Source organism: Kitasatospora sp. NPDC094019, assembly GCF_044764505.1.
In the GTDB taxonomy this organism is placed as follows: domain Bacteria; phylum Actinomycetota; class Actinomycetes; order Streptomycetales; family Streptomycetaceae; genus Kitasatospora.
The window spans coordinates 1-109,784 of record NZ_JBIWIF010000001.1 but is presented as its reverse complement, the minus strand read 5'-3'; the positions used below and the strand labels follow the sequence as shown (position 1 = coordinate 109,784).

Sequence of the window (109,784 nt, the reverse complement as noted above, 5' to 3'; positions counted from 1 at the left end):
GCGACCCGGTCCGCCCAGTCGATCTGCAGGTCCACCGGGCCGAGCGCGAAGTCGCCGCGCCGGGCGGTGGCCGCGCGCAGGGTGGCCACCACCGAGCCGGAGCGCGGTGCGGCGGCGATCTCCATCCGCAGCTCCCACTCCTTGCGGGGCTCGTCGACCACGTCCAGCCGCTCGATCATCCGCTGGGTCTGCCGGGCCTTGGCGGCCTGCTTCTCGGTGGACTCGGTGCGCATCGCGCGCCCGATCTTGTCGTTGTCGCTCGACTTGCGGCGGGCGTTGCGGACGCCGTTCTCCATCCAGCCGCGCTGCATCCGGGCCCGCGCCTCCAGGCCCGCCTTGGTGTCGGCGTACTCGTCGTACTCCTCGCGGGCGTGCCGGCGGGCGGTGGCGCGCTCCTCCAGGTACGCCTCGTAGCCGCCGCCGTAGAGGTTGACCCGCTGCTGGTGGAGGTCCAGCTCCAGCACCTTGGTCACCGTGCGGGCCAGGAACTCGCGGTCGTGGCTGATCACCACGGTGCCGGCGCGCAGGCCCTCGACGAAGGACTCCAGCCGCTCCAGGCCGTCCAGGTCGAGGTCGTTGGTGGGCTCGTCGAGCAGGAAGACGTCGTAGCGGGAGAGCAGCAGCGAGGCGAGGCCGGCCCGGGCCGCCTGGCCGCCGGAGAGCGCGGTCATCGGCAGGTCCAGGGAGACCTTGAGGCCGAGCGAGTCGGCGACCTCCTCGGCCCGTTCCTCCAGGTCGGCGCCGCCCAGCTCCAGCCAGCGGTCCAGGCTCTCCGCGTAGGCGTCGTCGGCGCCGGGCACGCCGTCCACCAGGCCCTGGGTGGCCTCGTCCAGTGCGGCCTGCGCGGCGGACACGCCGGTGCGGCGGGCCAGGAAGTCGCGGACCGACTCGCCGGCGCGGCGCTCCGGCTCCTGCGGGAGGTGGCCGACGTTGGCGGTGGCGGGGCTGAGCCGCCGCGAACCGTCCTCCGGGGTGTCCAGGCCGGCCAGCAGGCGCAGCAGGGTCGACTTTCCGGCCCCGTTGACGCCGACCAGGCCGATCACGTCGCCGGGGGCGACGACCAGGTCCAGGCCGGAGAAGAGGGTGCGCTCGCCGTGGCCGGCGGCGAGGTCCTTGACGACGAGTGTGGCGCTCATGATGTCGTCGATTCTAGGCGGGCCGGGGAGCGGGCCGGGGAGCGGGCGGGGGAGCGGACCGGGCGCGGGCCGGGCCGGGGCCGGGCGGGCGTCACCGGAGGTACTGCCGGAAACACCGCCGGGGGCGGCGGCACGCGGGGTGCCACCGCCCCCGGCGGGGGAGTTCAGCGGGTGACCGGGGTCACTTGCTCTTCTTGGAGAAGTACTCCAGCGCGTGCTGGGCGACGTCGTCCAGGTACGGGCCGGCCTCCCAGGTGTTGTCGGAGCCGCCGATGGAGGTGTCCGACACCAGCACCTGCTTGCCGTCCTTGCTGGTGAACCAGCCGCCGCCGCTGTCGCCGCCGCTGCCGTTGCAGCCGGTCATCAGCATGGTCGGGCGGGACGCGTCCATCGAGCGGCGGGCCGGCTTCCCGGCCTCGCAGTGCTCCAGCTCCATGCCGTCGAACGGCTTGGCGGCCGGGTAGCCGTAGGTGCTGACCGAGGCGATCTGCTCCCGCGGGGCGTTGAACCAGACCGGCACCGAGCCGCCGACGACCTCCTCCAGGGACTTGGCGCCGCCGTCCGGGTTGGCGACCTTGAGGATGCCGAAGTCGTACTGGCTCCACGGGCCGCCGCTCTCCGGGTCGGCCTCGGCCGTCCACTGGGGGGCGACCATGCCCGCGACGGCGCCCCACTCGCCGTACGGCTCGGCGTCGGCGAGCGTGCCCTGCTTGCCGGCGCTCACCGCGCCGCTGCTGTTGAAGGCCGGGGCGAAGGTGATGTTGGTGTGGTACTTGCCGCCCTTGCCGCCGTGCAGGCAGTGGCTGGCGGTCCAGACGAGGTTGCTCTTCCCCGGGTTCGCGGGGTCGGAGACGACCGTGCCGGAGCAGACGTAGTCCTGCTTGCCGTCCTGGAAGAACAGCTTGCCGTTGACGTGGGCCGGCTTGGCGAACGGGTGCGGGAGGGGCTTCATCTCGACCAGCTTCGGCTGCGGGTCGTTCTGGCCGCCGCCGCCGTTGCCACCCGTGCCGCCGCCGGTGCCGCCGGGCTGGGCGGGGGCGGCGCTGGTGGGCTGGGCCGCCGTCGGCTGCGCGGTGGGCTGCGCGGGCGGCGGGGTGGTGGGCCGGGCCGGCGCGGCACCGGTCGGCTGCGCGGTGGGCTGGCTGCCCGGGCCCGGCTTGTAGGGCTTGGCCTTGAGGATCTTCTGCAGGTCCCAGAAGCCCTTCACGGCCGGGGTGACGACGTTCTGCTGGGCCCACTTGTCCCAGTCGTCGAAGCTCCACTTCTTCAGCTCGTCGGCCGTCGGAAGCTTGATCGGCGGCAGGCCGCCCGGCTTGTCGGTGGCGCCCGCGGTGGCCGCGGCGGTCGTCCCGCCGGGAGCCGCGGCGGTCTGGCCGCCGGCCGGGTCGCTGTTCTCCGGGCCGCACGCGGTCGCGACGACCATGGTCAGCGCGACGGCGGAGGCGCCCAGCGCGGCACGCGTCGCCCGGGATATCGATGACATGATGTTCGGTTCCCCCTGTGAATGCACGCCACGGATGTGATCACCCGCCACCGACCTTGCGGCGGAGGGGCCACAGGTGTGGCGGGAGTGGCAGGGGAGGAGTCTGCCACGAGCGGCGGACGACTCCCGGCCGCGGGTCGTTCCGGGGCGGGGCTGTCACCGGATCGGCACGTGATCGGCACCGAACAAACCGGTTGCACACCACCGGGTGCCTCCGTAGCGTGATCCCTGCCACCCGCCGGAACAGGAGAAGGCCGTTGCTCTACTGAGGTCCCGAGACACCGCCCCCGCCGCGCCGCAGCCCCGTCGCTGCCCTGCCGCAGCCCCAGTGCTGCCCGCGCGGTCCGTGAGGGTGCGAGTGCCCGACCCCAGTGGTGAGCCGGCCCGGCGTCCCCCGTCGCTCTGACGACCCGAGTCCCCGTCCCGGTCTCCCTCCCCGGTCCCGCCCGCACCCGCGGTGTCTCCCCGTGTCGTCCCACGACCACGTCCGGTGACCGGCCGCGTCCGGCATACCCTCGGGAGGCCCCCATGGCACAACCCACCGTCTCGCTCCTCTGCACCGACCTCTCCTTCGACCGGCCGGACGGCAGGCCCGTCCTCGACGGCTTCCAGCTCGCCGTCGGCCCCGGCCGGACGGGGCTGATCGGGCTCAACGGCTCCGGCAAGACCACCCTGCTGCGCCTGCTCGCGGGCGAACTCTCGCCCACCTCCGGCACGGTGAAGGTGGCCGGCGAGATCGGCCACCTCCCGCAGGGGCTCACCCTGGACATCGGCCTGCGGGTCGACGAGGCGCTCGGCGTCCGGGCCGCCCGCGAGGCCCTGCACGCCGTCGAGGCCGGATCCACCGATCAGCGCCACTTCGACGCGGTCGGCGACGACTGGGACGTCGAGGAGCGCGCCCGCGCCCTGCTCGACCGGCTCGGCCTGCGCCGGCTCGGCCTCGACCGCACCACCGGCGAACTCTCCGGCGGCGAGGCGGTACTGCTGCGGCTCGCCGCCCTGCTGCTGCGCCGCCCCGACGTCCTGCTGCTCGACGAGCCGACCAACAACCTCGACCGGGCCGCCCGTGAGCGGCTCTACGAGACGGTGGCCGGCTGGGGCGGGGTGATGGTGATCGTCAGTCACGACCGCGAACTGCTCCAGCACGTCGACCAGATCGCCGAACTGAGGGACGGCCGGGTCAGCTGGTACGGGGGCAACTTCACGGAGTACGAGCGCACCGTCGCCGCCCAGCAGGAGACCGCCGAGCGGCTGCTGCGCCACGCCGAGGCCGATGTCCAGCGCCAGAAGCGGGACTTGGTGGACGCCCGCACCCGGCTGGAGCGCAGTGCCAGCTACGGCAGGAAGCGCTCGGTCGCCCGCAACGATCCGAAGATCGTCGCCGGCAAGCTCAAACGCCAGGGCCAGGAGACCGCCGGCCGGCTCCAGGGTATCCACACCGAGCGGCTGGACGAGGCCAGGCGGAAGCTGACCGCGGCCGAGGAGGCCGTGCGGGACGACGCCGAGATCCGGATCGACCTGCCCCGCACCGTCACCCCGGCCGGGCGCACCGTACTCACCCTGGAGCGGGTTCGGCTGCCCCGAGGGATCACCGCGGAGCTCGACCTGCGCGGGCCCGAGCGGATCGCCCTGGTCGGCCGCAACGGCGCGGGCAAGACCACCCTGCTGCGCACCATCGCCGGTGAGATCGCCCCGCTCTCCGGGGTGATCACCGCCCCGGTCTCGCTGCGGCACCTGCCGCAGCGGCTGGACCTGCTGGACGACGAGCTGACCGTCGTGGGCAACGTCAAGCTGTTCGCACCGAACGCGGGGGACAACGCGATCCGGGCCAGGCTGGCCCGGTTCCTCTTCCGCGGCGGGCGGGCGGACCAGCCGGTCGGCACGCTCTCCGGCGGCGAGCGGTTCCGGGCCACCCTGGCCGCGCTGCTGCTGGCCGACCCGCCGCCGCAGCTGCTGCTGCTCGACGAGCCGACCAACAACCTCGACCTGGCCGGCGTGCGCCAGCTCACCCAGGCGCTCGCCGCCTACCAGGGTGCGCTGATCGTCGCCAGCCACGACCTGCCCTTCCTGCGCGGCCTCGGCATCACCCGGTGGTTGGAGCTGGACGGCGAGCTGAGGGCGGTGGATCCGATGTGACGGTCAGCGCGGGCCGGACCCGTCGGCCGCGGGTCCGGCGCCGTCGGCGCCGCCGGCTCCCGGGCCGACGGCGGTGAGGCGCCTGCGGGCCTCGGTCAGGGCGGAGTCGCGGCCCTGGGCCAGCTCCTCCGGGGTGAAGACCGGGGTGCGGACGTCCGGCGGGATGCCCGGCCCGTCGAAGGTGCGGCCGGAGCGGGTGAGGAACTTCTCGTTCGGCAGGACGGCCACGAAGTCGGCCGAGAGCGGCTTGAACAGGATGTCGGAGAACACGCCCTGGGTGTTCTCGCCGATCCGGACGGGTGCCGGCCGCCGCTCCGCCATCGCCTGGGTGAAGGTCTCGCCCGCGCTGACGGTCGAGCCGGCGGTCAGCAGGGCGACCGGTCCGGTGTAGCGGGTGGTGCCCGCGGCGGGGCGGACCACGCTCGGCTGGGGCCGGGTGAACCGGGCCGGGTCGGCCGGGTCGTTCCGGGCCACCTTGCGGTAGGCGAGGAACGGCCGGTCGGTGAGCCGGGAGGCGATCCGCAGGCCCAGCGCGTCCGAGCCGCCGCCGTTCAGCCGCAGGTCGACCACCACGCCGTTCAGCCGCTCGGGGTGGGCCAGCAGGAGGTCCAGCGCCCGGTCCAGTTCGGCGGCGTGGTCCTGGTAGGGGCCGTCCTCGACATAGCCGTCGAAGCCGCTGACCCGCAGGTAGCCGATGCCGCCGGGGAGTTCACCGACACCGAGCAGGCCCTGGCCGAAGAGTCGCTCGGGGGCGAGGAGTTGGGCGGCCACCGCCCGGGCCGCCTGCTCCCGGACTTGGTCGGTGGGCTCGGCGGTGCCCGGGCGCAGCCCGCCGAAGACGCCGGCGTATCCGCCGCCGGGGCGCTTGCGGCCCAGCGCGGTGTGGGCGTCGCCGAGCGGTTCCAGCAGGCCCACGATGACCTTCTGCAGGTCGTCGGTGCTGGTCTGCGGGGTGATGCCGGCCCGCGCCTGCGCGCCCTTCGCGCGCCAGTCGACGCCCTTGGCCGCGAAGAAGGGGTAGTTCTCCTCGAAGGTCGCCCAGAACCGGTCGAAGACCGCGAGCGGGTCCTGCGGGGCGGGCTGTCGGCACTCGGCCGGGAGGCCGCCGGGCAGCCGGGTCAGGTCCCTGGTCGAGGTGGCGCCGTCCTCCGCGTACACGGCCCCGTCGCGCCCCCGGGGCGTGAGCGAGGAGGAGGCGTACGCCTTGCCGGGCTGCCCGTACCGGACGCTGCCGTCGCGTCCGGGTGCACCGACCTGCACGCCGGAGTAGAAGCCCGGGGTGCAGCCGATCCGGGTCACGTCGTAGGTGGTGAAGGTCGTTCCGCGGACCTCGACGAGGACGCCGTACCCGTCCGTCCGCCAGACGCCCTCCAGCCGGTTGACACCCGGCCGCCGCGCGTCGCCGTTCCCGTCCGGCGCGGTGCCGACGGCACCCGCCGCGCCGATGGTCCCCGCCGTGACCGCGAGCGCGACCGCCGCGACCCCGGCCGCCCGGGCCGACCGGCCGGCCCTGGTGGTCCGGCCGGTCCTGATGGTCTCGCTCGCCTCCGCAGCAGCCCCGGTCACCGGCCCCCGTCGTCCGATACCCATCTCGTCCCCTGCCGTTTCCGGTCCGGGCCTCCCCCGCGGAACCCCTCCGCCGCCCACGGTCGACCGTACGGGCCCGACCGGTTCCGGCACGTCGGCCTGCGGATCGGTCCCGGCCCGGACCTGGGAGGTACGCTTCGGCGCACCCGGCTCCGACCTGCGGAGCAGACGCTCCCCCGAGGGTCGTCAGGGTTGTCGACTCAGTGTCCAACTCCCGTGGGCTCCAGTACCATCGGCGCCATGCCAGCACTCAACATCGAGTACACGGAGCACGAGCTCGCCGCCATCCGCGAGGCCGCCGCAGCCGACGGGAAGAGTGTCAAGGCGTACGTGCACGATCTGAGCGTTCGGGAGCAGCAGCGCCGGGTGTTCGTCTCCCACGCGGTGGCGTTCTGGAACGAGCACCGCGAGGAGTTCGACCGGGCGTTCCCGGAGGACGCGCCCGCCGCCTGAGCGGTGCCGTCACGGGAGGGGGCGTGATGATGCTGCCGCGCGTCGATCTGCGCTGGTTGCTCGACATCCAGGAACTGGCCTCGCCCGAGGACCTCAGCGTCCGCGACTACTCGGCACTCCAGGCGGCCGTCGCGCGGCACCGCGTGAACACCGCGCAGCTCGGCCACGACGCCGATCCGGCCTGGTGCGCCGCCACCCTGATGCACACCATCGTGCTGCTGCGCCCGCTGCCGCTGCGCAACAACCTCTATGCCTGCATGGCCACGGCCGCGTACATGCACGCGGCGGGCGAGGGCGTCGATCCGCCCTACGGGGCGCTGGTCGAACTGGCCCGGGACATCGTGGAGGGACGGGCGGACGTGTTCGCGGCGGCCGACCGGATCCGGTCCTGGCGGATCTGACGCCGACGCCGGAGCCGGAGCCGGAGCCGGAGCCGGAGCCGGGCCGCCGCCGGACCCTGGCCGGGCCGGACCCGGTCCGGACTGCTCCTCAGACCTCGGCCGGGGTGGTGCGGTCGCGCGTCAGCCGCGCGCGGACCAGGGTGCCCAGCCGGTCCAGGCCGACCACGACGGCGGCCAGTGCGACGAACTCGACCGTCAGCAGGGCGATCTGCCCCCAGACGTAGCCGTACCCCTCGGTGGTCGGGTCGAAGAAGAAGTACGGGTACGGCAGCGGGTAGTTGGAGAACAGCGCGTTGCGGACGAGCACCAGCGCCGCGTAGCCGAGCGGGAAGGTCAGCCAGAGCGGGATGTCCCGCCAGGAGGAGGCGTTGCGGGGCCGGAACACCAGCCAGTCGACGATCACCAGCACCGGGGTGACGTAGTGCACGAAGAACGACGACCAGTGCTGGAGCTTGTCCGGTCCGTCGAACAGGCCGGGCAGCGGATTGGCGCCGTGCTCCAGCAGGATGTGCGAGACCAGCCCGGTGATCAGGATGTACAGGGTGGCGGCGCCGCGCAGCCGGGGCGCGGGCGCGTCGGTGGTCCCGCGCTTGAGCATCCAGTGGACGGCACCGATGAAGTAGCCGAGCACGATCACATTGCTCTGGATGGTGAAGTACACCAGCGGCGCGGTCTGGAGGCTCAGGCCGAGGCCCGTCGAGAGCACGATGCCGGCGCGCCACCAGAGCGCCGGGCTGGTCCGGACTGACATGCGGCCACCAGTTCTTTTCGGGCGATACCGGAGGTATCGGACGTCGAAGGGGAAGATCGCACTCTACCCGCATCGGCTGTGCACGGAAGAAACGTTCCGTCCACTCGCTGAACCCCTGGTCGATGCCCTTGCGACACCCGGACGACACCTCGGCGGCCGTCGCTCCCGGCGGTGTCCTTCCCGCGCGTCTCCCGCGCCCGGCCCGCGCTCGGCCCGAAGTCGGCTCGCGCCCGGCCTGAACTCAGCCCGAAGTCGGCTCGCGCCTGGCCCGAACTCAGCCCGGGAGGACGAAGCCGGACTCGTAGGCCGCGATCACCGCCTGGGTGCGGTCCCGCGCGCCCAGCTTGGCGAGCACGCTGCCCACGTGCGTCTTGACCGTCTCCTGGCTGAGCACGAGCTTCGCGGCGATCTCGCCGTTGCTGAGCCCCGCCGCCATCAGCCGCAGCACCTGGCCCTCACGGTCCGTCAGCCGTTCGATCGGCGTCCGGGCCCGGCCCTGTTCACGGCCCCCCGCCCGGCCCCGCCCGGCGTCCCGTGCGGACGGTACCCCGTGGCGGAGGGCCAGCTCGCGGACGGCCGCCGGGAACAGCAGCGAGTCGCCGCGCGCGATCAGCCGCACCGCCTGCACCATCTCCTCCGCCCGGGCCCGCTTCAGCAGGAAGCCGGCCGCCCCCGCCCGCAGCGCGTCGTACACGTGGTCGTCGTGCTCGAAGGTGGTGACCACCAGGATCCGGGGCGGCTCGGCCATTCCGCCGATCAGCTGCTCGGTGGCGCGGATGCCGTCGATCCCGGGCATCCGGACGTCCATCAGCACCACGTCCGGCCGCAGTTCGCGCACCAGCGGCACCACTTCGGCGCCGTCGGCGGCCTCGCCGACCACGGTGAGGTCCGGTTCGGCGTCGATGACCACCCGCAGGCCCGTCCGCACCAGCCGCTCGTCGTCGGCGATCACCACCCGTACCGGGCCGACGGCCGCGGGAGCCGTCCCCCCGACCCCTGCAGTCCCCGCCGCGTCCGTGCTCGTCGATCCGTTCACCGTTGCTCTCCTCCCGTTCCCACCGGCAGCCGGACGGCCAGCCGCCACCTCGTTCCGTCGTCCACCGGCCCGGCCTCGCAGCCGCCGCGCAGCGCCGCCGCGCGCTCGCCGATCCCGCGCAGCCCGCGCCCGCCGCCGGGGCGACTGGGCCGGAGCCGGTCGAGCGGGTTGGTCAGTTCGATCTCCAGCTCCCCGCCGGCCCGGGCGACCCGCAGCCGCGCGGGCGTCGGCCCGGCGTGCCGCAGGACATTGGTGAGGCCCTCCTGGACGATCCGGTACGCCTCGCGGGAGAACGCGGCCGGCAGCCGGTCGAGCCCCGGCGCCAGCTCGGCGTCCACCGTCAGCCCGGTCCGGGCGAGTTGCCGCAGCAGGTCGTCCAGCCCGGCCAGGGTCGGCCCGGCCGTTCCGGCCGCGCCGCCCTCCTCCTCGCGGAGCAGTCCCAGCACGGCGTCCAGTTCGGCGACGGCGCCGCGCGCGGTCTCCTCGATGGCGGCCAGCGCCTCGGCCGCGAACTCCGGGTCGGCGCGCAGCACCCGGGCGGCCGCCGCGGCCTGGATGCCGACGGCGCTCAGCGCGTGGCCGACCGAGTCGTGCAGTTCGCGGGCCAGCCGGTTGCGCTGGGCGAGCACGGCGGCGCGCCGTTCGGCGGCGGCCACCCGTTCGTCCGGGGTCGGGCCGAGGAGGAGGGGCGCCCAGCGGGCCAGCAGGCCGCCGAGCCCGGCGCTGGTGCCGACGATCAGGGCGAGCAGCGCCACGCCCAGCACGGGGCCCGGCAGCCAGCCGGGCAGACCGTGGTCCTCCCAGAACTCCACCAGCTTCTCCAGGCCGTTCGGCCGGAGGACCAGTGCCACCGCGAACGGCGCGCCGGCCAGTGTCATCCCGCTGACGATCCCGCCGAACGCCAGGTGCAGCATGAACCAGCCGGCCGTCCGCCGCCGGGCCGCCCAGGACCGGGCCGGTCCGGTGGCCACCTCGGCCGCCCGGGCGGGCGCGCAGAGCGCGAGGGCGGCCGCGCCCTCCAGGGCCCGTACGGTCGGCAGCAGCGCGGTGACGGCGGCCATCGGGAGCGAGGTGGCGAGGGCGGCGAAGTAGAGCAGGACCTGGAGCAGGGGCCCCTTGCTCGGGTCGAGCGAGCCCAGCAGGACCGTCGACAGCATCCAGTACGGCATCAGCAGCGCGCCACCGAGCACCAGGTGCACCCACCGCAGCCGGGCCCGCCGCCCGAACAGGGCGCCCGCCGCGCGGCGGGCGGCGCCGCCGGTCGCGCTCGTCCCCGTGCCCGCGCCGCCTGTGCCCGAGCGTGTGTCCGTGCCCCCGTGTGTGTCCGTGTCCGTGCTCGCGCGTGTGCCCGTGCCCGCGTCCGTGCTCATGGTCCGACCGGCCCCCGCCCCCGTGATCATTGGGCAGACTCTACGTCAGCGGTGCGGCCGGACAGCGGGGTCGCCGAGGACCACGCGGTGTCCGGAACGGCGCGCGCCGAGGCCCGTTCGGCCAGGGCGACCGCACCCACCGCCAGGACCAGCAGCCCGGTCACCACCTGGGCGGACTCCACCAGGATCATCGGACCCGGCACCGCCCGCCGCGCGTCGGGCGCGGCCGCGGACGTCCCGAACGCCACCACCTGCCAGGCCCCCCAGCCGAACAGCGACCCGGCCGCCGTCCACAGCACGGCCAGCGGCCCGCGCAGCCGCCACTCCGGACGGCCCCGGAACACCAGCAGCAGCAGCGCCGCGCCGGCGGTCACCGCCATCAGGGCCGCCACCCCGTCCATCACCGCCACGCCCCGGGCGCGGTGCTCCTGCCACTCCAGCGGCAGCCCGGTCGTGCCGCCGCAGGCCCAGTAGAACCGGGCCGCCGCGACCCCGGCGGCGAGCGGCGCGGCGACGCACGCGAATGCCCGCTGGGTGGTGAGGGTGGGGGAGTGGGGCAGGTCGCCGATCCGGTCGTGGCGCAGCAGCCCGGCCCAGCGTTCCCGGGCGTACAGCAGGAAACCGGTGATCAGCGCCAGCCCCTGGACGGCGAACCCGCCGTACACCACCTGGAACACCCAGCCGCTCGGTCCGTCGTCGGTGCCGGGCGGTGTCTGCTCCGGGCCGAGCAGCAGGGCGGACAGCAGGAGCACTGGCAGGGCGAACAGGAGGGTCCCGAGGAGTCCGGTCGCGACCCACATCGGGAAGGCGACCAGCCCGGCCGGCGCCCGGCGCCCCCACGGCCGGACGAAGGCGAGGGCGAGCAGGACGGCGACGGCGTCCATGCCGAAGGTCAGCAGGTTGACGAGCCACAGGTCGTTCATGGCCTCGGCGTCGCCGACGCCAACCGGGTGGCCGGTGAGCCAGAGCAGCTTGAGACCGAGGTAGGGCACGGTGGCCGCGACGGCCACCCCGGCGGCCGCGGCCCGGGTCCGGCCGACCGGTGCGGCGGTGCGGGGCGCGGGCGCCGGTACGCCGTTCGGGGCCGCGGCGGGCGGAGCGGAGGGCGTCGGGGCCGGGGCGGGTCCGCGGGGCGGGAGCATCGAGGTCATGTCCCCACGGTCCCGCCGGCCCGGTGGTCCGGGCGTCCTCCGGAGACCGGATCCGCCTCCCCCGCCGGGGGGATCCGGCCGGTGCGCGACCGCCCTGGAGGACGAGGGCCGGAGGTCTTGTTACCGGCGGGTCGCTTGCCTATCATCGCGAGTGTTACAGCTTTACTGTCAGACTACGTCGATCCTCGGAGGGGCCGTGGCGCCCGTGGGTGACAGCGGTGTTCGCGGTGGTGGACATGGGGGTGCGCGGGGTGGTGGCGCCGGCGGGCCGCTGGCCGGCGTCCGGGTGGTCGAACTCGCCGGGATCGGCCCCGGACCGTTCGCCGCGATGCTGCTGGGCGACCTCGGTGCCGACGTGGTCCGGGTGGACCGCCCCGAACCCTCGCCGCTCGGCATCGAGCCGGCCCACGACGTCGCCAACCGCAACAAGCGGTCGGTGGTCGTCGACCTCAAGGCGCCCGACGGGCCGGGCCGGGTGCTCGACCTCGTCGCCCGCGCCGATCTGCTGATCGAGGGGTACCGGCCGGGGGTGGCCGAGCGCCTCGGTGTCGGCCCGGAGGTCTGCCTCGCGCGCAATCCGGCGCTCGTCTACGGGCGGATGACCGGCTGGGGGCAGCACGGGCCGCTGGCCGCCCGGGCCGGGCACGACATCGGGTACACGGCGGTGGCCGGCGTCCTCGGCCTGGTCGCCCCGACGGCCACCGTCCCGACGGCCGCCGCGCCGGGGGCCGTTGCCACGACCGACCCCGAGGGGCCGCCCGCCCTCGCCGCCAACCTGCTCGGCGACTACGCCGGGGGCTCGCTCTACCTGGTCGTCGGCCTGCTCGCCGCCCTCCACCACGCCCGTGCCACGGGCGCCGGCCAGGTGGTGGACGCGGCCATCGTCGACGGTGCCGCCCACCTCACCGCCGTGCTCCAGGGCCTGCTCGCCGGTGGCCGGTGGCAGGACCGGCGCGGCGTCAACCTGCTCGACGGCGGCGCGCCGTTCTACGCCGTCTACCCGGCCGCCGACGGCGGTCATCTCGCGGTCGGCGCCCTGGAGCCGCAGTTCTACGCCGAGTTCGCCCGGTTGCTGGAGCTCGGCCCGGACGCGCCCGACCAGTGGGACACCGCCCGCTGGCCCGAGCTGCGGGCCCGGATCGCCCTGCGCTTCGCCGCCCGCACCCGCGCCGACTGGGAGGCCGTCTTCGCCGGATCGGACGCCTGCGTGGAACCGGTGCTGACGATGCGTCAGGCCCATGCGAACGAGCACCTGGCGAGCCGGGGGACCTATGTCGAGGTGGACGGCGTCACCCAGCCGGCCCCCGCGCCGAGGTTCTCCGCCACCCCCGGTGCGCTGCGTCGCCCGCCGGCCCGGCCGGGCGCCGACGCCGCCGAGATCGCCCGCGACTGGGACCTGCCCTCGCTCCTCCCCGAGTCGACCGGCCCGACCGGTCCCGCCGCCCGCACCCCCGCCACCCCGAACCCCGCCGCACCGACCGCCTGAACCCGTCACCCTCGCAAGGAGTTTGCCGTGCAACGCGACCTCTTCACCGACGAGCACGAGGACTTCCGCGGCACCGTCCGGGCGTTCCTCGCCAAGGAGGTGCTGCCGCACTACGACCGCTGGGAGAAGGCCGGCATCGTCGACCGCGAAGCCTGGCTGGCGGCCGGCCGGCAGGGGCTGCTCGGCCTCGCCGTCGCCGAGGAGTACGGAGGCGGCGGGAACGCCGACTTCCGCTACGCCGCCGTGCTGGCCGAGGAGTTCGCCCGGGCCGGGGCGTCCGGACTGGCGATCGGGCTGCACAACGACATCATCGGCCCGTACCTCACCTCGCTCGCCACCGAGGAGCAGTGCCGCCGCTGGCTGCCCGGGTTCTGCTCCGGCGGGATCATCACGGCCATCGCGATGACCGAGCCCGGGACCGGCTCCGACCTCCAGGGCATCCGCACCCGGGCCGAGGACCGGGGGGACCACTTCCTGCTCAACGGCGCCAAGACCTTCATCTCCAACGGGATCCTCGCCGACCTGGTGATCGTGGTCGCCCGCACCACCCCCGAGGGCGGCGCCCACGGCCTGAGCCTGCTGGTCGTCGAGCGGGGCATGCCCGGCTTCGAGCGCGGCCGCAACCTCGACAAGATCGGCCAGAAGGCCCAGGACACCGCCGAGTTGTTCTTCGAGGACGTCCGCGTCCCGAAGGAGAACCTGCTCGGCGAGCTCGACCAGGGCTTCCTGTACCTGATGCGCAACCTCGCGCAGGAGCGGCTCACCATCGCCGCCGCCGCGATCGCCGGCGCGGAGTACCTGGTCGGGATCACCACCGAGTACGTCAAGGGGCGGGAGGCGTTCGGCCGGCCGTTGGCGAAGCTCCAGCACGTCCGGTTCGAGATCGCCGAGCTGGCCACCGAGTGCGCGGTCACCCGGGCCTTCGTGGATCGCTGCATCACGGAGCACAACCGCTACGCGCTCACCCCGGCCGACGCCTCGATGGCCAAGTGGTGGGCCACCGAACTGCAGAAGCGCACCGCCGACCGTTGCCTCCAACTCCACGGTGGTTACGGTTACATGAGCGAGTACCCGGTGGCCAGGGCGTTCACCGACGGCCGGATCCAGACCATCTACGGCGGCACCACCGAGATCATGAAGGAGATCGTGGGCCGCTCGATCCTCGGCTGAACCCCGACCGGCCCGCCGCCGGGCCTCGGCCGCCGCCCTCGGCTCCCAGCGCTCTGCCCTCAGTCCCCAGCCCTCAGCTCACCCGCCCCGAAAGGCTGTCCACCGTGACCACCGAAGCGTACGTCTACGACGCGATCCGCACCCCGCGCGGCCGGGGCAAGGCCACCGGCTCGCTGCACGGAACCAAGCCGATCGACCTCGTCGTCGGCCTGATCCACGAGATCCGCCGCCGCTTCCCCGGGCTGGACCCGGCGGCGATCGACGACATCGTGCTCGGCGTGGTCAGCCCCGTCGGCGACCAGGGCTCCGACATCGCCCGGATCGCCGCCGTCGCGGCCGGACTGCCCGACACGGTGGCCGGCGTCCAGGAGAACCGCTTCTGCGCCTCCGGCCTGGAGGCCGTCAACATGGCCGCCGCCAAGGTCCGTTCCGGCTGGGAGGACCTGATCCTGGCCGGCGGCGTCGAGTCGATGTCGCGGGTGAAGATGGCCTCCGACGGCGGCGCCTGGTTCGCCGACCCGATGACGGCCTACGAGACCAACTTCGCTCCCCAGGGCATCGGTGCCGACCTGATCGCCACCATCGAGGGTTTCTCCCGCACCGACGTCGACGCCTTCGCCGCCGAGTCCCAGGCCCGCGCCGCCAAGGCCCAGGCGGACGGGCTGTTCGACCGGTCGGTGGTCCCGGTCCGCGACCGCAACGGCCTGGTCGTGCTGGAGCGGGACGAGTTCATCCGCCCCGGCACCACCGTCGAGACCCTGGCCGGGCTCAAGCCCTCCTTCGCCGCCATCGGCGAGGCCGGCGGGTTCGACGCCGTCGCCCTGCAGAAGTACCACTGGGTGGAGGCCATCGACCACGTCCACCACGCCGGCAACTCCTCCGGCATCGTGGACGGCGCCGCCCTGGTCGCGATCGGCAGCCGCGAGATCGGCGAGCGCTACGGGCTGCGGCCGCGCGCCCGGATCGTCTCCGCCGCCGTCTCCGGCTCCGAGCCGACCATCATGCTCACCGGGCCCGCCCCCGCCACCCGCAAGGCGCTCGCCAAGGCCGGCCTGACCGCCGCCGACATCGACCTGGTCGAGATCAACGAGGCGTTCGCCGCCGTCGCGCTGCGCTTCGTCCGGGAGATGGGCTTCTCCCCGGAGCAGGTCAATGTCAACGGCGGGGCGATCGCCCTCGGCCACCCGCTGGGCGCCACCGGAGCGATGCTCATCGGCACCCTGATCGACGAACTGGAGCGGCGCGACCTCCGCTACGGCCTGGCCACCCTCTGCGTGGGCGGCGGCATGGGCATCGCCACCGTCGTCGAGCGCGTCTGACCCGCGCCCCGAGACCTCCTCCCCTTCCGGCCCCTTTCAGGAGACCAGAACCCCATGAGCGACACCGGCGACACCACCACCATCCGCTGGGAGCAGGCCGAGGACGGCGTGGTCACCCTCGTCCTCGACGACCCCGACCAGTCCGTCAACACCATGAACGAGGCGTTCACCGCCGACTTCGAGACCGTCGTCGCCCGGCTGGCCGGCCTCGGCGCCGCCGGCGGGCTGCGCGGCGTGGTGATCACCTCCGCCAAGAAGACCTTCTTCGCCGGCGGCGACCTGAGGATGCTCTCCGCCGCCCGCCCGGAGGACGCCGCCGCCGTCTTCGAGAAGTCGATGCGGATCAAGCGCGCCCTGCGCACCCTGGAGACGCTGGGCCTGCCGGTCGTCGCCGCGATCAACGGCAGCGCGCTCGGCGGCGGCCTGGAACTCGCCCTCGCCTGCCACCACCGGATCGCCCTCGACACCCCGGCCAGCCGGATCGGCCTGCCCGAGGTCACTCTCGGTCTGCTCCCCGGCGGCGGCGGCATCGTGCGTACGGTGCGGCTCTTCGGCATCACCGACGCGCTGCTGAAGTTCCTGCTGCAGGGCCGCCAGTACCGCCCGGCGCAGGCGCTCCAGCACGGCCTGGTCCACGAACTCGTCGCGACGCCGGAGGAGTTGGCCGAGCGGGCACGGGCCTGGATCGAGGCGAACCCGGCTCCCGTCCAGCCCTGGGACGTCAAGGGCTACAGGATCCCCGGCGGCACCCCGAGCACCCCGGCCTTCGCCGCCAACCTGCCCGCCTTCCCCGCCAACCTGCGCAAGCAGCTGGCCGGAGCTCCCTACCCGGCGCCGCGCAACGTGCTCGCCGCGGCCGTGGAGAGCGCCCAGGTGGACGTCGACACGGCGATGGCGATCGAGGCCCGCTACTTCACCGAGCTGGCCTGCGGGCAGACCAGCAAGAACATGATCCAGGCCCTCTTCTTCGACCTCCAGGCGGTCAACTCCGGTGCGGGACGGCCCGCTTCGGTGGAGAAGCAGACGGTCCGCCGGGTCGCCGTGCTCGGCGCCGGGATGATGGGCGCCGGCATCGCCCACGTCTGTGCCGAGGCCGGGATCGAGGTGCTGCTCAAGGACGTCACCGTCGAGGCCGCCGAGCGCGGGAAGGCTTACTCCGAGGGCCTGTTGGCGAAGGCCGTGGCCAGGGGCCGGCGCACCGAGGCGCAGCGCGACGAGGTGCTCGCCCGGATCACCCCCACCGCCGACGCCGCCGATCTGGCCGGCTGCGACGCGGTGATCGAGGCGGTCTTCGAGAACCCGGAGCTCAAGCACAAGGTGTTCCAGGAGATCGAGGGGATCGTCGCCCCCGACGCGCTGCTCTGCTCCAACACCTCCACCCTGCCGATCGGTCTGCTCGCCGAGGGCGTGCGGCGCACCGCCGACTTCATCGGGCTGCACTTCTTCTCGCCGGTCGACCGGATGCGGCTGGTGGAGATCATCCGCGGCCCGCAGACCGGGGACGAGGCACTGGCCCGGGCCTTCGACCTGGTCCGGCAGATCGGCCGGACCCCGATCGTGGTGAACGACTCGCGCGGCTTCTTCACCTCGCGGGTGATCGGCCAGTTCATCAACGAGGGCGTCGCCATGATCGGCGAGGGCGTCGAGCCGGCCAGCGTCGAGCAGGCCGCCGCCCAGGCCGGCTACCCGGCCAAGGTGCTCTCGCTGCTCGACGAGCTGACCCTCACCCTGCCGCGCAAGATCCGAAACGAGTACCGGCGGGCCGTCGAGGCGGCCGGCGGCGAGTGGACCGCCCACCCGGCGGACGCGGTGGTGGACCGGATGGTGGACGAGTTCGGCCGCCCCGGCCGCAGCGGCGGTGCCGGTTTCTACGACTACGACGAGAACGGTACCCGGGGGCGGCTCTGGCCCGGCCTGCGCGAGCACTTCACCCGCGCGGAGGTGGACATCCCGTTCGAGGACCTCAAGGAGCGGATGCTCTTCAGCGAGGCCCTGGACTCCGTCCGCTGCCTGGAGGAGGGCGTGCTGACCTCCGTCGCGGACGCCAACGTCGGCTCCATCCTGGGCATCGGCTTCCCGGCCTGGACCGGTGGCGTGCTCCAGTACGTCAACGGCTACCCGGGCGGCCCGGCCGGCTTCGCGGAGCGCGCCCGCGAGCTCGCCGCCGCGTACGGGGAGCGGTTCGCCCCGCCCGCGCTGCTGGAGCGGATCGCCGCCGAGGGACGCACCTTCACCGACTGACCCCTCACCCGGGCGGGGCGGCTACGGCGCCTCCCCGCCCGGGCCCCGCTCCGCCTCCACGTCCTCGCCCAACTCCTCCCGCAGGGACTTCTGGAACGCCGTCACCAGCGCCTGCGCCACCATCGGCTGGATGTGGTCGGTGAGCGCCTTCATCCGCTCCACGTCGTCCGCGCCCGGCTCGCTCTCCCGGAACGGCCGCCACACCGTCTCCCGGAACAGCCGCTGCAACTCCCGGGCCGTGGCCCGGCTGTGCTCCACCACCACGGCGCGCGCCGCCAGCAGCGTCTCCAGCGGGATCGGCACGTCCAGGATCCGCACCCCCAGCGGCAGCAGCCCCGGGTCCACCCGGAACACCTCCGGGTCCGCCGTGCGCTCCAGCGCCCCCATCGCCGCGAGCCGGTCCACCTGCTCCTCCGACAGCCGCCGCCCGGCCCGCCGCTCGACCTCCTCGCGCCCCGCCTCCTCCGGCGCCTCCGGCGTCCAGGCGGCCACCAGCGCCCGGTGGATCGCCAGGTCCAGTGGGGTGGAGTCCTGCGGCAGCCGTGCCAGGTAGCGCTCGATCGCGGCCAGGGTCAGCCCCTGTCGCTGCAACTCCTCGATCAGCCCCAGCCGGTCCAGGTGCTCGGCCCCGTACCAGCCCACCCGCCGGGCCCCGAGCACCGGCGGCGGCAGCAGCCCCTTCGTCCCGTAGAACCGCACCGTCCGCACCGTCACCCCCGCCCGCGCCGCCAACTCGTCCACCGTCAGCCGCACCTCCACTCCCGCCTCCACTCCGTAGCACCACCACTGTGACACCACGAGTGTGACACCACTGTCCCACCCGGTCCACGCCCGCGAACGCCCCCGGGCGCCCAGCCCGCTCAGCCCACCGGGCAACTCGGATCGCTCGACTTGATGATCTGCCAGTGCTCCCGCTTCACGACGACCGAGCTGCGGTCGGCCAAGTCCCAGAGCCTGATCCAGTCCGCCGAGGACGGGAACGCGAGGTACGGGTGATCGGGGTTGACGGCGCTGCCCTGGAACGGTGGCGCGGTGGAGCCTGCGGCCGGGCGCACGCAGACTCGCTGCGGTGCGATGCCGAAGTACTGGCCGGGTTGGCTGCCGGCCTTGGCCTGGGCGGCCGCCGCGGCGGCCGCCTTGGTCGCCGGGGTGAGGACCTGGACCCAGAACACCGCGATGGTGGCCATGAAAGCGACGCAGAGCAGGCCGCCCCAGAGCGGGATTCCTTCGATGCTGCGGGGGGCGTGAAAGTGCCGTGCGTAGCCCAGGAGCGCGAGCGCGACGAGCGGGGCCACCACGACCACCATCCCCTTGGTGTCGGCGATGAGTTGCCAACTGACGGGGATGAACACCTCCTCGCGGCTGGCGTCGAAATAGTCGAGGTAATAGGTGTGCAGGGAGAATCCCGGGACCGGCAGCACGGGGAGCGCGAGCGGGAGGAGCGCCGGGACGAGCCAGGCGACCGTGGCCTTCCGCGACAGATTGCGGAACAACAGGCGCAGGCCGTTCCCGGTCAGGAATGCGGCGAACAGGACGACGGTGAGTACCGCGGCGCCCTGTCGCGAAGGCGCCGCGAAGGGCAGGACCAGCCCCGCCCCGGTCGTGGCCAGACCGGCCGCCCAGCCGACGGTCGCGGCCGACAACGGCCGGGTGCGTTCGGGATGGGCGCCGTACTGGGCCAGGAGCAGGCCCGCCGGAGCGCCGAGCAGCAGGGCGAGGAGGAGGGTGGCGACCCCCGTGGCCAGGGGATGGAGCTGTGCCGCGTTGAGGCACGTCCCGAGCGTCAGCAGGACGGCGGCCGCCGTGAGGGTGATCGGCAGGCCGATCCGCTCCGGCACGACGTGCTGCCGGCGTCGGCTCGGTTGCTCGACCCGGGAGGACGGGCCGAGCAACCGCGGGAGGGCGTTGTGCGGGGGAGCGGCGATCTCCGTCAGGGCGCGGACGGTCGCCAGCTCGGCCGCCCGGCGGACGCCAGGTCCGGCGGGCAGGAAGATCTCCCGGCCGGTGTCGAAGAGGCCGCTCTGCAGCAGCGGGCGGCGGAGCCAGTCGGGCCGTACGGCCGACGGGAGCGGAAGGTGGGCGAGCCACCGGGTGCGGGGCGGATCGGAGGGGACGACCGGCTCCAGGAACTTGAGCTCCACCGACACCGGGGTCTGGCGCCGGGTGCGCTCCAGCACGGTCTTGACGACCTGGGCCGCGCCCCAGCGGGAGCCACTGACTCCGGCCTCGACGATCCAGGTCTCGGGTGCGCTTCCGGCCTCGGCCGCAGTCTCCGTCCCGGACGGGGCCGAGGCGATCCAGCCGCGTGCGGCGAGAAGCTCCTTCAGCCGGCTCCGGCCGCCCGGTGAGCCGCTCACCTCGATCTCCAGGCGGAACCAATAGTCGTAACCCGGTTCGTTCTCGGTCATGACAGCCCCCTTTTTTTGCGCCGAAATTCCTCGGGTTCGGCGGTCGGACGGAGTCTAGGGAGCTTCCGGATCGAAAAGCCAGCGATTTATGAATTCAAAAAACAGCTGAGATTATTTATTGCAACGATATTTGGATATGTTTCGGCGCGCGCCCGTCGGAGTGGGCGCGCGCCGGGGTGGAACGTGCTGGAGCAGGTCGGACCGGGGTCCGGCCTCAGGCCGCGAGGTCGGGGTGGTGGCGGCGGGTGACCTCGGGGTGGGCGCGGGTGTAGCCCTTCCACTCGTTGAAGCCGAAGTCGGCGTAGAGGGGGTTGGCCGGGTCCTGGGTGGCGCCGGGGGCGTGGTGGGCGAGCGGGAAGTCCAGCGGCTCGATGTGGGCGTTCAGGCGCGGGTTGTAGAAGAACGGGACGGAGAATCGCTCGCGGGCGCCGGGCGGGCTGACCACGCGGTGGCTGGTGGCCTTCAGGTAGCCGTCGGTGGCGACCTCCAGCAGCTCGCCGAGGTTGACCACGAAGGCGCCCGGCATCGGCGGGACGTCCAGGAAGGAGCCGTCGGGGCGCTGCACCTGGAGGCCGCCCACGGTGTCCTGGAGCAGCAGGGTGATGAAGCCGTAGTCCTTGTGGGCGCCGACGCCCTGGCCGGCGCCGTCCGGGGCGGTGCCCGGGTAGCGGACCAGCTTGAGCCGCAGGTGCGGGTGCCCGGCGAAGGCGTAGTCGTAGAAGTCCGGGCGGGCGCCGATCGCGGTGAGGAGTTCGTGCAGCAGCGTGCCGGCGACGGCGCCGAGCCGGTCGATCCAGGTGAGGGCGGCCGGGCGGAGCTCCGGGAGGGCCGTCGGCCACTGGTTCGGGCCCTCCAGCCACCAGTAGGCGGGCTCGCCCGGGCGGGGGACGTGCGGGGGCAGTTCGGCGCCGATGTCGAGCTGGTCGCGCCAGTCCTGGCTGCCGCCGGTGCGCTCGTCGCCGGTGCGGGTGTAGCCGCGGTAGTGCGGCGAGTTGAGGTTGGCGACGGCGACGCGGTCGGCCTCGGGGAGGGCGAAGAAGGCCCGCATGGCGTCGGTGAGGGCGTCCGTCTCGGCCGGGGTGACCCCGTGGCCGACGAGCTGGAAGAAGCCGACGCCGGTGGCGGCGGCCCGGAGCGCGTCGTGCAGCCGGGTGCGGTCCGCGGGGCTGCCGTGGGCGAGCGAGAGGTCGATCACCGGGAGGGCGTCGTCGGTGGTCGAGGGGGTGGGGTGCTGCTGCGACATGGATGACATCCGCTGGGTCTCGTCCCGGCCGGCTCCGGTGGTGACCGGGGACGCCGGGGACGCGCCTGGTGCGGCGGGTGTGCCCGGGGCCGGGAGGGGGGACACGGCCGGTGGGGGCCGCGCTGAGGGTGGGGTGCGAGGTTCAGCTGGAGCGTCGACAGGACATGCTGGTCACGCGGAGCAGGTCCACGTGGCGACGGCGAACGAGTATGGGCACGTCACCAGCCTAGATCAACCGTTCGGGTGGTGGTGCCGGGGGCGGGGTTCTGTGGCATGGGCATGCCGAGATGGTCCTCCTGCCCCGCCGTCCCGGCAAGGGCCCGGGCGACGGGATTCCCGCCGGACGCCGTTCCCGGTGGACCCCTCCTCCCGTTCCGGCGGGGCTTGACCTCAAGTGAGCTTCAAGTTCCATGATTGTCCGCATGAACAACGCACTCATGAACGCCGGTTCCGTCGAGGCCGAGATCGCCGCCGTCCAGCAGGTCGTCGCCACCGTCCAGTACGCACAGGTCAACGAACTGCCCGAGGTGTTCATCGACCTCTTCCGGGCCGACGCGATCTGGACCACCGGGCACGGCAAGGTCCTCCTCGGCCGGGACGCGATCGCCGAGTTCACCCGGGCCGTGCTCCCCGGCAGCTTCTCCGGCACCGGCCACACCGCCAGCTACGAGGTGGTGCACGTGTTCTTCGTCCGCCCCGACGTCGCCGCCGTCAAGGTCCGTCAGCGCTACCTCGACGCCGCCGGTGAGCAGGTCGGCGACGAGGGCAGCCCGCTGTACGTGATGGCCAAGGAGGACGGCCGCTGGCTGTTGACGGCCAATCAGAACACGCTGGTGGTGGCCGAATAGAGGAGAAGGGGGGGATGGCGGGGGGCTGCCTACCGGTGTCGGAGGTAGGCGGCCGCGGTCGCGCGGAGCCGGTCGTGCAGGCCGTCGTACGCCCGGGTGCGGCCCAGCAGCGACTTGGGGAGCTTGGCGGCCATGGTGTAGTTGGTGTCGCAGACGTTGGCCGCCGGAGCCAGCCCGGCCTGGCTGACCAGCTGGTAGGCGTCCAGGGTGTCCAGGCCGAGCAACTCCCCGGTCCAGCCGACGAGATCGTGCTGGCTGATCCGGAAGGCGTCCTCCAGCGGCCGGGCCGAACCGGTGGAGATCAGGTAGCGGTCGTCCTCCAGCCGGGGCCAGGCGGGCCCGCCGCCCTTGACGAGGTCGACCACCACCGTGGTGCGCATCGCCGTCTCGACCGCCGTGCCGCACACCTCGCCCTCGCCCTGGCGGGCGTGGCCGTCGCCGACGGCGAGCAGGCCGCCGGGCACGTTCACCCGGAAGTAGGCGGTGGCGCCCGCCCGCATCTCGGGGGTGTCGAGGTTGCCGCCGTGCGCGCCGGGCGTGATCGACATCAGGGTCTCGCCGCCGGCCGGGGCGACGCCGACCGTGCCGTGCATCGGGTCGAGCGGAAGGTCGGCGGTGAAGTCGCCGACCCGGGCCCGGAACCGGCAGATCCCGGCCGCCCGGTCCAGCTCGTAGACCCAGACCCGCTCCTCCAGCGGGGCGTGCAGCATCGCGGTGCTGTGGGTCGCGGTGAGCGCGCCGAAGTGCGGGAAGGTGCTGGAGATCCCCCACTCCCGGGCCGGGGTGATCTCCACGAAGTGCACCGCGAGGGTGTCGCCGGGTTCGGCGCCGGCCACCGCGATCGGTCCGGTGACCGGGTTGAGGTACGGGAACTCGCACACCTCGCTCGGCAGGTCGCCGGTGCCGCGGACCCGGCCGCCGAAGCAGTCCTCGGTGGTCAGCTCGACGATCGTGCCCGGCCGGACGGTCAGCAGCGGGGCGCGCCCGCCGAAGGTGTAGGCGTACTCGTCGGGGGTCGGGGAGAGGCTGACGACGTCGGGCAGGCTCACTGGTTCTCCTTGCCGAGGGGCGAGTCGGGGGTGGGCGAGTCGGAGGAAGGTGCGTCGGAGGAGGGCGCGTCGGTGGCGACCGCCGCCAGGTTCGGCCGGCGGCCGGAGAGCGTCAGTCCGGCCAGGACCAGCCCGCCGATCGCCAGCCAGACGAAGCCGAGCCGCTGGGCGGCGATGTCCGCGTTCACGACCACGTAGGCCAGGATCGCGAATCCGGCGGCCGGGGCGAGCAGGTGGCGCCACCAGTCCCGGCTGCGCCGCCGCACCAGGTAGTGCACCACCACGGACACGTGCAGGACCAGGAAGGTGGTCAGCGCGCCGAAGTTCACCAGTGTGGACAGCAGCGTGATGCCGTCCTCGCGCGAGGCCGTCCAGAGGCCGAGGACGAGCGAGACGCCCGCCGTCAGCAGGGTGGCGTTCACCGGGACCCGGCGGCTCGGGTGGATCTTGGCGAGGAAGGCGGGCAGCTGTCGGTCCCGGGCCATCGCGTACAGCAGCCGGGAGGTGGCCGCCTGGGCGACCAGGGAGTTGGCGAAGCCCCAGGCGACCGCGGTGGCGGCGGCCGTCACGGTGGCGAGCCAGCCGCCGGCGGCGACCCGGGCGGCGTCGTAGAAGGCGGTGCCGTCCGGATCGCCCTCGGTGATCAGCGCGTTCGGGTCCGGGACGAGCAGGGAGGCGATCCAGGTCTGGGCGATGAACAGTGAACCGGCGAGCAGCAGGGCGGCGATCATCGAGCGGCCGATGGCCCGGGCGGAGTCCCGGTTCTCCTCGGAGAGGGTGGAGATCCCGTCGAAGCCGAGGAAGCTCAGTACCGCCACCGAGACCGCGCCGAACACCAGACTCCAGGAGAACGTCTGGGAGTTGTAGACCGGGGAGAAGTCGAAGCCGCGGCCCTTGCCGGCGGCCAGCGCGGCCAGGCCGAAGCCGACGAAGACCAGCAGCACCAGCAGCTCGCCCACCAGCATGACCTTGTTGACCTTCGAGGTCATCTCGACGCCCAGGTAGTTGACGGCGGTGTTCAGCAGCACGAAGCCGACCAGCCACAGCCAGACCGGGACGGCCGGCACCAGGGAGTTCATCGCCACACCGGCGATCAGGTAGAGCAGGCCGGGCACGAGGACGTAGTCCAGCAGGATCATCCAGCCGGCCAGGAAGCCGACCGGCGCCGCGATGCCGCGTCCGGCGTAGGTGTACACCGAGCCGGCCATCGGGAAGGCCCGCGACATCTGGGCGTAGGAGAGGGCGGTGAACATCATCGCCACCATGCCGAGCCCGTACGCCAGGGCGACCATGCCGCCCGAGCCCTGGAAGACGCTGCCGAAGATGCCGAAGGGGGCGATCGGCACCATGAAGACCAGTCCGTAGACCAGCAGATCGGTGAAGCGCAGGGAGCGGCGGAGCTCCTGGCGGTAGCCGTAGCTCTCGATCCCGGCGGGATCGGCGGGCTCGGCGGGGCCGGCGGGGTCGGACGCGCCGGACGGTACGGAGGGCGGGGCGGGTGCTTCGGACATGGGGGGCTCGCTTCCGTGACGACCCGGGGTGGTGGTGGGAGACACTAGAGCCAGTTATTTCCAAATGGAAGGGTTTTGGCGGGAGGGTGCCGGGCGACCCCGCCGTTCACGGCAGGACCGTGAACCCCAGGCCCTCCGCCCGCGCCAGGTGCGTTCCCTCCCGGGGCGGCCCCAGCGGGGCCCGGGCCCACGCCCGCCGCACCGCCGGGCCCTCGCCCCGCAGCAGGCGCGCCGCCGCCCGCGCGAGCCCCCCGTCCGCGACCAGCTCCCCCCGCCACGCCAGTGCCGCCACCAGGTGCAGCCCGTCGTAGAGGCCCACCGCGTAGGCGTCCAGCACCGGCGCGTAGGGGCCGAACACCGCCCGGTGCCGCTCGGCCAACCGCACCCGCCGCTCCTCCCCGAGGCTCGCGAACGACGGCATCGCGGCGTACAGCGTGCCCGTGGTGTCCCCGCCGTACGCGAGCAGGCTGTTCTCCTCCAGCGCGCCGGACAGCCGCACCAGCCGACGGTCCAGGCCGGTCCGGCGCAGCGCCCGGTTGAACCGCACCAGGTCGGCGCCGATCAGGCTCAGCAGCAGCGCGTCCGCCCGCAGCGCCCGCAGTGCGTCCACCAGCGGTTCCAGCCCCCGTTCGGTGGTCCCGAACGGCAGGTGCCGCTCCAGCACCACCCGCGCCCCGGCCCGGTCCACGGCCGCCGCGGCCGCCCGGTGCACCGCGCGCGGCCAGATGTAGTCGTTGCCGACCAGCGCCCACCGGCGCAGCCGGTGCTGCCCGGTGAGCCGTTCGACCACCCCGGCGAGTTGGCGGGCCGGCTCCGCCCCGGTGCAGACGACGCCCGGCAACCGCGTCCCGCCCTCGTGCGGCGGGGTGAACACGTACGCCGCCCGCCCGGTCGTCACCGCCTCCACGGCCCGGTGCACATCGCTGGAGTGGCAGCCCGCCACCGCGTCCACCGCCCCGGCGTCCAGCAGCAGCGCCACCTCGCGGGCGACCGCGTCCGGCGGGCCGCCGCCGTCCACCAGCACCAGTTCGAGTGGCAGGCCGCGTACGCCGCCGCCGGTGTTCACCTCGTGCGCGGCCAGCAGCGCGCCGTCCAGCGCCGAGGGCCCGGTCAGGCCGAGCGGGCCGGACTGCGGCACGACCAGGCCCACTCTCAGCGCCGGTGCCTCGCGGGGGAGGTACAGCGCGTCGAGCGGCTCCAGCAGCTTCACGTCGGCGCCCATCGCTTGCGAGTATCGTCATGGCAGCCGGTCCGGCCAAGCGGGACCGGGCGAACCGGTCCGGCCGGGCGGATCCCCGGGCGGGCCGGACGGGAACGGCCGCAGGGCGGACGACGGGAAGAGCGACGGGGAGAGCGGGACGGCCATGACACCACCAGTCACCCCGGACGCCTCCGTCCCCGACACGGTCCCGGCCGGAGCGCAGGCCCCCGCCGACGAGCCGCTGCTGATCGAGCTGCTCACCCTCGCCCAGCGCCGGCTGGCCCGCGACCTGGCCTCCCGGCTGGAGGCGGAGGGCTGCACGCTGGACCAGTGGCGGGTCATGCGGTGCCTCACCGACGACGCCGGCCGCTCGATGGGCGACCTCGCCCAGGCGCTGCTCATCCCGCAGGCCAGCCTCAGCCGCATCGTCGACGCGCTCACCGAGGCCGGTCTCGCCTACCGCCGCCAGGACGAGCAGGACCGCCGCCGGATCACCGCCCATCTCTCCCGGCGCGGCCAGGTCCGCCTCGAACGCCTCGACGCCCTCGCGGCCGCCCACGACGCCGCCGTCCGCACCGCCTGTGGCACCACCGACCCGGGCCGGCTCCTGCGACACCTCACCGGAGCCTGACCGGCCGGACGCGGCCGTGGGGCGAGGCGGTGGGGAAGGCCATGAGCCCGGACTTCACCGACCACGACGTGCCGGTCGTGCTGCCCGTCCTTGCCCGTCCTGCCCGCCGGGTCGGTCGTCGACGGCGACCTCCCGGCGAAGGGCGCCGTCCGACGCGTCCGACGCGTCCGGCCCGTCCGACGCGCCCGGCCCGCCCGACGCCTCAGGGCGTGTCGCCCGTTCCGGGCCCCTTCCCGTCCGCCGGCGGGTGCGGGAAGGGGCAGCCGCCGTCCGAGGGGGAGGGAGCCTCGAAGGTGCCCAGTTCGCTGATCCGGTAGCCGTACGGGTAGCCGGGATAGCTCCGCACCTGCCACCCGTCCCGGCCCAGGTGCGGGCGGCGGCGCGGCGGGAGCAGACGGACGAAGCGGCCCCGCAGCCGCATGCCCACCCGCACGGCGCGTCGCAGCGGCGCCGACGGGGCCGGGTAGCCGAAAGCCTCCCGCAGCGGGTCGTCGAGCAGGCAGAGCGAGGAGAGCCGCATCGAGGACCGCAGCGGCGCCGGGTACCAGGAGGCCATCAGGCCGAGCGTCGAGTCGGAGACCGCCCGGCCGCCCTCGTCGAAGGCGAAGTGCTCGCGTTCGTGGTCGTCGAGCAGCCGCTCGAACTCCTCGTAGGTATCCGGGAGGTCGCTCAGGCCCATGTGCCGGCCCAGCTCGCGGTAGTAGTTGACGCTCGCCCGGACCTCGTGCGAGGAGAGCCGCCGCCAGCCGTAGTCGTCCATCCAGCGCTTGGGCGTCACCACGAACGTGGACAGTACGTAACGGTAGTCGGCGTCGGAGATGTCGTACCGGCGGTGCATCCCGTTCATCCGGCGGATCGCCTCACGGCCCGGCGAGGAGTCGAAGCCGTGCTCCAGCACCGCCTCCAGGATCAGTACCGTGTCGTCGTAGCGCTTCTGCGTGCGCCGGGTGAACTCGCCGGTGGTGGCCAGCAGTCGGCCGATGCTGGGCACCGCGTAGGTGCGGTAGAGCGCGAAACTGAGCGACTGGTTGTAGTCCCACGGGAACTCGTACCAGCTGCTGATCCGGTAGATCTCGGCGAACTCGGTCTCCGGGTCCATGCGCTGAATCTTCTTCAGCCAGTCGTATCGCTGCACGGGCCCCGACCCTAGGGTCCTGGTCAGGGCCGGGTCAACGGCACCTCGCCGGGCGCGCCGGAGGCCGGTCCGCCGGGAACCGCGAAAAGATCTTCCAGGATTCCCGGCCGACGGTGTCGAGACCGCGGGCCCGGCTCCGACCCCCCGGTGCGGGTCCACCACGGCCCCGCGACCGACCACGAACGAGGAGCGCGACCATGAAGTACATGCTGCTGATGCAGTTCAGCAAGAAGGACATCGACTTCCCGAAGGTCGAGGACTGGCCGCTGGAGGACGTCCGGGTCCACGTCCAGTACATGCGGGACCTGAACGCCGAGCTGGCCGGTACCGGCGAACTCGTCGACGCCCAGGGCCTGGACGTGCCGGACACCGCCCGGATCGTCCGTGCGCGGGAGGGCGGCGTGCCGGTGGTCACCGACGGGCCGTTCGCGGAGAGCAAGGAGTGGGTGGCCGGCTGGTGGATCGTGGACTGCGGCACCGAGCGGCGGGCGATCGAGGTCGCGGCCAGGGTCTCGGCGGCCCCCGGGCCGGAGGGGAAGCCGCTCGGGATGCCGGTCGAGGTGCGCCGGATCATGTCGGAGCCGCCCGTCGAGGTGTGAGCGCCGGTCTGTGGAACCGGGCCCGCCACCCCCGTGGGCGGGCCCGGCCGGACCGCGTCGTCCAGCTCCTCAGGGCCGCTCCGGTGCCCTGTCCGCCGCCGTCCGGGCGGCCCGCTCGACCCGGGCCCGGTGGGCGGCCCACCAGGCTCCGTCGCCCGGGGCCGTGTTCTCGCCGCCCCGGCGCTGCCCGGTCGCGCCGTCGACGAGCTCCCGCACGATGTCGGCGTGTCCGGCGTGCCGCTGGGTCTCGGCGGTCATGTGGACGAGGCCGTGGTGCAGGGTCACCGCGTTGCGGTCGCCCCAGGGCACCCGGCCGACCGCGTCCAGCGGCAGCGCGTCGATGGTCGCGTCCGCGTGCGCGCAGGCCGCGCGGTACCGGCCGACGATCAGCTCCCGGCTCTCCTCGGGAGTCGCCCAGAGGTCCGCGTTCGGTTCGGCGTCCCCGGTGATCCACGGCCGGGGCGCCTCGAAGGGCCGCCCGAAGGTCTCCCCGAAGTAGAGGGCCTCCGCCGCCGTCGCGTGCTTGACCAGCCCCAGCAGATTGGTCCCGGTCGGTGTCAGCGGGCGGCGGACGTCGTACTCGGACAGCCCTTCGAGCTTCCACAGCAGGGCGTCCCTGGCGTCCTGCAAATAGGTCAGCAGGTCCTTCTTGAACGCGGTCGGGGCCTCCCGGGCGGAGCTGTCGGGGCCCTCCGGGGCGGGGCGGTCGGGGCCGGTGTCGGTGTCGGTGCGGCTGTCGGTGCCGCTCCTGGTCTCGGTCATGGCGGTCAGTCTTCCGTTGCCGCCCGGCCCGGTCGCCGGATTTTCCGGCGGCGGGACCGGGTCGCCCTCACCGCGCCCCGACGGGCAGCAGGCCGCGCTCGTCGAAGACCTTCTTGGCGGTGAAGGTGGCGTTCAGGGCCTTCGGGAAGCCGCAGTAGCCGGCGGAGTGCAGCAGGACCTCGGTGATCTCGGCGGGGGTGAGGCCGACATTGAGGGAGGCGTTGATGTGGACCTCCAGCTGCGGTTCGCAGCCGCCGAGCGCGGTGAGCATGCCCAGGGTCACCAACTGCCGGTCGCGGGGCGTCAGTCCGGGGCGGCTGTAGATCTCGCCGAAGCCCCAGGCGACGATCTGGTGGGCGAGTTCGGGGTTCACGTCGGCGAGCGCGTCGACCACCCGGTGCCCGGCCTCGCCGTCGACGGCGGTGAGGACGGCGAATCCCCGGTCGAACCGCTCCGCCCGGGTGGTGGCGTCGGCACCGGTGCTGGCAGGGGCGCCGGTGGTGTCGGTGGTGGCACGGTTGTCGGTGCTGTGGGTGCTGTCGTTGCTCATGGGGTCTCCGTTCCCTGGTGGTCCTCGGTGTGCGGTGCCGCCGACCGTACGACTTGGAGTGCACTCAAGGTCAACCATCTCCGCCGCCGGGGCCGGTCGGCGGATTCCGCCGGTCCGAGCAGGCTGAACGCCGATGGTTGTCATGCGGACGGGGGAGTCGTTCGGGCGCGGGGGAGTCGGTGGATGGGCCAGGACGAGTGGTCCGGCGGGCTGCGGTTCGAGGTGCTCGGACCGGTGCGCGGTCTGCGGGACGGGGTGGAGCTGCCGCTCGGTCCACCCAGCAGCATGGGCCGCTGCTGTCCCCGCTGGAACCGCTCCGCGAAGCCGGACTCGTCCAGCAGGGCGGGCTTCAGGATCTTGACGGCCACCCGGCGGTCGAGCACATGGTCCTCGGCGAGCCGGACATCGCCCATCGAGTCGCCGCCGAGCCATTCGCCCAGCCGGTAGCGGTCACCGGGTGTGGTGCCACGCATGATTCTCCTCGACCTCGTTCCGTCGTCGCGTCCGCCGCCAGGGGCCCGCCGTTCGGGCCTCGGTCGCGCCGGCGATCCTGTCGGACGGGAATGGACACCGACTTGGAGCAGCCACCGAAAGTGCCACGTCCGGGGCATTCCGACGACCTGTCGACCTCCGCGCGGGCGGACGGTGGCCTTCCTGTGACGGGCCGCTGTCGACTTGTCACCAGGGCGACGTCCCGGGTCGACACGAGGGCCTCCGCCCGGCCCGAAAATCCGGGACGGGCGGGCGCGGTTCCGATTAGGGTCGCGGACGACCGGTCAGACGACCTTCGGGGGCTTCGATGCAGCGCAACGGACAGGTACTCGTCTTCGACGCAGACGACACGCTGTGGGAGAACAACGTGCTGTTCGAGCGGGTCATTCACGACTACCTGGACTGGCTCCGGCACCCCACGCTCGACCGGGACCGGCTGCGGGCCGTGCTCGACGACGTCCAGCGGGCCAACGCCGTCACCCACGGGTACGGCAGCCGGATGCTGCTGCGCAGTCTCGGCGACTGCGTCGAGAAGCTGCGCGGCAGGCCCGCCACCGGCCAGGAGCTCGCCGAGATCGAGGAGCTGGCCGCCGTCCTGGCCGATCACCGGGTGGAGCTCGTTCCGGACGTCGCCGAGACCCTCGCCGTCCTCGGCGGCCGGCACACCCTGCTGATGCTGACCAAGGGCAACCCGGAGGAGCAGCGGCGCAAGATCGACGCCTCCCGGCTGGCGCACCACTTCCGGGCGATCGAGATCGTCCAGGAGAAGGACGCCGCGACCTACCGGGGCTTCGTGGCGGCGCACGGCCTCGTCCCCGCCGACAGCTGGATGATCGGCAACTCGCCGAAGTCGGACATCCTGCCGGCCCGGGCCGCGGGCATGAACGCCGTCTTCATCCCCAACGACCACACCTGGGTGCTCGAACACAGCGAGCTGGACCCGGCCGACGAGGCGGTGCTGCACCTGCGCGCCTTCCGCGAACTGCTCGACCACTTCTGACCGTGCCCGACGCCGGAGGAGCCGCCGTATGAACCGCCGTACGAACCCCGCCCCGACCGGACGCCCCGCCGAACGGGCGCTCACCGCCCCCACGGTGTCCTGCGTCTTCGTCTGCCACGACGGCAACGGCCGCGTCCTGCTGGCCCGGCGCAGCACCGGCGCCCGGGACGAGCCCGGCACCTGGGACACCGGGGCGGGGGCGCTGGAGCACGGCGAGTCCTTCGAGTCGGCCGTGCGGCGCGAGGTCCTGGAGGAGTACGGCACCGAGGCCCTGACGGTGGAGACCCTGGGCGTGCGCAACATCCTGCGCGGCGACCCGGTCTCGCACTGGGTCGCGGTCCTGTTCGCCGTCGAGGTCGACCCCGCACGGGTCGTCATCGGCGAGCCGCACAAGTTCGACGCCCTCGACTGGTTCGCCCCCGACGCCCTGCCCGAGCCCCGGCACTCCCAACTCGCCGAGACCCTCGCCCACTTCGCCGCCGCCCACTGACGGCTGCCCACTTCGCCGCTGCCCGCTGCCCGCTGCCCGCTGCCCGCTGACCACCGCCCGCCTGCCAGCCCGGCCGGGCGGGCGGGCCGGTTTTGTGCAGGTGGTGCGGGGTCGCGTCCGGACCCATCTCCTGGAGCGGCCGGATCCCGTGGCCGGCATCCGCTCGTTCTTCACCTCGGCGTTCGAGACCGGTCTCGAACACGATCCGGGCTGCCTGCTCACCGACACCGCGGTGGAGTCCTTCACCGTTTCGCAGGCCGCCGCGGGGGTGCGCCGAGGGCTGGAGACGATCGAGTCCGGCTTCGCCGACGCGCTGACGCGCGCTCGCGCTCTGGGTCTGCTGTCGGCGGATCTGGACGTCGAGGCTTCGGCGGCCCGGCTGCTGGCGCTCTATCAGGGCCTGCTGGTGCTGGTGCTGGTCCGGTCCGGCACCCCCGTCACCAACCTGCACACCATCACCGGCGGCGCGATGGCGTCGATCGGCTCCGACGAGGAAGGACAGCGATGAGTGACTCTCGGCAGCTCTGGACGAACTACGCCGCGTGCTGGTCGGCCGATCCCGGCGAGCGGATCGCCGCACTCGGCGAGGTCGCGGTCGCGGACATCGCCTATCGGGACCCGGGCACGGAGGTGGGCGGGCTGACCGAGCTGGCCGCCTACATGGCCGGGTCCGCCCAGGCATTCCCCGGCCACCGGTTCCGCATCGACGAGGTGGTCGAGCACCACGACCGGTCGCTCGCGCGCTGGACCCAGCTCGGCGAGCAGGACGAACCCGCCATGGCGGGCGTGAGCACCGCGCTCCACCGCGACGGCCGGCTCGCCGACATCACCGGGTTCTTCCTCCCGGCGTGAGTGGATCCCGAAGCCTCGCCGGACATGTCGCCGATCGGTTGGCGCTGCCCGGCGGGGCACCGTCCGCCGCGCGGTCCGGAGGGACGCCCGGCGATCGCCGGACGGGCGGTTCGCCCTTGCGGGGCCGCGACGTGGGCCGGATCCCCGAGTGCCCCCGCGAGCTTCCCGCCGCCACCCCGCCCCTCGGCGGCCAGGGTCCAACGGGGGTGCGCGGCCTTCGTCCCGATGAGGTTCGTCACGGAGGGTGACGAGTGGGGTGGGGTATTCGGACTTGAATCTTTGCGAACAGATGTTCGATCCTGGGGGTATGCCCGTTTTCGAATCTGTTTTCGAATCCACCGTCGAGCGGCCGCCCTCGCTCCGACCGGTGGTGTCGGCCGCTGCCCCCGGGCGGGGGCTGCTGCCGGTGGTGCCCGCCCTGCGCGGAGTGCTGCCGGAGGGCGGGCTGAGGCGGGGGGCGGCGGTGTCGGTGGCCGGAGGGGACGCCGGGTTGCTGCTGGCGCTGGCCGCCGGGGTGCGGGAGACCGACGGGGGGTGGGCGGCGGCGGTCGGGCTGCCCGACCTCGGGCTGGCCGCGGCCGCCGGGTACGGGCTGGACCTGGGGCGGTTGCTGGTGGCGGACGACCCCGGCCCGCACTGGGCCGAGGTGGTGTCGGTGCTGGCCGGCGCCGTCGAACTGATCATGCTGCGCCCGGACGGCCCGGTCCCGCCGAACCTGGCCGCCCGCCTGGCCGCCGTGCTGCGGCGCAGCGGCTGCGTGCTGCTGGTGGCCGGGCCGTGGCCGGGCGCCGGGCTGCGGCTGGGGGTGCGGTCCGGTCGCTGGTTCGGACTGGGGGACGGGCACGGGCAGCTCACCGGACGGCAGGTGGAGGTGGTGGCCGAGGGGCGCGGCTCGGCGGTGCGCGGGCGGGCGGCCAGGCTCTGGCTGCCGGACGCGCACGGCGCGGTGCGGACCGTGGAGGAGACGGTCGGCGCCGGGGTGACGGACGTGGTGGGGGAGGACGCGGTGGCGGGGCCCGGGACGGGTCTCGACCGTATGGCGGTGGTGTGAGATGAGTGGTGCGGGATGACCGGCGGAGAGGTGGCCGGCTCCACCGGGGCGGGTGGCGCGGCCACCCCCCGGGTGCTGGTGGTGTGGTGTCCGGACTGGCCGGTGGTGGCCGTCGAACGTCCGGAGGAGGACCGGGACGCCCCGTTGGCGGTGGTCGAGGGCGGCCGGGTGCTGGCCTGTTCGGCGGCGGCCCGGGCGGCCGGGGTGCGGCAGGGGCAGCGGCTCAAGCTGGCCCAGCGGCTCTGCCCGGCGCTGGAGCTGCGGGACCGGGACCCGGAGGCGGAGGCCCGGCGGTTCGAACCGGTGGTCGTCGCGGTGGAGGCGTTCACCCCACGGGTGGAGGTGCTGCGCCCGGGGCTGTGCGCGATCCCGGTGAAGGGGCCGGCCCGCTACTTCGGCGGGGAGGAGGCCCTGGCGGCGAAGGTCCGGGCGGCGGTCACGGCTGCCCTGGCGGTGTCGGCGGTGGTGGTGGCGGCCGTGACGGCAGCGGCCGTCGGGCCCCAGGAGCAGCCGGCGGACGGGGAGGCGGGCACGGAGAGAGGGCGCGGCGACGGAGACGGCCTGGCCGAGGTCGTCCCCCTGCGTTCCGCCGCCCCCGCGCACCCCGCCGATGCCGAGCGGGTCGGGGCCCGGCGGCGGACGGCCGGGGCGGAGGAGCTGTTCTCCGCCGCGCCGCCCGCCCGGGACGGTGCCCGGGGCGGCTTCGCCCGCCCGCCGGCCTACCCGGCGGCACCTCCCGTACTTCCCGCGCCCCCGTCGGAACCGGCGTCCGGGCCGGTGTCCGGAGCGGCTGCGGCCCCCGTCACCGTGCCGCCCCTCGGTCTGGTCGGGGTGGCCGACGGCCTGTTCGCCGCCGTGCTCGCCGCCCGGGCCGGGGTGCTGGTCCCCGCCGGGCGGACGGCGGAGTTCCTCGCCCCCTACCCGGTGGCCGCGCTCGGTGACGCCGGGCTGGCCGAACTGCTGGACCGGCTGGGCCTGCCCACGGTCGGGGCCTTCGCCGCGCTGCCCGCCGAGTCGGTGGCCGACCGCTTCGGCCCGACCGGTACGGCGGCGCACCGGCTTGCCCGGGGCCTGCAGCCACGACCGCTGGTGCCGCGCGGCGAGGGACCGGACCTCTCCGTCGAGCAGCGCTTCGATCCGCCGGAACCGCTCGCCGAACCCCTGGTGTTCGTCGCCCGGACCCTGGCCGAGCGGCTGCACCAGCGACTCGCGGGGGCGGGGCTGACCTGCCAGCGGGTCGCCGTCGAGGTGGTGTGCGCCGACGGCCGGACGGTCGCCCGGCTCTGGCGGCACGAGGGCCGGCTCTCGGCGACGGCGCTCGCCGAACGGGTCCGCTGGCAGCTCCAGGTCTGGCAGGGCAGCGGCACGTTCGACCGCCCCGGGGAGAGCCGCGCCGAACGGGCCCGCACCGGGGAGGACCACCCCGGGGAGGACCATCCCGGTGCGGGCCCCGAGCCGGGCGGTTTCACCGCGCTGCGCCTCGTCCCCGACGGCCTCAGCCCCGACCAGGGCCGCCAACTCGCCCTCTGGGGAAAGGCGGTGGCCGACGACCGGGTGGAACGCGCGGTGGCCCGGGTGCAGGCGGTGCTCGGGCACGCCGGACTGCGCCGGATCGAGCCGGCCGGCGGGCGGGGGCCCGACGACCAGGCGGTCCGGGTGCCGTGGGGCGAGCCGTACGACCCGGCGGCGCCCGCCGACGCGCCGTGGCCGGGCCGGGTCGGCGGGCTGCGGGACGTCTGGCCGCCCGTCGTGCACCGGGTCCCGGTGCCGGCGGCGGTCCTGGACACGGACGGGCGGCCGGTGACGGTGGACGGCCGGGCGGGGGTGTCGGCCAGGCCGGCCACCGTGGCGGTGCGCGGGCGGGAACTGCCGGTGGAGGGCTGGACCGGCCCCTGGCCGGCGGTCGAGTACTGGTGGGACCAGGCCCGGTCCCGTCGCCGGGCCCGGTTCCAGGTGACGGTGGCGGGCGGCCGGGCGCTGCTGCTCACGGTGGAGGGGGGCGCCTGGTTCGTGGAGGCCGGGTACGACTGACGGCGCGGGGGCGGCTGTCCGGAACGACGCGGACCGCCCGAGCGGGGGGCCGGAAGACGAACGAGAGACCGAAGGCACCACCCCGATGGGATTCACCAGCCATCCCTCCGTCCCCTGGAGCGAACTGCACCGGCGCATGGCCGCCGGCGCGGGCGGCGCTGTCGTGCCGCTGCGCCCGGGCCCGACCACGGAGCCCGCCGACCCCGAACACCCCGACCCCGAACACCCCGACCCCGAACACCCCGGCCCCGAACACCCCGGCCCCGAACGTCCCGCCGCCTCCGCCGGGCCCGCCTGGGCCGAGCTGCACGTCCACTCCGCCTTCAGCTTCCTGGACGGCGCCAGCGACCCGGAGGCACTGGTCGCCGAGGCCGCCCGGCTGGAGGTCGAGGCACTCGCGCTCACCGACCACGACGGCCTCTACGGTGTGGTCAGGTTCGCCGAGGCGGCTCGCGGTACGGGGGTGGCGACCGTCTTCGGCGCCGAACTGACACTCCGTCGACCGAAAGGGGACGGCGTCGAGCACCTGCTCGTGCTGGCCCGCGACCCCGAGGGCTACCGCCGTCTCTCCGCCGTCATCGGCGCGGCCCAACTCGCCGGCGGGGCCAAGGGGAAACCGGTCTACGACTTCGCCGCCCTGGCCGACGCGCACGGCGGCCACTGGGCGGTGCTCACCGGATGCCGCCTCGGCCGCGTCCCGGCCGCGCTGGCCGCCGCCACCGCGGCCGACCCCGCCGCCCTCCCCGTCCCCGCTGCCCCCGTCCTCGACCCCGAGCACCAACTCCGCACCCTCACCGAGGCGTTCGGCCGCGACAACGTCCATGTCGAGCTGATCGACCAGTGGCTCCCCGGCGACGACCTGCGCAACGACGCCCTCGCCGCGCTCGCCACCCGGCTGGGCCTGACCGCCGTCGCCTCCACCAACGCGCACCACGCGAGCCCCGCCCAGGGCCGCCTCGCCCAGGGCCTGGCCGCCCTGCACGACCGCCGCACCCTCGCCGGCGCGGCGGGCTGGACCCGGGCCGCCGGCACCGCCCACCTGCGCTCCGGCCGCGAGATGGCGGCCCGGCTGGCCCGCTTCCCCGGCGTCCGGGAGGCGACCGTGGACCTCGCCCGCGCCTGCGCCTTCGACTTCGCCACCCTGGACCCGGAGCTGCCCGGCTGCCCCGTCCCGCCCGGCCGCACCGAGATCGGCCATCTCCGCGCCCTGGTCGCCGAGGGCGGTCCGGCCCGGTTCGGACCGGCGAACGGTCCGGCCCGCCGCCAGCTCGCCCGTGAGCTGGACGTCATCGAGGACCTCGACCTGGCCGGGTACTTCCTGATCGTCCACGACATCGTCGACTTCTGCCGCCGCGAGGACATCTGGTGCCAGGGTCGCGGATCGGCGGCGAACTCGGCGGTCTGCTTCGCGCTCGGGATCACCGCCGTCGACCCGGTGCACTACAAACTGCTCTTCGAACGCTTTCTCTCCACCGCCCGGGACGGGCCGCCGGACATCGACCTGGACATCGAGAACCGCCGCCGCGAGGAGGTCATCCAGTACGTCTACCGCCGCTACGGGCGCGAGCACGCCGCCCAGGTGGCCAATGTGATCACCTATCGGCCCCGGCTGGCGCTGCGCGACGCGGCCAGGGTGCTCGGCTACCCGCAGGGTCAGGTCGACGCGTTCAGCCGGCAGGCCGACTTCCGCTCGCCGCCCGGCGAGGACGCCGTCATCCCCGCCGACGTGCTCGCGCTCGCCGGCGAACTCCACGGACTGCCGCGCCACCTGGGCATCCACTCGGGCGGCATGGTGCTCACCCGGGAGCCGATCGCCGAGATCTGCCCGACCGAGTGGGCCCGGATGCCGGGGCGGTCCGTGCTGCAGTGGGACAAGGAGTCGGTGGCCGGCGCCGGACTGGTCAAGATCGACCTGCTCGGCCTCGGCATGCTCGCCGCGCTGCACGACGCCTGTGACCTGGTCGCTCGCCACCACGGCCGGCACTACGACCTGGCGACCGTCCCGGACGACGACCCGGGCGTGTACGCGATGCTGCGCCGGGCCGACACGGTCGGGGTCTTCCAGGTCGAGTCGCGCGCCCAGATGGCCACCCTGCCCCGCCTCAAGCCGGACCACTTCTACGACCTGGTGGTGGAGGTCGCGCTGATCCGGCCCGGCCCGATCCAGGGCGGCTCCGTCCACCCGTACCTGCGCCGCCGCGCCGGGGTGGAGCCGGCCGGCTGCCCGCACCCGCTGATGGAGAACGCGCTCGGCAAGACCCTCGGGGTACCGCTGTTCCAGGAGCAGATGATGCAACTCGCCATCGACTGCGCCGGATTCACCCCCGCCGAGGCGGACCTGCTGCGCCAGGCGATGGGGGCCAAACGCTCCCACGAACGGGTCGCCCGGCTGCGCCGACGGCTGCTGGACGGCATGGCGGAGCGCGGTATCCCGCAGGAGGTGGCGGAGGACGTCTATCTGAAGATCGAGGCGTTCTCCAACTACGGCTTCCCGGAGAGCCACGCGATCAGCTTCGCCTACCTGGTGTACGCCAGCGCCTGGCTCAAGTACCACTATCCGGCGGCCTTCACCTGCGCCCTGCTGGCCAACCAGCCGATGGGCTTCTACTCGTCACTCAGCCTGATCTCGGACGCCCGGCGGCACGGCGTGCGGGTGCGCGGGGTGGACGTCAACGCCAGCGGCCCCGCGCCCACCCTGGAGCCGTACCGGGGGCCGACGCCCGTGCCGCCGCTGACCGCGGGCCTGCCGCAGCCCGCGATCAGGCTGGGCCTGGACACCGTGCGCGGCATCGGCGCCGCGCAGGCCGAGGCGATCGCGGCCGGGCGCCCGTACGCGGACCTGGAGGACTTCGCCCGCCGGACCGGCCTGCCGGTGGCGGGGCTGGAGGCGCTGGCCGCGGCGGGCGCGTTCGGCTGTTTCGGGCTCGGACGGCGGCAGGCGCTCTGGGCGGCGGGCGCGTTCGCGGGCGTCTCGGCGGACCTCATCCCGGGCACGACGCCCGGCACCGAGGCGCCGGACCTGCCCGCGATGACCCCGATCGAGGAGACCATCGCCGACCTCTGGGCCACCGGGACCTCCGCGACCAGCCACCCGCTCCAGCACCTGCGCGCCCACCTGGACCGGGGCGGCGCGCTCCCGGCGGAGCGGCTCCCGGACGTGCCGGACGGGACGGCGGTGGTGGTCGGCGGCCTGGTCACGCACCGGCAGCGGCCACCGACGGCGGGCGGGGTGCTCTTCCTCAGCCTGGAGGACGAGACCGGGCTGATCAATGTGATCTGCAGCCGTCCGGTCTGGGAGTCCCAGCGCCGCACCGCCCTCGACCGGGCCGGGCTGCTGGTCCACGGGCACATCGAACGGGACCGGGGCGCCACCAATCTGGTCGCCACCCGGCTCGCCCCGCTGCGGATCGGGCTGTGACGGCGTCCGAATGGTTCGTGCCATGATCGCCCCCATGGAATCGACGCCGTCGCCGACCCCACCCCCGCCCGCCCTCGTCCCCCGGGCCTCAGCCCGGACGGGGCTGCTGCTCGTGGCGGTCGTGCTCGCGGCGGCCGGCTGCGGCAGCATCCCGGCGACCGGGGCGGGCGGGGGAGCGCCCGTCCCGGCGCGCACCATCGGCGACGAGCCCCCCGTGGTCACACCGGTTCCCGCACCCGCCGTGAGCACTGGGACCACCCCGGGGCCGGTCCGGTCGGTGCCGCTGCCGGGCGCCCCGCCGACCGCCCCGGTCGCGACCCCGGTCCCGCCGCCCGCCTGCTCCCCCGAGGGCGTCGCCCTGACCGTCGGCGACGGCGATGCCGCGATGGGCCTGCGGGTCCTGTCGATCCGGCTGACCAACTGCGGCACCCGCCCCTACAGCCTCAACGGTCACCCCGCCGTCCGGGTCCTGGACGCCGAACGCGCCCCGCTCGCCGTGACCGTGAAGCGCGGCTCGGCCGGCATCGCCACCCTGGCGCACTTCGACGCGGCCCCGAAGCCGCTGACCCTCCAACCGCGCGAGTACGCGGAGTTCCAGCTGGTCTGGCGCAACACCGTGACCCTGGGCGACAAGGCGCCCGACAACGGCCGCTACCTCGATGTCGCCCCGCTCCCCGGCCGCCCCCGGCTGACCGTCCCGGCCGATCTCGACCTCGGCACCACCGGCCGGCTCGGCGTCGCCCCCTGGTCCGCGCCCGCACGGTAGACCGCCAACACCCCTGCCCGCCGGACGACATGGCGGTGCCTGGAGAATGGCTCCATGTCCGAACAGTACCTCTCGGCGTTCGCGGTCGACGGCGACGCCCTGTTGCGCGCGGTCGGCTCCGGCGACGAGTCCTTCGTCCGGTCCGCCCTGGACCGGATCGCGCCGCTGGCGGCGGGCGACCGGCTGCTGCGGGCCACCGATCCCGCCGAAGTGGAGTCCGCGCTGCGGGAACTCGCCGACGGCCGGCTCGACCCCGCGCGCCCCGGCGGCTACGGCTGGCTGCTGGAACTCCTCCTGCCCGGCGCCGGTGACAGGCTCGGCGCGGCGATCCTGCCGGGGCGCGGCTGGCACGAACTCGCCGACACCTTCCGCAGCTGGGGGCTGCCGACCCTCGCCGGACTGTGGGCGCGCCCCTGGCCGTGGCCGCGGGCCGAGGTGTCGGACGGGGATCCGTGGCCCTTCCCCTGCCTCGCGGCCGGGCCCGAACTCGACCGCGTCCACGCCGAACTGGCCGGCTTCGACACCGACCGGATCCAGGAGGAACCCGAACTCCTCCCGGGTGGTGACGAGGACGCGGTCGAGGAGGTCGAGTGGCTGGTCGGCGAACTGCTCCCGGCCTGGACGGCGGGCGCCCGGGAGCGGGGGCTCGGACTGCTGGTCCTGCGCGACGGCGGCAAATGACCGCGTGCGGACGACCGGCGCGGCGCAGTCGTGGGGGTGCCTGCGCCGCGCCGGGGTTCATGGGTGACCGGCGGCCGGTGACCTGGGCCAGCCGGTCGGAAGCCCGACGGGTCGGAAGCCCGACGGGTCAGAAGGCGGGACGGTCGTTCAGTTCGACGATCTTCAGATCCCTCAGTCGCACGGTGAACCAGACCTCCTGGCTGCCGCCCCCGGCCCAGAACTCGGTGAGCCGGACGGAGGCGAAGCCGTACTCCTCCTTCACCTGCTGGACGGACCAGTCCACCGGGACGTTCTGGGCGCGGAACACCGGATCGGCGTCGTGCTGCCGTGCCCAGGCGTCCAGTCGGGATTCGAGGGCCGGGGTGAGGAAACGCTCGCGCACCTCGGACGGCAGCTCGTCACCGGTGCCGAGCACCGCCCGCCGGTACTCCTCGAAGAAGGTGACCACCTGGTGCGCGGCCGGTGTCCCCGCCCGGACCGGTGCCGCCGCGGTGCCCCCGGCCACTCCCGGGGGCACCGCGGACGCGGCCTGGGCCGGCAGGGCGAGGAGCCCACCGGCGGCGAGCAGGGCGGTGGCGCCCGCCAGGGCGGCGCGCAGGGGGTTCGTTCGCTTCATGACTGGATTCCATCATTCGCCGACGAACTCTGCATATCGCCGAAACGTGTGGTTTGGTGCCGCCGAAAGCTGAATTGACGAATCATCTGCTAAAGCGAGTACCCGACCTGCCGGCCCTTTCCGGGTGGGCCCGCGAACGCCTGGGCGATCGGCATCCAGGCCGTCGCCACCTCGCCGACGGCGGTCAGCGCGAGGTCGTCCCGGTGCCGGCGCTGGGTGACCAGCAGGCAGAAGTCCAGGGCCGGGCCGCTCACCCGGTCCGCCGCCCCCTCCGGCCCCCAGGTCCACGCCTCCCCGTCCGGCGCCGTCAGTTCGACCCGCACCGGGACCTCGGGCACGGGCAGCCCGTGCACCGTGAAGGCGAACCCCAGGGTCCGCACGCCCAGGTGCGCGACGTGTCGCAGCCGGGCGCTCGGCTCCCGGGCGGCGCCGAGCGCGTCCGCGACGTCCTGCCCGTGCGCCCAGGTCTCCATCAGCCGGGCGGTGGCCATCGACGCGGCCTTCATCGGCGGGCCCAGCCACGGCAGCCTGGCCCCGTCCGGCACCGCCGCGAGGGCGGCCGCGAGCCGCTCCCGGCCGGCCCGCCAGCGGGTCAGCAGCGCGGCCGGCCGCTCGGCGGCCCCGTGCGCGGCGCCCTCCTCGACCGGGTCCGCGCCGGCCGCCAGCAGCTCGCCGAAGATCCGGCGGGAGTCCGCGACGAAGGCTTCGGGGTCGCGCGCCGCCAGCTCGGACCAGTCGTCCGTCCAGGCCAGGTGGGCGATCTGATGGGCCACCGTCCAGCCCGGCGCGGGCGTGTCCCGGGCCCAGCCGTCCGGTTCGAGACCGGCCACGAGCCCGTCCAGCACCTCGCTCTCGGCCCGCAGGTCGGTCAGCAGTCCGGTCAGTACGGACGACTCCCCGGGAACGTTCGGGTCGGTCATGGATCTCCCTCTCGCAGCCTCGGAAACCTGGAACACGCCGTGGCGCGCCACCCTTGGTGACCCGCCGGTAACCTCGCGCCCGCACCCTACGCCGACCGGCGGCCCGGTACCCGGAACTCCACCGAACCCGCGCTCCGGACCCCTCCCCACGGACGGGGGCCCGTGTGAGAATCGCGCGGTGACGACCGCCCCGACCGTCCCGAGCACCGTCCCGACCGCCGTCCCGGCCACCGTTCCGACGGCTCCGACCACGACGTTCCCGCCCGTGGGCGGCGCGCCGGTGCCGGAGGACCCCCGGGCCGACCTCGCCGTCCGGGCCGCCGAGCTGGTCCGGGACGCGGTGCTCGGCGACCTCGCCCGCCGGGTGGTCGCCGACTGCGGCGCGGACGTCGGCCTGGTCGGCGTGCCGGACCCCGCGGTGGCGGGCCCGGAGGCGGCGGGCCCCCGCGCCGAGGGGATGGTGCTGCGGCACTGGGCCGGCACCCGCGCGGACCTGCTGCACGGCCTGGCCGTGCCGGCCGGGACCGGCCTCGGCGGCCGGGCGCTGGCCGAGCGGGCGCCCAACTGGGTGCCCGACTACCGCGCCGCCACCACCATCTCGCACCACTACGACGCGGCCGTCACCGCCGAGGACCTCTACGCGATGCTCACCGTGCCGCTGCTCCACCACGGCGCGGTGCACGGCGTGGTGTACGCCTCGCTGCGCGCGGTGGTGCCGTTCGGGGACGTCCGGATCGGTGCGGTGACCAGGCTGGCCGAGGCCGCCACCCGGGCCCTGGCCGGGGCCGCGGCCTGGTGCGGGGGGCCGGCCGCGGACCGGGTCCCGCGAAGAACGGGACCGCCGACCGCGCCCGTCCCGCTCACCCCGCGCGAGCACGAGGTGCTCCGCTGGGCGGCGACCGGCCGGACCAACCCGGAGATCGCCGCCCGGCTCGGACTCACCCGCAACACGGTGACGGGTTACCTGAAGAGCGCGATGCACAAGCTCGGCGTCCGTAACCGCACCGAACTCGCGCTCACCGCCCGTGAGTTCGGACTGCTCGACTGAACATGTGGCCCGGGCGGGTCAGTTGACGCGACGCTCGCGGCCCGCCCAGTACGGCTCGCGGAGCCGGAACTTCTGCAGCTTCCCGGTGGTCGTCCGCGGCAACGACTCCCGGAACTCCACCGAGGTGGGCGACTTGTACCCGGCCAGTCGCTGCTTGCAGTGCGCGATGAGGTCCGCCTCGCCGGCCTCGGCGCCGGGCTTCAGCACCACCAGGGCCTTGACCGTCTCGCCCCACTTGGCGTCCGGTACGCCGATCACCGCGGCCTCGGCCACCGCCGGATGGTCGTACAGGCAGTCTTCCACCTCGATCGAGGACACGTTCTCCCCGCCGCTGATGATGACGTCCTTCTTCCGGTCCGAGATGGTCAGGTAGCCGTCGGTCAGGGTGCCGCCGTCGCCGGTGTGGAACCAGCCGTCCCGGACCGCCTCGACGGTGGCCTCCGGCTGCTGCCAGTAGCCCTCCAGGACGACGTTGGAGCGGACCAGCACCTCGCCCTGCTCGTCCACCCGCACCTGGTTGCCGAGGGCCGGGGCGCCGGCCTGCACCAGCTTCTCGGCCCGCTTCTCGGCGGGCAGTTCGTCCCACTCGGCGCGGGTGCGGTTGACCGTGACCACCGGTGAGGTCTCGGTCAGGCCGTAGATCTGCATGAACTCCCAGCCGAGTTCGGACTCCATCCGCTGCACCACCGAGGTGGGCGGCGGCGCGCCGGCCACCACCATCCGCACCCGGTCCCGGCCGGGGACCGGCCCCTCCCACTCGGCTGCCGCGTCCAGCACCATCTGCACCACGGCGGGCGCGCCGCACAGGAAGGTCACGCCGTGCCGCTCGACCCGGCGCAGGATCTCCGCGCCGTCGACCTTCCGCAGCACCACGTGCCGCGCGCCGAGCCCGGTGAGCGAGAACGGGAAGCCCCAGCCGTTGGCGTGGAACATCGGCAGGGTGTGCAGGTAGACGTCCCGGTCGCTCGCCCCGAAGTGCAGGGCCATCAGGTTGGCGTTCAGCCAGATGTTGCGATGGGTGAGCTGAACGCCCTTGGGCCGGGCGGTGGTTCCGCTGGTGTAGTTGACGGTGGCGGTGTCGTTCTCGTCGACCGGGTACCGGCGGGGCGCGTGCTCGAAGTCGTAGAGGAGGCGGTCGCTGTCCGCACCGATCACGAACTTGTGCTCGGCGACCACCCCGGCCAGCGGTTCGGCCAGCTCCGGGTCGACCAGCAGCACCGAGGCGCCGCTCTGTTCGACGATGTAGGACACCTCCTCCGCCTTGAGGCGGAAGTTCACCGGGACCAGCACCCGGCCGTGACCGCTCACCCCGAACATCGAGGTGAGCAGCCGCGCCGAGTTGTGCGACACGACCGCCACCCGCTCGCCGGGGCCGACCCCGAGCCGGTCCAGCCCGGCCGCCTGCGCCCGGGCCAGTTCGGCGATCCGGCGGTACGTCAGAATGCCCCAGGATTCGGCCGGTTGCTCCGATTCGTCGACGATGCCGACCCGGTCGCCGTAGACCAGTTCGGCCCGGTCGAGGAAGTCCATCACGGAGAGTGGAATCTGCATGCGCCCACTGTCCTCCGACCGCCGCCCCCTGCACACCCCCGATCGGGGGTGTCACTCCATAGAGGCCGAGGAGGCCGGGAGAGCGGCCGCGGCGGAGGGGGACGTGCTCGCCGTCGCGGTCCCCTCGGCGCGGGCGATCGCCGCGGCAAGCCGGTCCCGGGTCTCGGCCTGGGCGGCGATCCGACGTTCCAGTACCGCCAGCCGGTCCCGGGCGATCCGCAGCGCGCCCGCCGACGGGGGGCCGAACGCCTCCTGGTCCAGGCACCCGAGGAACGGCCGGACGTCCTCCAGGGTGAACCCGGCCTCCAGCAGCGAGCGGATGTTGCGCACCCTGGTCACCGCCGACTCCTCGTACACCCGGTAGCCGTTGGCCGCCCGCCCGGAGCCGATCAGACCGGCCTGTTCGTAGTGCCGCAGCGCCCTGGCGGTGGTCCCCGTCGCCCGCGCCAGCTCGCCGATCCGCACCCGCGCGGCCCCCGTCCGTCCGTCGGCGCTCATCCGACCACGGCGCCCCCGTCCACCGGCAAGACTACGCCGGTGACGAAGGCGGCCTGCGGCGCGGCGAGCCAGGCGATGGCCCGGGCCACCTCGTCGGCTTCGCCGATCCGGCCCAGCGGCGTGTGCGCGAGTTGCCAGGCGCGCAGTGCCGCCCGCTGCTCGGGGCCGATCCCGGCATGGTCGGCGATCGGCGTCTCGATCGCGCCGGGCGCCACCGCGACCACCCGGATGCCGAGCGGGGCGAGTTCGACGGCCCAACTGCGGGTCAGGGTGTCCACGGCGGCCTTGCTCGCGGCGTAGACGGAGTTGCTCGGCCAGCCGCGCAGGCCGACGGCCGTGCTGACGTTGACGATCACCCCCCGGCTCCGGGTGAGCGCGGGCAGGGCCGCCTGGGCCAGCAGGACGGGCGCCGTCAGATTGGTGGCCAGCAGCGCGCCGACTCCCTCGGGGGTGTAGCCGCCGAGCGTCGCGTGCGGGGCGACACCCGCGTTGTTGACCAGGACGTCCAGTCGGCCGAACCGTTCCAGCGCGCCCCGGACGATCGTCCCCGGGCCGTCCGGCGCCGTGATGTCGGCGACCAGCGGCACGATCCGCCCCGGTGCCCGCTCCGCCGTCCCCGCCAGCGGTTCGGCCCGCCGTCCGACCGCCACCACCCGGGCCCGGGGGTCCTGTTCGGCGAACGCCCGTGCCGTCGCCCGCCCGATCCCGGTCCCCGCGCCGGTGACCACCACCACCCGTCCCCGCTCCGCCACAGCCCGCTCCGTTCCCGTCGTTCCGTTCATGCCCGCAAGCCTGCGACCCTGACGCCGGTGGCAAGGTCAAGCACCGTTCCGCGACGGGGCCGGGGGCGGTCGCGTGAACGGCGGGGTCCGGGCCGGGGGCGCGAGCCGGAGCCCGGTCCTCCTCTTGCTGAGCCGGCGGCGAACAGGGGGCGAACAGGGGGGCGTGGAGGAGGCGCGGCCTCCGTTCCGCTGCTAGGAAGGGCGGCAGGACCGCAAGGACATCCGCACGGGGAGAAACACCGATGACCGACCACCGCTCCGACGGCCTCTACGACGCGATCGGGGGCCTCGAAGCCCTCCGGAGACTGAGCAACACCTTCTACCGGGGCGTGCTCGCCGACCCCCTGCTCGCACCGGTCTTCGCCGACTTCACACCCACCCACATCGAGCACGTCGCCGTCTGGCTGGCCGAGATCTTCGGCGGACCGGACCGCTTCACCACCGAGCTCGGCGGCCACCGGTCCCTGCTCCGGGTCCACCTCGGGCTCGCCATCACCGAGGAGCAGCGCACCCGGTGGATGGAGCTGATGGCCGAGGCCGTGCACGAGGAGCTCCCGGAGGGTGAACTGCTGCGCCGCCGTGTCCTGGAGTACTTCGACTGGGGGACCCGGATCGCCAAGGACGTCTCGGCCTCGCCGGCCGGCACCGACCTCGGGGACCCGGGCCCCACCCCGCGCTGGGGCTGGGAGGGTCTCCAGTAGGGCGTGGCCGAAAGGCACGCCCCGGGGCGTCCGGAGCGGCCGCCGGGCACCGTCGGCGGCCGGGAAACCGGTTGGACGAGGGGGCTTCGACAGGCCACAGTGGCGGCATGGCTTCTCTTGTGCAACACGTCACGTTCGACTGCGCCGACCCCCACGCCCTCGCCGTGTTCTGGGCGGAGGTGGTGGACGGCGCCCTGGGCGAGGGCGACGTCCCCGGTGACCCGGAGATCGAGGTCAACTCCGACGGTGTCTCGCTGCTCTTCATCCGGGTCGAGGAGGGCAAGGAGGTCAAGAACCGGCTCCACCTCGACCTCACGCCGAAGGACCGCACCCGGGACGAGGAGGTGGAGCGTCTGATCGCGCTGGGCGCGAAGCCGTTCGAGGACCACCGCCGGCCCGACGGCGCGGGCTGGGTGACCCTCACCGACATCGAGGGCAACGAGTTCTGCGTGGTGCGCAGCGCCGCCGAGCGGACCGCCACCTCCTGAGCGGTACCGCCTCCGACCGCTATCCGACGGCCGCCCGCCAGACCCACGAGGTCCGGCGCGGGCGGCCGTCGAGTTCGCCCCGACCGGTGCACCAGAGCAGCACCTCCACCGGCTCCCCGGCGGGCGCGTCGGGGAAGAGCCGGTCGAGCACCGCCGCCGCGAGCCGCGCCGGGGGACGCCAGTCGAGGCCCAGCCCGAGGGTGATGTCATGGGTGTGCAGCAGGGTCTCGGCGACACCCATCGCGGCGAAGCCGGCCGGGTCGCAGGGCCCGTAGTGCCAGGCCCGCAGCCCGGGCGGCGCCGCGTCCAGGGCGATGGCCAGCAGGTGCGCGGCGGCCGTGACCACGGTGAGCACCTCGGCCGGTCGTGCGTCCGGACGCACGGTGAGGTCCAGCGGCAGATAGCGGTCGGCGGGCCGGGCGGCGAGCTGCCCGGCGTAGGCGAGCAGGTCGTGGGCGAGGTGGGCGGCGGTCTCCCGGCAGCTCCACTCCAGCGGTCCGGCGGGCGCGTTCCAGTCCGCACCGCCCGCCCCGGCGGCGGGTCCCAGCACGGCTGCGGTCTCGCCGAGCGCGGCCCGGACGTCGGTCCCGTTCATCCGATGGTCGGTCATCGCCCCACCGTCTCACGCCCCACCGCCCGGGCGCCCCGCGTGTCCGCGCCGCCGCCGCCCGCCCCGGGTGCTACTGCTGGTCCCGGATTCCCACCCGGCCGGCGAGGTGCAGGCGTCGGCCCCGGAGAACAGGCAGGTACCCCATGGCCGACATCGCCGTGTTCGGCGCCGGCGGCAGCGTCGGCGCCGCAGTCCTCGCGGAGGCCGCCGCACGCGGCCACCGGGTGACGGCCGTGGTCCGGGACCCGTCCCGGTTCGACGCCGCCCGCCACGGCGGCTCCGCCGGGCCGGGCCGGGTGACCGTCCTGGCCGGTGACGTGCTCGACCCGGCGGACGTGGCCCGGGTCGCGGCCGGACAGGACGTCCTGGTGAGCGCGGTCGGCGGTGGCGACGGCCCGGGCCACCTGGCGCTGATCGGACCGGCCGCCCGCGCGCTGGTCGACGGGTTGCGCGAACTCGGCGGCGGCGCACCCCGGTTGATCGTGGTCGGCGGCGCCGGCAGTCTGGAGACCGGGCCCGGCGTCCGGGTCTGGGACGCCCCCGGGCTGCCGGACGGGGTGCGGCAGATCATGCACGCGCACGGCGAGGCCCTGGACCACCTCCGGACGGTGACGGACGTGCGCTGGACGGTGCTCAGTCCGGCCGCCGTCCTCGGCCCGGGGGAGCGCACCGGCCGGTACCGCACCGGGCTGGAGCAACTCCTCACCGACGCCCGCGGGGAGAGCCGGATCTCGGTGCCGGACTACGCGCTGGTGCTGGTCGACGAGATCGAGCAGCCCGAGCACATCGGCGAGCGGTTCACCTGCTGCGCCCTGTGACCGGCCCGCCCGTCGCCGTCGGCCGCTGTCGCCGCCGCCTTCGCTGCCGCCGTAGGCGTCGCCCGCGCCCGGTCAGCCGAGCTGGATCGAGCGCTTCGCCAGGCCCATCCAGAACCCGTCGATCACGGTGCGCTGGCGGTCCAGTTCGCCCTCCGCGGCACCGAGGGTGACGAACAGCGGGGCGAAGTGCTCGGTCCGGGGGTGGGCGAGCCGGCCGGCCGGCGCCTTCTCCTCGAAGTCGAGCAGCGCGTCGAGGTCCTGGGCCTCCAGCGCCCGCCGGCCCCAGTCGTCGAACTCGGCCATCACCGATGTGATCCGGCCGTCACGGGCGAGCGCCCGCAGGTTGTGGGTGAAGAAGCCGCTGCCGACGATCAGCACGCCCTCGTCGCGCAGCGGGGCGAGCCGGCGGCCGATCTCCAGCAGCCGCCGCGGGTCGAGGGTCGGCATGGAGACCTGGAGGACGGGGATGTCCGCCTCGGGGAACATCTCCACCAGCGGGACGTACGCGCCGTGGTCGAGGCCCCGGTCGGGGATGTCCTGGACCGGCGTGCCGGGGGCGCGCAGCAGCTTCCGCACGCGGTCGGCGAGCTCCGGTGCGCCCGGGGCGGCGTACTGGACGCGGTAGTAGTGCTCGGGGAAGCCCCAGAAGTCGTACACGAGCGGCACCGTGGTGACCGCGCCGAGCGCGAGCGGAGCCTCCTCCCAGTGCGCGGACACCATCAGGATCGCCCTCGGCCGGGGCAGGTCGGCGGACCAGGCGGCCAGCTGACCGGGCCAGACGGGGTCGTCGGCGAGCGGCGGCGCGCCGTGCGACAGGTAGAGGGCGGGCATGCGGCCGGTTGCGGCGTTGCTCATGGCGGTTCTTCTCCTCCGGCCCTCGGGATGCTCGGGGGCTCCGTGGAAGGCGGTCCGGGCAAGTAGTTCAAATTTGAACTCTGCACGGATTCGACCGTACACCTTCGTTCGAATTTGAACAATAGGAGTACGATCACCCCATGCCCTCCACCTCGTCCGCACCTTCGGCGCCCCCCTCCGCCGCCTCCCCGTACGAGCCCCGGTGGCTCGACGAGGAGGAGATGGCTGCCTGGCGGAGCTTCGTCACCGCGAGCAACCTCCTCAACCGCCGCCTGGAACGCCAGCTCAAGGAGGACTCCGGTCTCTCCCACACCCAGTACGAGATCCTCGTCCACCTCTCCGCCGCCCCGGCCGGCTCGCTGCGCATGACCGAACTGGCGGACAGGCTCGTCACCTCCAAGAGCGGCCTCACCTACCAGGTCACCCAGCTGGAGAAGGCGGGCCTGGTCGGCCGGCGCTCCTGCCCGAGCGACGTGCGCGGCGTCTTCGCGGAACTCACCGACCAGGGACGGGAGATGCTGCGGGAAGCGGCTCCCGGTCATGTCGCGCTGGTCCGCGAGCTGCTGATCGACGTGCTCAGCCGGGAGCAGCTCGCCGTCCTCGCCGACGGCCTCGGCCAGGTCAGCGCCCGCCTCCGCCTCGACGACGCCCTCTGAGCCGGGCGGCGCGCTCTCCGGACCGTCCCGGATCCTCCCGGACCGTCCGCGAGCCGTCCGCCCTTCGAGCCGCCGGGTCCCGAGGGCACCCCCGTCGCCCTCGGGACCCGGCTTCCCCGCGCCCCGTCCCGTCCGCGGCTCCCGGGCCCGCAGTTCTCGGCCCTCGGCCCTCGGCCCTCGGCCCTCGGTCCTCAGTCCTCGGCCGGGGCCGCGTCCGCCGCGCGGGCGAGCAGCAGCTCCCGCTCCCGTTCGTTGCGGGTCAGCCCCGCCGCCCGTTCGAACTCCGCCCGCGCCTCGGTACCCCGTCCCAGTCGGGCCAGCAGGTCCCCCCGGACGCTGGGCAGCAGATGGTACCCGCGCAGCGCCGGTTCCTCGGCCAGCGCGTCCACCAGTTCCAGCGCGACCGCGGGTCCCTCGGCCATCGAGAGCGCCACGGCCCGGTTGAGTTCGACCACCGGGGACGGGGTCAGTGCCATCAGTCGCCCGTAGAGGGCGGCGATGGTGCGCCAGTCGGTGTCCTCGTAGCGCACGGCGCGCGCGTGGCAGGCGGCGATCGCCGCCTGGACCGCGTACGGGCCGGTGCCCGCCCGCACCAGGGCGGTGAGCCCGCGCCGGATCAGCAGCCGGTCCCAGCGGGCCCGGTTCTGGTCGGCGAGCAGGACCGGCCGTCCGTCCGGGCCGGTGCGGGCCGCCGTCCGGGACGCCTGGAGCTCCAGCAGTGCCGCCAGCCCGTGCGCCTCGGGCTCCCCGGGCATCAGCGCGGCCAGCACCCGGGCGAGGCGCAGGGCCTCCTCGCAGAGCGCCGGTCGCAGCAGATCGTCCCCGGCGGTCGCCGAGTACCCCTCGTTGAAGATCAGATAGATGACCTCCAGGACGGAGGAGAGCCGGGCCGTGCGCTCCGCCCCGTACGGGACCTCGAACGGGATCCGGGCCCGCGCCAGCGCCCGTTTGGCGCGGACGATCCGCTGGGCGACCGTCGGCTCCGAGGAGAGCACGGCCCGGGCGATCTCCGCCGTGGTGAGCCCGCCGAGCAGCCGCAGCGTCAGCGCGATCCGGGCCTCGGCCGACAGCACCGGGTGGCAGACGGTGAAGATCAGCCGCAGCAGGTCGTCGTCGATGTCGTCCGGCCCGGCCGGCTCCGGCGGCGGGACGTCCTCCAGTGCCCGTCCGACCTCGGCGAGCTTGCGGGCGTACGTCTCCCGGCGGCGGACCAGGTCGACCGCGCGGTGCTTGGCGGTGGCCATGAGCCAGGCGCCCGGACGCTCCGGGACGCCCGACCCGGGCCACTGCTCCAGCGCGGCGACCAGCGCGTCCTGCGCCAGTTCCTCGGCGATGCCGACATCGCGCACGATGCGGGTGACCCCCGCGATGATCCGGGCGGACTCGATCCGGAAGACGGCCTCGACCGTCCGGGCCGCGTCGGTCCCGGTGGTTCCCGTCCCCGTCGCGCCGGTCCCGGCCGTCCCCGTCCCGGCCGTTCCCGTCGCACCCGCGTCGCGCTCCGTCACGATCACCCATCAGAGCAGTCGCCGCCCGAGGGGGCAAACCGTCCGGGCCCGCCCGTCACGCCTCCGCCCGCCCGTCACGCCTCCGGCGGCGTGGCACCCTCGTCGATCTGCCGCAGCTCGGCGCCGACCGTCCAGCTCCCCGGGTGGACCTCCAGGAAACGCCGGGTCCATTCGACGGCCTCGGCCATGTCCTTGCACTGGAGGATCGCGTAGCCGCCCACGACCTCCTTGGTCTCGGTGAACGGCCCGTCCGTGCAGCTCACCCTGCCGCCGTCCCAGAGCAGCCGGGTGCCCTCCTTGGTGGGCAGCAGTCCGGCGGTGTCCAGCATCACCCCGGCCTTGGTGATCTCCGCGAACAGCGCTCCCATCCGCTCCTCGAACGCGGCGTCCATCTCGAAGTCCTGGGACTGCTGCTCGTCGATGCGGATCAGGCTCATGAAGCGCGGCATGGTACTCACTCCTCGTCGGTGCGGGCGGGGCTTCTCCCCGCCGCTCACCCCTGCGTCGATCGGGGGGCGTCCGTTTCGACAGCCGGTCGGAAAATTCTTCCGGCGGATCCCCGGCCCGGCCACCGGAGCGCGCGGCGCGCGGGTGCGGCGGCGCGCGGACCCGGTGCGGACGAGGTGCGTCGGCGCGGGAAATCGGCGCCGCGCGGGTGTATCGGACCCGGCCCGGCCTCCGCTACGGTGGCGATGGATACATCGATGTATCCGATGCGCCGATGTATCAAGGTGGAACCATGGCAACGACGGACGCGGCACCTGGGCCCGGCGGCGTCCGGGTGACCGCGCGCAGGGCGCGGACCAGAGCCCGGCTGCTGGAGGCCGCCTTCGGCGTGTTCGCGGCCAAGGGATTCGGCCGGGTGTCGATCGAGGAGGTCTGCGAGGCCGCCGGGTACAGCCGGGGCGCGTTCTACTCGAACTTCGACACTCTGGAGGAGCTGTTCTTCGTCCTGTACGAGGAACGGGCCGAGCTGATCGCCGCCCAGGTCACCGACGCGCTCGCGGTGGAGTCCGGGGAGACGGACGTGGCCGCGCTGGCCGAGCGGGTGACCGGGGTGCTGCTGCTGGAGCGCGACTGGCTGCTGATCAAGACGGACTTCCTCGTCGTCGCCGCCAGGGACCCCCGGACCGCGCGGACCCTGCTGGAGCACCGTCGGCGGCTGCGGGAACTGATCGCCGAACGGCTGGCGGGGCTGGCGGCCCGGCGCCCGCTGCCCGAGGTGCTGGGGGGTGCCGAGGGCGCGGCCCACGCGGTGATCGCCGCCTACGACGGTGTCACCACCCAGCTCCTGCTGGACCGCGACGTCGAGCACGCCCGGGCCTGGCTCCGGCAGCTGCTGCTCGCCCTGCTGTCCGCCGACGACCCCCGCTGACGGGGGTTCCCCGTCCCGTCCGCTTCCCCCGCTCTCCCCGCTTCGCCCGCTTTCCCCGCTTTCCCCGTGACCCCGGCCGGACCGGCCGGTCGCCCGAAGGATGGAGTGCTGTCATGGACGCCGATGTCATCGTGGTCGGAGCCGGACTCGCCGGGCTCGTCGCGGCACGCGAGCTCACCGCGCGCGGCCGCCGGGTCGCGCTGCTGGACCAGGAGAGCGCCGCCAACCTCGGCGGCCAGGCCCACTGGTCGTTCGGCGGACTCTTCCTGGTGGACTCGCCCGAGCAGCGGCGCCTCGGAGTGAAGGACTCCGTCGAACTGGCCTGGAACGACTGGAGCGGCAGCGCCCGGTTCGACCGCCTCGACGACGAGGACTCCTGGGCGGTGCGGTGGGCCCGCGCCTACGTGGACTTCGCCGCCGGCGAGAAGCGCGCCTGGATCACCGAGCGCGGGATCAAGCTGACGCCGTTGGTGGGCTGGGCCGAGCGCGGCGACCTGCGCGCGGACGGCCACGGCAACTCCGTGCCGCGCTTCCACGTCCCCTGGGGCACCGGCACCGGCGTCGTCGGCCCCTTCGTGCGGGACGCCCGGCAGGCCGCCGACGCGGGCCTGCTCACCTTCCACCACCGCCACCGGGTCGACGAACTCGTGGTCCGCGACGGAGCGGTGACGGGCGTGCGGGGCACCCTGCTGGCGGAGGACCGCGCCCCCCGCGGCGTCGCCTCCAACCGGGAGCCGGCCGGGGAGTTCGAACTCACCGCCCAGGCCGTGATCGTCACCACCGGCGGCATCGGCGGCGACCACGAACTCGTGCGCCGGCACTGGCCGGAGCGCATGGGCACACCCCCGAAGAACATGATCACGGGCGTCCCGGCGTACGTGGACGGGCGGATGCTCGACATCAGCGCCGCCGCGGGCGTGCGGCTGGTCAACCGCGACCGCATGTGGCACTACACCGAGGGCATCCGGAACTGGGACCCGGTCTGGCCCGAACACGCGATCCGCATCCTCCCGGGCCCGTCACCCCTGTGGTTCGACGCCCTCGGACGGCGCCTGCCGGAGCCCTGCCTGCCCGGCTACGACACCCTGGGCACGCTCAGGCACCTCCGTACCACCGAGGACATCGCGCCGTACGACCACTCGTGGTTCGTGCTCACCCAGCGGATGATCGAGAAGGAGTTCGCGTTGTCGGGCTCGGAGCAGAACCCCGACCTCACCAGCGGTGACCGCAAGGCCGTCCTGCGCGAGCGGCTCCTGGGCAGTGGGGCACCCCGCCCGGTGGAGGCGTTCAAGCGGAACGGCGCGGACTTCGTCGTCGCCGCCACCCTGGAGGAACTGGTCGCGAGGATGAACGGCCTGACCGACGAACCACTGCTCGACCCGGCCGTGCTGCGGGCCCAGATCGAGGCCCGGGACCTCCAGATCGCCAACCCCTTCAGCAAGGACGCCCAGATCCAGGGCATCCGCAACTCCCGCCGCTACCTGGGCGACCGGCTCAGCCGCACCTCCTCCCCGCACCGCGTCCTCGACCCGGCGGCGGGCCCGCTGATCGGCGTCAAGCTGCACGTGCTGACCCGGAAGACCCTCGGCGGCATCCAGACCGATCTCGACTCCCGCGCCCTCGGGCTCGACGGGCGTCCGGTCGACGGCCTGTACGCGGCGGGGGAGGTGGCCGGGTTCGGCGGCGGGGGTGTCCACGGCTACAACGCCCTGGAGGGCACCTTCCTCGGCGGCTGCCTGTTCTCCGGCCGCGCTGCGGGCCGGGCGGCGGCGGGTTCGGTGGCCTGACGGCTCGCGGCGTGACGGGCCCGGGGGCCGTCACGCCCCCACCCGTGCCCCGGGGCCCCGAACCCGCCCCCGGGCGGTCAGAACATGCGGGCCTGGGTGACCTGGTTCAGGTGGATCAGGACGTCATAGGCCCGCCCGATCGCCAACTGCGGTCGGGGGTCGGTGAGATAGACCGACCCCGCCTCGTAGGTCGGGCGGGGGACGTCCAGCCAGTCCCGGGCCGTCCGGGGGGCGGTGCGCAGGTCGACGTAGTAGTCCCGGTACTGGACCCGGTCGAGGGTGTGCTCGTTCATGTCCGGCGTGGCCGGCGGGACGGTGACGGCCTTCCAGGCGTCGGTCAGGATCCCGTCGTTGGTGAGGAAGGAACCGCTGTCGAAGGTGAAGCCGACGGCCACGTAGTCCCGGCCGTAGACGTCACGCAGGTGGGACCCCTGCGGCTCGGGGTACAGGAAGGTGTCGGTGGCCAGGTAGCCGGTGTGCCCGTTGTGCGCCGACAGCAGCACCCTGCCGCCGGTACGGCGTTCCCACCAGGCGGTGTTGTCCGCCATCGCCCGGTCGCGCAGCTGCTCCGCGGCGGAGACCGAGGCCGGGTCGGCGAGGTCCAGGGCGGCGAAGTCGAAGGTCTCGGCGATGTTCCGGGCGTGCTGCACGGCCCACGCGTGGGCGTCCCCGCCGGCGCCGCTCGCGCTGACCAGGTCGAGGGCCCGTCGCGCCCCGGCGGCGTTCTCCCGGCGCTCGGCGACCGGCCTCTTCAGGTACGCCATGGTGTCGTCGAACGGCCGCAGCCCGGCGTAGAGCCCTTCGAGTTCCGGGAGCGCGTCCGGGCGGGCCTCGCGCAGGTAGGAGGCGACCCGTTCGAAGATCCGGTCACCGAGCCTCGGGGCGCCGATGTCGTCGCCGAGGAAGTGGACCGGGTTCTCCGGGCGGTTCCGGTTGTGGGAGCGCATCCAGTCGATCAGGTCGGCGAACTCCTCGCGGTCCCACGGGCTGCCGCCCAGGGCGCTCTTGACCACCTGCCGCGCGTCGCCCGGGCCGCCCTGGACGTACTCGTCGATCTCCAGGCCGCTGCTCCAACTGGTCTCCAGGGCGAAGGTGGTGAAGTCCTTCTCCTCGACGAGGTAGCGGAACAGCCGCTGCTTCATCGCGAAGAACTCGTGCGAACCGTGGGTGGCCTCGCCGAGGCCGACCACCCGGGCGTCGCCGATCATCGCGCCCAGCGCCCGCAGGTCCGCGGTGCGGCCGCCCGGTTCGGTCGTCCGCAGCGGCTGGGCGACGCCGTCCAGCGCGCGCACCACGGCGGAGCGCTGCGCCTGCGCCGGGTCAGCGGTCGCGGCGGCGGCCGCGGGGGTCACTGGTGCGGCGACCGCCGCCACCGGGGCCAGCACCGCCGCGGCGGCCAGTGCCGCCGTCGCCGCCAGCAGTCCGCGCCGCCCGGTCCGCGTGTTGCCTGCCATCGTGATGATCACTCCTCGACCGAGGAACGCCGATGTCTTCGGCGCTCGATGAGTTGATCTTCACCGCGGAGGGTCCCGCGGCGCGCTGGGGAGGGCCGCCGTCCTTTCCGGGGGCAACCCCCCGGTGGAACCGGGCGGCGGTCCCCCCGACCGGCGAGGGCCTTCCGTCCGTTACCGCGCGCGGTGACCGGACGACGCGAGGCGGAGCGGAGGAGGATGAGCGGCAGGTGCCCCACGAGGGCGAGTCATGGCTGGTGGGACGGGGTGCCGGCCAAGCGATAACGGCTCGCCGAATGCCGCGTTCCATGGAAGCATCCGCTGTTATGGGGACGAATCTGCACGGCGCGCACGTCACACTCCGCCCGGCCTCGGCCGAGGACATCCCGGCCCTGGTCGCCATCCGCCGCACTCCCGAGGTCTTCGCCCGCTGGCGCGGTGGTGACGACCTCACCGACGCCGTCACCACCGACCTCGCGGAGCCCGGCACCGAGACCCTCGTTGTCGAGCTCGGGGGCCGGATCGTCGGCGCGGTCCAGTGGTACGCCGAGAACGACGACGAGTACCGCCACGCCGGGATGGACATCTACCTCGACCCGGCCCACCACGGGCGCGGCCACGGCACCGACGCCGTCCGCACCCTGGCCCGCCACCTCGTCGACGACCACCACTACCACCGGCTGATCATCGACCCGGCGGCCGACAACGCGGCGGCGATCCGCTGCTACGAGAAGGTCGGCTTCCGCCCGGTCGGGGTGATGCGCCAGTACGAGCGCGGCTCCGACGGCACCTGGCACGACAACCTGCTGATGGACCTGCTGGCAGCCGAACTCGTCTGACCGGCCCAGGCCCAGGCCCAGGCCCAGGCCCCGACGCCGGCGCGCCGGTACCGGGCCGTACCCGGGTCCGGCCCGGCCCGGCCCGGCCCGGCGCTGGGTCAGTGGTCCGCGCGGAGCGGCTCACCGGTGCGGTGGAGGTGGGTCAGGATCTCCCGGTAGGAGCGGAGCAGCCCGGTCTCGTAGTACGGGATGCCCTTCTCCGCGCAGAACCGGCGGGTGATCCGGGCGGCCCGGGGGAGCGCGGCGGTCGGCATGCTGGGGAAGAGATGGTGTTCGATCTGGTAGTTGAGGCCACCCATCAGGGTGTCGAGCACCGGGTTGCCGCGGACGTTGCGCGAGGTCAGCACCTGGCGGCGGAGGAAGTCCAGCCGCATCTCCGGGGTCACCATCAGCATGCCCTTGTGGTTGGGCGCGAAGACGCAGCCCAGGTGGACGCCCAGCACCGCCTGGTGGACGGCGAGGAAGGCGATCGCCTTTCCGGCCGGGAGGGCGGCCAGGACGACCCCGAGGTAGGCCGCGAAGTGGAGCACCAGCAGGGAACCCTCCAGCCGGCGGCGCTTCAGACCGGGGCCGCGCAGCGCGCGAAAGCTGTTCCAGCTGAGGTTGAGGCCCTCCAGGAGGAGGAGCGGGAGGAAGAGGTAAGCCTGCCGGCGGCCGATGAACCGGGCGACCCCGCGCGCCTCCCGGGCCTGTCGCTGGGACCACACCACGATGTCGGGGGAGACGTCCGGGTCCCGGCCCTCGTGGTTGGGGTTGGCGTGGTGGCGGGTGTGCTTGTTCATCCACCAGCCGTAGCTCATGCCCATCAGCAGGTTGGCGACGAGCCGTCCGCCGATCTCGGCGCCCCGCCGACCGCGAAAGACCTGACGATGCGCCAGATCGTGTGCTAGTAGTCCAAGTTGGGTGAAGACGACGGACATCGCGGCGGCCAGGGCGAGTTGCAGCCAGGTGTCGCCCAGGGCGAACAGGGCGTACCAGCCGCCGGCGAAGGCGGCGAGGGTGAGGCCGAAGCGCGCGGTGTAGTAGCCGGGGCGCCGGTCGAGCAGCCCCGCCTCGGTGATCCGGCGGGCCAGTTGGGCGAAGTCGCTGCCCTCCCGCTCCCGCGGGGCCGTTGCGGGTGTTGCGAGTGCTGTGGGTGCCGCGCGCGGGGCAAGCGTCGTGGGCTCTGGGCTCATGGCAGGAAGTCTGGTGGTCGGTCCGGGGGGCGGAGAATCGGACAAGCCCCCTTTTCCGTAGGGGGGTTGGCCCCCGGGTCGGGGAAGGGGATGCCCCCGGCCCGGGGGTGGTCGGGGTTGACGGCCATCCAGGGCTTCCACCACCCTTTCACTAATTGAGTAGTGAAAGGGTGGTTTACTCATGGGGATGCTCCATGCCCTCCGTCGGCCCCGGCCGCTGTCCTGGGGGCTGGCCGGGCTGTTCGCCGCGCTCTACGCCTGTGTCGCCGTCAACCGGCACCGGCGAATGCTGACCCAGGCTTACGACCTGGGCATCTTCGAGCAGGCGGTGCGCGCCTACGCCCACGGGGAGGCGCCGGTGGTGCTGCTCAAGGGTCCCGGCTACCACCTCCTCGGCGACCACTTCCACCCGGTGCTGGCCACCCTCGGCCCGCTGTACCGGCTGTTCCCGAGCGCCGTCACCCTGCTGCTGGCGCAGGCGGTGCTGATGGCGCTGGCCGTCGTGCCGCTCGCCCACTGGGCCTTCGAGGTGGGCGGCCCGAGGCTGGCGGTCCTGGTCGGCGGCCTGACCGGGGTCTCCTGGGGGATCGTCGAGGCGGTGGCGGACGACTTCCACGAGATCGCGTTCGCGGTGCCGCTGCTGGCCTTCGCCGCCACCGCGCTCGGCCGGGGCCGACCGGTCGCCGCCGTGCTCCGGGCCCTGCCGCTGGTGCTGGTCAAGGAGGACCTCGGGCTCACCGTGGCGGCGGTCGGGGCCCTGGTCGCCGTCCGGGCGGGGAAGGGGAGCGGGACCAGGGCGCTGGGCTTCGGGGTGGCGGTTTTCGGGCTCGCGGCGACCGCGCTGACCGTGCTGGTCGTGCTGCCGTCGTTCAATCCGGACGGGGGCTTCGACTACTGGGGTCAGATGGGTGCCCGGGAGGCGGCGGGCGCGCCGTGGGAGGTCGCGGGCCGACTGGTCTGGCCGCCGCTGAAGTGGCTGCTGCTCGGACTGGCCGCCGCGACGGCCGGCTTCCTGGGGCTGCGGTCACCGCTGGTCCTGCTCTGCGTGCCCACCCTCGGTTGGCGGCTCGCCGCGGACAACCCGCACTACTGGGGTGTCGGTTACCACTACAGCGCGGTGCTGATGCCGCTGCTGCTGGCGGCCCTGGTGGACGCCGTGCGGCGGACCGGCGCCTTCGACGGCCCGGGCCGGGTGCTCGCGAGGGGGTGGGAGGCCGGACCGGGGCGGGCGGCCGTCCGCCGGGCCCGGCGCGCACTGGCGGCCGCCGCGCTGGTCGCCCTGGTGACGCTCCCGGTCTACCCGCTGCACGAACTCGTCGCGCCCGGGGCCTGGGGGACCTCGCCCCGGCTGGAACGGACCCGGGCGATGCTCGCCCGGATACCCGACGGTTCCACCGTCGCCGCCTCCAACCGCCTCGCCGCGCAACTGGCCGGGCGGACCGCGGTCGGCCTGGTGTGCCGCGAGCCGTCGCCGCCGGTCGAGTCCCCGCCGGTCGGGTCCCCGTCGGTCGGCGTGGTGCGGGGCGGTCCGGACTGGGTGGTCGTCGACCTGGCCGACCCGAGCGTGCGGGCCCCCTGTGCGATCGCCGACACGGTCCGAATGCTCGACCGCTACGAGCGGCTGGGCTACCGCCGGGTCGTGGACGACGGTGACCTGCGGCTGCTCGGTCGCCCGTAGGGCCTTCCCGCGCCTTCCCCCGGGGTGGGTCGGACTTGACCGCGGCACGGTGGTCCGCCACCATTCCACCAATAAACTAGTGAAAGGGTGATGCGGGTGTGATCGAGTACCGCATCGAGCGGCGCAGCGGAGTCTCCACCTACCAGCAGATCGTGCAGCAGACCAAGCAGGCTCTGCGGCTCGGTGTGCTCCAGCCCGGGGACAAGCTGCCGACCGCGAGGGAGGTGGTCGAACAGACCGCGATCAACCCGAACACCGTGCTGAAGGCGTACCGCGAACTCGAACGCGAGGGGCTGGTCGAACCCCGGCCCGGCCTCGGCACCTTCGTCCGGCGTTCGCTCGCCCGGCCCGAGGCCGCCGCCGACGGGCCGCTGCGCGCGGGGCTGGTGGGGTGGGTCGACGAGGCCCGTACGGCCGGACTCGACCGTGAGGACATCTCCGCACTGATGGCTTCCGTGCTGGACCAGCGCTTCGAGACCGGCGTCAGCGGCGGCGGTGCTGCTCCCGGCCTCAGCGGGGGCACTGGAGCCACCGGCGGCGATCGCGCCGGGAGCACTGGCAGCAACGGGAGTTCCGGCAGTGTCGGGAGCAGCGGGCCGGCGGATCCGACCGCGTAGAACAGAGAGGGTGGGGGCCGCATGACAGACGAGACAGCGGCGACGCGCGCGATATCCGGGCCGTCGGACGGCACACCGTCCGACGGGACGCCGGCCGACGGAACGCCGGCCATCGAGGCCGTGGGACTCGGAAAGCGCTACCGGGGTGACCGGTGGGCGCTGCGCGACTGCGGGTTCAGCGTCCCGGCGGGCCGGATCTGCGGTGTGGTCGGCGCGAACGGGGCCGGCAAGAGCACCCTGCTCTCCCTGGCCGCGCGCCTGATCGAGCCCACCGAGGGCGAGTTGCGGGTGTTCGGCGAGGCGTCGAGCACGCCGGAGACGCGGGCCAGGGTCGCCTGTGTCACCCAGGAGAAGCCGCTCTACCCCTCCTTCACGGTGGCGGGGACGCTGCGCATGGGGCGTGAGCTCAACCCGTCCTGGGACGAGGAGGCGGCCCAGCGGGTCATCGACATGGGGGAGTTGCGGCTCGACGCCCGCGTCGGATCGCTCTCCGGTGGTCAGCGCACCCGGGTCGCCCTCGCGCTCGCCCTCGGCAAGCGCGCCGACCTGCTCCTGCTCGACGAGCCGATGTCCGACCTCGACCCGCTCGCCCGCCACGAACTGATGGGCGTCCTGATGGCCGAGGCCGCCGAACGCGGCACCACGATCCTGCTCTCCTCCCACATCCTGCCCGAACTCGACGGCATCATGGACCACTTGCTGCTGGTGCAGGCGGGTCGGATCCGGTTGTCCGGCGACCCGGAGGAGATCCTCGACAACCACCGGCTGCTCACCGGCATCGCCGACGGGGCGGAACTCCCGGCCGGGACCGCCGTGGAGCGCAGGGTCCGGGGCCGCCAGGTCACCGCGCTGCTGCACACCGGTGAACCGGTCGACGGGCCGTGGGAGTCGGTCCGGCCGAGCCTGGAGGAACTGCTGCTGGCCTACCTCCGCACCCCGCTGCCCCCGTCCTCCACTGCCAGTGCCCCCGCCCCCGATCGCGAGGCCGCCGCATGAGCACCGACACCCTGTCCGGCCCGGCGAACCCGTCCCGCCCGGCCGCCCCGACGGCCGTGAACGGCGGCTCCGCCGCGGCCCGCCGCAGGCGCGGGCCGAGCGGGGCGCTGTGGCTGGTCCTGCACCAGAACCGGGCCGCGATCCGGTCGGTGGCGATCCTGCTCGTCGTCCTCTCCGCCGTCCTGGTCGCCCTGCACGTCCTGATCCAGGACCGGATCGGGGTCATGCAGCGGACCTCCTGCCACACCCCGGCCTCCTGGGACCGGATCGAGTGCCGGATCCAGTACGGCCGGGTCGAGATGCTGACCCGGATGTTCACCGACATCCTCCAGCCGGCCGTCACCGCCGTTCCGGTGCTGATCGGCATGTTCCTGGGCGGGCCGCTGCTCGCGCAGGAGTACGAGCGCGGCACCGTCCGGCTGGTCCTGACGCAGTCCGTCAGCCCGCGTCGCTGGCTGCTGACCCGGCTCGCCATCCCCGGTGCGACCGTCCTGGTGGCGACCGCCGTGCTGTCCGCGCTGACCAGCTGGGTGTGGTGGTCGGACATCTACCACGGCCCGGTGGCCTTCGACCCTCCGTTCCAGGGCTTCACCTACCCGGTGCTGGGCGTCGCCCCGGTCGCCTGGTCGCTGTTCGGGCTGGCACTGGGCGTGCTGGTGGGGCAGCTGCTGCGGCGCACCGTCGGCGCGATTCTGGTCAGCGGGGTGGTGGTGGCAGTCGCCCAGGCCGTGGTGGTCGCCTGGCGGCCGTTCTTCTGGCCGCTGGTCGAGGAGGAGCAGCCGTACAACACCATGATGAGCGGCTTCGTCCAGCCCGCGAGTGCCTGGCTGGTGGAGCGCGGTGTGGTGCTGGCGGACGGCACCCGGAAGATGAGCGACGAATGCTACGAGTCGACCAGTGGCTGTCAGGAGGCGCCGACGGCCTGGGGCCAGTACCACCCGGTCTCGCACCTGGTGCCGATCCAGCTGGTCGAGGCCGGTCTGCTGCTGACGCTCACCGCCGCCGTGGTGATCGTCGTCCTCCGCCGGCTCACCCGCGCCGGGGTCTGAACGGTCCGGCGCCGTCCGATTACGGTCTTCTGCCCGCGCCCGCGGCCCAGCAGACTGGGACGGCGTCACGGCCGATTGCGGTCTCCCCCGTCCCAGAAGGAGAACTGCGCAGCATGACCGGAACGACAGCAAGGACCGGCGGGGCCGGTGCGAGCGGAACGAGCGGAACGGTCGCGAGGATCGCCGTCATCGGCGCCGGCCCGGCCGGGCTCACCCTCGCCCGGATCCTCCAGGTCCACGGTATCGCCGCCACCGTCCACGAGCGCGAGCCCGACCGGCACGTGCGCGGCCAGGGCGGGACCCTGGACCTGCACGCCGACACCGGTCGGCGCGCCGTCCAGGAGGCGCGCCTGACCGAGGAGTTCTGGGCGAAGGCCAGGCCCGAGGGCGCGGAGTTCCGCATCGTCGACAAGCACGGCGCGGCTCCCCGAGGTTTCGGCGACCGGCCCGCTCCGGACGGCGGCGGTGGGCCGGGTGGGCCGGGTGCGCCCGGCGGGGCCGACCCGGGGGAGAGCCCGGAGATCGACCGGGGCGATCTGCGCGGACTGCTGCTGGACTCGCTCGCCCCCACCGCCGTCCGCTGGGGCCACCGCCTCGACCGCGCCGAGCCGCTCGGCGACGGACGCCACCGGCTCCACTTCGACAACGGCGACGTCGAGCTCTGCGACCTGCTGATCGGCGCCGAGGGCGCGCACTCCCGGGTCCGCCCGCTGCTCACCTCCGTGGAGCCGCGCTTCACCGGCGTCAACCTGGTCGAGCTGGGCATCCCGGACGCCGACCGGACCGCCCCCGGGGCCGCCGCCGCCGTGGGCGGCGGCAGCCTGTTCGCCTTCCACGACAACAAGGGCCTGGTCCTCCAGCGCAACAGCGACGGCCGGATCCGCGTCTACGCCTTCTTCCGCAGCCCCGAGGACTGGTTGCGGGTGGCCGGTCTCTCCGCCGCCGACCCCACGGGCACCCGCGCCGCCGTCGCCCGGCACTTCGCCGACTGGGCACCCGAGTTCCGGGACGCCCTGGCCGCCTGCGACGACACCCTGCGCACCCAGCCGATGGAGATGCTGCCGGTCGGCCTGCGCTGGCCGCGCCGCCCGGGCGTCACCCTGGTCGGGGACGCGGCGCACCTGATGTCCCCGTTCGCCGGGCAGGGCGTCAACCTGGCGATGTGGGACGCCGCCGAACTCGCGCTCGCGCTGGCCCCCGTGCTGGCCCCGCCGGCCCGCTGGGACAGCTCGACCGCGGCGGCCCTGGACACCGCCGTCGAGGGGTACGAGAAGGCGATGTTCGAACGCGGCGCGTTCTGGGCCGGCATCTCCGCGTTCAACCACGACCGGGTGCTGGCCCCCGACGGCCACGAGAACCTGCACCTCATGGCCGGGCCGCCCACCGGGCCGGACGGCGCTTAGGGCCTGTCTCCCGGATCCTTGCCCGGACCCTTGCCCGGGCCCCGGCCTCAGGACCCGGCGCAGCCGCAGGAGCGGCGGACCACCATCCGGGCCGGGAACATCCGGGGCCCGGCGGGCATCGGCTCCCCGTCGGCGCGCCCGCCGAGCACCAGGTCGACGGCGGCGCGCGCCATCTCCTCCTGCGCGGTGGCCACGCTGGTGAGCGGCGGGCCGGCGATCACGGCCTCCGCGATGTCGTCGAACCCGGCCACCGCGAGGTCCTCCGGCACCCGCAGACCCAGGTCGTCGGCGGCCCGCAGCAGGCCGATCGCCTGATCGTCGGTGGCGCAGAACACGGCCGTCGGCCGGTCCGCCCGCGCCAGCAGCGCGAGCGCCTCCCGGTGCGCGCGGACGCGGTCGAAGGGCGCGCCGACCAGTCGGCCCTCGGTGGCGAGTCCGGCCGCGGCGAGCGCGGCGGCCCAGCCGGCGGTGCGGACGGTCACCGGGTCGCTCGGGCTGAGCGAGAACGTGCCGCCGAAGCAGTGCACCGTGGCGTGGCCGTGCCCGAGCAGATGGCCGACGACCGCCCGCGCCCCGCCCTCGTCGTCCGCGACGACCGCGAGCCCGTGCTCGGTCTCGGCCCGGTGGTGCAGCAGGACGACCGGCGTCCCGTCCGTGGCGTCCGCGCGGGCGACGCCGGGGGCGGACGGGTCCTGTGTGACCAGGATCAGGCCGTCCACCTGCATGCCCAGGAAGGCGCGGATGTAGTGGGCCTCGCGCTCGTTGGCGTAGTCGGAGTTGCCGATCAGCAGCAGCCGCCCACGCTCGGCGGCGGCCCGTTCGACGGTGTGCGCGAGTTCGGCGAAGAAGGGCTGCCGGGCGTCCGGGACGACCATGCCGATCAGGTCGGTCCGCCGCCGTGCCATGGCCTGCGCCACGCGGTTCGGCCGGTACCCCAGCTCCTCGACGGCGGCGAGCACCCGGGCCCGGGTCGCGGCCGCCACCGGCCGCGGCCCGTCGTTGATCACATAACTCACGACCGCGGTCGACGTCCCCGCCACCCTCGCCACGTCGTCCCGCGTCACCCTTGCCATGCCCGCGAGCCTACACACCGGTACCGACGGCTCCGGCCGCCGTTCCACCGGCCGGACGCCGCGTCGGACCGTCAGTACATCTGGTCGGCGGTGACGTCCGCGGAGCGGCGCAGCGCCCGCTCCGCCGGTTCGCCGCGCAGGGCGAGCAGGGTCAGCGTCAGCGCGTCCACCACCGTCAGGTGGGCGATCCGGCTGGCGGTGGTCTCCAGCCCGAAGACCAGGTCCTGACCGCCGGCGACCAGGGTGTGGGTGGCGGCCTCGCCGAGCGGGGAGCGGGCGTAGCTGGTGACCGCCACCACCGCGGCGCCGTTGTCGCGGGCGTGACGGGCGGCGTCGACCACGGTGCGGGTCGCCCCGGTGTGGCTGACCGCCAGGCAGGCGGCGGTGGACGGCAGCTGTGCGGCGGCCAGCTGCGCGGTGCTCGGGTCGGCGGGGGCGTCGGTGCGCAGGCCGAGGGCACGCAGTCGGTAGGCGGCGTCCAGGACCACCGCGCCGGAGAGTCCCTCGCCGAGGACGAGGACGTGGTCGGCGGCGTTCAGCGCCCCGGCCGCCGCCCGCAGCTCGTCGACGGCCAGCGTCGTGGCGATCCCGTCGAGTGCCTCCCGGGCGGCGCGAACGGTGTCGGCGAGGGCACGGGCGGCCGGGTCCCGGGGGTCGGACGCGTCCGGCGCGAGGGCCGGGGCCTGGCGGACGGCCGCGATCTTCAGCTCCTGGTAGCCCCGGAAGCCGAGCCGCTGGCAGGCGCGGACCACCGAGGACGGCGCCGTCCCGGCGAGCTCGGCGACATCGCTCACGCTGAGGCCGACCAGATCGGCGCCCCGGGTCAGGACCACCCGGGCGACCCGTTCCTCGCTGCCGCGCAGCTCGCCAAGCCGGGCGCGGACGTGCGCGGCCAGCTGGGATTCCAGCGGAGAAAATTCGGAACGCTCTTCCATGGATCCAGTGTACCGTGGAACTCGATTCCAGGGATCGGTGTTCCGCCGTTCCCCGGTCCTGCCTTTTCGTCCCCCGGAGGGGAGCCCCGCCATGGCCGCCGCCGCCGTCCCCGTGGCCGTTCTGACCGCCGCCGTTCTGCACGCGGTGTGGAACGGCATGGCGCACCGGATCGAGGACAAGCTGGTCGGCTTCACCTTGATCAACCTCGCGTACACCGCGTGCGCGGTGGTCCTGGTGCTGCTCAACCCCTTCCCGGCGGCGGCCGCCTGGCCGTACCTGCTGGCCTCCGTCGCGATGCAGGTGGCGTCCCAGCTGCTGCTCCTGCGCGCCTACCAGCTGGGGGACTTCGGGCAGATGTACCCGATCGCGCGCGGGTCCGCGCCGCTGCTGGTGGCGGTGCTGTCGGTGGCCCTGCTCGGCGAGTCGCCCGGGCTCGGGGAGCTGCTCGGGGTGGCCGTCATCTCCTGCGGACTGGTCGGGCTGGCCTTCGCCAAGGGGATTCCGGGCCGGGCCCAGCTGCCCGCGCTCGCGGCGGCGCTCGGCACCGGGGTGATGATCGCCGCGTACACCGTGTCCGACGGCGGCGGCGTGCGGCACGCGGGGACGGTCGGCGGCTACGTCGCCTGGCTGTTCCTGCTCCAGGGGCCGGTCCTGGCCCTGATCGCGCTGGCGCGGCGCGGGCCGCGCCTGCTGGCGGGGGCCGGTCCGGCGGTGCCGTTCGGGCTGCTAGGCGGCGTGCTGTCGCTGGCGGCCTACGGGCTGGTGGTGTGGGCGCAGTCGCGGGGGGACCTCGCCACCGTCGCGGCGCTGCGCGAGACCAGCATCGTGATCGCCGCCCTGATCGCCGCCGTCGTCTTCCGGGAGCGCCTGGGGCGGCTGCGGATGGCGGCGAGCGCGGCCGTGCTGGCCGGGATAGCCGTCCTGGAACTGGCCCGCCCCTGAGGCCGGTTCCAGGACGGCGGGGGCACGCCCCCGGAGTTCAGGGGACGATGACCGTCAGCGAGGTGTCCGTCGTCGTGAAACCCAGCTCCGTGTACAGCTGCCGGGCCCGGTTGCCCTCGGTCACGGCGAGTCCGATCTCCTCGGCGCCACCGGCGGCGACCTCGGCGACGACCCGGCGCAGCAGGTCGCGGCCGAGACCGGGGTAGCCGTGCGCCGGGTCGCGGAACACATGGGCGATCCAGGGCAGGCCGTCCCGATCGGTGAGGACGGCGCCCGCCACCACCCGGTCGGTACCGTCCACGACCAGCGAGCTGGCGGGCAGCACGGAGCCTATGACCTGTCCGGACAGCAGCTCGGAGAGCCGCCGCACCGCGACCGCTTCGTCCTGCCCCTCGTCGGCGCGGTGGTCGGGGTGGCCGGGGCCGAAGGCCGTCCGGGAAGCGGGCGCGAGTGCGGCGGCCCCCCGGTCGCAGGGGACGGCGCGGAACCCGTCCCGGAGCGGGGTGTCCGCCCAGCCCGCCCAACCCCCGGGCGGGGGAGCGTCGGTGAGGCTCCGGTGCATCGTGTGGCCGTGGCGCAGCACCGAGGCTCCCCGGCGCACCAGCTCCTCACCGAGCCGGACCGGTCCGGAGACCACCCAGCCCGCCAGTTCCGCCCGCACGAAGGCGGCCTGGGCGGCCAGGTCGGCGCGCGGGTCGACCACCTCCAGCCGGTCCGCCCACGGGCGGCCCTCCCGTTCTCCCCGCTCGAACCGCACCACCGCGACCCCGTCGGCCCCGTACCCGTACTGCCAGTCGCTCCCCGCCGCCTGTGCCATACCGTCCGTCCGTTCCTCGCGCGCGGGCACACCCCTCGGTGCGCCCCGTCGTCCGCCATGCTCGGTGAACGATCCGCCGGCATCAAACCGATTGTCGGTGGCGGCTCGTAGCGTTCTCGCCATGAGCGTCCCCGAGGTCGTCCCGATCCTCCACGAGCCCGGCTGCCGCACCGACACCATCGGCCGCTGCCGGGGCGGCCAGTTCTTCGCCTCCGTCTGCTACGCGCTCCCCGAGGGGTCGACCGACCCCGACGGCGGGACGTGGTACGCGGTGCTGCACCGGTTCGACCGGGGCGGGCGGCACCTCGGCTCACGGATCGAGGCGGCGCCGGAGGAGTTCGGCACCGCCGCCGTGGAGGCGGCCGAGGAACTGCGGCGGGCGTGGCTGGACGCGCTGCCGGAGCGGGAGTTCGGGGACATCGCCGTCGTGCCCTTCGCGGTGCTGGTCGACGGCTGCCGCTTCGGCCTGGTCGTCGAGCGGCACGACGAGGACGCGACGGAGGACGACTGGGCCGAGCTCTACCCCGACGGCCTCGGCTTCCACGCTCCCTGGGACGGCGAGTACGACACCTGAGCCCGCCCGTTCCGCCGCGCCGTCCGTTTGCCGTGCCGGCCGTTCCGTACCGCCGTCCGGCCGCCGACCCGGTCGTCCGGCCGCGGTCAGTCCGCGACCACCGCCGCGCGGACGCAGAGGACGTCCGGGAGGTGGGAGAGCAGCGCCGCCCAGTGCGCGCCCTCGTCGTTGCTGGCGTAGACGTCGCCGGTCCGGGTGCCGAAGTAGATGCCGGTCGCCGCGAGGTCGTCGGTGCGCAGCGCGTCGCGCAGCACGACGCCGTAGTGGTCCTCGCCGGGCAGGCCCTCGGCGAGTGCCCGCCAGCTGTCGCCGGCGTCCTCGGTGCGGAAGACCCGGCAGCGGCGGCCCGGCGGGATCCGGTCGTCGGCGCCGCCGAGCGGGAACACGTACGCGGTGTCGGCGCGGTGCGGGTGGGCGGCGATCGCGAAGCCGAAGTCGGCGGGCAGGCCGTCGGCGATCGAGCGCCAGCTCTCGCCGCCGTCGTCGCTTCGGTAGACGCCGCCGTGGTTCTGGAGGTACAGCCGGTCCGGGTTCACCGCGTCCCGGGCGATCTTGTGCACGCACTGGCCGAACTCGGGGTACTGGTTCTCCTCCGGCAGGAACTCGGCCCGCAGACCGGTGTTGGAGGGTTCCCAGCTGCCGCCGCCGTCCTTGCTGCGGTAGACACCGCCGCTGGAGACGGCGACCAGCAGCCGTTCCGGGTCGCGCGGGTCGCAGAGCACGGTGTGCAGGCCCTGGCCCCCGTAGCCGGCGCCCCACTCGGTGCGCTGCGGGTGGTCCCACAGCGCTTCGACCAGGGTGAAGCTCTCGCCGCCGTCGGTGGAGCGGAACAGCGCGGCGGGCTCGGTGCCCGCGTAGACCACGCCCGGGGCCTCGGGCCCGGCCGGCTGGAGCTGCCAGACCCGGGTCAGCGAGGCGCCGGTGTGCTCGGGGAAGCGGACGGCCGGGGTGGAGGGCTCGAACCAGCTCGCGCCGAGGTCGTCGGAGCGCCACACCGACGGCCCCCAGTGACTGCTGTCGGCGCCCACCAGGATTCTGGTCCGACCGTCGCGGCGGTCGACGGCGACGGAGTAGATCGCGTTCATCCGGAAGTGCGGCCCGCTGAACTCCCAGTCCAGCCGGTCACGACTGCGTCCGAGGAAGAGGCCCTTCTCGGTCCCGACGGCCAACAGCACTTCGGTCATTGCCACACACCACCCGGTCGGCGAAACGGTCCCCCGCGGACACACCCCTCCCGGGCCAGTGTCCCGCCGTCCGGGGCCCGCCACATCCCGCCGCGCCGCGCCACATCCCGCCGCGCCGAGGTGGGCCGGAGCGGCGCGGCGCCCGGGACGACCGGGCGCCGCACCGCCGGTCGGCGTCAGCCCCGGCAGTCCTCCAGCAGCCGCAGCCAGACCTCGCTGATCGTCGGGTAGGCGGGCACCGCGTGCCACAGCCGGTTGACGGGCACCTCGCCGACCACCGCGATCGTCGCCGAGTGCAGCAGCTCGGAGACGCCGGGGCCGACGAAGGTCGCGCCGACCAGCACGTTCCGGTCCAGGTCGAACACGACCCGGGCCCGGCCGCGGTAGTCGTCGCCGTAGAGCGAGGCGCCGGCGACCGCGCCGAGGTCGTGGTCGATCGCCTTGACCCGCAGGCCGGCCCGTTCGGCGGCGTCCAGGGTCAGGCCGACGGCGGCGACCTCGGGCTGGGTGAAGACCACCTGGGGCGCCCCGGCGCTGTCGGCGGACGCGGCGTGCGCGCCCCAGCGCTCGGTGTCCAACGGGCGCGCCTGGGCGCGGGCGACGATCGCCGCGCCGGTGATCCGCGCCTGGTACTTGCCCTGATGGGTGAGCAGCGCCCGGTGGTTGACGTCCCCGGCGGCATACAGCCACGCGCCGTCGACGCCGAGCACGGTGCAGCTGTCGTCCACGTCGAGCCAGTCACCGGGGTGCAGGCCGACCTGCTCCAGACCGACGTCGGCGGTGCGCGGGGCGCGCCCGGTGGCGTACAGCACCTCGTCCACGGTCAGCCGCCCGCCGTCGCCCAGGGTGAGCGTGACCTCGGACCGGCCCTCGGACCCGTCCTCCGCCGCGTCCGCCGCGTGCCGCTCCAGCGCGGTCACCTCCGTCCCGAACCGGAGGTCCACCCCGAGGTCCCGCAAGCCGTCCGCGACCAGCTCACCGGCGAACGGCTCCGTCCGGGGCAGCAGTCCGGAACCGCGGACCAGCAGCACCACCTCCGAGCCGAGCGCCCGCCAGGCGGTGGCGAGTTCCACGCCGACCACCCCGCCGCCCACGACGGCCAGCCGGCGGGGGACGGCGGGTGCGCCGGTCGCCTCGCGGTTGGTCCACGGCCGGGCGTCGGCCAGTCCGGTCACGTCACGCGGCAGCACCGGGCGGCTCCCGGTGCAGATCGCGACGGCGTGCCGGGCCACCAGCAGCCGCTCGCCGCCGTCCTCCGACTCGACCGTCACCTGCCGCTCGCCGGCCAGCCGGCCGTGGCCCCGCGCCAGTTCGATGCCGGTGTCACGGAGCCACCGCACCTGGCCCTCGTCCTGCCAGTGCGAGGCGAACGAGTCGCGCCGGGCGAGCACGGCCGCCGGGTCCAGCGCGCCGTCGCCGACGGCCTCCCGCGAACCGGCCACCGCACGGGCGTCGGCCAGCGCGGCCACCGGGCGCAGCAGCGCCTTGCTCGGCATGCAGGCCCAGTACGAGCATTCGCCGCCGACCAGTTCGCTCTCCACGATCACCGTGCGCAGCCCGGCGGCGGCGGTCCGGTCGGCGACGTTCTCGCCGGTGGGGCCCGCGCCGATCACGATGACGTCGAACTCCTCGGCGGCGGGGGACTGGGGGGAGGTCATGCGTGCTCCTCGGTGTTCCGGGTCGGTGCGCCCGGCCGGTGTGTCGGGACGGTGCGCTCGGCCGGTACTCCTCCGGTCGGCGCACCGGCGGGGCCGGGGCGGATGTGCCGAGCCCATCCTGCGCCGACCGGACCGCCCGGCGCAGCCGAACACGCGGGCGAAGCCGCCGTCCCGAAACCCTTCACATCCCGGAGGACGCCGTGCCGGGCCCCGACGGCCGTCCCCCGGAGCGCCGGTCCGCGCCCGGTCCGCGCCCGGCCGGAGCCCGGCCGGGCGCGGTGGCCGGGGCCGGCGGCCGGGCGCCGGGCGCTACCCGAGCTCCGCCAACTCCGCGAGCGCCGCCGCCGTTTCGGCCGGCCGGGAGAACATCGGCCAGTGGCCGGTCAGCACCTCGCGCAGCTCCCACTCCGCCCCGCCGAGCGCCGCGAAGTACGGGTGCCCGGCGGCGATCAGTTCCCGGAGCCGGGCGAGCGGGATCGAGCAGGAGACCAGGGCCTTCGGCAGCTTGTCCGCCCCACCGGTCAGCCGCACCGGCTCGTAGAACGTCCCGGCCGGCTGGGCCGTCGCCCGCTCGCGGAACCGTGCCAGCCCGGCCTCGTCGATCCCCTCCACCGAGGTGCCGTCGGAGGCCAGCACCTCCCAGGACGGCAGTGGCAGCCACCGGCCGTCCACCAGCGTGGCCTCCAGGGTGGCGCGGTAGGCCGGCTCCCAGAGGTCCGCGAGCGCGGCACCGTCGGCGAGCGGGCCGGAGTCGACGTAGACCACCCGCCGGATCCGCTCCGGCACCCGGTCGGCCGCGCCGGACACGGCGATGGTGCCGCCGCTGTGGGCGACCAGGACCACGTCCCGGAGGTCCTCGCGCACCAACAGCTCGGTGAGGTCGGCGATCTGGGCCTCGGCGCCGGTCTCCGGCGTGGCCTCCGCGGCCCGTTCGGCGAGCCCGGGCAGGGTCACCGCGTGCACGGTGTGGCCCGCGGCGCGCAGGGGCTCGGCCACTTCCTCCCAGGCCCAGCCGCCGAGCCAGAAACCGGGGACGAGTACGAAGGTGCTCATGATGGAACGGTCCTCTCCTGGAATGCCTGTGCCTGTGCCTGGGCCTGCGCCGGGACCGGACCCGGTCCTGACCGTCGTCCGGGCCGCCCGCCGTGTCTCCGACCTTAGAATGGCAACAGGACAGAACTCGACCGGATTTGCGGCCGCTTCGGCGACCGGGTGATCGACCCGGCAGATCGGCCACCGGTCACTGGTCGCCGGTCGCCGGTCGCCCCGCCGAGCGGCAGGGCCGGAGCGAACCAGGAGCGAACAGGAGCGGAGCACCGTGGACCACCCGGTCAGCCGCATCCTCGTCCTGCTCGAACTGCTCCAGGCCAGCCCCGGCCTCACCGGCCCCGACCTCGCCGAGCGGTTGGGGGTCGACGTCCGCACCGTGCGCCGCTACGCGGCCCGGCTCGCCGAACTCGGCATCCCGGTCCAGGCCGACCGAGGCCGCTACGGCGGGTACCGGCTGCTGCCCGGATACCGGCTGCCGCCGCTGATGCTCACCGGGGACGAGGCCGCCTCGGTGGTGCTCGGTCTGCTGTCCGGCCGCCGGTCCGGACTGTCGGTGGGGGAGCAGGCCGGTGACTCGGCCCTCGCCAAGATCCGGCGGGTGCTGCCGACGGCGCTGCGCGACCAGATCGCGGCCGTCGAGCAGACCCTCGGACTGACCGCCGCGCCCGCCACCGGCCCCACCCCGGCCGCCCCGGCGCTGTTCACGCTCGCCGAGGCGGCGCGCCGCGGCCGCCGGGTCCGGCTCGACTACCGGGACCGCGCCGGGACGTCCAGTGAACGCGAGTTCGACCCCTACGGGCTGGTCTTCCACTCGGGCCGCTGGTACACCACGGGGCTGGACCACCGCAGCGGCGAGCAGCGGACCTTCCGGCTGGACCGGATCCGCTCCGTCCGCCCGGGCGAGGCCGGCTTCGAACCGCCCGCGGACGTCGACCCGGTGCGGCGGGTCCTGGAATCGCTCGCCTCGGTGCCGTGGCGGCACGAGGTCGAGGTCGTGCTGACCATCGGCCTGGACGAGGCCCGCCTGCGCATCCCGCCCACCGTCGGCACGGTCACCGCGACCGAGGACGGCAGGGTGCTGCTCCGCGCCCGGGCCGAGCGGCTCGACGGCATGGCCGTACTGCTCGCCGGCCTCGGCCGGCCCTTCACGGTCCGCCGCCCCGCCGCCCTGCGGGACGAGGTCCGCGCGCTGGCCGTCCGGCTCGCGGACTGGGCGGACGCCGGACCGGCCGACGGGTGAGCGCCGCGCCCGCGCCGCCCGCTCCGGGGCCCGCAGAACGCGCGACGGCGGGCTCCGGAGTGGACGAACCACCCCGGAGCCCGCCGTACCGACGACCGGACGTCAGCTCTTCGGCGCGCCGTTCTGCTCCGACGCCACCTGCCGCTTGACCTCGTCCATGTCCAGCTTCCTGGCCTGGCCGATCAGATCCTCGAACACCGGCTCGGGCAGCGCACCGGCCTGGGAGAACACGAGCACGCCCTCCCGGATGATCGCCAGCGTGGGGATCGACTGGATCCCGAACGCCGCGGCGAGCTCCTGCTGCGCCTCCGTGTCGACCTTGGCGAACACGAGGTCCTGGTGACGCTCGGCGGCCTTCTCGAAGACCGGCGCGAACTGGCGGCACGGGCCGCACCAGCCCGCCCAGAAGTCGATGAGGACGAAATCCTTGCCGCCCTCACCAGGGACGATCTCGTCGAAGTTCTCCTTGGTCAGCTCGACCGTGCTGCTCATCTCGCGATTCCTGCCCTTCCGGTGGTGGCGGTCAAGGCCATCTGCCCCCCACAACGGCTGCTGTCCGCGCGCTATTCCGCGGACCCTACCGCGCGGTTCGTCGAACGGAAGCGCTCCCCCGTCCGTACCGGAGGGTGTCCGGCACCGACGTGCCCACGCACCGACCGGGGAGCGGTCACCATGCGCAACACCCGCCGTACCAGTTCCAGCACCACCGGCACCGGCACCGGCACCATCAGCAGTGCCAGGCCCCGGGGCCCGGCCCGTCCCGGCCGCGGGTCCGGGCGCCTCGCCGTGCTCGCCGCCGCCGGTCTGGCCGCCGCCGCCCTGGTCGCGGGCTGCGGCTCGTCCACCTCCTCCTCCGGCGGCTCGCCGCCCGCCAATCCGCCCGCGTCCTCCTCCGCGCCCGCCGTCCCCGGCGCGTCCGCCACCCTGCGGACCACCACCGACCCCCGGCTCGGCACCATCGTCACCGACAGCGCCGGCTTCACCCTCTACCGCTTCGACAAGGACAGCGCCACCCCGTCCACCGCCACCTGCGCCGGCGACTGCGCCGCCCTCTGGCCGCCCGCCACGGCCGACGGCGCGGCACCCACCGTCAACGGCGTCGACGCCAAGCTGGTCGGCACCGTCACCCGGGCCGACGGCGGCAAGCAGCTCACCCTCGCGGGTTGGCCGCTCTACCGCTACGCCCCCGACACGAACCCCGGCGACACCAAGGGTCAGGGTGTCCAGGGCGTCTGGTTCGCGGTGACCCCCGCCGGCGACCGGGCCGCCGCCACCTCGGGCGGCTCCGGTTACTGAGCCCGACGGGCCGCCGCCCGCACTCGACCCGGAGGCACCGGTGCGCAAGGATGTGATGGTGACCGAGGAGCCTCCCGGTGGCGGCCGCCCGGCCGCGCGGAGCGCGCCGGCACCGGACGAGGAGCTGATGCGGGCCCTCTACCGCGAGCACGCCGGGCCCCTGCTCGGCTTCGTGCTCCACCTCGTCGCCGGGGACCGCCAACGCGCCGAGGACGTCGTGCAGGAGACCCTGATGCGGGCCTGGCGCAACCTCCACCGGCTCGACCCGGCGACCGGGTCGCTGCGTCCCTGGCTGGCCACCGTCGCCCGGCGGATCGTCATCGACGGACACCGTGCCGCGCTCGCCCGCCCGCGCGAAGTGGACCCGGCGCCGCTGGAGTTGCTTCCCGCCGCGGACGAACTCGACCGCGCACTGAGGATGATGACGGTGGCCGACGCCCTCGGCGACCTCTCGCCCGCGCACCGGGAGGTCGTCGTGGAGACGTACTTCAAGGGCCTGACCGCGACCGAGGCGGCCGCCGAACTCGGCATCCCCGCAGGCACTGTGCGCTCGCGGCTGTACTACGCGCTGCGCGCGCTCAGACTCGCACTGGAGGAACGGGGCGTGACACCATGACACCGCCCGAGCCCGGCCCCGCGCCGTCCGTGCACCTCGACGTCGCCGCCTACGCCCTCGGCGTGCTGGACCCGATCGAACACGCCGCCTTCGAGGCCCATCTGGCCGCCGGCTGCCCGCGGTGCGCCCGGCAACTGGCCGAACTCACCCCCGTCGGGACCCTGCTGGCCGAGTACGCGGCCGACGGCGACCCGGCCGACCCGGTGCCGGAGCCGGACCCCGCGCTGCTCGACCGGCTGGTGGCGCAGGCCGGGGCGGTCCGCCGCCGGGGCCGGAGCCGGCGGCTGGCGCTGGTCGTCGTGGCCTGCGCCGCGGTACTGGCCGGACCGGCGGTCACCGCCGCCGTCGTCACCGCCGACTCCCCGCCCGCGGCGGTCGCCACGGCCGCCGCCCACCGGTTCACGGGGACGGACCCCGCGACCGGCGCCCACGCCGTCGTCGGCGTCGACGCCGCGCCCTGGGGCAGCCGGGTCACTCTCGAACTCTCCGGCGTCCCCGGCCCGCTCACCTGCGACCTGGTCGCCGTCTCCGGTACCGGCGCCCGGCAGACGGTGACCACCTGGAGCGTCCCCGCCACCGGCTACACCACCGCCGCCCTCCGCACCACCGGCGGCACCGCCCTCCCCCCCACCACCATCGACCACTTCGAGATCCGCACCCTCGACACGAACACCCTCCTCCTCACCATCCCCACCCACACCCCCTGACTCGAAGCCCGCCCCACGCCTGCACCCATGTCGAGCCCCACAGGAAGTCGACGTCGCCGACTTCCAACACCACCGCAGCGGCCCGGCCGGACGACTGCTCTCCTGGGAAGCCCCTCCTCCGACACCTCTGCCAGCCCGGCGAGTGGCGCTTCCGCCGTTGGCGTGGGAAGTCGACGACATCGACTTCCCACGCGGCCTCCGGTCTCGGCTCACCATGGGATTCTGGACTTCCCCGCCCTCCAGGTGATCCCGCCCGCCGCCGGAAGTCGATGTCGTCGACTTCCAGCGCGGCCCCAGCTCCCGTCCACCCCCCTGGCCGCCCGGCCGCCGCCCACCCTCCGGGGCCGGCCGCCGATCATCCGGGCGCTACTGCTGTCCGTAGTGGGAAGTCGACGCCGCTGACTTCCCACGCCGACCCCAGGCCCTACCCGTGCCCCCCCCTGGCGCAGACTGCCGCCGCCACCAGCCCCCGGATCCGGCCCCTCTGTGATCCGTCCCCGGACGGCGGCGCCGCCGACTTCCGGCGTGACGCCGTGCTCCTTCGGCGCTCTCGGGCCGCCCCGGTGAGGGCGGGGCGGTCGAATTCCGGTGGTGGAAGTGACGCTTCCGGTGTTGGCGCAGGAAGTCGGTGTCGCCGACGTCCTGCGCCGAATCGTGTGGGCTCCACGGTGCCGTTCGGCCACTCGACGAGGGCAAGTCCTAGTGGGTCGCCCGGGTCGCCCGGGTGGCGAGGTGGGTGAGGGTGCGGGCGCAGTGGCGGGCGAAGAGGTGCTGGGCGAGGGGGAGGAGGGGGCCGGCGAGGCGTGCGTACCAGCGTCGGGGGCGGCTGAAGGCGTTCACCGTGAACCAGACCGATCCGTCCGCCGCCAGTTCCACCAGGAAGGTCTCCTCGCCCAGTGCGAAGTGCCCCCGGCGGGTGCCGTAGGTGAAGCCGTAACGGTCGGGGTCCCCGTCGGGGGTGCTCCAGACCACCCGGCACGGGGCGCCGGCCCGGAGCGGGCCGAGGCCGACGGCGCACTGGACGGCGACGCCGCGCGTGGCCCGGTCGGCGTCGGCGGTGATCCGGACGCCGGCTGCCCGGTGCATCCGCCAGCCCAGTACGGCCGTCCCGGCGGCGTCGAGGGCGGCGCGGCCGTGGCCGAGCAGGGCGCGGTGACGGAGGTGGTTGTAGCCGGCCGGCAGCGGGGCGTCGACGTCGGTGCTGGCGCCGACCTCGGGGTAGTTGAGGTCGTCCAGCGGTGCGGCGGCGTTCATCGGAGGGTCTCCTGCGGGATCGAAAGGATCGAGGGGCTGGACGGACTCGACGGCGTCGACGGGACCGGCGCGCGGGCGAGCCGGCGCCAGGCGAGCAGCGAGCAGAGCGCGAAACCGAGGGCGTTGCCGACGCCGTGGGTGGCGGCCATCCAGCCGAGGGTGGGGTGGGGGATGCCGCTGGCCTCACCGAGCGCCCACCACAGCGCGAGCAGCATGGTGACGGCGAGGACGGCCGCCGAGACGCCGAGCAGCACGGGTGTGCCGGTGAACCGCGGCACGTCGTCGCCGTCCTCGGCCCGGGGGCGCAGGTCGCGCCAGGTGAGCAGGCCGACCAGCCACATGCCGACGGTGAGGACGGCGGCGCCGACGAGTTCGGCCCAGTCGCCGACGAAGTAGCCGCCGAGCACGAGCAGAGTGCCGGTCGGCACGCTGAGCGCGGCCCATCGGGCGCCGGGGCGGCCGGGGAGGGCGCGGCAGACGAGTCCGGCGACGAGCGCCGCGGTGAACCCGGCGTAGTGGAAGTGCGGGACGGTCAGGGCCAGGATGTCGAGGTCGAAGCCGAACAGCTCGTGCCCGGAGCGCTCGGCGACCAGGGCGAGTCCGGCGACCGAGGGCATGGCCAGCGCGGTGAGGACGGCGATCTCGGGCGGGGCGAGGGAGCGGGTTCGGGCCAGTCGCAGCGGGGCGTGGGCGGCGACGGCCAGGGTGCCGAGGGCGTAGCAGGTGGCGGTGGCGGTGGCGAACGGCCCTCGTGGCAGCCACAGGGACAGGGCCCCGGGGACGGCGGCGAGCGGCCAGAGGCGGCGCAGGCGGGCGAGCCCCGGTTCGTCGATCAGCGCGAGTCCGAGGGGGACCACCGCGCCCATGCCGAGCAGGACCAGGAGGTCGACCAGTTCGGTGGTACCTCTGCCCATGATGGTCACGGCTTCCTTGAACGTGTTCAAACTTCCCTTGCGCGCCGACTCTACGCGGGGGATTGAACGTGTTCAAGTTCCATCCTTCCCGGTCCGCGGTGCCGCCTGCCCTGGTGTTCGGGAAGGGCACGGCGCACCCTGGAGGGGTAGGAGGGGTGACCGGACGAGGAGCGACCGCCGGAGGTGATCCGCCATGCAGACTCTTGTCGGTTGGCACATCGAGATGGAGTTCCGCGAGGAGGGACCGCGGACGGCCGCGGCCGCACTGCTGAGGTTGGGCGACGGGTCGGAGCTGCGCGCGCACGGCTGTACCAGCCGGCACCCCTCCGACCCGGAACAGCTCAGGGTCGGTGAGGAGATCGCCGCCGCGCGGGCACTCAACGACCTCGCCTCGCAGTTGCTCACCAAGGCCCACGGTGAGATCCAGCAGGTCGGCCCGATCCCTACCCACCCGCTGTCGTGACGCCCTCGGAGGGTGCCGCGGGGCCGGTCTCCCACCGGGCGCGCATCCCGCTGATCTGCCCGAGGTGCGGGAAGGAGCAGCGGGTGGTGCCGGGCGGGCCGGGCCGCGCGGTCAGGGTGGTGCACGCCGGGACCGGCCAGGAGGCATGCGAGCCGGGAGACCTCGCCCGTGCCCCGGGCGACGACACGGCCTGAGCCCGTCCGCGCCGACCGCTCCGGTCCGGGCGGGACGGGGCCGGGTGCGCCGTCAGTTCGGGCAGTACGTGGTCGGCGCCTGCCACTCGGGCCCGATCAGCCGCCGTTCCAGCTCGTTGAGCGTGATCCGGATGCCGACCGTCCCGGCCAGTCCCAGCCGCATCCGGCTGCGGGCCAGTACCAGGAACGCCGTCAGACCGTACTTGTTGATCAGTGACGCGCGGTAGCGGGCGGTGGCGTCCTCGTCGCAGACGGCGGCGCGGGCCGGGAGCTGCGCGCCGGTCGGGCGGCCGTGCGCGTCGCAGGGGCCGACCAGCACCTTGGGGTGGCGGCGGATCCGTTCGGCCTCGCCGGAGTGGGCGGGCGTCCAGATGCCGAGTGCGGTGCCGTCGGCGACGACCCAGCTCTGCGAGTGGACCTGGCGGCCGTCCTCGCCGTAGGTGGTGAGCAGGAGGTATCTGCTGTCGGCCAACTGGTCGGTACGGTCGTGCACGGTGTCCTCCCTGTCCGGTCCGGCGGGTGGTCGTCGCGGCCGGGGCGGCCGGTGTGCTCTCGGCGCCGCACCGGGGCGTGCCGCGCGGGCGTGCGGCGAGGTGCGGTGAGGCGTGGTGCTCGGGGGCCGACGGTCAGGGGGTGCCCCGCCGTACGAACCACGGGACAGCCTGGCGCGGGTCCGGTCAAGGACCCCGGCCGGGCGGGCCACTCCATTGTCGTCCAGGGCGGCCGCCGATTCGAGGGCTCGGGGCGGTCCGCCATCGGCGGGCCGGTGCGTTCCGCGGACGCGAGCGGGGCGTGCGGAGCCGTGTGCGCGCCGGTCCCGGGGCCCGTGACCGGAGCCGCCGCCGTCGGCCGACGAGGGGGAATCCCACCCGGACGGCGTACGGGCGCGGGCGACGGCGTGCGCCCTGGACCTCGCGGTCGCTCTCGGCGGGGCACCTCGGAGGGGCGACCACCCCGGAAGGCGGCCCCTGGAAAACGGCGAGCGGCCCGCCCGGTGTCGTGTAGACACCGGGCGGACCGCTCCGCACCGTCGCGTGTACCCCGCGAGGGTCAGTGCACCAGCACCGGCACCTCGTTGGCGTCCACCGCGCCCGCACCCTCGCCGGCGGTGCCGGTCCCGGGGCGACCGGCGTTGATCAGGACGAAGGCCAGCACGGCCGCCAGCGCCAGGATCCCGAAGGACCACCAGATCGCGGTCGAGAAGCCGTGCACCATGCCCCCGAACTGCACCGCCTTGGCGGCGGCCGGGCTGGTGGCCTCGCCGGCGTGGGCCGCCAGCCAGGTGGTGGTGGCGCTGGCCGCGATGGTGTTCAGCAGCGCGGTGCCGATGGCGCCGCCGACCTGCTGCGAGGTGTTGACCATGGCGGAGGCCACGCCCGCGTCGCGCGGCTGGACGCCGTGCGTGGCGAGGCTCATCGCCGGCATGAACGCGGTGCCCATGCCGAGGCCCATCAGGACCAGACCGGGCAGGATCAGCGCCGGGTAGGAGGTGTCCAGGTCGATCTGGGTCAGGATCAGCATGCCGACCGAGGCCAGCAGGAAGCCGGGAGCCATCAGGTACCGCGCCGGGACGCGGGTCATCAGGCGGGCGCCGATCTGGGTGGAGCCGGTGATCATGCCCGCCACCATCGGCAGGAAGGCCACGCCGGTCAGCACCGGGCTGTAGTCGAGCACGATCTGCAGGTAGTAGGTCAGGAAGAGGAAGAGGCCGAACATGCCGATCACGGCCAGGCCCAGCGACAGGTAGACCCCGCCGCGGTTGCGGTCCAGCAGGACGCGCAGCGGCAGCAGCGGCGCCTTGACCTTGCTCTCGACCAGGACGAACGCGGCCAGCAGCACGGCGGCGCCGATGAACAGGCCGATCGTCACGCCCGAGCTCCAGCCGTCCGACTCGGCCCGGGTGAAGCCGTAGACCAGCGCGACCAGACCGGTGGTGACCAGCAGCACGCCGGGCACGTCGAGCCGGTTGCGGTTGCGGCCCTCGGCGGGCTCGCGGATCACCATGACGGCGCCGACGGCGGCGATCACGGCGAACGGGATGTTGACGAAGAAGGTCCAGCGCCAGTTCATGTACTCGGTGAGCAGGCCGCCGAGGATCAGACCGATCGCACCGCCACCACCGGCGATGGCGCCGTAGATGCCGAACGCCTTGGCGCGCTCCTTGGCCTCGGTGAACATGACCGCCAGCAGCGAGAGCGCGGCCGGGGCGAGCAGGGCGCCGAAGACGCCCTGGAGGGCGCGGGCGCCGAGCAGCATCGCGGTGTTGGCGGCGGCGCCGCCGAGCGCGGAGGCCAGCGCGAAGCCGGTCAGACCGACGATGAAGGTGCGCTTGCGCCCCCACAGGTCCGCCACCCGGCCGCCGAACAGCAGCAGTCCGCCGAAGGCCAGCGCGTACGCGGTGATCACCCACTGGCGGTTGCCGTCGGTGATGCCGAGGTCCTTCTGGGCGGACGGCAGCGCGATGTTCACGATGGTGGCGTCCAGGACGACCATCAGCTGCGCGAGGCCGATGAATATCAGGGCCTTCCAGCGCCTCGGATCAGGCTGGACGGCGGGCAGGGCGTCGGTTTTTGACATGGAGGTACTCACTTCACGGTGCGAGGTGTGCGGTGGGCGTGCGGGTGGAGCAAGGGACAACTGGTTAAGGGGAGGAGAACATCGGCGGACGCGTCGGGTCAGTGGTCGCCGTGGAAGTCCTCGAAGGTCGCGGCCCGGCCGGGCAGTGTCGAACGGGCGGGCGCCCGCATACCGTCCAGGAACAGTTGCAGGTGCCGGTGGACGAATCCCTCCAGGATGTGGCACGAGGTGCCCGGCAGCGGGCGGGTCAGCTGGCTGAGCGCGATGAACAGGTCACCGTGGGCGACGTCGGGACGGATCTCGCCCGCCGCCTTCGCCCGCTCCAGCAGATTGCCGACGACCAGCATCAGGCGCTCGCGTGCCTCCGCCAGGTCGGGATCGTTCAGGTCCACCTGGTTGGTGAGCATCGGGCAGAGCGCGCCGACCTTCTCGTCGACCGTCTCGTGGGCGAACCGCTCCAGGGCGTCGAACGGGCCGGAAGCCTCGACGGCGGCCCGCTCGGCGATCGCCACGATGCGGTTCTTGACGAGCAGGGCCACCTCGCGGATCAGTGCCGCTCTGGTGGGGAAGTTCCGGTAGAGCGTAGCGTTTCCGACGCCTGCCCGCTTCGCAATTTCGTCCAGCGGCGCCTCGGCGCCGTGCTGGACGAACGCGTCCCGGGCCGCCAGCACGATCCGCTCACGGTTACGGCTCGCGTCCGCCCGCAGTCGGGGCGTGCGGGCCGGCTCCGCGGTCCGGGTCGGGTGGGTGGCGGCGGTGCTCACGGGTGGTCCTTCCGAAGCATACAAGTTCCGGGGAGAGAGTCCCCGCTTAGTCCTACGAAGGGCTAAACGGGGAATCGCTCCCCGGAAATTTCACGCTTCCGTGTGACCTGCGTCACATTACGGTCCGTGTACTGGACATGGCGCCATCGTCACCTCCGGCCGGGCCGCCATCGCCCTCCGTCGCCCGGGTCACCCGATCGCGGCCCGGGCCGGCCCGGAAGTGGTGCGGGGGTCGGCGTCCGGCCCGGTGCGGGCGGGCCGGTGCAGCGGGATCTCGAAGTGGACGGTGGCCACGCCGGGTCCGTGCTCGCCGCTCGGGCGGGCGTCGTGGACCTCCTCGGCGAGGCTGCGCCAGAACGGCTCGGCGCCGGGGACATCCGTGTTGGTGTGCAGGTAGAGCCTCCGGTAGCCACCCTCGGCGGCGGCGAACGCGCGAGCGCGGTGGACGAGTTCGCGGGCCAGGCCGTGCCGCCGGTGCTCGGTCCGGACGTACACCCGGAGCAGCTGGGCGGTGGTCCCCGAGGGGTAGCGCTCGGCGATCTCGCGCGGGTGCGGCGGGTGGGCCGGTCCGGTGGAGTGCAGCGCGGTGGTGGCGACGACCTCGTCCGCCCGGACGGCGACCAGCAGGGCGTGCCGGGGGTGGTCCAGGTAGTGCCCCTGGAGGTCGACCACGTCGGCGTGCCAGGCGGGCACGTAGCCGTAGCCGAATTCGCGGTAGAAGGTGTCGAGGATCAACCGGCGCGCCCCGGGTACGTCCTTCGGTAGGGCATGGCGGATGACATAAGGGAGTTGACGGTGCATCAGATTTCTCCGACCGGAGCTGGGGCGGGAGGGTGGTGGTCAGCGTACATGAAAACCACTTTCATCTGACGCGTTGACGGCCGCGCGGTCCGGCGCGTTGAAAATGAAAACGAATCCCGTTACCGTCCTGCCTGTCCGCCGATCGTCGAGTCCGTCGAAGGGGAGAACCGTGGCGCATCTGTTGGTGATCGAGAGCTGGGTCGGCTCCATGAGCAGGTTGCTGCCGAGGGCGCTGGGGGAGAGCGGCCACCGCTTCACCTTCCTCACCCGCGACCTGCACCACTATCTGCGCGCCGCCCCCGTCGACGGCCCGCACCCGCTGCTCGCGGCGGAGAACATCCTCACCGTCGACACCAACGACCCGACCGTGCTGCTCCCGTACGCGGAGAGGCTGCACGGGCTGCTCGGCTTCGACGGAGTGCTCTCCTCCTGCGACTACTACCTCCCCCAGGTCGCCCGGGTGGCCCGTCGGCTCGGCCTGCCCGGGGCCGAGCCCGACGCGGTCGCGGCCGCCTGCCGCAAGGACCTCACCCGCCGGAAGCTCGCCGAGGCCGGCGTCCCCGGGCCCGCGTACGCGCTCTGCGCCGACCGGGGGCAGGCCCGGGCCGCCGCCCGGGCGATCGGCTACCCGCTGGTGGTCAAGCCGGTCGACCTGTGCGCCGGGATGTTCGTCCGGGAGGTCGTCGACGAGACCGAACTCCTGGTGGCGATCCGGGCCCTGGAGGCGTTCCCGGTCAACGCGCGCGGCCAGCGCCGGGAGCCGGCCGTACTGCTGGAGGAGTTGCTCACCGGGCCCGAGGTCAGCGTCGAGACGGTGTCGGCGGGCGGTGCCGCGCACGTCGTCGGGATCACCGACAAGAGCGTCGGCGGGGCGCCCGCGTTCGTCGAGACCGGGCACATGTTCCCGGCCGCCCTGGAGCCGGCCGAGGCCCGGGCGGCCGCCGGAACGGCCCTGGCCGCGTTGGCGGCGCTCGGACTGGACCAGGTCGTCGCGCACACCGAGATCAAACTGACGCCGACCGGGCCCCGGGTGGTCGAGGTCAATCCGCGACCGGCCGGCAACCGGATCACCGAGCTGGTCCGGCGGGTCACCGGGATCGACCTGGCCGCCGCCGCCGTCGACGTCGCCCTCGGCCGCCGGCCGGACCTGGCCGTCCACCCGACCGGGGTGACCAGCGCGGCGATCGCCTTCCTCGTCCCCGAGGGCGGGCAGGCCGGGCTGCTGGACGGCTTCGACGGCGAGGAGGCGGTGCGGCGCGACCCGGCGGTGGTCGAACTCGCGCTCGCCGGGGCGGGCCGCGAGGTGCGGCCGGCGACCAGCAACAACGAGTACCTCGGGCACGTCATGACCGCCGACAGCCTGGGCGCCGGGGCGAGAGGCGCGGCCGAACGGTTGCTGGCCGGGCTCACCCCGCGCCTCACGGCGGCCACGGGCAGTGCCGAGGTCTCCGGGGGTGCCGGGGGTGCCGACGCCGCCGAGGCCGCCGCCGGGCCCGCACCCGCAGGAGTGCCCGCATGACCGCCCCCGCCGTCCTGACCGCCCCCGCCGTCCTGGCCGGCCCTCCCGCCGCCACCGGCCCCGGCGTCCCCCCGAGCGTCGGCACCCCCGCGCTCGACCTGATCACCGGGCGGGCCCGTACGGGGGCGTACGGGCCCGACCCGGCCTCCCTGCGGATCGCGCTCGCCTTCACCACCGCGCAGGCCGTCCGGCACGCCGGCCGTGCCCGCGGCTACCGCAACGAGGTGCTCAGCCTGCGGCTCGGCGCCGCCGTCGGCTCCTGCGCCGTCGAACCGGGTGAACTCCCCGCCGACACGCTCACCGACTGCGTCGGCGCCACCGTCGACGAGCTGCTCGACCACCCCCGCACCGCCGTCCGGGTCGCCGCGCTGGACGCCTACCTCGGCCACTGCCGCCCGCACGGACCGGCCGCGGGCGCCCGCCCGGTCCCGCTGCCCGCCGGCTCCTCGCTGGCGAAGTCCCGGGCCCGCGCCGCCGCCGTGGTGCGGCTGCTGCCGCTCGCGGACGTCCGCCGGGTACTGGTCGTCGGCGTCGTCAACTCGCTCCTGGAGCAGCTCCGTTCGCGCGGGCTCGGGTACGTCCCGTGCGACCTCAAGGGCGGCGTCACCGAGTGGGACGAACCGGTGCGCACCGACGCCCTGGCCCAGCTCGACGACTGCGACGCCGTACTCGCCTCCGGCATGACCCTGGGCAACGGCTCGCTCGATCCGCTGCTCGCGCACGCCCGCGCCACCGGCAAGCCCCTGGCGCTGTTCGCCCAGACCGGCAGCGCGGTGCTGCCCCGGTTGCTGGGGGACGGGGTCAGCGCCGTCAGCGCCGAGCCCTACCCCTTCTTCTGGCTCGACGGCGGCCCCTCCGTGCTCCACCTCTACGGCGGCCGGTCCGGCCGAGGAGGTGCGGCGCGGTGACCGCCCTGCTCGACTCCGGTGCGGCGCTGGGCAATCCGGACCTGCTGCCGCTGCTCGGCGGCACCCCGCTGGCCCGGATCACCACCCCGCTGCCGCACCCGCACCCCGGCTTCTGGGCCAAGCTGGAGGGGCTGGGCGCGGGCGGCATGAAGGCCCGCTCGGCCGTCGCGATGCTGCGCGGCGCCCAGGCGCGCGGTGAACTCCGCCCCGGTGCCACGGTGGTGGAGTCCACCTCGGGCACCATGGGGGTCGGCCTGGCCTTCGCCGGGCAGGCTCTCGGACATCCGGTCGTGCTGGTGGGTGACAGCGAACTCGAACCGTCCATGCGGCAGTTGCTGCGCGCCTACGGTGCCCGGCTGGAGCTGGTCGAGCGGCCGGCCCGGCACGGCGGCTGGCAGGCGGCCCGGCTCGCCCGGCTCCGCGCCGTGCTCGACCGGTTGCCCGGCGCCTACTGGCCCGACCAGTACAACAACCCCGACAACGCGGCCGGTTACCGGGCGATGGCCCAGGAGATCACCACCGAGCTCGATCGGCTCGACGTGCTGGTGTGCAGTGTCGGCACCGGCGGGCACAGCGCGGGGCTCGCCGAGGCGCTGCGCCGCCACTGGCCCCGGCTGCGGATCATCGGCGTCGACTCCGTCGGATCCACCATCTTCGGCCAGCCCGCCCGGCCCCGGCTGATGCGCGGCCTCGGCAGCTCGATCCACCCGCGCAACGTCGCCCACCAGGCGTTCGACGAGGTGCACTGGGTCGGGCCCGCCGAGGCGGTGGACGCCTGCCGACGGCTGGCCCGGGGTGCGTTCGTCAGCGGTGGCTGGTCCACCGGCGCGGTCGCCCTGGTCGCGGCCTGGGCCGCCCGGGTCCATCCGGGCGCGGCCGTCGCCACCGTGTTCCCCGACGGCCCGCACCGCTATCTGGGCACGGTGTACGACGACGCGTTCTGCCGGCGGCACGGCCTGGACGCCGAGCGGGCGGCGGCGCGCCCGGTCGAGATCCCGCACCCGGCGGCTGTCGAGGTCACCGGCTGGGCCCGCTGCCGCACCGACCGGACGGCACTCGCCACCGTCCCGGCCACCGGCACCGCCATCGCGGCCGCCACCGCCACCGCCACAGCTGCCGTCCCCGCCCCGGCCGCCGCCGGGCCCGCCCGCACCGAGGAGGACCGATGAGGGTCGACCTGCGCACCGAACGGCTCCGCCTGGCCACGCCCCTGCGCATCTCCCGCTCGGTGACCACCGAGCGGGACGCCGTCCGGTTGGCCCTCGGCCACGGCGGGCTGACCGGCCACGGCGAGGTGGTCAGCAGCGTCCACCTGGGCCTGCCCACGCACCGGATCCACCACGAACTCGCCCTCCTGCGACCGGTGCTGGAACGCCACCAGGACCCCGAGCAGGCACTCGCCGACCTCTGCTCCGGCGCGGCCCCGTTCGCGCCGCTGCCGGCCGGTGTGCTGGCCGCCGTCGAGGCCGCGCTGCTGGACCTGGTCGGCAAGCGGGCCGGTGAACCCGTCCACCGCCTCCTCGGCCGGGCCGACCCCGTCGCCGCCGTCACCGCCCGCACCATCGGCATCGAGCCGCCCGCCCGCGCCGCCGTCCAGGCCGCCCGGCTCGCCGACGCGGGCTTCACCGTGCTCAAGATCAAGGTCGGCGGCGCCGACCCCGGTCTCGACCTGGTCCGGGTCCAGGCCGTCCACGAGGCCGCCCCCGGGGCCCGGCTGCTGCTCGACCCCAACGGCGCCTGGACCCCGGCGGAGGCCCTCCGGCTGCTGCCCGCCTTCGCCGCCACCGGGGTCGAGGCGGTCGAGCAGCCGATCGCCCCGGGCGACCCCGACGCGCTCGCCGCCGTCGCCGAACGCTCACCGATCCCGGTGATCGCCGACGAGGACGCCGTCGACCACGAGGACGCGTGCCGGCTCGCCGGGCGGGTCCACGGCGTCAACCTCAAACTCGCCAAGTGCGGCGGGGTCCACCAGGTGCTGCGCATCGCGGAGGCCCTGCGCGGCAGCGGCACCGAGCTGATGCTCGGCTGCCTGGTGGCGAGTTCGCTCGGCATCGCGCCCGCCGTCCACCTCGCCGACCGGGCCCGCTGGCTCGACCTCGACGGCCATCTGCTGCTCGACCACGACCCGTGGCAGGGCATCGGCGGAGCCGACGGCACCGTCCGCACCCCGGACCGGGCCGGCCTCGGCGTGCTGCCCGCCCCCGCCCGTCCCGCCTCCGCGCGCTCCGTCCCCGACCGTCCGGTCCCCGACCGCCCCGCTCCCGCGCGCCCCGTCCCGGGCCGGCCCGCCGCCCGCTGCGAGGCCCGATGAGCCGCCGCCCGGCCCCGCCGACTCCCGCCGAGGCCCACCGGAACCTGCTCACCGACCGTCCCGAGCTCTACGAACTCCGCTTTCCCGACCCGGAGTCCACTGCCGCCCGCTGGGCCGGGGCGGTGCTCTCCGCCCACGGCGCCGGACCCGAGGTGCTCGACCTCGGCTGCGGCACCGGCCGGGACGCGGGGTGGCTGCACCGCGTCGCCGGGCGCGCCGTCACCGGTCTGGACAGCTCCGGGGCGATGATCGCCCACGCCCGCTCCCGGCACCCCGGGCCGGACTACCACGTCGGCGACATGAGGGACTTCACCCTGCCGGGGCGGTTCGACGCGGTGCTCTGCCTGGACAGCGCGCTGCTCCACTGCCACACCAACGAGGACCTCGACGCCTGCTTCGACCGGGTCCGCCACCATCTGCGCCCCGGCGGGCTGCTGGTGGCCGAGATGCGCAACGGCGCCTTCTTCCTCGGCCGTACCGAGCTCCTCGACGCGCCGAGGCTGGACAGCTTCACCCACGACGGCGTCACGCTCACCTCGCGCACCGTGCTGTGGATCGACCGGGCCGCCCAGCTCCTGCGCCGCACCCGGAGCTGGGCCGCCGACGACGGCGCCCCGCCGTTCGAGCAGCACTCCGCCTGGCGGCTGCTCTTCCCCCAGGAACTGCGCCACCTGCTCGCCCGGCACGGCTTCACCGTCCTCGCGCTGAACGACGGGCCCGGCCCGCGCACCGAACCGCCCTGGACGGACGGCGACCGGCCCGCCGACCGCGCGGACACCGCCGACGGCGACCGGCTGCACCTGGTCGCCCGGCTCGAACCCGCGGTCATCAAGGAGGGCCGACCCCGGGCAAGTTGACGCCGTGGGCCGCTGTCCGCCCGCCCGCCGCTCCGGGGGTGCCCCGAGGGAGCACCCCCGGGGCACCCCCGGGCCGCCTCGGCGGATCGCCCGTTCGGGTGACAGAGGGGACGGCGGGCCGCGACACCCGGTCCGTGTCGGGTCCCGCCCCCGCCCGGTCGTCCGCCGGTCGCCCCTGGACCGGCACCGTCCCGCGGACGCGGTGCGCGGCGGCTCCGCGGCGGGAACGGCCCGGTCGCCGCACGGCCGGTCCGTGGGCGCTCCGTCCGGCGGGCACGCCCCCGGACGGAGCGCCCACGCGCGACCCTCACCACCACCTCACCGGCCCCACACCCGCCCCCGCGCGCTGATGCGGCACGAATTGTCGGACACGTCCTAGGCTGAACCCGCCCGGACGGCCGGACGGCCGTGGGAGTCGGGAGGGGCCCGGCGGCCGGGGTCTCGGAGGTGGTGCGCGATGGGCAGCGATGGGACGACGGCCGAGGTGCGCTGCGTGGCGGCCGTCCCGTGCTGGGTGAGCCTGATGGCCCGCGACCTCGATGCCGCCAGGGCCTTCTACGGACCACTGCTGGGCTGGGAGTTCGAGCCGGGCCCGGACCGGTTCGGCCCGTACGTGCACGCGGTGGCCGGTGGCGAGGCGGTGGCGGGCATCGGCGTGGCGGGCGGCGGCTGGGACATGCCGGTCGCCTGGAACACCTACTTCGGCACCGAGAGCGCCGACGCGGCCGCCGACGCGGTGCGCGAGCGCGGGGCGACCCTCGCGGTCGGCCCGCTGTCCTTCGACGCCGGTCGGCTGGCGTTCGCGGCCGACCCGGCGGGGGCGGTGTTCGGCATCTGGGAGGGCCCGCCCGGCCGGGCCCGGCGGCTGGAGCTGCTGGGCGCCCCGGTCTGGATCGAGCTGCGGACCCCGGACCCGTTCGCGGCGGCGCTCTTCTACGGCGAGGTGTTCCGCTGGGACGGCCGTGACCCGGGCCGGTTCGAGGTTCGCTGGGAGCACGACCGGGTCGTGCTGCGGGCGGAGGGGCACAGCGTCGCCGCGCTTGCCCGGGAGCAGGCGGGCGGGCCGACGGGGCTGCCCCCGCACTGGGAGGTGTCCTTCTCGGTGCCGGACGCCGACGAGGCGCTGGTCCGGGCCGAGGAACTCGGCGGCAGCGCGCTCGGCCCGGCCTTCGACTCGCCGTACGGGCGGGTGGCCCGGCTGCGGGACCCGGAGGGCGGCCGCTTCGCGGTGATCAGCGCCAAGCCCTGACCGCGCCCGCCGGATCCGGCCCCGACCCCTCCTGTCCGTTGCCCACGCCCCACGCCCACGCCCAAGCCCAAGCCCACGACCAGGATCCACGCCCACGACCCACTACGGCCCGCCCCCGGCGACCTCCGCCCGATCGGCCCGCAGCCGTTCTCCGAGCGCCGCCCGCTCGGCGGCCGGCAGGGCCTTGCGGGCGGTGGCGAATAGCTGCTCCTCCTCGGTCGCCAGGTGCCGCCGCAGCAGCTCGGCGAGACCGCCCAGCAGGGTGCCCTGCGCCGGGTCGCCGACGGGGAGGGCCTGGAGGTCGGCGAGGTACTGGCCGATCGCGAGGTGGTCGTGGATGCACCGGAACACCACCGCGCCACCGTCCGGCACATCGTGCTGGACGACCGGGAAGAGGTGTTCCTCCTCGGCCGCGCAGTGGTCGAGCAGCAGGTCGGTGAGCCGGTCCAGCAGTACTCCGGTATCCCGGTCCTCGGCCCGGTCGACCTCGATCCGGGCGAGCAGGTCCTCCACCGCGCGGTGTTCCGCGGTGAACTCACCCAGGATGTCCGGCCTGCGGTTCATGGCGCGCCCGCCTCTTCTCCGTCGACGTCCGGTGCGCCCCCCGACACCTCCAGTATCCGGCGTCGCCCGGGCAACCGGGGCATCCGCCGGACCGGCCCGCGTCCGCGGCCCGTGCGGGCAACGGCCCGCGGGTCCGGTGCCACCCTCCGCTCAGGGGCGGTCGCGACGCCCGGCGAGGGCCAGCAGCCGGGTCTGCGGCCCGGCGTCCGCCGCCACCGGGAGCGGCGGGTCGAACAGGCCGCTGCCGGAGAGGTCCCCGTAGCCGGAGAACTCGGCGAGCGCGAAGTCGACGAGCTCCTTCGGGAGCCGGGTGTCCCGGCCGATGCCCTCGGCGAGGTCCCAGGTGTGGACGACGGCGTCGGCGGTGAGCTGGCCCAGGTAGAACCGGCCGGAGACGTCGCCGAAGGAGAGGTGCACGGTGAGCTCGGCGGCGCCGGGGACGGTGAAGGCTTCGCGGGCGGCGTCGGAGGCGGAGAGCCAGGCGGTGACCGGGTCGTCACCGAGGACGTCGCCGTCGAAGCGGCCGCCGACCTCGGAGATCGTGGCGCCCATCAGCAGCTCGGGCACCCAGAGCTGCTCGCCGGTGAGGTGGTTGACCAGATCGCGGACGCTCCAGCCGGTGCACGGGGTGGGCGCGTCCCACTGGTCGGGGGTGACCAGCCGGATCCGTTCGGTGAAGGCGGCGAGGGCCTCGGCGTGCGGGATGCCCCGGTCGGCCGGCCGCTGGTGTTCGTTGCGATGTGCCATGTCCTGAGCGTGCCCCGCCGCACACCTCTGTACGCCGGTCTACACCACTTGTGACCCGGCCACGCCAATATCCTCGGTTCGGTCGGTTGTTCAAATTCAAACTTCCAGGTACGGTCGACACACCCCAGCTGGTTCGAATTTGAACAAACGAATTCGGCCGGTATCGACGAATCCCCCCTTTCCTGATGGAGACGCGCATGCCGAGCAGCAGCCCGAGCACGACCGCCGCCACCACCTCCCTCGCCGCAGCCGGGTCGGTCCCCGGAGCGGCGACCACCTCCCCGCACGCCTACGACGCCGGCCTCCTGCTCCTGCGGGTCGCGCTCGGCCTGACCATGGCCGCGCACGGCAGCCAGAAGCTGTTCGGCTGGTTCGGCGGCGGCGGCATCGACGGCACCGGAAAGTTCTTCGAGGCGAAGGGTTACCCGGCGCCGAAGTTCATGGCCGTCGTGGCCGGCCTCACCGAGACCGGCGGCGGACTGGCCCTGGCCGTCGGCCTGTTGGCCCCGCTGGCCGCCGCCGCGATCCTCGGCACCATGCTCAACGCCCTGGCCGTCACCTGGAGCGGCAGCTTCTTCGCCACCAAGGGCGGCAGCGAGTACGAACTCCTGCTGATCGCCGCCGCGGCGGCACTCGCGCTGACCGGCCCCGGTCGCTACGCCGCGGACCGCTACCTGCCGGTGGTGCGCTCGCACCGCCTGAGCTACGGCGCGGCCGCCGTGCTGCTCGCCCTCGTCACCGCGGGCGCCGTGCTGTTGGCGCGCAACTGATCTGGAGCGTACGGCCGTTGAGGTCGTGATCCACCGCGGGGCCGCCGGTCGACCGACCGGCGGCCTTCGCCGTTCCGTGGTCGTGCGGTGAATTTCCTGTGCAGGCAGGGTAGTTGCCGGAGAATCTCCGTCCCGAGGGTTCCCCGACCGTGTGATGTATGCCATTGTACATGTCACACTCCCCACCGGTGTTCGGTGCCACCGCCCCAACGGTGCGCCGAAACGGTCCTCACCACCCCCACCGGTCGCACCCCCACGCGACCGAAGAAGGCCCGGAGGCCCCCACGTGAGAACCGCACGTCCTTTAGCGCAAATACCGCACACCGCAAGGCTTCTGGCGCTGGTCCTGGCGCTGTTCGTAGCGGTCGGCCTGTTCGCCCCGGGTGCCCGGGCGGCCACCGACAGGACCCGGCCGGACTTCGGCGGCGGCTCGCCCGCCGCCAACTCGGCCGGACCCGCCGGGCTCGCCCCGAGGCCCGCCATCGGTGACACCCCCGACACGGGCGGCAAGAACGAGCCGGTCCCGGCCCAGGAGCGCGCCCCGTTCTCGACCGCCTCCCCGGACCGCTCCGACACCCCGTCGGCGGCCCACCGGCAGGCCGAGATCGTCAAGAGCTTCGGTGCGGGCGCCCCCGAGGCTCTCGCCGAACAGGCTTGCAACATCACGGACTTCACCGGCCGCACCGGCGGTGCCCTGGTCCAGGCGGTGAAGGCGGCCGACCTCGGCTGCATCAACAGTCTGTTCAGCCTGGTCGGCACCGACGCGCGCGGCGCCTTCCGCGAGGCCCAGATGGTCTCGGTGGCGGACGCCCTGCGCGACAACGCCGCCGCCTACCCGGGCGACAACTCCATCTCCACGGCCCAGTTGGTGCTCTTCCTGCGGGCCGGCTACTTCGTGCAGTGGTACCACGCGACCGACGTCGGCACCTATGGCACCGCCCTTCAGACCTCGATCCGCGGCGCGCTGGACAGCTTCTTCAACAGCGCGCATTCCCGCGACGTCACCTCCGCCAACGCCGGCACCCTCGGCGAGGCGATCACCCTGATCGACAGCGCGCAGGAGAACGTCCGCTACCTCCCGGTGGTGAAGCGGCTGTTGGGCGCCTACGACGCCGCCACCCACAACCCGACCAACATGGGCAACGCGCTCAACAGCGTGTTCACCGTGCTGTGGCGCGGCCACCAGACGACCGGCTTCGTCGAGGCGGTGGCGGCCGACCCGAGCGTGCTCGACGCGCTCTACTCCTTCGCGGCGGCCAACAGCGCCCTGCTGGGCGGCGACTACACCTTCCTGGTCTACAACGCCAACCGTGAGCTGGGCCGCTTCGTCCAGTACCCGGTGCTCCAGGCCAAGGTCCGCCCGCTGCTGAAGGGGCTGGCCGACCGCTCCTCGCCCAGCGGCAACACCGCCTACCAGTGGGCCGCCGTCGCCGAGATGGTCGACGCCTTCGACCAGGGCAACTGCTCGTACTACGGCACCTGCGACTCCGCCGCCCGGCTCAAGTCGGCCGTCCTGACGGTCAGCTACACCTGCAGCCAGAGCATCCGGATCCTCGCCCAGGCGCTGAACCCGACCCAGCTGGCGACCGCCTGCACCAGCCTGACCGGCCAGGACGCGTACTTCCACGGCGTGGTCAAGGACAACGGCCCGGTCGCGGAGGACCGGAACACCACGATCGAGGTCGTGGTCTTCCACAGCTCCTTCGACTACGGGGTGTTCGCCGCCTCCATCTACGGCATCAACACCGACAACGGCGGCATGTACCTGGAGGGCAAGCCGAACGAGGTTGGCAACCAGCCGCGGTTCCTCGCCTACGAGGCCGAGTGGATGCGCCCGGACTTCCAGGTCTGGAACCTCAACCACGAGTACACCCACTACCTCGACGGCCGGTTCGACATGTACGGCGACTTCGACGCCGGCGTGACGACCCCGACCATCTGGTGGATCGAGGGCTTCGCCGAGTACATCTCCTACTCGTACCGCAAGGTGAACTACGACGCGGCGATGTCGGCCGCCGGCCTGCACACCTACAAGCTCTCCACGCTGTTCGACACCACCTACGAGAACACCGACACCGAGCGCACCTACCGCTGGGGCTACCTCGCGGTGCGCTACATGCTGGAGCAGCACCGCGCCGACGTCGACTCCGTGCTCGCCAAGTACCGGGCCGGCGACTGGAACGGCGCCCGCACCGTGCTCAAGACCACCATCGGCACCCGCTACGACGCCGACTTCGACGCCTGGCTGACCCGCTGCGCGGCCGGCTCCTGCTCGGGCGGCACCAACCCGCCCGGAAACCAGCCGCCCACCGCCGCCTTCACCACCGCGATCGGCGAGCTGGCCGTCACCTTCGTCAACCGCTCCACCGACCCGGACGGCAAGATCGCTTCCTACGCCTGGGACTTCGGTGACGGCACCACCGCCACCACCGCGAACCCGACCAAGTGGTACACCAAGGCGGGCACCTACACCGTCACCCTCACCGTGACCGACGACAAGGGCGCGACCGCGAGCGCCCGGCAGAACGTCACCGTGGCGGGCCTGCCGGAGTGCTCCGGCGCCGACCCCCGCCAGCTGGACAAGAACTGCCGCCGCAGCAACCTCTCGGCGAGCACCGGCAACTACACCCACTTCTACCTGCTGCTCCCGGCCGGGGTGAAGCAGCTGAAGCTCACCAGCACGGGCGGCACCGGTAACGCCGACCTCTACTACAACGCCACGAACTGGGCGTACACCAACTCCTACACCGCGAAGTCCACCAACGCGAGCAACAACACCGAGACCCTCACCATCACCAACCCGCCGGCCGGCTACGTCTACGTGAGCCTCTACGGCCAGCAGGGGTTCTCCGGCGCGAACATCAAGGCCGAGTACTGACGGGGGAGTTCTGATCCCGGAAGGACATCGGTAGCACCCGGAAGTGCCCGGAGGCCCCCGGTGGCGCGCGAACGGCGCGCCACCGGGGGCCTCCCCGCGTCCGGCCCCGTACGCGGCGGACGCGCGGGCCCCGTACGTGGCCGCGTGGGCCCGGTGCGCGTCGGCGCGGGCTCCGGGCACGGTATTGCACCGATCGGTCCAAAAAGGCTACCGTGCTGCCATGGCGAGACCGCGCACCTTCGACGAGGGCCGAGCGCTCGACGCGGCGATGCGCGCGTTCTGGGCGAACGGCTACGAGGCCACCTCCACCCAGGACCTCTGCGAGGCGACCGGCCTCGGGCGGAGCAGTATCTACAACACGTTCAGCAGCAAGCACGACCTGTTCAAGCGGTCGCTGGCCCGCTACATCGAGCTGATGACCGTCCCGCAGATCGAACTGCTGGAGGATCCGGAGCTGCCCCCGCTGGAGCGGATCCGGGTCCTGCTCGCGCGCATCGTGGAGGGGGAGTTCGAGCAGCGCCCGGAGGGTCGCAGCATCGGCTGCCTGACCGTGAACACCGTGGTGGAGCTGGCCGGGCGCGATCCGGAGACCGACGCGCTGCTGGCCCGCGACCAGGAGGTGCGGCTCACCGCGCTGCGGGCCGCGATCGCCGCCGGGCAGCTGGCGGGCGGGATCGCGGCCCGGCGGACGCCCGAGGAGCTGGCCCGGTTCGTCGTCGCGGTGATCGGCGGCATGCGGGTCGCCGCCAAGGGCGGGGCCGACCGGGCCGCCGTCGAGGCGGTGGGTGCCGCGGCCCTGGATGCCCTCGCGCCCTGAGGCCCCCGAGTGCCCGAGACCCCGATTTCTTGACCCGCTGACCCTCTGATCCTCCGACCTTTTGACTCTCTGACTTTCCGATCCGCCGCATCCGGCCGGGGCGCTCCCGGCGTGCCCGCGCCCATCCTCATTCTGTACTGATCAATCCAAAACCAACGGGGGAGCCTTCCCATGCCACGTGCCGTGTACGTCCTCGCCCTCGGCGTCTTCGCGATGGTGACCAGCGAGTTCGCCGTCGCCGGGCTGATGCCCCAACTGGCGGAGGGCCTCGACGCGACCGTCCCGCAGATCGGCTATCTGATCACCGCCTTCTCGGTGGCGATGTCCTTCGGTGGCCCGTTCCTCGCCGTCGCCCTGCTCCGGGTCCGTCAGAAGGCTGCGCTGATGGTGCTGTTCGGGATCTTCCTGGTCGGCAACCTGCTCGCCGCGACGGCCTCCGGCTATGCGGTGATGCTGGTGGCCCGGGTGGTCTCCGGTGTCGCCGCCCAGGCGTTCTTCGGCATCTCGATCTCGCTCTGCTCCCAGCTGACCCGCCCGGAGATCCGCGGCCGGGCGATCGCCGTCCTGATGAACGGCCTCATGCTCGGTACTCTGCTCGGTCTGCCGCTCGCCACCGTGATCGGCGAGCACCTCGGCTGGCGCGCGGCGTTCTGGGCGGTGGCCGTCCTCACCGCGGCGGTGGCGCTCTGCACCCTGGCCGGCGTCCCGGACGCCGACCACGCGGAGGGCACCGGCTCGCTCCGGGTCGAGCTGGGCGCGCTGCGCGACCGGCGGCTGTGGCTGGCCTTCGTCACCAGCACCCTGGTCATCGGCGCGACCTTCTCGCTGTTCAGCTACGTCAACCCGATCCTGACCGGGCTCACCGGCTTCTCGGCCGGCTCCGTGCCGCTGCTGCTCGTGGCCTACGGCGCGGCGACCGTGGTCGGCAACACCGTGGTCGGCCGGCTCGCCGACCGGTACGCGCTGCCGGTACTGGCGACCGGCCTGGCGCTGAACGCCGTGTTCCTGGCCGGTCTGGCGCTGCTCGCGCAGTCCCGGGTGCCCGCCGTCGGTCTGCTGCTGGGCGTGGGCCTGGTCGGGGTCACCATGAACCCCGCGATGGTCTCGCGGGTGCAGCGGATCGGCGGTTCCCGCCCGCTGGTGAACACCGTCCACAACTCCTTCATCACGCTGGGCGTCATCCTCGGCTCGCTGCTCGGCGGCCTCGCCATCGACGCCCTGGGTCTGCGCGCCGTGCTGTGGCTCGGGGCCGTGCTGGCCGTCGCGGGGCTGCTGACCCTGCTCCCGGACGCGCTGCGCGGTCGTCGTGGTGCGGTCCCGGAACAGAGGCCGGTCGCCGGGGGGAATATCCGCCGAGGGGCGGATGCTAAGGTGGTTGAAACTTTGACGATCGGATCCTGAGCCGGCTTCCCGGCGGGATCAGCCAGGAGTGTGGTGAGCACCATGCAGTTCGGAATCTTCACCGTCGGCGATGTCACCCCCGACCCGACCACCGGCCGCACCCCGACCGAGCACGAGCGGATCAAGGCGACCGTGGCCATCGCGCGCAAGGCGGAGGAGGTCGGCCTGGACGTCTTCGCGACCGGCGAGCACCACAACCCGCCGTTCGTGCCGTCCTCCCCGACCACGCTGCTCGGCTACATAGCCGCGCAGACCGAGCGCATCATCCTCTCCACCTCGACCACGCTGATCACCACCAACGACCCGGTGAAGATCGCCGAGGACTACGCGGTGCTCCAGCACCTCTCCGACGGTCGGGTGGACCTCATGATGGGCCGGGGCAACACCGGCCCGGTCTACCCGTGGTTCGGCAAGGACATCCGCCAGGGCATCCCGCTCGCGATCGAGAACTACGCGCTGCTGCACCAGCTGTGGCGCGAGGACGTGGTCGACTGGTCCGGCCGCTTCCGCACCCCGCTGCAGTCCTTCACCGCGACCCCGCGCCCGCTCGACGGCGTCCCGCCGTTCGTCTGGCACGGCTCGATCCGCAGCCCGGAGATCGCCGAGCAGGCCGCCTACTACGGTGACGGCTTCTTCGCGAACAACATCTTCTGGCCCAAGGAGCACTTCCAGAAGCTGGTCAACCTCTACCGGGAGCGCTACGCCCACTACGGGCACGGCACCCCCGAGCAGGCGATCGTCGGCCTCGGCGGCCAGGTGTTCATGCGCAGGAACTCGCAGGACGCGGTGCGGGAGTTCCGCCCCTACTTCGACAACGCGCCGGTGTACGGGCACGGCCCGTCGCTGGAGGAGTTCGCCGCGGAGACGCCGCTCACCGTCGGCAGCCCGCAGGAGGTGATCGAGAAGACCCTGGCCTTCCGCGACACCTTCGGCGACTACCAGCGCCAGCTGTTCCTGATGGACCACGCCGGTCTGCCGCTGAAGACCGTGCTGGAGCAGTTGGACCTGCTCGGCGAGGAGGTCGTGCCGGTGCTGCGCGAGGAGTTCGCCAAGGGCCGCCCGGCCGGCGTCCCGGACGCGCCGACCCACGCCTCCCGGCTCGCGGCCGAGCGCGCCCGTCAGGAGCAGGGCGCCGACAACGCGGGGCAGGCCGAGCAGACCATGGAGGTGACCAAGTGACCGCGTACCGACTGGTGGTGATCAGTGCCGGACTGAGCAAGCCGTCCTCGACCCGGCTGCTCGCCGACCGGCTCGCCGAGGCGACGGTCCGCCGACTCGCCGCCGAGGGGCGGGAGGTGGACGTCCAGGTGGTCGAACTGCGCGATCTCGCCACCGACATCGCGCACAACTTCGTCACCGGCTTCCCCGGCCCCGCGCTGCGCGAGGCGATCGGGGCGGTCGGCGGGGCGGACGCGCTGATCGCGGTGACGCCGATCTTCGCCGCCTCCTACAGCGGGCTGTTCAAGTCGTTCTTCGACGTGCTCGACCCCGACACCCTCACCGGCAAGCCGGTGCTGATCGCCGCCACCGGCGGCACCGCCCGGCACTCGCTCGCACTGGAGCACGCCGTCCGCCCGCTGTTCTCCTATCTGCGCTCGGTGGTCGTGCCGACCTCGGTCTACGCCGCCACCGACGACTGGGGCACCACCGGGGACCGCCTCACCGACGGACTCCCGGGCCGGATCGACCGCGCGGCCGGAGAACTCGCCGGACTGCTCGCGGGCCGGGCCCCGAGCGGGCCGGGCGGGGGCGGGGCGGCGCAGGAGGAGGCCGTGGTGCCGTTCGCGCAGCAACTGGCGGCGCTGCGGGTCTGAGCAGGCACCGCGTGACGGAGCGCGCGCGGCGACAAGGGGCGGGTCCGGATTCCTCGGGCCCGCCCCTTCGCGCGTGCTCAGCCCACGCGCGCGTCGTACGCCTCCCGGGCCGTCGCGATCTCGCGCTGATGCGTCTCGGTCCAGGCGACCAGGGAGCGGACCGTCTCGTGCAGCGTCCGCCCGAGCGGGGTCAGCGCGTAGTCGACCCGGGGCGGCACCACGGCGTGCACGGTCCGCTCGACCAGGCCGTCCCGTTCCAGCTGCCGCAGGGTGACGGTCAGCATCCGCTGGCTGACCCCGTCGATCTCCCGCCGCAGCTCGGTGAAGCGCAGCGAGCCGCGGTCCAGCAGCGCGATCACCAGTAGCGACCACTTGTCGGCGATCCGGTCGAGGATCTGCCGCACCTCGCAGTCCTCCCGGGTGTCCCACTGGAGCACGTCGTAGTCGTCCCCGGTAACCGCGCAGTGCGTTGGTGACTTCAAAGTGCCTTCTTCCATGCTCCCTGATGCTGCCTCAGGATGGCGGTGGTTACAAGAGGGAACCGACCGGACGAACGGGAACCGCCCCGTCCGGCCTCCCCGCCTCCCCGCGCTCTTCCAGGAGACCACCGTGTCGACGTCCTCCGCCATGCCCGAAACCGGCCGCCCGGCGGCCGGCCCGCCCGTCCCGCGCATCTCCGCGGCCGACTCCACGCCCGGTTCCCCACCGGCCGACCCGTCCTCGCGTTTCACCGGCCGGGAGACGGCCGTCCTGCTCGTCCTCTGCGGCGCGATCTTCCTGGAGGGCATCGACGTCGCCATGCTCAACGTGGCGCTCCCGGCGATCCGCGCGGACCTCGGCATGGACACCGGTTCGCTGAGCTGGGTCCTGAGCGCCTACGTGCTCGGCTACGGCGGCTTCATGCTGCTCGGCGGCCGCACCGCCGACCTGTTGGGACGGCGCCGGATGTTCCTCCTCTGGCTCACCGTGTTCGTCCTCTGCTCCGGCCTCGGCGGCCTGGCCGGAGCTCCCTGGGTGCTGATCCTGGCCCGCTTCGTCACCGGCCTCTCGGCGGCCTTCATGACCCCCGCCGGGCTGGCGATCATCACCACCGCCTTCGCCGAGGGCCCCCGCCGCAACCGCGCGCTGCTGGTCTACGCGGGCACCGCCGCGGCCGGCTTCTCGCTCGGCCTGGTGGCCGGCGGACTGCTCACCGCCGTCGGCTGGCGCTGGGTCTTCTTCGCCCCGGTGCTGCTCGCGGGCGGCCTGCTGCTCGCCGCCGTGCCGCTGCTCCCGCGCGACCGGGCACCGGCCCGCCGCCCCGGTGAGCGCTTCGACCTGGCCGGCGCCGTCACCGTCACCGGCGCCATGCTGCTGCTGGTCCAGGCCGTGGTCCGGCTCGGCGAACCCGGTGCCGGCGCCGTCCCGACCGTCGCCCTGTTCGCCGCCGGCGCGGCCCTGCTGGCCGCCTTCGTCGCGATCGAACGGCGCTCGGCCACCCCGCTGGTCCGCCTCGGCCTGCTGCGCTCCGGCCCGCTGCTGCGGGCGAACGTCGGCGCGCTGCTGTTCGCGGCCTCGTTCTTCGGCTTCCAGTTCGTCGTCACCCTCTACCTCCAGGACCTGCGCGGCTGGTCCCCGCTGCAGACCGGCCTCGCCCTGCTCGCGGTCGGGGTGGACGCGGTGCTCGCGCCGACCCTCACCCCCCGGCTGGTGGAGCGGTTCGGCAACGTCCGGGTGATCCTCGGCGGCTTCTGCCTGGCCGTGGTCTCCTACGCGCTGTTCCTGCCGGTCGGGCCCGACTGGACGTATCCGATGATGTTCCCGACCATGATCCTCACCGGGCTGGCCTTCGCCCTCGCGTACGGGCCGCTGACCATCGCCGCCACCGACGGCGTCGCCGAGGAGGAACAGGGGCTGGCCGGCGGTCTCCTCAACACCGCCTTCCAGTTCGGCGCGGCGCTCGGCCTCTCGGCGGTCACCACCGTCAGCCTGACCGTGGGCGGGCCGGGCGGCCTGCGGGCGGCGCTGGCCGTGCCGGTCGCGGCGGTCGCCCTCGGCGCCCTGGTCACCGCCCTCGGCCTGCGCCGGACCCACCGCTGACCCCTGTCCGCCCTCCGGCCGCTCCCTTCCCCCGCCCCTCGCTCCTCCCATCCGGGGAGGGGCGGGGGCGTACCGCCGACCGGACCGCCGCCCGCGCCGAAATGTCCGCTCCGGGGTGTAATCGTACGGATGATCAGGCCCCGGAGACCGGAGTCCGCCCATGCCCCCGCAGTCCCCCCAGGCACAGCCGCAGTCGCCACCGCGGCCCGCCGACCCGCCGGCCCCGCAGCCGGTCCTCACCCCGCTCACCGCCGCCGCGATCTTCCTGGTCCTCACCGTCGACCCCGGCGGTGAGGACGCCGTCCGCGCGCTGCTGCCCGACCTCGCGGGCCTCCGCCACGCCATCGCCTTCCGCGCCCCCGACGTCGGCCTCACCTGTGTCACGGGCATCGGCTCCGACGCCTGGGACCGGCTCTTCGACGGCCCCCGCCCGGCCGCCCTGCACCCGTTCCCCGAGGTGGCCGGCCCCCGCCACCGCGCCCCGGCCACCCCCGGCGACCTGCTCCTCCACATCCGGGCCGCCCGGATGGACGTCTGCTGGGAACTCGCCGGCCGGATCACCCGGCGGCTCGCCGGCGCCGCCACCGTCGTCGACGCGACCAACGGCTTCTCCTACTACGACGCCCGCGACCTGCTGGGCTTCGTCGACGGCACCGAGAACCCGGAGGGCCGGGAGGCCGCCGACGCCGTGCTGATCGGCGACGAGGACCAGGAGTTCGCCGGCGGCAGCTACGTCATCGTGCAGAAGTACCTGCACGACCTGGCCTCCTGGGAGCACCAGACCGTCGACCAGCAGGAACGCGCGGTCGGCCGCAGCAAGGCCGACGACATCGAGTTCGACGACGCCGCCAAGCCGGCCGACTCCCACGTCGCGCTCACCTCCGTCACCGGCCCGGACGGTGAGGAACGGCAGATCCTGCGGTTCAACATGCCCTTCGGCCGCCTCGACGGGGGCCCGGCCGGGCGCGGCGAGGCCGGCACCTACTTCATCGGCTACGCACGTGACCCGGGGGTGCCCGAGGAGATGATCCGCAACATGTTCGCCGGCCGGGGCCCGGCCGCCCACGACCGCCTGCTCGACTTCTCCACCGCGGTCACCGGCACGCTGTTCCACGTCCCCACCGCCGACTTCCTCGCCGACCCGCCACCCGCCCCGGCCACCCCCGCGCCCGCCGTCGTCCCGGCACCTTCTCCGACCACTGCTCTTCCCGCCACTGCTCTCCCCTCCACTGCTCTCCCCACCGCCGTTCTCCCCACCGACGGCTCCCTCGCCATCGGCAGCCTGAAAGGCACCCCCGCGCCATGAACAACCTGCACCGCGAGCTCGCCCCCGTCTCCGCCGCGGCCTGGGAGGAGATCGAGGAGGAGGCCCGGCAGACCTTCAAGCTCCACCTCGCCGGCCGCCGGGTCGTCGACCTGGCCGGCCCCGACGGCCCCGCCCTCGCCGCGGTCGGCACCGGCCACCTCACCGCCATCGAACCGCCCACCCCGGCCGTCCAGGCCCACGCCCGCGAGGTCCGCCCGCTGATCGAGCTCCGGGTCCCGTTCTCCGTCGACCGCTCCGCCGTCGACGACGTCGAACGCGGCTCCCGGGACTCCGACTGGCAGCCGGTCAAGGACGCCGCCCGCACCCTCGCCCTCACCGAGGACCGCGCCCTCTTCGACGGCTACCCGGCCGCCGGCATCGAGGGCATCCGCGCCGCCGCCACCAACCCCGCCGTCCCCCTCCCCGCCGACGTCCGCGAATACCCGGAAGCCGTCAGCCGCGCCCTCACCACCCTCCGCCTCGCCGGAGTCGGCGGCCCCTACGCCCTCCTCCTCGGCGCCGACGCCTTCACCGCCGTCAACGAGACCTCCGACCACGGCTACCCCGTCGCCAGCCACATCGCCCGCCTCCTCGACGGCGAACTGATCTGGGCCCCCGCCCTGGAGGGCGCCCTCCTCCTCTCCACCCGCGGCGGCGACTTCACCCTCGTCCTGGGCCAGGACGTCTCGGTCGGCTACCTCTCCCACACCGCCGACACCATCGCCCTCTACCTCCAGGAATCCCTCACCGCCCGCCTCCTCACCCCCGAAGCCGCGGTCCCCCTCACCACCGCCCCCTGATCCCTCGACCGCCCACACCCACCCGGACACACGGAGGGCCGGTGCGACTCGCACCGGCCCTCCGTGTGTCCGTGGGTGTGGGCGGTCGAGGGAAGTAGGCAGATCGTGCCTCATCCCGACCGGAATCATTGATAATTGGTCGACTGACGCGATCGCTCCCCGCCGCCTCGGTTCTTCGTCCGTCCGTAGTCCTGCGGTAGGGAGGGCCAGTGGAGCCGGATCGGTCCGGAGCCCCGGATCCACGCCTCACGGTGCGCAACTCGGTCGCGGGAGGGCATGTCCCGGGCGCGGTGGTCCAGGCCGGGCAGATCCGTGACCTGACCGTCTACAACCAGGCCGGCCTCCACGCTCCGCCGGTCCTTCCGGTGCCCCGCCAGCTCCCCCCGATGTCATGGCGACTTGTCGGCCGGGAAGACGATCTCGTCGCCCTGGACGGCCTGTTGGGCGACATGACGGGCACCGCGGATGTGACGGTGGCGGTCACCGGGCCCGCCGGAGCGGGCAAGAGCGCCCTCGCCGTCCAATGGCTGCGCAGCCGCTCCGACCGGTTCCCGGACGGCCAGCTCTACGCCGACCTGCGGGCCCACGCCCCCGACGGTCCCGCGGATCCCGCCGAGGTGCTCGAAGGCTTTCTGCACGCCTTCGGCATCGCACCGGCACCGCGCAGCTCCGCTGCGAGGGCCGCGCTCTGGCGCTCGGTCGCCGCAGGGCGCCGGTTCGCCGTACTGCTCGACGATGCCTGCGCCGCCGATCAGGTCCGCCCGCTGCTGCCGGGCTCCGAGCACGCTGTGGTCGTGGTGACCAGTCGCCGCCGGATGGCCCGGCTCGCCATGGACGGCGCCGTGTTCCGCCCGGTCGGTCTGCTTCCCGGTGACAGCGCGGTCCGCCTGCTGGCCCAGCGGGTCGGCCCCGATCGGGTCGCCGGCGAACCCGTCGCCGCCAACCTGGTGGTGGAGCGCTGCGGCCGCCTGGCGCTCGCCGTCTGTCTCGCCGCCGTGCGGATCGGGAGCCGGCCCGCGCAGCCGCTCTCCGTCACCGCCGAGGCGCTCGGCGACGAGTCCCGGCGGCTCGCCGCACTCGATCCCGGGGGCGAGGGCGTGCAGCATGTCCTGGACGCGTCCGTGGCGATGCTGGAAGCCGGCGCCGCCCGCCTGTATCCACTGCTCGGGTTGCTGCCGTTCGCCGTCCTCACTCCGGACGTCGTCCGCGCGGTCGGTGGCCTGGAACGGGCCGAGACGGACCGGCACCTCGACGAACTGCTCGACATCCACCTGCTGGAGGAGACGGAGGGTGGTTTCCGCCTCGACAGTCTGGTGAAGCTGCACGCCCGGGCCCGCGCCGACGCCATCCGTGACCGGCGGGAGGGATGGGCCGCTGTCGACCGGGTCCTCGACCAGTACCTCGCCACGGCGACCGCCGCCGAGGCCGTGCTGAGCCCCAGCCACCGCACCCTGCGCCGGGACTTCAGCACCGGAGCGGGGTGCCCGGCCCGGGAGTTCGTGGACGAGTCGACGGCGCTCCGCTGGTTCGAGGCGGAGACCGGTAGGCTCGCTGATGCCGTTCGGTGGGCCGCCGCCACTGGACGGGCGGCCACGGCCTGGCAACTCGTCGACGCCATGTGGCCGTTGTTCCTGCGGTCGCGCCCGTCCCTGCTGTGGACCGAGATGCACAGGATCGGCCGGACTGCTGCCCGGTCGGTCGGCCACCGTGACGGCGAACTGCGGATGCTGACGTCCGGCGGCGCTGGCCTGCGCAACGCGGGTCTGGAGGAGGAGGCCGCCGAGTGGTACACCGAGGCGCTCCACCTGGCACGCGCGTCCGGGGACCGGCTCGCCGAGGCGGACGCCCTCTACGGTCTCAGCCAGATCCACTGGTCGGACGGGCGGCTCGCCGAGGCGGCGGACTGCCTGCGGACCAGTGCCGAGATCCGCGAGGCCCTCGGTTACCTGAGGGGCAAGGCACTGGCCCGGCTCGCCCTCGGCGGCCTGCTGCTCCGGGACGGCCGGCCGGCCGAGGCCGTCCCGGTCATTGCCGACGCGCACCAGGAGCTCGTCGCCGTTCCCGCCGCGTACGAGGCGGCCCGCGCGCTTACCTTTCTGGGCCAGGCCCATGCCGCGCTCGGCGACCGCGCGGCGGCCGGCCGCTGTTACGCCGACTCGCTCGCCGGGTTCCGGGCCAGTGGGGCCCGGCACTGGCAGGCCCGTGTGCTGCACCTTCTCGGTGACCTCGCCCGTGACCGCGGCGACCTCGCCGAGGCGGCGGACCGGTACCGGGAGTCCGGCGTCCTCTACGCCTCCCTCGCCGCCCGCGACACCGACCGTTCCCCCGCCGCCGAGGTCCTGGACACCCTCATCCCACCGCGGCCCCCTGCCGACGGCTGTCCGGGGGAGTGACCGCCGGCCTCCCGGCCCTGCCGGGAGGCCATTGGCGCCGTCCGGCCGCCGGCGGCGCGGGCGCCCGCGCCGCCGGCGGGTCGCAGCGGTGCGGGCAGCGGCAGGGCGCGCGGCTCGGCCTGCGGAGCCGGCTCACCAAGCCCGAGGACGCGGTACAGGAGCCGTCGCATCCGCTGGTCGAACCGGCCCGGTTCGGAGCTGATCCGGGCGGCGATTGCCGCGTGGTCCGCGCGGCGGTACTGCCGGGCGGCGGCGTCGAGTTGGACGGTCAGGGGCCGGACGGGGTCGAGCGCGGGAGCGGTTCGGGCGAGCGAGGCGCCGGGGGAGCGCGGGTTGACCGCGTGGTGCGGGTACTCGGCCAGCAGGATCGGGGCCCGGGTCATGGTGCCGTAGAGGGTGACCGAGCCGTGGTCGCCGATGACGGCGTCGGCGGCGACCAGCAGCGGGCGCCAGTCCTCCTGCGGCCCGAGCAGGGTGACGGCTCCGCCGGTCGCGTTCCGCACCCATGGGCCGAGCGCCCTGGCACCGGGGGCGGCGGACACATTGGGATGGACGAGCAGGACGACGCGGTGGTCACGCCGGGGCAGTTCGGCGGCCAGTCGGGGCAGAACGGTGTCGAACCGGGTGAACAGCGCACCGCTGCCCCAGGTGGAGCAGACCAGTACCAGCCGCTCGTCCGGCCGCAGGCCCAGTGCGGCCCGGTACCGCTCCCGGTGGGGGAGCGCGGTGGCGATCCGGTCGTAGCACGCGTCACCCACGACCGAGGCGATCGGCAGTGCCTCCGGGCACCCCCGGCCGAGCTCGGTCCGGTCGTCCTCGTGTGCCAGCGCGTAGGCGACGGGCACCAGCCGCCCCTGCCAGACGACGTATTCGGGCCCGAGCCCGGAGACGGTCCGGCCGGCCCCGACACCGGTCGTCGACAGCTTGATGTGCCCGGCTCCGTGCGGCAGCCGCACCGTCGGGCCGTGCAGTTGCTCCATGCTCTGCGAACCGGCGGCCAGGACCAGGTCGAACGTCCCGCGCAGGGCCTCTGCCCACGGCAGTGGCGTACCGCCGAGCCGCCGGACGTGTTCCGCCGCGCCCCGGTTGAAGGTGTGCGGCGCCACGGTGAACCGGACGCGCACCCTCGGATCGGTATCGAGAAGTGCGTGGGCGTCGCGCAGCCGCTGCCCGTATACGACCGAGTGCACGACCACCAGTACCTCCTTGAGGCCGGCCGGCCCCGTCGGCGACGGGCCGCCGCGGACCGCGTCGGCGTCCCCGCGCACCGAGATCATGCCGTCTCCCCTCTTCCGGGTGCGGGACCCGGGCCCGGCACCGGTGGCCGCGAAAGCGGCGTGCTCGGGGCATTCTGGCGGATCCCGGAGCGGGCGCCGAGCCGGGTGGGGCGTCCGGGAAGCCCCAAGGGTACTGAGTTCCTTTACGAGGGGTACTGAGTGCCGTATCCTCTTCGGAGAGCCTCTGACGCTGTTGAAGAGAGCCGACAGGGCCGACCGGTCCGGGTGGTGCGATGCCGCCCGTGGGGCGCGGGTGGGCCGGGGTTGGCACTCAGTACCCTCGGCGGGCTGCGAGGCCGTGGACCAGTGCATCCGACCAGTGCACCCGTACCAGGAGAACCGCTCATGAGCTTGAGGATCGTTGTCTGTGTGAAGTACGTGCCGGATGCGACGGGTGACCGTCGTTTCGCGGACGACCACACCACCGACCGGGAGGGTGTGGACGGTCTGTTGTCGGAGCTGGACGAGTACGGGGTGGAGCAGGCGCTGCGGATCGCGGAGGCGAACGAGGGTGCCGAGGTGACCGTGCTGACGGTGGGTCCGGACGATGCGAAGGACGCGCTGCGCAAGGCGTTGTCGATGGGTGCGGACCGGGCTGTGCACGTGAACGACGAGGACATCCACGGTTCGGACGTGATCGGGACGTCGGCGGTGCTGGCGAAGGCGCTGGAGCGGACCGGTTTCGATCTGGTGATCGGTGGTATGGCGTCGACGGACGGCACGATGGGTGTGCTGCCGGCGCTGCTGGCGGAGCGGCTGGGTGTGCCGCAGCTGACGCTGTTGTCGGAGGTGTCGGTCGGGGGCGGCGTGGTGCGCGGTCGTCGGGACGGCGATTCGGCGACGGAGCTGGTGGAGGCGGCGCTGCCGGCGGTGGTGTCGGTGACGGACCAGTCGGGCGAGGCGCGTTACCCGTCGTTCAAGGGGATCATGGCGGCGAAGAAGAAGCCGGTGGAGTCCCTGGACCTGGACGACCTGGGTGTGGAGGCCGGTGAGGTCGGTCTGGCGGGTTCGTGGACGGCGGTGGAGTCGGTGACGGCGCGTCCGGCGCGGACCGCGGGCACGGTCGTCAAGGACGAGGGCGAGGGCGGCAAGGCGCTCGCGGGCTTCCTCGCCGACCAGAAGTTCATCTAGTCCCGCCGCCCCGCCCCGCCCCCACCGTCCCACCCCACAACACGGAGACATCGAGTTATGGCTGAGATCCTCGTCCTGGTCGACCACGCCGACGGCGTGGTCCGCAAGCCGGCCCTGGAGCTGCTGACCCTGGCCCGCCGTATCGGCGAGCCGTCGGCGGTCGTCCTCGGCGCCGGCGACAAGGCGGCCGAGCTGGCCGCGAAGGCGGCCGAGTACGGCGCCGTCAAGGTGTACGTCGCCGACGGCGCGGAGTTCGCCGACCAGCTGGTGGTCCCGAAGGTGGACGCGCTGGCCCAGATCGCCGAGGCCGCCGACGCGGGCGCGGTGCTGGTCACCTCCTCCGGCGAGGGCAAGGAGGTCGCCGCCCGCGTCGCCCTGCGCCTGGGCTCCGGCGTCATCACCGACGCCGTCGACCTGCGCGCCGGCGACAACGGCCCGATCGCCACCCAGTCCGTCTTCGCGGCCTCGTACACCGTCGACTCCCGCGTCAGCAACGGCGTGCCGGTCATCGCGGTGAAGCCGAACGCCGTCGCGCCGGAGGCGGTCCCGGCCGCGGGCGCGGTGGAGGACGTCACCGTCGCGTTCACCGGCAACGCCGCCAAGATCGTCTCGCGCACCCCGCGGGTGTCCTCGGGCCGTCCGGAGCTGACCGAGGCCGCGATCGTGGTCTCCGGCGGCCGCGGTGTCGGTGCCGCCGAGGGCTTCGGCGTGGTCGAGGAGCTCGCGGACGCGCTGGGCGCGGCCGTCGGTGCCTCGCGCGCCGCCGTCGACGCCGGCTGGTACCCGCACAGCAGCCAGGTCGGCCAGACCGGCAAGCAGGTCTCCCCGCAGCTCTACATCGCCAACGGCATCTCCGGTGCGATCCAGCACCGGGCCGGCATGCAGACCTCGAAGACCATCGTGGCCGTCAACAAGGACCCCGAGGCCCCGATCTTCGAGCTCGCCGACTACGGCGTGGTCGGCGACCTGTTCGCGGTCCTGCCGCAGCTCACCGGTGAGGTGAAGGCCCGCAAGGGCTGACCGGACGGCCACCGAGGCCGACGTGACGCGAGAAGGGCGGGGGGGCCCCCCGGCCCCCGGGGGGCGGGGGGCCCCCCCCCCCCCGGGGCAACCCCCCCCCCCCCCCCCCCCCCCCCCCCCCCCCCCGGGGGGGGGCCCCCCCCCCCGGGGCCCCCCCCCCCCCCCCGCGGCCGCGGGGGCGCGGGGGGGGGGGCCCCCCCCCCGCGGGGGGGGGCCCCCCCCCCCCCCCCCTTCCGTCGTTCACTCCGCCCGGTCCGCTCCCGGCCGCCCCGCGCCGAAGAGCCGCGGCCCCGGGGGGAGCCGCGGCCGGCCGTCACTCCGCGAACGCCGCCAGGTGCTGGGTGAACCCGCCCTGGTTCGGCGGCAGCGGCCGCGGTTCGAGGACCGGCACCCGCTCCGGCTCCTCCGGCGACAGCACCGTCAGTTCCGGCTGCTCCACACCCTCGGCCGCCCCGCTGAGCCGGACCCGGGTGCCCACCGGCACGGTGGACCGCAGGCCGGTGACGATGCACCAGACGTCGAAGCCCTCGGCCATCCGGATCAGGGACTTCTGCCGCGCCAGCGGCGTACGGGCCTGCTCGACGGCGCACCGCCGCACCACCCCGGTGCCCTCGCTGCGTTCCAGTCGCAGCTCGGTGGAGCCGCAGGTGGGGCAGAGCAGGCGCTGGAAGGTCGGGTTGTGGCACCAGTCGCAGCGCTGGAAGTACAGCGGGGCGTTCTCGGTGTCGGCCTCGATGGCTGGGTGGACCACGGTGTCATCTCCCTGCGGTTGTACGGGTCCGGTGCTACGGCTACCGCCAGAAAGAGGATAGGGAACTCAGTGCCGCTCTGTGAAGGCACTGAGTTCCCTTTTCCTTGCGCGCGTGCATAATGAAGGGTACTGAGTACCGTCGCGAACATCGTGAAACAGGAGTGCCGCTCATGAGCCAGGACTTCGATCTTTTCCGGATCTCCGAGGAGCATGTGATGCTCCGTGAGGCGGTGCGTTCGCTGGCCGAGGCGAAGATCGCTCCGTTCGCGGCGG

At 74.2% G+C, this 109,784-nt stretch carries 103 protein-coding genes (1 of these 103 running past the window's edge); 57 read left to right on the top strand and 46 right to left on the bottom strand.

Annotated features, from left to right (window positions below; all coding sequences use genetic code 11):
* Together ACIQ9P_RS00515 and ACIQ9P_RS00510 are read right to left on the bottom strand one after the other, a co-directional pair.
* Positions 1 to 1,136, bottom strand: the 5' portion of a protein-coding gene (locus ACIQ9P_RS00515; protein ID WP_402347380.1) for an ABC-F family ATP-binding cassette domain-containing protein. It extends 502 nt beyond the left edge of the window; the window shows 1,136 of its 1,638 coding nt (coding positions 1-1,136); it begins with the start codon at positions 1,134 to 1,136; its stop codon lies beyond the left edge, outside the window.
* A gap of 181 nt (positions 1,137 to 1,317) precedes the next feature.
* A complete protein-coding gene (locus ACIQ9P_RS00510; protein ID WP_402347377.1) occupies positions 1,318 to 2,619 on the bottom strand; it encodes a trypsin-like serine peptidase in 1,302 nt (433 codons plus the stop codon).
* A gap of 528 nt (positions 2,620 to 3,147) precedes the next feature.
* Here ACIQ9P_RS00510 and ACIQ9P_RS00505 point away from each other — a divergent pair.
* A complete protein-coding gene (locus tag ACIQ9P_RS00505) occupies positions 3,148 to 4,755 on the top strand; it encodes an ABC-F family ATP-binding cassette domain-containing protein (protein ID WP_402347374.1) in 1,608 nt (535 codons plus the stop codon).
* A gap of 3 nt (positions 4,756 to 4,758) precedes the next feature.
* Here ACIQ9P_RS00505 and ACIQ9P_RS00500 read toward each other — a convergent pair whose 3' ends face one another.
* On the bottom strand, positions 4,759 to 6,345 hold the full coding sequence (locus ACIQ9P_RS00500) for a S41 family peptidase (RefSeq protein ID WP_402347371.1): 1,587 nt from the start codon (positions 6,343 to 6,345) through the stop codon (positions 4,759 to 4,761).
* 237 nt (positions 6,346 to 6,582) lie between these two features.
* Between ACIQ9P_RS00500 and ACIQ9P_RS00495 the strand changes: the two genes are divergently transcribed.
* Together ACIQ9P_RS00495 and ACIQ9P_RS00490 are read left to right on the top strand one after the other, a co-directional pair.
* Entirely contained in the window at positions 6,583 to 6,795 is a 213-nt protein-coding gene (locus ACIQ9P_RS00495; protein WP_030391175.1) for a hypothetical protein, read from the top strand.
* 29 nt (positions 6,796 to 6,824) lie between these two features.
* Complete coding sequence (locus tag ACIQ9P_RS00490) at positions 6,825 to 7,196, top strand: toxin Doc (protein WP_402349773.1); 372 nt, start codon at positions 6,825 to 6,827, stop codon at positions 7,194 to 7,196.
* An 88-nt stretch (positions 7,197 to 7,284) separates the two neighbouring features.
* Here ACIQ9P_RS00490 and ACIQ9P_RS00485 read toward each other — a convergent pair whose 3' ends face one another.
* The 4 genes from ACIQ9P_RS00485 to ACIQ9P_RS00470 all read right to left on the bottom strand — a co-directional run bounded on the left by ACIQ9P_RS00485 (position 7,285) and on the right by ACIQ9P_RS00470 (position 11,504).
* Positions 7,285 to 7,947 carry a Pr6Pr family membrane protein gene (locus ACIQ9P_RS00485; protein WP_402347368.1) on the bottom strand — a complete coding sequence of 221 codons (663 nt, stop codon included), beginning with the start codon at positions 7,945 to 7,947 and terminating at the stop codon, positions 7,285 to 7,287.
* A 274-nt stretch (positions 7,948 to 8,221) separates the two neighbouring features.
* On the bottom strand, positions 8,222 to 8,983 hold the full coding sequence (locus tag ACIQ9P_RS00480) for a response regulator (protein WP_402347365.1): 762 nt from the start codon (positions 8,981 to 8,983) through the stop codon (positions 8,222 to 8,224).
* Positions 8,980 to 10,182 carry a sensor histidine kinase gene (locus ACIQ9P_RS00475; RefSeq protein WP_402347362.1) on the bottom strand — a complete coding sequence of 401 codons (1,203 nt, stop codon included), beginning with the start codon at positions 10,180 to 10,182 and terminating at the stop codon, positions 8,980 to 8,982. The genes ACIQ9P_RS00480 and ACIQ9P_RS00475 overlap by 4 nt, the downstream gene beginning before the upstream one ends.
* Before the next feature lie 197 nt (positions 10,183 to 10,379).
* Positions 10,380 to 11,504 carry a hypothetical protein gene (locus ACIQ9P_RS00470; protein WP_402347359.1) on the bottom strand — a complete coding sequence of 375 codons (1,125 nt, stop codon included), beginning with the start codon at positions 11,502 to 11,504 and terminating at the stop codon, positions 10,380 to 10,382.
* A 205-nt stretch (positions 11,505 to 11,709) separates the two neighbouring features.
* On the opposite strand from ACIQ9P_RS00470, the gene ACIQ9P_RS00465 reads away from it, so the two are divergent.
* The 4 genes from ACIQ9P_RS00465 to ACIQ9P_RS00450 all read left to right on the top strand — a co-directional run bounded on the left by ACIQ9P_RS00465 (position 11,710) and on the right by ACIQ9P_RS00450 (position 17,720).
* The gene (locus ACIQ9P_RS00465) at positions 11,710 to 12,990 is read left to right on the top strand and encodes a CaiB/BaiF CoA transferase family protein (RefSeq protein ID WP_402349771.1); all 1,281 of its coding nucleotides are present in this window, start codon (positions 11,710 to 11,712) and stop codon (positions 12,988 to 12,990) included.
* Positions 12,991 to 13,017: 27 nt separating this feature from the next.
* Positions 13,018 to 14,160, top strand: a complete 1,143-nt coding sequence (locus ACIQ9P_RS00460) for an acyl-CoA dehydrogenase family protein (protein ID WP_402347357.1) — start codon at positions 13,018 to 13,020, stop codon at positions 14,158 to 14,160.
* A 104-nt stretch (positions 14,161 to 14,264) separates the two neighbouring features.
* Positions 14,265 to 15,479: an acetyl-CoA C-acetyltransferase gene (locus ACIQ9P_RS00455; RefSeq protein ID WP_402347354.1), complete on the top strand. Its 1,215-nt coding sequence runs from the start codon at positions 14,265 to 14,267 to the stop codon at positions 15,477 to 15,479.
* A gap of 54 nt (positions 15,480 to 15,533) precedes the next feature.
* A complete protein-coding gene (locus tag ACIQ9P_RS00450; RefSeq protein WP_402347351.1) occupies positions 15,534 to 17,720 on the top strand; it encodes a 3-hydroxyacyl-CoA dehydrogenase NAD-binding domain-containing protein in 2,187 nt (728 codons plus the stop codon).
* 21 nt (positions 17,721 to 17,741) lie between these two features.
* Here ACIQ9P_RS00450 and ACIQ9P_RS00445 read toward each other — a convergent pair whose 3' ends face one another.
* The 3 genes from ACIQ9P_RS00445 to ACIQ9P_RS00435 form a co-directional block, all read right to left on the bottom strand.
* Positions 17,742 to 18,518, bottom strand: coding sequence for a MerR family transcriptional regulator (locus ACIQ9P_RS00445; protein ID WP_402347348.1), 777 nt, complete (start codon positions 18,516 to 18,518; stop codon positions 17,742 to 17,744).
* Positions 18,519 to 18,580: 62 nt separating this feature from the next.
* The gene (locus ACIQ9P_RS00440) at positions 18,581 to 20,128 is read right to left on the bottom strand and encodes a hypothetical protein (RefSeq protein ID WP_402347346.1); all 1,548 of its coding nucleotides are present in this window, start codon (positions 20,126 to 20,128) and stop codon (positions 18,581 to 18,583) included.
* A 214-nt stretch (positions 20,129 to 20,342) separates the two neighbouring features.
* A complete protein-coding gene (locus tag ACIQ9P_RS00435) occupies positions 20,343 to 21,371 on the bottom strand; it encodes an isopenicillin N synthase family dioxygenase (protein WP_402347343.1) in 1,029 nt (342 codons plus the stop codon).
* Positions 21,372 to 21,793: 422 nt separating this feature from the next.
* Here ACIQ9P_RS00435 and ACIQ9P_RS00430 point away from each other — a divergent pair, with 422 nt between their 5' ends.
* A complete protein-coding gene (locus tag ACIQ9P_RS00430) occupies positions 21,794 to 22,219 on the top strand; it encodes an SgcJ/EcaC family oxidoreductase (RefSeq protein WP_402347340.1) in 426 nt (141 codons plus the stop codon).
* A 29-nt stretch (positions 22,220 to 22,248) separates the two neighbouring features.
* On the opposite strand, the gene ACIQ9P_RS00425 is transcribed toward ACIQ9P_RS00430, so the two are convergent.
* From ACIQ9P_RS00425 to ACIQ9P_RS00415, 3 genes are all read right to left on the bottom strand, one after another.
* Positions 22,249 to 23,268: an acetamidase/formamidase family protein gene (locus ACIQ9P_RS00425; protein ID WP_402347337.1), complete on the bottom strand. Its 1,020-nt coding sequence runs from the start codon at positions 23,266 to 23,268 to the stop codon at positions 22,249 to 22,251.
* Entirely contained in the window at positions 23,265 to 24,779 is a 1,515-nt protein-coding gene (locus ACIQ9P_RS00420; RefSeq protein ID WP_402347334.1) for an APC family permease, read from the bottom strand. The genes ACIQ9P_RS00425 and ACIQ9P_RS00420 overlap by 4 nt, the downstream gene beginning before the upstream one ends.
* 106 nt (positions 24,780 to 24,885) lie before the next feature.
* Entirely contained in the window at positions 24,886 to 26,001 is a 1,116-nt protein-coding gene (locus ACIQ9P_RS00415; RefSeq protein WP_402347331.1) for an ABC transporter substrate-binding protein, read from the bottom strand.
* Positions 26,002 to 26,143: 142 nt separating this feature from the next.
* Here ACIQ9P_RS00415 and ACIQ9P_RS00410 point away from each other — a divergent pair, with 142 nt between their 5' ends.
* Entirely contained in the window at positions 26,144 to 26,611 is a 468-nt protein-coding gene (locus tag ACIQ9P_RS00410; protein ID WP_402347328.1) for a MarR family winged helix-turn-helix transcriptional regulator, read from the top strand.
* A 202-nt stretch (positions 26,612 to 26,813) separates the two neighbouring features.
* Here the strand turns inward: ACIQ9P_RS00410 and ACIQ9P_RS00405 are convergent, their stop codons facing one another.
* Positions 26,814 to 27,746: an oxygenase MpaB family protein gene (locus ACIQ9P_RS00405; RefSeq protein WP_402347326.1), complete on the bottom strand. Its 933-nt coding sequence runs from the start codon at positions 27,744 to 27,746 to the stop codon at positions 26,814 to 26,816.
* 197 nt (positions 27,747 to 27,943) lie between these two features.
* Here ACIQ9P_RS00405 and ACIQ9P_RS00400 point away from each other — a divergent pair, with 197 nt between their 5' ends.
* Positions 27,944 to 28,345, top strand: a complete 402-nt coding sequence (locus ACIQ9P_RS00400; RefSeq protein WP_402347323.1) for a YciI family protein — start codon at positions 27,944 to 27,946, stop codon at positions 28,343 to 28,345.
* Positions 28,346 to 28,414: 69 nt separating this feature from the next.
* On the opposite strand, the gene ACIQ9P_RS00395 is transcribed toward ACIQ9P_RS00400, so the two are convergent.
* The 3 genes from ACIQ9P_RS00395 to ACIQ9P_RS00385 form a co-directional block, all read right to left on the bottom strand.
* Positions 28,415 to 29,107 carry a DinB family protein gene (locus ACIQ9P_RS00395; RefSeq protein WP_402347320.1) on the bottom strand — a complete coding sequence of 231 codons (693 nt, stop codon included), beginning with the start codon at positions 29,105 to 29,107 and terminating at the stop codon, positions 28,415 to 28,417.
* 67 nt (positions 29,108 to 29,174) lie between these two features.
* The gene (locus ACIQ9P_RS00390) at positions 29,175 to 29,657 is read right to left on the bottom strand and encodes a carboxymuconolactone decarboxylase family protein (protein WP_402347317.1); all 483 of its coding nucleotides are present in this window, start codon (positions 29,655 to 29,657) and stop codon (positions 29,175 to 29,177) included.
* Between the two features lie 140 nt (positions 29,658 to 29,797).
* Positions 29,798 to 30,130: a hypothetical protein gene (locus tag ACIQ9P_RS00385; RefSeq protein ID WP_402347314.1), complete on the bottom strand. Its 333-nt coding sequence runs from the start codon at positions 30,128 to 30,130 to the stop codon at positions 29,798 to 29,800.
* Between the two features lie 326 nt (positions 30,131 to 30,456).
* Here ACIQ9P_RS00385 and ACIQ9P_RS00380 point away from each other — a divergent pair, with 326 nt between their 5' ends.
* The 9 genes from ACIQ9P_RS00380 to ACIQ9P_RS00340 all read left to right on the top strand — a co-directional run bounded on the left by ACIQ9P_RS00380 (position 30,457) and on the right by ACIQ9P_RS00340 (position 40,438).
* Positions 30,457 to 31,149: an HAD family hydrolase gene (locus tag ACIQ9P_RS00380; protein WP_402347311.1), complete on the top strand. Its 693-nt coding sequence runs from the start codon at positions 30,457 to 30,459 to the stop codon at positions 31,147 to 31,149.
* 28 nt (positions 31,150 to 31,177) lie between these two features.
* Positions 31,178 to 31,639 carry an NUDIX domain-containing protein gene (locus tag ACIQ9P_RS00375; RefSeq protein ID WP_402347309.1) on the top strand — a complete coding sequence of 154 codons (462 nt, stop codon included), beginning with the start codon at positions 31,178 to 31,180 and terminating at the stop codon, positions 31,637 to 31,639.
* 148 nt (positions 31,640 to 31,787) lie between these two features.
* Positions 31,788 to 32,147 (top strand): TetR family transcriptional regulator C-terminal domain-containing protein, encoded by a 360-nt coding sequence (locus ACIQ9P_RS00370; protein ID WP_402347306.1) that lies wholly within the window; start codon positions 31,788 to 31,790, stop codon positions 32,145 to 32,147.
* Positions 32,144 to 32,491, top strand: coding sequence for a nuclear transport factor 2 family protein (locus tag ACIQ9P_RS00365; RefSeq protein ID WP_402347303.1), 348 nt, complete (start codon positions 32,144 to 32,146; stop codon positions 32,489 to 32,491). The genes ACIQ9P_RS00370 and ACIQ9P_RS00365 overlap by 4 nt, the downstream gene beginning before the upstream one ends.
* A 307-nt stretch (positions 32,492 to 32,798) precedes the next feature.
* On the top strand, positions 32,799 to 33,542 hold the full coding sequence (locus ACIQ9P_RS00360) for a hypothetical protein (protein WP_402347300.1): 744 nt from the start codon (positions 32,799 to 32,801) through the stop codon (positions 33,540 to 33,542).
* 15 nt (positions 33,543 to 33,557) lie between these two features.
* Entirely contained in the window at positions 33,558 to 35,573 is a 2,016-nt protein-coding gene (locus ACIQ9P_RS00355; protein ID WP_402347297.1) for a hypothetical protein, read from the top strand.
* Between the two features lie 85 nt (positions 35,574 to 35,658).
* The gene (locus ACIQ9P_RS00350) at positions 35,659 to 38,991 is read left to right on the top strand and encodes an error-prone DNA polymerase (RefSeq protein ID WP_402347294.1); all 3,333 of its coding nucleotides are present in this window, start codon (positions 35,659 to 35,661) and stop codon (positions 38,989 to 38,991) included.
* Between the two features lie 34 nt (positions 38,992 to 39,025).
* Positions 39,026 to 39,757: a DUF4232 domain-containing protein gene (locus ACIQ9P_RS00345; RefSeq protein ID WP_402347291.1), complete on the top strand. Its 732-nt coding sequence runs from the start codon at positions 39,026 to 39,028 to the stop codon at positions 39,755 to 39,757.
* A 54-nt stretch (positions 39,758 to 39,811) separates the two neighbouring features.
* Positions 39,812 to 40,438, top strand: coding sequence for a hypothetical protein (locus ACIQ9P_RS00340; protein ID WP_402347288.1), 627 nt, complete (start codon positions 39,812 to 39,814; stop codon positions 40,436 to 40,438).
* A 127-nt stretch (positions 40,439 to 40,565) separates the two neighbouring features.
* Here the strand turns inward: ACIQ9P_RS00340 and ACIQ9P_RS00335 are convergent, their stop codons facing one another.
* Both ACIQ9P_RS00335 and ACIQ9P_RS00330 read right to left on the bottom strand, forming a co-directional pair.
* On the bottom strand, positions 40,566 to 41,054 hold the full coding sequence (locus ACIQ9P_RS00335) for a hypothetical protein (protein ID WP_402347285.1): 489 nt from the start codon (positions 41,052 to 41,054) through the stop codon (positions 40,566 to 40,568).
* A gap of 89 nt (positions 41,055 to 41,143) precedes the next feature.
* The gene (locus tag ACIQ9P_RS00330; RefSeq protein ID WP_402347282.1) at positions 41,144 to 41,974 is read right to left on the bottom strand and encodes a TIGR03084 family metal-binding protein; all 831 of its coding nucleotides are present in this window, start codon (positions 41,972 to 41,974) and stop codon (positions 41,144 to 41,146) included.
* Between the two features lie 178 nt (positions 41,975 to 42,152).
* Here ACIQ9P_RS00330 and ACIQ9P_RS00325 point away from each other — a divergent pair, with 178 nt between their 5' ends.
* Entirely contained in the window at positions 42,153 to 43,022 is an 870-nt protein-coding gene (locus ACIQ9P_RS00325) for a LuxR C-terminal-related transcriptional regulator (RefSeq protein WP_402347279.1), read from the top strand.
* A gap of 18 nt (positions 43,023 to 43,040) precedes the next feature.
* On the opposite strand, the gene ACIQ9P_RS00320 is transcribed toward ACIQ9P_RS00325, so the two are convergent.
* The 3 genes from ACIQ9P_RS00320 to ACIQ9P_RS00310 are packed head-to-tail and all read right to left on the bottom strand — an operon-like array spanning position 43,041 to position 45,853.
* Positions 43,041 to 44,573, bottom strand: a complete 1,533-nt coding sequence (locus ACIQ9P_RS00320; RefSeq protein WP_402347276.1) for an AMP-binding protein — start codon at positions 44,571 to 44,573, stop codon at positions 43,041 to 43,043.
* Positions 44,574 to 44,624: 51 nt separating this feature from the next.
* Positions 44,625 to 45,038, bottom strand: coding sequence for a MerR family transcriptional regulator (locus tag ACIQ9P_RS00315; protein ID WP_402349768.1), 414 nt, complete (start codon positions 45,036 to 45,038; stop codon positions 44,625 to 44,627).
* 29 nt (positions 45,039 to 45,067) lie between these two features.
* Entirely contained in the window at positions 45,068 to 45,853 is a 786-nt protein-coding gene (locus ACIQ9P_RS00310; protein WP_402347273.1) for an SDR family NAD(P)-dependent oxidoreductase, read from the bottom strand.
* 242 nt (positions 45,854 to 46,095) lie between these two features.
* Between ACIQ9P_RS00310 and ACIQ9P_RS00305 the strand changes: the two genes are divergently transcribed.
* Entirely contained in the window at positions 46,096 to 46,554 is a 459-nt protein-coding gene (locus tag ACIQ9P_RS00305) for a group II truncated hemoglobin (RefSeq protein WP_402347270.1), read from the top strand.
* 107 nt (positions 46,555 to 46,661) lie between these two features.
* On the top strand, positions 46,662 to 47,042 hold the full coding sequence (locus ACIQ9P_RS00300) for a VOC family protein (protein WP_402347267.1): 381 nt from the start codon (positions 46,662 to 46,664) through the stop codon (positions 47,040 to 47,042).
* Positions 47,043 to 47,061: 19 nt separating this feature from the next.
* Here the strand turns inward: ACIQ9P_RS00300 and ACIQ9P_RS00295 are convergent, their stop codons facing one another.
* Positions 47,062 to 47,652 (bottom strand): maleylpyruvate isomerase N-terminal domain-containing protein, encoded by a 591-nt coding sequence (locus ACIQ9P_RS00295; protein ID WP_402347264.1) that lies wholly within the window; start codon positions 47,650 to 47,652, stop codon positions 47,062 to 47,064.
* Between the two features lie 143 nt (positions 47,653 to 47,795).
* Between ACIQ9P_RS00295 and ACIQ9P_RS00290 the strand changes: the two genes are divergently transcribed.
* Positions 47,796 to 48,470 (top strand): NAD(P)-dependent oxidoreductase, encoded by a 675-nt coding sequence (locus tag ACIQ9P_RS00290; RefSeq protein ID WP_402347261.1) that lies wholly within the window; start codon positions 47,796 to 47,798, stop codon positions 48,468 to 48,470.
* A 72-nt stretch (positions 48,471 to 48,542) separates the two neighbouring features.
* Here the strand turns inward: ACIQ9P_RS00290 and ACIQ9P_RS00285 are convergent, their stop codons facing one another.
* Entirely contained in the window at positions 48,543 to 49,325 is a 783-nt protein-coding gene (locus tag ACIQ9P_RS00285) for a dioxygenase (protein WP_402347258.1), read from the bottom strand.
* Between the two features lie 140 nt (positions 49,326 to 49,465).
* Between ACIQ9P_RS00285 and ACIQ9P_RS00280 the strand changes: the two genes are divergently transcribed.
* Positions 49,466 to 49,981: a MarR family winged helix-turn-helix transcriptional regulator gene (locus tag ACIQ9P_RS00280; RefSeq protein ID WP_402347255.1), complete on the top strand. Its 516-nt coding sequence runs from the start codon at positions 49,466 to 49,468 to the stop codon at positions 49,979 to 49,981.
* 191 nt (positions 49,982 to 50,172) lie between these two features.
* On the opposite strand, the gene ACIQ9P_RS00275 is transcribed toward ACIQ9P_RS00280, so the two are convergent.
* Together ACIQ9P_RS00275 and ACIQ9P_RS00270 are read right to left on the bottom strand one after the other, a co-directional pair.
* Positions 50,173 to 51,369: an RNA polymerase sigma factor gene (locus ACIQ9P_RS00275; protein ID WP_402349765.1), complete on the bottom strand. Its 1,197-nt coding sequence runs from the start codon at positions 51,367 to 51,369 to the stop codon at positions 50,173 to 50,175.
* Positions 51,370 to 51,563: 194 nt separating this feature from the next.
* Positions 51,564 to 51,938 carry a YciI family protein gene (locus ACIQ9P_RS00270; protein ID WP_402347252.1) on the bottom strand — a complete coding sequence of 125 codons (375 nt, stop codon included), beginning with the start codon at positions 51,936 to 51,938 and terminating at the stop codon, positions 51,564 to 51,566.
* A gap of 290 nt (positions 51,939 to 52,228) precedes the next feature.
* Between ACIQ9P_RS00270 and ACIQ9P_RS00265 the strand changes: the two genes are divergently transcribed.
* Both ACIQ9P_RS00265 and ACIQ9P_RS00260 read left to right on the top strand, forming a co-directional pair.
* A complete protein-coding gene (locus ACIQ9P_RS00265; protein ID WP_402347250.1) occupies positions 52,229 to 52,864 on the top strand; it encodes a TetR/AcrR family transcriptional regulator in 636 nt (211 codons plus the stop codon).
* A 113-nt stretch (positions 52,865 to 52,977) separates the two neighbouring features.
* A complete protein-coding gene (locus tag ACIQ9P_RS00260; protein ID WP_402347247.1) occupies positions 52,978 to 54,651 on the top strand; it encodes an FAD-binding dehydrogenase in 1,674 nt (557 codons plus the stop codon).
* A 77-nt stretch (positions 54,652 to 54,728) separates the two neighbouring features.
* On the opposite strand, the gene ACIQ9P_RS00255 is transcribed toward ACIQ9P_RS00260, so the two are convergent.
* Complete coding sequence (locus tag ACIQ9P_RS00255; protein ID WP_402347244.1) at positions 54,729 to 56,105, bottom strand: erythromycin esterase family protein; 1,377 nt, start codon at positions 56,103 to 56,105, stop codon at positions 54,729 to 54,731.
* 323 nt (positions 56,106 to 56,428) lie between these two features.
* Between ACIQ9P_RS00255 and ACIQ9P_RS00250 the strand changes: the two genes are divergently transcribed.
* Positions 56,429 to 56,941 carry a GNAT family N-acetyltransferase gene (locus ACIQ9P_RS00250; protein ID WP_402347242.1) on the top strand — a complete coding sequence of 171 codons (513 nt, stop codon included), beginning with the start codon at positions 56,429 to 56,431 and terminating at the stop codon, positions 56,939 to 56,941.
* Between the two features lie 98 nt (positions 56,942 to 57,039).
* Here ACIQ9P_RS00250 and ACIQ9P_RS00245 read toward each other — a convergent pair whose 3' ends face one another.
* Complete coding sequence (locus ACIQ9P_RS00245; RefSeq protein WP_402347239.1) at positions 57,040 to 58,116, bottom strand: fatty acid desaturase family protein; 1,077 nt, start codon at positions 58,114 to 58,116, stop codon at positions 57,040 to 57,042.
* A 187-nt stretch (positions 58,117 to 58,303) separates the two neighbouring features.
* On the opposite strand from ACIQ9P_RS00245, the gene ACIQ9P_RS00240 reads away from it, so the two are divergent.
* The 5 genes from ACIQ9P_RS00240 (at position 58,304) to ACIQ9P_RS00220 (ending at position 63,859) form a co-directional block, all read left to right on the top strand.
* A complete protein-coding gene (locus ACIQ9P_RS00240) occupies positions 58,304 to 59,794 on the top strand; it encodes a DUF2079 domain-containing protein (RefSeq protein WP_402347236.1) in 1,491 nt (496 codons plus the stop codon).
* Positions 59,795 to 59,895: 101 nt separating this feature from the next.
* Positions 59,896 to 60,411, top strand: a complete 516-nt coding sequence (locus tag ACIQ9P_RS00235) for a GntR family transcriptional regulator (RefSeq protein ID WP_402349763.1) — start codon at positions 59,896 to 59,898, stop codon at positions 60,409 to 60,411.
* A gap of 21 nt (positions 60,412 to 60,432) precedes the next feature.
* Positions 60,433 to 61,407, top strand: a complete 975-nt coding sequence (locus ACIQ9P_RS00230; protein ID WP_402347233.1) for an ABC transporter ATP-binding protein — start codon at positions 60,433 to 60,435, stop codon at positions 61,405 to 61,407.
* Positions 61,404 to 62,456 (top strand): ABC transporter permease, encoded by a 1,053-nt coding sequence (locus ACIQ9P_RS00225; protein ID WP_402347230.1) that lies wholly within the window; start codon positions 61,404 to 61,406, stop codon positions 62,454 to 62,456. Before ACIQ9P_RS00230 ends, ACIQ9P_RS00225 begins: the two co-directional genes overlap by 4 nt.
* 113 nt (positions 62,457 to 62,569) lie before the next feature.
* Positions 62,570 to 63,859 carry an FAD-dependent oxidoreductase gene (locus tag ACIQ9P_RS00220; protein WP_402347227.1) on the top strand — a complete coding sequence of 430 codons (1,290 nt, stop codon included), beginning with the start codon at positions 62,570 to 62,572 and terminating at the stop codon, positions 63,857 to 63,859.
* Between the two features lie 47 nt (positions 63,860 to 63,906).
* On the opposite strand, the gene ACIQ9P_RS00215 is transcribed toward ACIQ9P_RS00220, so the two are convergent.
* A complete protein-coding gene (locus ACIQ9P_RS00215; RefSeq protein WP_402347224.1) occupies positions 63,907 to 64,932 on the bottom strand; it encodes a LacI family DNA-binding transcriptional regulator in 1,026 nt (341 codons plus the stop codon).
* 71 nt (positions 64,933 to 65,003) lie between these two features.
* A complete protein-coding gene (locus ACIQ9P_RS00210; protein ID WP_402347221.1) occupies positions 65,004 to 65,867 on the bottom strand; it encodes a MurR/RpiR family transcriptional regulator in 864 nt (287 codons plus the stop codon).
* Between the two features lie 91 nt (positions 65,868 to 65,958).
* Between ACIQ9P_RS00210 and ACIQ9P_RS00205 the strand changes: the two genes are divergently transcribed.
* The gene (locus ACIQ9P_RS00205; RefSeq protein ID WP_402347218.1) at positions 65,959 to 66,810 is read left to right on the top strand and encodes an EamA family transporter; all 852 of its coding nucleotides are present in this window, start codon (positions 65,959 to 65,961) and stop codon (positions 66,808 to 66,810) included.
* Positions 66,811 to 66,847: 37 nt separating this feature from the next.
* Here the strand turns inward: ACIQ9P_RS00205 and ACIQ9P_RS00200 are convergent, their stop codons facing one another.
* Positions 66,848 to 67,627, bottom strand: coding sequence for a GNAT family N-acetyltransferase (locus ACIQ9P_RS00200; RefSeq protein ID WP_402347215.1), 780 nt, complete (start codon positions 67,625 to 67,627; stop codon positions 66,848 to 66,850).
* Between the two features lie 121 nt (positions 67,628 to 67,748).
* Here ACIQ9P_RS00200 and ACIQ9P_RS00195 point away from each other — a divergent pair, with 121 nt between their 5' ends.
* Complete coding sequence (locus tag ACIQ9P_RS00195) at positions 67,749 to 68,201, top strand: hypothetical protein (protein WP_402347212.1); 453 nt, start codon at positions 67,749 to 67,751, stop codon at positions 68,199 to 68,201.
* 86 nt (positions 68,202 to 68,287) lie between these two features.
* On the opposite strand, the gene ACIQ9P_RS00190 is transcribed toward ACIQ9P_RS00195, so the two are convergent.
* From ACIQ9P_RS00190 to ACIQ9P_RS00180, 3 genes are all read right to left on the bottom strand, one after another.
* Positions 68,288 to 69,385 (bottom strand): WD40/YVTN/BNR-like repeat-containing protein, encoded by a 1,098-nt coding sequence (locus ACIQ9P_RS00190; protein ID WP_402347209.1) that lies wholly within the window; start codon positions 69,383 to 69,385, stop codon positions 68,288 to 68,290.
* 176 nt (positions 69,386 to 69,561) lie between these two features.
* On the bottom strand, positions 69,562 to 71,043 hold the full coding sequence (locus tag ACIQ9P_RS00185; protein WP_402347206.1) for a dihydrolipoyl dehydrogenase family protein: 1,482 nt from the start codon (positions 71,041 to 71,043) through the stop codon (positions 69,562 to 69,564).
* A gap of 309 nt (positions 71,044 to 71,352) precedes the next feature.
* On the bottom strand, positions 71,353 to 72,096 hold the full coding sequence (locus tag ACIQ9P_RS00180; RefSeq protein WP_402347203.1) for an alpha/beta fold hydrolase: 744 nt from the start codon (positions 72,094 to 72,096) through the stop codon (positions 71,353 to 71,355).
* Between the two features lie 265 nt (positions 72,097 to 72,361).
* Here ACIQ9P_RS00180 and ACIQ9P_RS00175 point away from each other — a divergent pair, with 265 nt between their 5' ends.
* Complete coding sequence (locus ACIQ9P_RS00175; RefSeq protein ID WP_402347200.1) at positions 72,362 to 73,333, top strand: helix-turn-helix transcriptional regulator; 972 nt, start codon at positions 72,362 to 72,364, stop codon at positions 73,331 to 73,333.
* A 102-nt stretch (positions 73,334 to 73,435) separates the two neighbouring features.
* On the opposite strand, the gene trxA is transcribed toward ACIQ9P_RS00175, so the two are convergent.
* A complete protein-coding gene (gene trxA, locus ACIQ9P_RS00170) occupies positions 73,436 to 73,879 on the bottom strand; it encodes a thioredoxin (RefSeq protein ID WP_402347197.1) in 444 nt (147 codons plus the stop codon).
* A gap of 126 nt (positions 73,880 to 74,005) precedes the next feature.
* Here trxA and ACIQ9P_RS00165 point away from each other — a divergent pair, with 126 nt between their 5' ends.
* The 3 genes from ACIQ9P_RS00165 to ACIQ9P_RS00155 are packed head-to-tail and all read left to right on the top strand — an operon-like array spanning position 74,006 to position 75,952.
* On the top strand, positions 74,006 to 74,629 hold the full coding sequence (locus ACIQ9P_RS00165; protein WP_402347194.1) for a hypothetical protein: 624 nt from the start codon (positions 74,006 to 74,008) through the stop codon (positions 74,627 to 74,629).
* A gap of 55 nt (positions 74,630 to 74,684) precedes the next feature.
* On the top strand, positions 74,685 to 75,245 hold the full coding sequence (locus ACIQ9P_RS00160) for a sigma-70 family RNA polymerase sigma factor (RefSeq protein ID WP_402349760.1): 561 nt from the start codon (positions 74,685 to 74,687) through the stop codon (positions 75,243 to 75,245).
* Positions 75,242 to 75,952 carry an anti-sigma factor family protein gene (locus ACIQ9P_RS00155; RefSeq protein WP_402347191.1) on the top strand — a complete coding sequence of 237 codons (711 nt, stop codon included), beginning with the start codon at positions 75,242 to 75,244 and terminating at the stop codon, positions 75,950 to 75,952. Before ACIQ9P_RS00160 ends, ACIQ9P_RS00155 begins: the two co-directional genes overlap by 4 nt.
* A 699-nt stretch (positions 75,953 to 76,651) precedes the next feature.
* Here the strand turns inward: ACIQ9P_RS00155 and ACIQ9P_RS00150 are convergent.
* Both ACIQ9P_RS00150 and ACIQ9P_RS00145 read right to left on the bottom strand, forming a co-directional pair.
* Positions 76,652 to 77,206: a DUF1990 family protein gene (locus ACIQ9P_RS00150; protein WP_402347189.1), complete on the bottom strand. Its 555-nt coding sequence runs from the start codon at positions 77,204 to 77,206 to the stop codon at positions 76,652 to 76,654.
* A complete protein-coding gene (locus ACIQ9P_RS00145; protein WP_402347186.1) occupies positions 77,203 to 78,120 on the bottom strand; it encodes a YndJ family protein in 918 nt (305 codons plus the stop codon). Before ACIQ9P_RS00145 ends, ACIQ9P_RS00150 begins: the two co-directional genes overlap by 4 nt.
* 193 nt (positions 78,121 to 78,313) lie before the next feature.
* Here ACIQ9P_RS00145 and ACIQ9P_RS00140 point away from each other — a divergent pair, with 193 nt between their 5' ends.
* Positions 78,314 to 78,583 carry a DUF1876 domain-containing protein gene (locus tag ACIQ9P_RS00140; RefSeq protein WP_402347183.1) on the top strand — a complete coding sequence of 90 codons (270 nt, stop codon included), beginning with the start codon at positions 78,314 to 78,316 and terminating at the stop codon, positions 78,581 to 78,583.
* Between the two features lie 246 nt (positions 78,584 to 78,829).
* Here the strand turns inward: ACIQ9P_RS00140 and ACIQ9P_RS00135 are convergent, their stop codons facing one another.
* From ACIQ9P_RS00135 to ACIQ9P_RS00120, 4 genes are all read right to left on the bottom strand, one after another.
* On the bottom strand, positions 78,830 to 79,270 hold the full coding sequence (locus ACIQ9P_RS00135) for a PPOX class F420-dependent oxidoreductase (RefSeq protein ID WP_402347180.1): 441 nt from the start codon (positions 79,268 to 79,270) through the stop codon (positions 78,830 to 78,832).
* 557 nt (positions 79,271 to 79,827) lie between these two features.
* Positions 79,828 to 81,354, bottom strand: a complete 1,527-nt coding sequence (locus ACIQ9P_RS00130) for an MFS transporter (RefSeq protein WP_402347178.1) — start codon at positions 81,352 to 81,354, stop codon at positions 79,828 to 79,830.
* 98 nt (positions 81,355 to 81,452) lie between these two features.
* The gene (locus ACIQ9P_RS00125) at positions 81,453 to 82,118 is read right to left on the bottom strand and encodes a TetR/AcrR family transcriptional regulator (protein ID WP_402347175.1); all 666 of its coding nucleotides are present in this window, start codon (positions 82,116 to 82,118) and stop codon (positions 81,453 to 81,455) included.
* A gap of 189 nt (positions 82,119 to 82,307) precedes the next feature.
* Positions 82,308 to 82,919: a GNAT family N-acetyltransferase gene (locus ACIQ9P_RS00120; RefSeq protein ID WP_402347172.1), complete on the bottom strand. Its 612-nt coding sequence runs from the start codon at positions 82,917 to 82,919 to the stop codon at positions 82,308 to 82,310.
* Positions 82,920 to 83,088: 169 nt separating this feature from the next.
* On the opposite strand from ACIQ9P_RS00120, the gene ACIQ9P_RS00115 reads away from it, so the two are divergent.
* The 6 genes from ACIQ9P_RS00115 (at position 83,089) to ACIQ9P_RS00090 (ending at position 89,763) form a co-directional block, all read left to right on the top strand.
* Positions 83,089 to 84,438, top strand: a complete 1,350-nt coding sequence (locus ACIQ9P_RS00115; RefSeq protein WP_402347169.1) for an ATP-grasp domain-containing protein — start codon at positions 83,089 to 83,091, stop codon at positions 84,436 to 84,438.
* Complete coding sequence (locus ACIQ9P_RS00110) at positions 84,435 to 85,346, top strand: Rossmann-like domain-containing protein (RefSeq protein WP_402347167.1); 912 nt, start codon at positions 84,435 to 84,437, stop codon at positions 85,344 to 85,346. The genes ACIQ9P_RS00115 and ACIQ9P_RS00110 overlap by 4 nt, the downstream gene beginning before the upstream one ends.
* Before the next feature lie 5 nt (positions 85,347 to 85,351).
* Positions 85,352 to 86,515, top strand: a complete 1,164-nt coding sequence (locus tag ACIQ9P_RS00105) for a pyridoxal-phosphate dependent enzyme (protein ID WP_402349758.1) — start codon at positions 85,352 to 85,354, stop codon at positions 86,513 to 86,515.
* Positions 86,512 to 87,657, top strand: a complete 1,146-nt coding sequence (locus tag ACIQ9P_RS00100) for an enolase C-terminal domain-like protein (protein WP_402347164.1) — start codon at positions 86,512 to 86,514, stop codon at positions 87,655 to 87,657. The genes ACIQ9P_RS00105 and ACIQ9P_RS00100 overlap by 4 nt, the downstream gene beginning before the upstream one ends.
* Complete coding sequence (locus ACIQ9P_RS00095; protein WP_402347161.1) at positions 87,654 to 88,514, top strand: class I SAM-dependent methyltransferase; 861 nt, start codon at positions 87,654 to 87,656, stop codon at positions 88,512 to 88,514. The genes ACIQ9P_RS00100 and ACIQ9P_RS00095 overlap by 4 nt, the downstream gene beginning before the upstream one ends.
* A gap of 457 nt (positions 88,515 to 88,971) precedes the next feature.
* The gene (locus tag ACIQ9P_RS00090; RefSeq protein WP_402347158.1) at positions 88,972 to 89,763 is read left to right on the top strand and encodes a VOC family protein; all 792 of its coding nucleotides are present in this window, start codon (positions 88,972 to 88,974) and stop codon (positions 89,761 to 89,763) included.
* 102 nt (positions 89,764 to 89,865) lie between these two features.
* Here the strand turns inward: ACIQ9P_RS00090 and ACIQ9P_RS00085 are convergent, their stop codons facing one another.
* Together ACIQ9P_RS00085 and ACIQ9P_RS00080 are read right to left on the bottom strand one after the other, a co-directional pair.
* On the bottom strand, positions 89,866 to 90,327 hold the full coding sequence (locus tag ACIQ9P_RS00085; RefSeq protein WP_402347155.1) for a hemerythrin domain-containing protein: 462 nt from the start codon (positions 90,325 to 90,327) through the stop codon (positions 89,866 to 89,868).
* Positions 90,328 to 90,477: 150 nt separating this feature from the next.
* Entirely contained in the window at positions 90,478 to 91,074 is a 597-nt protein-coding gene (locus tag ACIQ9P_RS00080) for a TIGR03086 family metal-binding protein (RefSeq protein ID WP_402347152.1), read from the bottom strand.
* A 197-nt stretch (positions 91,075 to 91,271) separates the two neighbouring features.
* On the opposite strand from ACIQ9P_RS00080, the gene ACIQ9P_RS00075 reads away from it, so the two are divergent.
* From ACIQ9P_RS00075 to ACIQ9P_RS00050, 6 genes are all read left to right on the top strand, one after another.
* On the top strand, positions 91,272 to 91,844 hold the full coding sequence (locus tag ACIQ9P_RS00075; RefSeq protein ID WP_402347149.1) for a DoxX family membrane protein: 573 nt from the start codon (positions 91,272 to 91,274) through the stop codon (positions 91,842 to 91,844).
* 286 nt (positions 91,845 to 92,130) lie between these two features.
* Complete coding sequence (locus tag ACIQ9P_RS00070; RefSeq protein WP_402347146.1) at positions 92,131 to 94,722, top strand: collagenase; 2,592 nt, start codon at positions 92,131 to 92,133, stop codon at positions 94,720 to 94,722.
* A gap of 220 nt (positions 94,723 to 94,942) precedes the next feature.
* On the top strand, positions 94,943 to 95,539 hold the full coding sequence (locus ACIQ9P_RS00065) for a TetR/AcrR family transcriptional regulator (protein WP_402347143.1): 597 nt from the start codon (positions 94,943 to 94,945) through the stop codon (positions 95,537 to 95,539).
* A 171-nt stretch (positions 95,540 to 95,710) separates the two neighbouring features.
* Positions 95,711 to 96,940, top strand: a complete 1,230-nt coding sequence (locus ACIQ9P_RS00060; protein ID WP_402347140.1) for an MFS transporter — start codon at positions 95,711 to 95,713, stop codon at positions 96,938 to 96,940.
* Between the two features lie 42 nt (positions 96,941 to 96,982).
* The gene (locus tag ACIQ9P_RS00055; RefSeq protein ID WP_402349755.1) at positions 96,983 to 98,119 is read left to right on the top strand and encodes an LLM class flavin-dependent oxidoreductase; all 1,137 of its coding nucleotides are present in this window, start codon (positions 96,983 to 96,985) and stop codon (positions 98,117 to 98,119) included.
* Positions 98,116 to 98,754 (top strand): FMN reductase, encoded by a 639-nt coding sequence (locus ACIQ9P_RS00050; RefSeq protein ID WP_402347137.1) that lies wholly within the window; start codon positions 98,116 to 98,118, stop codon positions 98,752 to 98,754. Before ACIQ9P_RS00055 ends, ACIQ9P_RS00050 begins: the two co-directional genes overlap by 4 nt.
* A gap of 77 nt (positions 98,755 to 98,831) precedes the next feature.
* Here the strand turns inward: ACIQ9P_RS00050 and ACIQ9P_RS00045 are convergent, their stop codons facing one another.
* On the bottom strand, positions 98,832 to 99,251 hold the full coding sequence (locus ACIQ9P_RS00045) for a winged helix-turn-helix transcriptional regulator (protein ID WP_402347135.1): 420 nt from the start codon (positions 99,249 to 99,251) through the stop codon (positions 98,832 to 98,834).
* A gap of 112 nt (positions 99,252 to 99,363) precedes the next feature.
* Here ACIQ9P_RS00045 and ACIQ9P_RS00040 point away from each other — a divergent pair, with 112 nt between their 5' ends.
* From ACIQ9P_RS00040 to ACIQ9P_RS00025, 4 genes are all read left to right on the top strand, one after another.
* Complete coding sequence (locus tag ACIQ9P_RS00040; RefSeq protein ID WP_402347132.1) at positions 99,364 to 100,833, top strand: MFS transporter; 1,470 nt, start codon at positions 99,364 to 99,366, stop codon at positions 100,831 to 100,833.
* 160 nt (positions 100,834 to 100,993) lie between these two features.
* On the top strand, positions 100,994 to 102,139 hold the full coding sequence (locus tag ACIQ9P_RS00035) for a Dyp-type peroxidase (protein WP_402347129.1): 1,146 nt from the start codon (positions 100,994 to 100,996) through the stop codon (positions 102,137 to 102,139).
* Complete coding sequence (locus ACIQ9P_RS00030; protein WP_402347126.1) at positions 102,136 to 102,939, top strand: family 1 encapsulin nanocompartment shell protein; 804 nt, start codon at positions 102,136 to 102,138, stop codon at positions 102,937 to 102,939. The genes ACIQ9P_RS00035 and ACIQ9P_RS00030 overlap by 4 nt, the downstream gene beginning before the upstream one ends.
* A gap of 386 nt (positions 102,940 to 103,325) precedes the next feature.
* Positions 103,326 to 105,332, top strand: a complete 2,007-nt coding sequence (locus tag ACIQ9P_RS00025; RefSeq protein WP_402347123.1) for a tetratricopeptide repeat protein — start codon at positions 103,326 to 103,328, stop codon at positions 105,330 to 105,332.
* Here ACIQ9P_RS00025 and ACIQ9P_RS00020 read toward each other — a convergent pair.
* On the bottom strand, positions 105,227 to 106,609 hold the full coding sequence (locus ACIQ9P_RS00020; RefSeq protein ID WP_402347121.1) for a hypothetical protein: 1,383 nt from the start codon (positions 106,607 to 106,609) through the stop codon (positions 105,227 to 105,229). The genes ACIQ9P_RS00025 and ACIQ9P_RS00020 overlap by 106 nt on opposite strands.
* A 345-nt stretch (positions 106,610 to 106,954) precedes the next feature.
* On the opposite strand from ACIQ9P_RS00020, the gene ACIQ9P_RS00015 reads away from it, so the two are divergent.
* Positions 106,955 to 107,740 carry an electron transfer flavoprotein subunit beta/FixA family protein gene (locus ACIQ9P_RS00015; protein ID WP_402347119.1) on the top strand — a complete coding sequence of 262 codons (786 nt, stop codon included), beginning with the start codon at positions 106,955 to 106,957 and terminating at the stop codon, positions 107,738 to 107,740.
* Positions 107,741 to 107,797: 57 nt separating this feature from the next.
* A complete protein-coding gene (locus ACIQ9P_RS00010) occupies positions 107,798 to 108,760 on the top strand; it encodes an electron transfer flavoprotein subunit alpha/FixB family protein (RefSeq protein WP_402347116.1) in 963 nt (320 codons plus the stop codon).
* Positions 108,761 to 109,073: 313 nt separating this feature from the next.
* On the opposite strand, the gene ACIQ9P_RS00005 is transcribed toward ACIQ9P_RS00010, so the two are convergent.
* Positions 109,074 to 109,511, bottom strand: a complete 438-nt coding sequence (locus ACIQ9P_RS00005; protein WP_402347114.1) for a hypothetical protein — start codon at positions 109,509 to 109,511, stop codon at positions 109,074 to 109,076.
* Positions 109,512 to 109,784 lie beyond the last annotated feature (273 nt).

Coding starts and splice junctions, on each gene's coding strand:
- ACIQ9P_RS00230 (WP_402347233.1), top strand. CDS start 60,433: ATGACAGACGAGACAGCGGCGACGCGCGCGATATCCGGGCCGTCGGAC.
- ACIQ9P_RS00160 (WP_402349760.1), top strand. CDS start 74,685: ATGGTGACCGAGGAGCCTCCCGGTGGCGGCCGCCCGGCCGCGCGGAGC.
- ACIQ9P_RS00280 (WP_402347255.1), top strand. CDS start 49,466: ATGCCCTCCACCTCGTCCGCACCTTCGGCGCCCCCCTCCGCCGCCTCC.
- ACIQ9P_RS00025 (WP_402347123.1), top strand. CDS start 103,326: ATGTCATGGCGACTTGTCGGCCGGGAAGACGATCTCGTCGCCCTGGAC.
- ACIQ9P_RS00185 (WP_402347206.1), bottom strand. CDS start 71,043: ATGACCTCCCCCCAGTCCCCCGCCGCCGAGGAGTTCGACGTCATCGTG.
- ACIQ9P_RS00310 (WP_402347273.1), bottom strand. CDS start 45,853: ATGAACGGAACGACGGGAACGGAGCGGGCTGTGGCGGAGCGGGGACGG.
- ACIQ9P_RS00390 (WP_402347317.1), bottom strand. CDS start 29,657: ATGAGCAACGACAGCACCCACAGCACCGACAACCGTGCCACCACCGAC.
- ACIQ9P_RS00250 (WP_402347242.1), top strand. CDS start 56,429: ATGGGGACGAATCTGCACGGCGCGCACGTCACACTCCGCCCGGCCTCG.
- ACIQ9P_RS00095 (WP_402347161.1), top strand. CDS start 87,654: ATGAGCCGCCGCCCGGCCCCGCCGACTCCCGCCGAGGCCCACCGGAAC.
- ACIQ9P_RS00285 (WP_402347258.1), bottom strand. CDS start 49,325: ATGAGCAACGCCGCAACCGGCCGCATGCCCGCCCTCTACCTGTCGCAC.
- ACIQ9P_RS00500 (WP_402347371.1), bottom strand. CDS start 6,345: ATGGGTATCGGACGACGGGGGCCGGTGACCGGGGCTGCTGCGGAGGCG.
- ACIQ9P_RS00240 (WP_402347236.1), top strand. CDS start 58,304: ATGCTCCATGCCCTCCGTCGGCCCCGGCCGCTGTCCTGGGGGCTGGCC.
- ACIQ9P_RS00140 (WP_402347183.1), top strand. CDS start 78,314: ATGCAGACTCTTGTCGGTTGGCACATCGAGATGGAGTTCCGCGAGGAG.
- ACIQ9P_RS00485 (WP_402347368.1), bottom strand. CDS start 7,947: ATGTCAGTCCGGACCAGCCCGGCGCTCTGGTGGCGCGCCGGCATCGTG.
- ACIQ9P_RS00245 (WP_402347239.1), bottom strand. CDS start 58,116: ATGAGCCCAGAGCCCACGACGCTTGCCCCGCGCGCGGCACCCACAGCA.
- ACIQ9P_RS00410 (WP_402347328.1), top strand. CDS start 26,144: ATGACACCACCAGTCACCCCGGACGCCTCCGTCCCCGACACGGTCCCG.
- ACIQ9P_RS00335 (WP_402347285.1), bottom strand. CDS start 41,054: ATGAAGCGAACGAACCCCCTGCGCGCCGCCCTGGCGGGCGCCACCGCC.
- ACIQ9P_RS00155 (WP_402347191.1), top strand. CDS start 75,242: ATGACACCGCCCGAGCCCGGCCCCGCGCCGTCCGTGCACCTCGACGTC.
- ACIQ9P_RS00195 (WP_402347212.1), top strand. CDS start 67,749: ATGAGCGTCCCCGAGGTCGTCCCGATCCTCCACGAGCCCGGCTGCCGC.
- ACIQ9P_RS00100 (WP_402347164.1), top strand. CDS start 86,512: ATGAGGGTCGACCTGCGCACCGAACGGCTCCGCCTGGCCACGCCCCTG.
- ACIQ9P_RS00020 (WP_402347121.1), bottom strand. CDS start 106,609: ATGATCTCGGTGCGCGGGGACGCCGACGCGGTCCGCGGCGGCCCGTCG.
- ACIQ9P_RS00470 (WP_402347359.1), bottom strand. CDS start 11,504: ATGACCTCGATGCTCCCGCCCCGCGGACCCGCCCCGGCCCCGACGCCC.
- ACIQ9P_RS00225 (WP_402347230.1), top strand. CDS start 61,404: ATGAGCACCGACACCCTGTCCGGCCCGGCGAACCCGTCCCGCCCGGCC.
- ACIQ9P_RS00260 (WP_402347247.1), top strand. CDS start 52,978: ATGGACGCCGATGTCATCGTGGTCGGAGCCGGACTCGCCGGGCTCGTC.
- ACIQ9P_RS00210 (WP_402347221.1), bottom strand. CDS start 65,867: ATGGAAGAGCGTTCCGAATTTTCTCCGCTGGAATCCCAGCTGGCCGCG.
- ACIQ9P_RS00420 (WP_402347334.1), bottom strand. CDS start 24,779: ATGTCCGAAGCACCCGCCCCGCCCTCCGTACCGTCCGGCGCGTCCGAC.
- ACIQ9P_RS00295 (WP_402347264.1), bottom strand. CDS start 47,652: ATGACCGACCATCGGATGAACGGGACCGACGTCCGGGCCGCGCTCGGC.
- ACIQ9P_RS00440 (WP_402347346.1), bottom strand. CDS start 20,128: ATGACCGAGAACGAACCGGGTTACGACTATTGGTTCCGCCTGGAGATC.
- ACIQ9P_RS00345 (WP_402347291.1), top strand. CDS start 39,026: ATGGAATCGACGCCGTCGCCGACCCCACCCCCGCCCGCCCTCGTCCCC.
- ACIQ9P_RS00435 (WP_402347343.1), bottom strand. CDS start 21,371: ATGTCGCAGCAGCACCCCACCCCCTCGACCACCGACGACGCCCTCCCG.
- ACIQ9P_RS00355 (WP_402347297.1), top strand. CDS start 33,558: ATGACCGGCGGAGAGGTGGCCGGCTCCACCGGGGCGGGTGGCGCGGCC.
- ACIQ9P_RS00030 (WP_402347126.1), top strand. CDS start 102,136: ATGAACAACCTGCACCGCGAGCTCGCCCCCGTCTCCGCCGCGGCCTGG.
- ACIQ9P_RS00510 (WP_402347377.1), bottom strand. CDS start 2,619: ATGTCATCGATATCCCGGGCGACGCGTGCCGCGCTGGGCGCCTCCGCC.
- ACIQ9P_RS00010 (WP_402347116.1), top strand. CDS start 107,798: ATGGCTGAGATCCTCGTCCTGGTCGACCACGCCGACGGCGTGGTCCGC.
- ACIQ9P_RS00270 (WP_402347252.1), bottom strand. CDS start 51,938: ATGCCGCGCTTCATGAGCCTGATCCGCATCGACGAGCAGCAGTCCCAG.
- ACIQ9P_RS00375 (WP_402347309.1), top strand. CDS start 31,178: ATGAACCGCCGTACGAACCCCGCCCCGACCGGACGCCCCGCCGAACGG.
- ACIQ9P_RS00340 (WP_402347288.1), top strand. CDS start 39,812: ATGTCCGAACAGTACCTCTCGGCGTTCGCGGTCGACGGCGACGCCCTG.
- ACIQ9P_RS00400 (WP_402347323.1), top strand. CDS start 27,944: ATGAAGTACATGCTGCTGATGCAGTTCAGCAAGAAGGACATCGACTTC.
- ACIQ9P_RS00255 (WP_402347244.1), bottom strand. CDS start 56,105: ATGGCAGGCAACACGCGGACCGGGCGGCGCGGACTGCTGGCGGCGACG.
- ACIQ9P_RS00200 (WP_402347215.1), bottom strand. CDS start 67,627: ATGGCACAGGCGGCGGGGAGCGACTGGCAGTACGGGTACGGGGCCGAC.
- ACIQ9P_RS00060 (WP_402347140.1), top strand. CDS start 95,711: ATGCCACGTGCCGTGTACGTCCTCGCCCTCGGCGTCTTCGCGATGGTG.
- ACIQ9P_RS00190 (WP_402347209.1), bottom strand. CDS start 69,385: ATGACCGAAGTGCTGTTGGCCGTCGGGACCGAGAAGGGCCTCTTCCTC.
- ACIQ9P_RS00065 (WP_402347143.1), top strand. CDS start 94,943: ATGGCGAGACCGCGCACCTTCGACGAGGGCCGAGCGCTCGACGCGGCG.
- ACIQ9P_RS00090 (WP_402347158.1), top strand. CDS start 88,972: ATGGGCAGCGATGGGACGACGGCCGAGGTGCGCTGCGTGGCGGCCGTC.
- ACIQ9P_RS00165 (WP_402347194.1), top strand. CDS start 74,006: ATGCGCAACACCCGCCGTACCAGTTCCAGCACCACCGGCACCGGCACC.
- ACIQ9P_RS00350 (WP_402347294.1), top strand. CDS start 35,659: ATGGGATTCACCAGCCATCCCTCCGTCCCCTGGAGCGAACTGCACCGG.
- ACIQ9P_RS00045 (WP_402347135.1), bottom strand. CDS start 99,251: ATGGAAGAAGGCACTTTGAAGTCACCAACGCACTGCGCGGTTACCGGG.
- ACIQ9P_RS00215 (WP_402347224.1), bottom strand. CDS start 64,932: ATGGCAAGGGTGACGCGGGACGACGTGGCGAGGGTGGCGGGGACGTCG.
- ACIQ9P_RS00320 (WP_402347276.1), bottom strand. CDS start 44,573: ATGCAGATTCCACTCTCCGTGATGGACTTCCTCGACCGGGCCGAACTG.
- ACIQ9P_RS00360 (WP_402347300.1), top strand. CDS start 32,799: ATGCCCGTTTTCGAATCTGTTTTCGAATCCACCGTCGAGCGGCCGCCC.
- ACIQ9P_RS00430 (WP_402347340.1), top strand. CDS start 21,794: ATGAACAACGCACTCATGAACGCCGGTTCCGTCGAGGCCGAGATCGCC.
- ACIQ9P_RS00490 (WP_402349773.1), top strand. CDS start 6,825: ATGCTGCCGCGCGTCGATCTGCGCTGGTTGCTCGACATCCAGGAACTG.
- ACIQ9P_RS00150 (WP_402347189.1), bottom strand. CDS start 77,206: ATGAACGCCGCCGCACCGCTGGACGACCTCAACTACCCCGAGGTCGGC.
- ACIQ9P_RS00305 (WP_402347270.1), top strand. CDS start 46,096: ATGACCGACCACCGCTCCGACGGCCTCTACGACGCGATCGGGGGCCTC.
- ACIQ9P_RS00180 (WP_402347203.1), bottom strand. CDS start 72,096: ATGAGCACCTTCGTACTCGTCCCCGGTTTCTGGCTCGGCGGCTGGGCC.
- ACIQ9P_RS00395 (WP_402347320.1), bottom strand. CDS start 29,107: ATGACCGAGACCAGGAGCGGCACCGACAGCCGCACCGACACCGACACC.
- ACIQ9P_RS00265 (WP_402347250.1), top strand. CDS start 52,229: ATGGCAACGACGGACGCGGCACCTGGGCCCGGCGGCGTCCGGGTGACC.
- ACIQ9P_RS00130 (WP_402347178.1), bottom strand. CDS start 81,354: ATGTCAAAAACCGACGCCCTGCCCGCCGTCCAGCCTGATCCGAGGCGC.
- ACIQ9P_RS00220 (WP_402347227.1), top strand. CDS start 62,570: ATGACCGGAACGACAGCAAGGACCGGCGGGGCCGGTGCGAGCGGAACG.
- ACIQ9P_RS00055 (WP_402349755.1), top strand. CDS start 96,983: ATGCAGTTCGGAATCTTCACCGTCGGCGATGTCACCCCCGACCCGACC.
- ACIQ9P_RS00015 (WP_402347119.1), top strand. CDS start 106,955: ATGAGCTTGAGGATCGTTGTCTGTGTGAAGTACGTGCCGGATGCGACG.
- ACIQ9P_RS00300 (WP_402347267.1), top strand. CDS start 46,662: ATGGCTTCTCTTGTGCAACACGTCACGTTCGACTGCGCCGACCCCCAC.
- ACIQ9P_RS00110 (WP_402347167.1), top strand. CDS start 84,435: ATGACCGCCCCCGCCGTCCTGACCGCCCCCGCCGTCCTGGCCGGCCCT.
- ACIQ9P_RS00080 (WP_402347152.1), bottom strand. CDS start 91,074: ATGGCACATCGCAACGAACACCAGCGGCCGGCCGACCGGGGCATCCCG.
- ACIQ9P_RS00035 (WP_402347129.1), top strand. CDS start 100,994: ATGCCCCCGCAGTCCCCCCAGGCACAGCCGCAGTCGCCACCGCGGCCC.
- ACIQ9P_RS00085 (WP_402347155.1), bottom strand. CDS start 90,327: ATGAACCGCAGGCCGGACATCCTGGGTGAGTTCACCGCGGAACACCGC.
- ACIQ9P_RS00365 (WP_402347303.1), top strand. CDS start 32,144: ATGAGTGACTCTCGGCAGCTCTGGACGAACTACGCCGCGTGCTGGTCG.
- ACIQ9P_RS00205 (WP_402347218.1), top strand. CDS start 65,959: ATGGCCGCCGCCGCCGTCCCCGTGGCCGTTCTGACCGCCGCCGTTCTG.
- ACIQ9P_RS00120 (WP_402347172.1), bottom strand. CDS start 82,919: ATGCACCGTCAACTCCCTTATGTCATCCGCCATGCCCTACCGAAGGAC.
- ACIQ9P_RS00290 (WP_402347261.1), top strand. CDS start 47,796: ATGGCCGACATCGCCGTGTTCGGCGCCGGCGGCAGCGTCGGCGCCGCA.
- ACIQ9P_RS00145 (WP_402347186.1), bottom strand. CDS start 78,120: ATGGGCAGAGGTACCACCGAACTGGTCGACCTCCTGGTCCTGCTCGGC.
- ACIQ9P_RS00415 (WP_402347331.1), bottom strand. CDS start 26,001: ATGGGCGCCGACGTGAAGCTGCTGGAGCCGCTCGACGCGCTGTACCTC.
- ACIQ9P_RS00385 (WP_402347314.1), bottom strand. CDS start 30,130: ATGCGTGGCACCACACCCGGTGACCGCTACCGGCTGGGCGAATGGCTC.
- ACIQ9P_RS00505 (WP_402347374.1), top strand. CDS start 3,148: ATGGCACAACCCACCGTCTCGCTCCTCTGCACCGACCTCTCCTTCGAC.
- ACIQ9P_RS00330 (WP_402347282.1), bottom strand. CDS start 41,974: ATGACCGACCCGAACGTTCCCGGGGAGTCGTCCGTACTGACCGGACTG.
- ACIQ9P_RS00495 (WP_030391175.1), top strand. CDS start 6,583: ATGCCAGCACTCAACATCGAGTACACGGAGCACGAGCTCGCCGCCATC.
- ACIQ9P_RS00380 (WP_402347311.1), top strand. CDS start 30,457: ATGCAGCGCAACGGACAGGTACTCGTCTTCGACGCAGACGACACGCTG.
- ACIQ9P_RS00075 (WP_402347149.1), top strand. CDS start 91,272: ATGCCGAGCAGCAGCCCGAGCACGACCGCCGCCACCACCTCCCTCGCC.
- ACIQ9P_RS00450 (WP_402347351.1), top strand. CDS start 15,534: ATGAGCGACACCGGCGACACCACCACCATCCGCTGGGAGCAGGCCGAG.